This window comes from Vibrio sp. JZG120 (assembly GCF_053890955.1).
The window spans coordinates 1-115343 of sequence record NZ_JBSRRK010000011.1; the positions used below are offsets into that span (position 1 = coordinate 1).

At 44.9% G+C, this 115343-nt stretch carries 107 protein-coding genes and 1 tRNA gene; 55 read left to right on the plus strand and 53 right to left on the minus strand.

The genetic code is table 11. The features are described 5' to 3' along the window. The first annotated feature begins 192 nt into the window (after positions 1–192). Positions 193–1317, plus strand: coding sequence for a flagellin (locus ACWPOD_RS18900; protein WP_167426814.1), 1125 nt, complete (start codon positions 193–195; stop codon positions 1315–1317). Between the two features lie 80 nt (positions 1318–1397). Here the strand turns inward: ACWPOD_RS18900 and crr are convergent, their stop codons facing one another. The 5 genes from crr to cysZ all read right to left on the minus strand — a co-directional run bounded on the left by crr (position 1398) and on the right by cysZ (position 6328). Continuing rightward, positions 1398–1907 (minus strand): PTS glucose transporter subunit IIA, encoded by a 510-nt coding sequence (gene crr / locus ACWPOD_RS18905; protein ID WP_005382041.1) that lies wholly within the window; start codon positions 1905–1907, stop codon positions 1398–1400. 121 nt (positions 1908–2028) lie between these two features. After that, complete coding sequence (gene ptsI / locus ACWPOD_RS18910; protein WP_005393100.1) at positions 2029–3753, minus strand: phosphoenolpyruvate-protein phosphotransferase PtsI; 1725 nt, start codon at positions 3751–3753, stop codon at positions 2029–2031. A 140-nt stretch (positions 3754–3893) separates the two neighbouring features. Then, positions 3894–4151, minus strand: a complete 258-nt coding sequence (locus ACWPOD_RS18915) for an HPr family phosphocarrier protein (protein ID WP_005382043.1) — start codon at positions 4149–4151, stop codon at positions 3894–3896. A 300-nt stretch (positions 4152–4451) separates the two neighbouring features. Then, a complete protein-coding gene (gene cysK, locus ACWPOD_RS18920) occupies positions 4452–5420 on the minus strand; it encodes a cysteine synthase A (protein ID WP_005382045.1) in 969 nt (322 codons plus the stop codon). Positions 5421–5584: 164 nt separating this feature from the next. Continuing rightward, positions 5585–6328: a sulfate transporter CysZ gene (gene cysZ / locus ACWPOD_RS18925; protein ID WP_031780324.1), complete on the minus strand. Its 744-nt coding sequence runs from the start codon at positions 6326–6328 to the stop codon at positions 5585–5587. Between the two features lie 251 nt (positions 6329–6579). Between cysZ and zipA the strand changes: the two genes are divergently transcribed. From zipA to ACWPOD_RS18940, 3 genes are all read left to right on the plus strand, one after another. Next, positions 6580–7536 carry a cell division protein ZipA gene (zipA, locus tag ACWPOD_RS18930; protein WP_167426813.1) on the plus strand — a complete coding sequence of 319 codons (957 nt, stop codon included), beginning with the start codon at positions 6580–6582 and terminating at the stop codon, positions 7534–7536. Positions 7537–7626: 90 nt separating this feature from the next. After that, positions 7627–9639 (plus strand): NAD-dependent DNA ligase LigA, encoded by a 2013-nt coding sequence (ligA, locus tag ACWPOD_RS18935; protein WP_041852978.1) that lies wholly within the window; start codon positions 7627–7629, stop codon positions 9637–9639. A 509-nt stretch (positions 9640–10148) separates the two neighbouring features. Further along, positions 10149–11558 (plus strand): OprD family porin, encoded by a 1410-nt coding sequence (locus ACWPOD_RS18940; RefSeq protein WP_006742721.1) that lies wholly within the window; start codon positions 10149–10151, stop codon positions 11556–11558. 339 nt (positions 11559–11897) lie between these two features. Here ACWPOD_RS18940 and ACWPOD_RS18945 read toward each other — a convergent pair whose 3' ends face one another. The 6 genes from ACWPOD_RS18945 to ACWPOD_RS18970 all read right to left on the minus strand — a co-directional run bounded on the left by ACWPOD_RS18945 (position 11898) and on the right by ACWPOD_RS18970 (position 17057). After that, positions 11898–12077, minus strand: coding sequence for a hypothetical protein (locus ACWPOD_RS18945; protein WP_074191004.1), 180 nt, complete (start codon positions 12075–12077; stop codon positions 11898–11900). A gap of 325 nt (positions 12078–12402) precedes the next feature. Next, positions 12403–12864, minus strand: coding sequence for an NfeD family protein (locus tag ACWPOD_RS18950; protein ID WP_053807089.1), 462 nt, complete (start codon positions 12862–12864; stop codon positions 12403–12405). A gap of 3 nt (positions 12865–12867) precedes the next feature. Beyond that, positions 12868–13785 (minus strand): SPFH domain-containing protein, encoded by a 918-nt coding sequence (locus ACWPOD_RS18955; protein WP_005393087.1) that lies wholly within the window; start codon positions 13783–13785, stop codon positions 12868–12870. A gap of 155 nt (positions 13786–13940) precedes the next feature. Continuing rightward, on the minus strand, positions 13941–14795 hold the full coding sequence (locus ACWPOD_RS18960; RefSeq protein WP_048626123.1) for a co-chaperone YbbN: 855 nt from the start codon (positions 14793–14795) through the stop codon (positions 13941–13943). A gap of 479 nt (positions 14796–15274) precedes the next feature. Further along, entirely contained in the window at positions 15275–16102 is an 828-nt protein-coding gene (locus ACWPOD_RS18965) for an SDR family oxidoreductase (RefSeq protein ID WP_047009542.1), read from the minus strand. 40 nt (positions 16103–16142) lie between these two features. Then, complete coding sequence (locus ACWPOD_RS18970; protein ID WP_065645456.1) at positions 16143–17057, minus strand: TIGR01777 family oxidoreductase; 915 nt, start codon at positions 17055–17057, stop codon at positions 16143–16145. A gap of 252 nt (positions 17058–17309) precedes the next feature. Between ACWPOD_RS18970 and ACWPOD_RS18975 the strand changes: the two genes are divergently transcribed. From ACWPOD_RS18975 to yfcE, 6 genes are all read left to right on the plus strand, one after another. Further along, positions 17310–18044 carry a DUF1538 domain-containing protein gene (locus tag ACWPOD_RS18975; protein WP_046874270.1) on the plus strand — a complete coding sequence of 245 codons (735 nt, stop codon included), beginning with the start codon at positions 17310–17312 and terminating at the stop codon, positions 18042–18044. Then, positions 18041–18832: a DUF1538 domain-containing protein gene (locus ACWPOD_RS18980; RefSeq protein WP_046874269.1), complete on the plus strand. Its 792-nt coding sequence runs from the start codon at positions 18041–18043 to the stop codon at positions 18830–18832. The genes ACWPOD_RS18975 and ACWPOD_RS18980 overlap by 4 nt, the downstream gene beginning before the upstream one ends. Next, positions 18822–19172, plus strand: a complete 351-nt coding sequence (locus tag ACWPOD_RS18985; protein ID WP_005393077.1) for a P-II family nitrogen regulator — start codon at positions 18822–18824, stop codon at positions 19170–19172. Before ACWPOD_RS18980 ends, ACWPOD_RS18985 begins: the two co-directional genes overlap by 11 nt. Beyond that, positions 19169–19576: a CBS domain-containing protein gene (locus tag ACWPOD_RS18990; RefSeq protein ID WP_005393075.1), complete on the plus strand. Its 408-nt coding sequence runs from the start codon at positions 19169–19171 to the stop codon at positions 19574–19576. The genes ACWPOD_RS18985 and ACWPOD_RS18990 overlap by 4 nt, the downstream gene beginning before the upstream one ends. Positions 19577–19725: 149 nt before the next feature. Continuing rightward, entirely contained in the window at positions 19726–19935 is a 210-nt protein-coding gene (locus ACWPOD_RS18995; protein ID WP_176320262.1) for a hypothetical protein, read from the plus strand. A 64-nt stretch (positions 19936–19999) separates the two neighbouring features. Further along, entirely contained in the window at positions 20000–20545 is a 546-nt protein-coding gene (gene yfcE / locus ACWPOD_RS19000; RefSeq protein ID WP_104974381.1) for a phosphodiesterase, read from the plus strand. Positions 20546–20584: 39 nt separating this feature from the next. Here yfcE and ACWPOD_RS19005 read toward each other — a convergent pair whose 3' ends face one another. Genes ACWPOD_RS19005 through ACWPOD_RS19020 form a run of 4 tightly spaced genes read right to left on the minus strand, consistent with a single transcriptional unit; the run spans position 20585 to position 23091 of the window. Then, positions 20585–20863 (minus strand): SelT/SelW/SelH family protein, encoded by a 279-nt coding sequence (locus tag ACWPOD_RS19005; RefSeq protein WP_005382088.1) that lies wholly within the window; start codon positions 20861–20863, stop codon positions 20585–20587. A 21-nt stretch (positions 20864–20884) separates the two neighbouring features. Further along, on the minus strand, positions 20885–21640 hold the full coding sequence (locus ACWPOD_RS19010) for a sulfite exporter TauE/SafE family protein (RefSeq protein WP_301610262.1): 756 nt from the start codon (positions 21638–21640) through the stop codon (positions 20885–20887). Positions 21641–21686: 46 nt separating this feature from the next. Then, complete coding sequence (toxS, locus tag ACWPOD_RS19015; protein WP_005393067.1) at positions 21687–22202, minus strand: transmembrane regulator ToxS; 516 nt, start codon at positions 22200–22202, stop codon at positions 21687–21689. A gap of 10 nt (positions 22203–22212) precedes the next feature. Continuing rightward, complete coding sequence (locus ACWPOD_RS19020; RefSeq protein WP_005393065.1) at positions 22213–23091, minus strand: transcriptional regulator; 879 nt, start codon at positions 23089–23091, stop codon at positions 22213–22215. Between the two features lie 271 nt (positions 23092–23362). Here ACWPOD_RS19020 and htpG point away from each other — a divergent pair, with 271 nt between their 5' ends. From htpG to hemH, 3 genes are all read left to right on the plus strand, one after another. Beyond that, positions 23363–25267 carry a molecular chaperone HtpG gene (gene htpG, locus ACWPOD_RS19025; RefSeq protein WP_005393063.1) on the plus strand — a complete coding sequence of 635 codons (1905 nt, stop codon included), beginning with the start codon at positions 23363–23365 and terminating at the stop codon, positions 25265–25267. A gap of 321 nt (positions 25268–25588) precedes the next feature. Continuing rightward, complete coding sequence (adk, locus tag ACWPOD_RS19030; RefSeq protein WP_005393061.1) at positions 25589–26233, plus strand: adenylate kinase; 645 nt, start codon at positions 25589–25591, stop codon at positions 26231–26233. A 169-nt stretch (positions 26234–26402) separates the two neighbouring features. Continuing rightward, positions 26403–27365: a ferrochelatase gene (gene hemH / locus ACWPOD_RS19035; RefSeq protein ID WP_104974378.1), complete on the plus strand. Its 963-nt coding sequence runs from the start codon at positions 26403–26405 to the stop codon at positions 27363–27365. Between the two features lie 47 nt (positions 27366–27412). Here hemH and ACWPOD_RS19040 read toward each other — a convergent pair whose 3' ends face one another. Then, positions 27413–28801: a peptide MFS transporter gene (locus tag ACWPOD_RS19040; protein WP_005393058.1), complete on the minus strand. Its 1389-nt coding sequence runs from the start codon at positions 28799–28801 to the stop codon at positions 27413–27415. A 334-nt stretch (positions 28802–29135) separates the two neighbouring features. Here ACWPOD_RS19040 and rfaH point away from each other — a divergent pair, with 334 nt between their 5' ends. Continuing rightward, positions 29136–29636, plus strand: coding sequence for a transcription/translation regulatory transformer protein RfaH (gene rfaH, locus ACWPOD_RS19045; protein ID WP_005393056.1), 501 nt, complete (start codon positions 29136–29138; stop codon positions 29634–29636). 148 nt (positions 29637–29784) lie between these two features. On the opposite strand, the gene asnB is transcribed toward rfaH, so the two are convergent. The 4 genes from asnB to nagA all read right to left on the minus strand — a co-directional run bounded on the left by asnB (position 29785) and on the right by nagA (position 35704). Further along, the gene (gene asnB / locus ACWPOD_RS19050; protein WP_005393054.1) at positions 29785–31449 is read right to left on the minus strand and encodes an asparagine synthase B; all 1665 of its coding nucleotides are present in this window, start codon (positions 31447–31449) and stop codon (positions 29785–29787) included. 230 nt (positions 31450–31679) lie between these two features. Beyond that, positions 31680–33269, minus strand: a complete 1590-nt coding sequence (locus ACWPOD_RS19055) for a cation:proton antiporter family protein (protein WP_006742714.1) — start codon at positions 33267–33269, stop codon at positions 31680–31682. Positions 33270–33350: 81 nt separating this feature from the next. Further along, the gene (gene nagC, locus ACWPOD_RS19060; RefSeq protein ID WP_005393050.1) at positions 33351–34565 is read right to left on the minus strand and encodes a DNA-binding transcriptional regulator NagC; all 1215 of its coding nucleotides are present in this window, start codon (positions 34563–34565) and stop codon (positions 33351–33353) included. Positions 34566–34567: 2 nt separating this feature from the next. Further along, positions 34568–35704, minus strand: a complete 1137-nt coding sequence (gene nagA, locus ACWPOD_RS19065; protein ID WP_456232132.1) for an N-acetylglucosamine-6-phosphate deacetylase — start codon at positions 35702–35704, stop codon at positions 34568–34570. 489 nt (positions 35705–36193) lie between these two features. Here nagA and nagE point away from each other — a divergent pair, with 489 nt between their 5' ends. Both nagE and glnS read left to right on the plus strand, forming a co-directional pair. Further along, on the plus strand, positions 36194–37765 hold the full coding sequence (nagE, locus tag ACWPOD_RS19070) for an N-acetylglucosamine-specific PTS transporter subunit IIBC (protein WP_006742711.1): 1572 nt from the start codon (positions 36194–36196) through the stop codon (positions 37763–37765). 235 nt (positions 37766–38000) lie between these two features. After that, the gene (gene glnS / locus ACWPOD_RS19075; protein WP_005393044.1) at positions 38001–39671 is read left to right on the plus strand and encodes a glutamine--tRNA ligase; all 1671 of its coding nucleotides are present in this window, start codon (positions 38001–38003) and stop codon (positions 39669–39671) included. Positions 39672–39960: 289 nt separating this feature from the next. On the opposite strand, the gene fcrX is transcribed toward glnS, so the two are convergent. Continuing rightward, the gene (gene fcrX / locus ACWPOD_RS19080; RefSeq protein ID WP_005382141.1) at positions 39961–40410 is read right to left on the minus strand and encodes a ferric iron uptake transcriptional regulator FcrX; all 450 of its coding nucleotides are present in this window, start codon (positions 40408–40410) and stop codon (positions 39961–39963) included. Positions 40411–40610: 200 nt separating this feature from the next. Here fcrX and ACWPOD_RS19085 point away from each other — a divergent pair, with 200 nt between their 5' ends. Further along, the gene (locus ACWPOD_RS19085) at positions 40611–41114 is read left to right on the plus strand and encodes a DUF4442 domain-containing protein (RefSeq protein WP_139060336.1); all 504 of its coding nucleotides are present in this window, start codon (positions 40611–40613) and stop codon (positions 41112–41114) included. A gap of 50 nt (positions 41115–41164) precedes the next feature. On the opposite strand, the gene fldA is transcribed toward ACWPOD_RS19085, so the two are convergent. From fldA to ACWPOD_RS19100, 3 genes are all read right to left on the minus strand, one after another. Continuing rightward, on the minus strand, positions 41165–41698 hold the full coding sequence (gene fldA / locus ACWPOD_RS19090; RefSeq protein WP_005393040.1) for a flavodoxin FldA: 534 nt from the start codon (positions 41696–41698) through the stop codon (positions 41165–41167). Positions 41699–41746: 48 nt separating this feature from the next. Next, the gene (locus ACWPOD_RS19095) at positions 41747–41968 is read right to left on the minus strand and encodes a DUF2788 domain-containing protein (RefSeq protein WP_005393038.1); all 222 of its coding nucleotides are present in this window, start codon (positions 41966–41968) and stop codon (positions 41747–41749) included. Between the two features lie 112 nt (positions 41969–42080). Beyond that, positions 42081–42848 (minus strand): alpha/beta fold hydrolase, encoded by a 768-nt coding sequence (locus tag ACWPOD_RS19100; protein ID WP_046874257.1) that lies wholly within the window; start codon positions 42846–42848, stop codon positions 42081–42083. Positions 42849–42940: 92 nt separating this feature from the next. On the opposite strand from ACWPOD_RS19100, the gene seqA reads away from it, so the two are divergent. Both seqA and pgm read left to right on the plus strand, forming a co-directional pair. Beyond that, complete coding sequence (seqA, locus tag ACWPOD_RS19105; RefSeq protein ID WP_005393026.1) at positions 42941–43483, plus strand: replication initiation negative regulator SeqA; 543 nt, start codon at positions 42941–42943, stop codon at positions 43481–43483. A 92-nt stretch (positions 43484–43575) separates the two neighbouring features. Then, a complete protein-coding gene (gene pgm, locus ACWPOD_RS19110; protein WP_256964992.1) occupies positions 43576–45222 on the plus strand; it encodes a phosphoglucomutase (alpha-D-glucose-1,6-bisphosphate-dependent) in 1647 nt (548 codons plus the stop codon). A gap of 62 nt (positions 45223–45284) precedes the next feature. Here pgm and ACWPOD_RS19115 read toward each other — a convergent pair whose 3' ends face one another. After that, complete coding sequence (locus ACWPOD_RS19115; protein WP_456232133.1) at positions 45285–46058, minus strand: DUF1853 family protein; 774 nt, start codon at positions 46056–46058, stop codon at positions 45285–45287. A 232-nt stretch (positions 46059–46290) separates the two neighbouring features. Between ACWPOD_RS19115 and ACWPOD_RS19120 the strand changes: the two genes are divergently transcribed. Continuing rightward, positions 46291–47049 carry a Nif3-like dinuclear metal center hexameric protein gene (locus tag ACWPOD_RS19120; protein WP_005393019.1) on the plus strand — a complete coding sequence of 253 codons (759 nt, stop codon included), beginning with the start codon at positions 46291–46293 and terminating at the stop codon, positions 47047–47049. An 88-nt stretch (positions 47050–47137) separates the two neighbouring features. Here the strand turns inward: ACWPOD_RS19120 and ACWPOD_RS19125 are convergent, their stop codons facing one another. Beyond that, the gene (locus tag ACWPOD_RS19125) at positions 47138–48427 is read right to left on the minus strand and encodes a citrate synthase (RefSeq protein ID WP_005382163.1); all 1290 of its coding nucleotides are present in this window, start codon (positions 48425–48427) and stop codon (positions 47138–47140) included. Between the two features lie 396 nt (positions 48428–48823). On the opposite strand from ACWPOD_RS19125, the gene sdhC reads away from it, so the two are divergent. The 8 genes from sdhC (at position 48824) to sucD (ending at position 58532) form a co-directional block, all read left to right on the plus strand. Then, positions 48824–49216, plus strand: coding sequence for a succinate dehydrogenase cytochrome b556 subunit (gene sdhC / locus ACWPOD_RS19130; RefSeq protein WP_017634811.1), 393 nt, complete (start codon positions 48824–48826; stop codon positions 49214–49216). After that, a complete protein-coding gene (gene sdhD / locus ACWPOD_RS19135) occupies positions 49210–49554 on the plus strand; it encodes a succinate dehydrogenase, hydrophobic membrane anchor protein (RefSeq protein WP_456232134.1) in 345 nt (114 codons plus the stop codon). Before sdhC ends, sdhD begins: the two co-directional genes overlap by 7 nt. Continuing rightward, entirely contained in the window at positions 49555–51321 is a 1767-nt protein-coding gene (sdhA, locus tag ACWPOD_RS19140; RefSeq protein ID WP_005393016.1) for a succinate dehydrogenase flavoprotein subunit, read from the plus strand. Between the two features lie 15 nt (positions 51322–51336). Next, positions 51337–52047: a succinate dehydrogenase iron-sulfur subunit gene (locus ACWPOD_RS19145; RefSeq protein ID WP_005382174.1), complete on the plus strand. Its 711-nt coding sequence runs from the start codon at positions 51337–51339 to the stop codon at positions 52045–52047. 170 nt (positions 52048–52217) lie between these two features. Beyond that, on the plus strand, positions 52218–55043 hold the full coding sequence (sucA, locus tag ACWPOD_RS19150) for a 2-oxoglutarate dehydrogenase E1 component (protein WP_005393014.1): 2826 nt from the start codon (positions 52218–52220) through the stop codon (positions 55041–55043). 28 nt (positions 55044–55071) lie between these two features. After that, positions 55072–56280 carry a 2-oxoglutarate dehydrogenase complex dihydrolipoyllysine-residue succinyltransferase gene (gene odhB / locus ACWPOD_RS19155; RefSeq protein WP_047009527.1) on the plus strand — a complete coding sequence of 403 codons (1209 nt, stop codon included), beginning with the start codon at positions 55072–55074 and terminating at the stop codon, positions 56278–56280. A 213-nt stretch (positions 56281–56493) separates the two neighbouring features. Further along, a complete protein-coding gene (gene sucC / locus ACWPOD_RS19160; protein ID WP_005393009.1) occupies positions 56494–57660 on the plus strand; it encodes an ADP-forming succinate--CoA ligase subunit beta in 1167 nt (388 codons plus the stop codon). Further along, a complete protein-coding gene (sucD, locus tag ACWPOD_RS19165) occupies positions 57660–58532 on the plus strand; it encodes a succinate--CoA ligase subunit alpha (protein WP_005382181.1) in 873 nt (290 codons plus the stop codon). Before sucC ends, sucD begins: the two co-directional genes overlap by 1 nt. A 71-nt stretch (positions 58533–58603) precedes the next feature. Here sucD and znuB read toward each other — a convergent pair whose 3' ends face one another. Both znuB and znuC read right to left on the minus strand, forming a co-directional pair. Beyond that, positions 58604–59389 carry a zinc ABC transporter permease subunit ZnuB gene (gene znuB / locus ACWPOD_RS19170; RefSeq protein WP_167427109.1) on the minus strand — a complete coding sequence of 262 codons (786 nt, stop codon included), beginning with the start codon at positions 59387–59389 and terminating at the stop codon, positions 58604–58606. Continuing rightward, the gene (znuC, locus tag ACWPOD_RS19175) at positions 59382–60170 is read right to left on the minus strand and encodes a zinc ABC transporter ATP-binding protein ZnuC (RefSeq protein ID WP_006742704.1); all 789 of its coding nucleotides are present in this window, start codon (positions 60168–60170) and stop codon (positions 59382–59384) included. The genes znuB and znuC overlap by 8 nt, the downstream gene beginning before the upstream one ends. A gap of 78 nt (positions 60171–60248) precedes the next feature. Between znuC and znuA the strand changes: the two genes are divergently transcribed. From znuA to ACWPOD_RS19200, 5 genes are all read left to right on the plus strand, one after another. Then, positions 60249–61136, plus strand: a complete 888-nt coding sequence (znuA, locus tag ACWPOD_RS19180; RefSeq protein WP_006742703.1) for a zinc ABC transporter substrate-binding protein ZnuA — start codon at positions 60249–60251, stop codon at positions 61134–61136. 201 nt (positions 61137–61337) lie between these two features. After that, on the plus strand, positions 61338–64715 hold the full coding sequence (locus ACWPOD_RS19185) for an AraC family transcriptional regulator (protein WP_164666919.1): 3378 nt from the start codon (positions 61338–61340) through the stop codon (positions 64713–64715). Between the two features lie 826 nt (positions 64716–65541). Continuing rightward, a complete protein-coding gene (locus ACWPOD_RS19190) occupies positions 65542–65769 on the plus strand; it encodes a FeoA family protein (protein WP_005382190.1) in 228 nt (75 codons plus the stop codon). Continuing rightward, positions 65769–68045, plus strand: a complete 2277-nt coding sequence (gene feoB / locus ACWPOD_RS19195; RefSeq protein ID WP_109168613.1) for a Fe(2+) transporter permease subunit FeoB — start codon at positions 65769–65771, stop codon at positions 68043–68045. Before ACWPOD_RS19190 ends, feoB begins: the two co-directional genes overlap by 1 nt. Beyond that, entirely contained in the window at positions 68042–68272 is a 231-nt protein-coding gene (locus tag ACWPOD_RS19200; protein ID WP_005396058.1) for a FeoC-like transcriptional regulator, read from the plus strand. The genes feoB and ACWPOD_RS19200 overlap by 4 nt, the downstream gene beginning before the upstream one ends. A 93-nt stretch (positions 68273–68365) precedes the next feature. On the opposite strand, the gene ACWPOD_RS19205 is transcribed toward ACWPOD_RS19200, so the two are convergent. Further along, complete coding sequence (locus ACWPOD_RS19205) at positions 68366–68794, minus strand: HIT family protein (RefSeq protein WP_167426803.1); 429 nt, start codon at positions 68792–68794, stop codon at positions 68366–68368. A 126-nt stretch (positions 68795–68920) separates the two neighbouring features. Further along, positions 68921–70654, minus strand: a complete 1734-nt coding sequence (argS, locus tag ACWPOD_RS19210; protein WP_046874243.1) for an arginine--tRNA ligase — start codon at positions 70652–70654, stop codon at positions 68921–68923. 220 nt (positions 70655–70874) lie between these two features. Between argS and ACWPOD_RS19215 the strand changes: the two genes are divergently transcribed. After that, positions 70875–71474: a VOC family protein gene (locus ACWPOD_RS19215; protein ID WP_167426802.1), complete on the plus strand. Its 600-nt coding sequence runs from the start codon at positions 70875–70877 to the stop codon at positions 71472–71474. Between the two features lie 74 nt (positions 71475–71548). Here the strand turns inward: ACWPOD_RS19215 and purU are convergent, their stop codons facing one another. After that, positions 71549–72382, minus strand: coding sequence for a formyltetrahydrofolate deformylase (gene purU, locus ACWPOD_RS19220; protein WP_005382206.1), 834 nt, complete (start codon positions 72380–72382; stop codon positions 71549–71551). 218 nt (positions 72383–72600) lie between these two features. Here purU and ACWPOD_RS19225 point away from each other — a divergent pair, with 218 nt between their 5' ends. From ACWPOD_RS19225 to rnd, 7 genes are all read left to right on the plus strand, one after another. Next, positions 72601–74541 carry an ATP-dependent DNA helicase gene (locus ACWPOD_RS19225; protein WP_456232135.1) on the plus strand — a complete coding sequence of 647 codons (1941 nt, stop codon included), beginning with the start codon at positions 72601–72603 and terminating at the stop codon, positions 74539–74541. Between the two features lie 29 nt (positions 74542–74570). Next, the gene (gene tsaB / locus ACWPOD_RS19230; RefSeq protein ID WP_167426800.1) at positions 74571–75272 is read left to right on the plus strand and encodes a tRNA (adenosine(37)-N6)-threonylcarbamoyltransferase complex dimerization subunit type 1 TsaB; all 702 of its coding nucleotides are present in this window, start codon (positions 74571–74573) and stop codon (positions 75270–75272) included. 60 nt (positions 75273–75332) lie between these two features. Beyond that, positions 75333–75638: a chromosome partitioning protein ParA gene (locus tag ACWPOD_RS19235; protein ID WP_167426799.1), complete on the plus strand. Its 306-nt coding sequence runs from the start codon at positions 75333–75335 to the stop codon at positions 75636–75638. Positions 75639–75679: 41 nt separating this feature from the next. Further along, a complete protein-coding gene (locus tag ACWPOD_RS19240) occupies positions 75680–76237 on the plus strand; it encodes a Slp family lipoprotein (RefSeq protein ID WP_167426798.1) in 558 nt (185 codons plus the stop codon). 6 nt (positions 76238–76243) lie between these two features. Further along, complete coding sequence (locus ACWPOD_RS19245; RefSeq protein ID WP_167426797.1) at positions 76244–77098, plus strand: alpha/beta fold hydrolase; 855 nt, start codon at positions 76244–76246, stop codon at positions 77096–77098. Positions 77099–77204: 106 nt separating this feature from the next. Next, the gene (gene fadD / locus ACWPOD_RS19250; protein WP_167426796.1) at positions 77205–78896 is read left to right on the plus strand and encodes a long-chain-fatty-acid--CoA ligase FadD; all 1692 of its coding nucleotides are present in this window, start codon (positions 77205–77207) and stop codon (positions 78894–78896) included. Between the two features lie 79 nt (positions 78897–78975). Further along, complete coding sequence (gene rnd / locus ACWPOD_RS19255) at positions 78976–80094, plus strand: ribonuclease D (RefSeq protein ID WP_082244853.1); 1119 nt, start codon at positions 78976–78978, stop codon at positions 80092–80094. 78 nt (positions 80095–80172) lie between these two features. On the opposite strand, the gene minE is transcribed toward rnd, so the two are convergent. From minE to minC, 3 genes are read right to left on the minus strand one after another with little or no spacing between them, the layout of a single operon-like run. Continuing rightward, a complete protein-coding gene (minE, locus tag ACWPOD_RS19260; RefSeq protein WP_005396037.1) occupies positions 80173–80436 on the minus strand; it encodes a cell division topological specificity factor MinE in 264 nt (87 codons plus the stop codon). 2 nt (positions 80437–80438) lie between these two features. Then, the gene (gene minD, locus ACWPOD_RS19265) at positions 80439–81251 is read right to left on the minus strand and encodes a septum site-determining protein MinD (RefSeq protein ID WP_005388331.1); all 813 of its coding nucleotides are present in this window, start codon (positions 81249–81251) and stop codon (positions 80439–80441) included. Between the two features lie 17 nt (positions 81252–81268). Beyond that, positions 81269–81931 (minus strand): septum site-determining protein MinC, encoded by a 663-nt coding sequence (gene minC / locus ACWPOD_RS19270; protein WP_005382304.1) that lies wholly within the window; start codon positions 81929–81931, stop codon positions 81269–81271. Positions 81932–82128: 197 nt separating this feature from the next. On the opposite strand from minC, the gene ACWPOD_RS19275 reads away from it, so the two are divergent. From ACWPOD_RS19275 to ACWPOD_RS19290, 4 genes are all read left to right on the plus strand, one after another. Continuing rightward, positions 82129–82410 carry a YcgL domain-containing protein gene (locus ACWPOD_RS19275; protein WP_005382303.1) on the plus strand — a complete coding sequence of 94 codons (282 nt, stop codon included), beginning with the start codon at positions 82129–82131 and terminating at the stop codon, positions 82408–82410. Positions 82411–82458: 48 nt separating this feature from the next. Next, positions 82459–83430 (plus strand): lytic murein transglycosylase, encoded by a 972-nt coding sequence (locus ACWPOD_RS19280; protein WP_167426795.1) that lies wholly within the window; start codon positions 82459–82461, stop codon positions 83428–83430. 91 nt (positions 83431–83521) lie between these two features. Beyond that, positions 83522–84466, plus strand: coding sequence for a LysR family transcriptional regulator (locus ACWPOD_RS19285; RefSeq protein ID WP_005396032.1), 945 nt, complete (start codon positions 83522–83524; stop codon positions 84464–84466). A 257-nt stretch (positions 84467–84723) separates the two neighbouring features. Then, entirely contained in the window at positions 84724–85923 is a 1200-nt protein-coding gene (locus ACWPOD_RS19290) for a NupC/NupG family nucleoside CNT transporter (RefSeq protein ID WP_031780514.1), read from the plus strand. A 67-nt stretch (positions 85924–85990) separates the two neighbouring features. Here ACWPOD_RS19290 and folD read toward each other — a convergent pair whose 3' ends face one another. Continuing rightward, positions 85991–86851, minus strand: a complete 861-nt coding sequence (gene folD, locus ACWPOD_RS19295) for a bifunctional methylenetetrahydrofolate dehydrogenase/methenyltetrahydrofolate cyclohydrolase FolD (protein ID WP_005396027.1) — start codon at positions 86849–86851, stop codon at positions 85991–85993. 203 nt (positions 86852–87054) lie between these two features. Here folD and ACWPOD_RS19300 point away from each other — a divergent pair. After that, positions 87055–87131 (plus strand) — tRNA-Arg (locus ACWPOD_RS19300). Between the two features lie 109 nt (positions 87132–87240). Further along, positions 87241–87831: a membrane lipoprotein lipid attachment site-containing protein gene (locus tag ACWPOD_RS19305; RefSeq protein WP_048626525.1), complete on the plus strand. Its 591-nt coding sequence runs from the start codon at positions 87241–87243 to the stop codon at positions 87829–87831. Positions 87832–87876: 45 nt separating this feature from the next. On the opposite strand, the gene ACWPOD_RS19310 is transcribed toward ACWPOD_RS19305, so the two are convergent. The 17 genes from ACWPOD_RS19310 to ACWPOD_RS19390 are packed head-to-tail and all read right to left on the minus strand — an operon-like array spanning position 87877 to position 103091. Continuing rightward, positions 87877–89100, minus strand: a complete 1224-nt coding sequence (locus ACWPOD_RS19310) for a beta-ketoacyl-ACP synthase (RefSeq protein WP_167426794.1) — start codon at positions 89098–89100, stop codon at positions 87877–87879. Next, positions 89097–89822 carry a 3-oxoacyl-ACP reductase FabG gene (gene fabG / locus ACWPOD_RS19315; protein ID WP_167426793.1) on the minus strand — a complete coding sequence of 242 codons (726 nt, stop codon included), beginning with the start codon at positions 89820–89822 and terminating at the stop codon, positions 89097–89099. The genes ACWPOD_RS19310 and fabG overlap by 4 nt, the downstream gene beginning before the upstream one ends. Beyond that, positions 89819–90283 (minus strand): hotdog family protein, encoded by a 465-nt coding sequence (locus ACWPOD_RS19320; RefSeq protein WP_456232136.1) that lies wholly within the window; start codon positions 90281–90283, stop codon positions 89819–89821. The genes fabG and ACWPOD_RS19320 overlap by 4 nt, the downstream gene beginning before the upstream one ends. Beyond that, positions 90276–91463: a beta-ketoacyl-[acyl-carrier-protein] synthase family protein gene (locus ACWPOD_RS19325; RefSeq protein WP_456232137.1), complete on the minus strand. Its 1188-nt coding sequence runs from the start codon at positions 91461–91463 to the stop codon at positions 90276–90278. Before ACWPOD_RS19325 ends, ACWPOD_RS19320 begins: the two co-directional genes overlap by 8 nt. A gap of 20 nt (positions 91464–91483) precedes the next feature. Then, positions 91484–92095 carry a DUF3261 domain-containing protein gene (locus ACWPOD_RS19330; RefSeq protein ID WP_104974349.1) on the minus strand — a complete coding sequence of 204 codons (612 nt, stop codon included), beginning with the start codon at positions 92093–92095 and terminating at the stop codon, positions 91484–91486. Next, positions 92092–94434, minus strand: coding sequence for an MMPL family transporter (locus tag ACWPOD_RS19335; protein ID WP_456232138.1), 2343 nt, complete (start codon positions 94432–94434; stop codon positions 92092–92094). The genes ACWPOD_RS19330 and ACWPOD_RS19335 overlap by 4 nt, the downstream gene beginning before the upstream one ends. Further along, the gene (locus ACWPOD_RS19340) at positions 94406–95026 is read right to left on the minus strand and encodes a LolA family protein (protein WP_229621619.1); all 621 of its coding nucleotides are present in this window, start codon (positions 95024–95026) and stop codon (positions 94406–94408) included. Before ACWPOD_RS19340 ends, ACWPOD_RS19335 begins: the two co-directional genes overlap by 29 nt. Continuing rightward, positions 95026–95472: an acyl-CoA thioesterase gene (locus tag ACWPOD_RS19345; RefSeq protein ID WP_193256266.1), complete on the minus strand. Its 447-nt coding sequence runs from the start codon at positions 95470–95472 to the stop codon at positions 95026–95028. The genes ACWPOD_RS19340 and ACWPOD_RS19345 overlap by 1 nt, the downstream gene beginning before the upstream one ends. After that, entirely contained in the window at positions 95472–97025 is a 1554-nt protein-coding gene (locus ACWPOD_RS19350; protein ID WP_043037146.1) for an HAL/PAL/TAL family ammonia-lyase, read from the minus strand. The genes ACWPOD_RS19345 and ACWPOD_RS19350 overlap by 1 nt, the downstream gene beginning before the upstream one ends. After that, positions 97009–98715: a glycosyltransferase family 2 protein gene (locus tag ACWPOD_RS19355; protein ID WP_456232139.1), complete on the minus strand. Its 1707-nt coding sequence runs from the start codon at positions 98713–98715 to the stop codon at positions 97009–97011. The genes ACWPOD_RS19350 and ACWPOD_RS19355 overlap by 17 nt, the downstream gene beginning before the upstream one ends. Further along, complete coding sequence (locus ACWPOD_RS19360) at positions 98708–99076, minus strand: ApeI family dehydratase (RefSeq protein ID WP_456232140.1); 369 nt, start codon at positions 99074–99076, stop codon at positions 98708–98710. The genes ACWPOD_RS19355 and ACWPOD_RS19360 overlap by 8 nt, the downstream gene beginning before the upstream one ends. A gap of 10 nt (positions 99077–99086) precedes the next feature. Beyond that, complete coding sequence (locus ACWPOD_RS19365; protein ID WP_456232141.1) at positions 99087–100487, minus strand: AMP-binding protein; 1401 nt, start codon at positions 100485–100487, stop codon at positions 99087–99089. A 4-nt stretch (positions 100488–100491) separates the two neighbouring features. Further along, the gene (locus ACWPOD_RS19370) at positions 100492–101052 is read right to left on the minus strand and encodes a hypothetical protein (protein ID WP_456232142.1); all 561 of its coding nucleotides are present in this window, start codon (positions 101050–101052) and stop codon (positions 100492–100494) included. Then, positions 101052–101309 carry an acyl carrier protein gene (locus ACWPOD_RS19375; protein WP_005382279.1) on the minus strand — a complete coding sequence of 86 codons (258 nt, stop codon included), beginning with the start codon at positions 101307–101309 and terminating at the stop codon, positions 101052–101054. Before ACWPOD_RS19375 ends, ACWPOD_RS19370 begins: the two co-directional genes overlap by 1 nt. Before the next feature lie 15 nt (positions 101310–101324). After that, a complete protein-coding gene (locus tag ACWPOD_RS19380; RefSeq protein ID WP_005382278.1) occupies positions 101325–101585 on the minus strand; it encodes a phosphopantetheine-binding protein in 261 nt (86 codons plus the stop codon). A 13-nt stretch (positions 101586–101598) separates the two neighbouring features. Next, complete coding sequence (locus tag ACWPOD_RS19385) at positions 101599–102366, minus strand: lysophospholipid acyltransferase family protein (protein WP_395206647.1); 768 nt, start codon at positions 102364–102366, stop codon at positions 101599–101601. Then, complete coding sequence (locus ACWPOD_RS19390) at positions 102363–103091, minus strand: beta-ketoacyl synthase chain length factor (RefSeq protein ID WP_456232143.1); 729 nt, start codon at positions 103089–103091, stop codon at positions 102363–102365. Before ACWPOD_RS19390 ends, ACWPOD_RS19385 begins: the two co-directional genes overlap by 4 nt. 77 nt (positions 103092–103168) lie before the next feature. Between ACWPOD_RS19390 and ACWPOD_RS19395 the strand changes: the two genes are divergently transcribed. The 4 genes from ACWPOD_RS19395 (at position 103169) to ACWPOD_RS19410 (ending at position 106875) form a co-directional block, all read left to right on the plus strand. Then, positions 103169–103567 (plus strand): hypothetical protein, encoded by a 399-nt coding sequence (locus ACWPOD_RS19395; protein ID WP_005390458.1) that lies wholly within the window; start codon positions 103169–103171, stop codon positions 103565–103567. Between the two features lie 27 nt (positions 103568–103594). After that, entirely contained in the window at positions 103595–104662 is a 1068-nt protein-coding gene (locus ACWPOD_RS19400) for a methyltransferase (protein WP_047009493.1), read from the plus strand. A 7-nt stretch (positions 104663–104669) separates the two neighbouring features. Next, the gene (locus ACWPOD_RS19405) at positions 104670–105914 is read left to right on the plus strand and encodes an NAD(P)/FAD-dependent oxidoreductase (protein ID WP_456232144.1); all 1245 of its coding nucleotides are present in this window, start codon (positions 104670–104672) and stop codon (positions 105912–105914) included. A 220-nt stretch (positions 105915–106134) separates the two neighbouring features. Next, positions 106135–106875: a transglycosylase SLT domain-containing protein gene (locus ACWPOD_RS19410; protein WP_079855598.1), complete on the plus strand. Its 741-nt coding sequence runs from the start codon at positions 106135–106137 to the stop codon at positions 106873–106875. 9 nt (positions 106876–106884) lie between these two features. Here ACWPOD_RS19410 and ACWPOD_RS19415 read toward each other — a convergent pair whose 3' ends face one another. After that, on the minus strand, positions 106885–108189 hold the full coding sequence (locus tag ACWPOD_RS19415) for a hemolysin family protein (protein WP_082244850.1): 1305 nt from the start codon (positions 108187–108189) through the stop codon (positions 106885–106887). A gap of 176 nt (positions 108190–108365) precedes the next feature. On the opposite strand from ACWPOD_RS19415, the gene ACWPOD_RS19420 reads away from it, so the two are divergent. The 4 genes from ACWPOD_RS19420 (at position 108366) to ACWPOD_RS19435 (ending at position 115195) form a co-directional block, all read left to right on the plus strand. Then, positions 108366–109574, plus strand: a complete 1209-nt coding sequence (locus ACWPOD_RS19420) for a DEAD/DEAH box helicase (protein WP_046874220.1) — start codon at positions 108366–108368, stop codon at positions 109572–109574. A gap of 253 nt (positions 109575–109827) precedes the next feature. After that, complete coding sequence (locus ACWPOD_RS19425; protein ID WP_006742864.1) at positions 109828–110490, plus strand: potassium channel family protein; 663 nt, start codon at positions 109828–109830, stop codon at positions 110488–110490. After that, positions 110487–111854 carry a TrkH family potassium uptake protein gene (locus ACWPOD_RS19430; protein WP_176320292.1) on the plus strand — a complete coding sequence of 456 codons (1368 nt, stop codon included), beginning with the start codon at positions 110487–110489 and terminating at the stop codon, positions 111852–111854. Before ACWPOD_RS19425 ends, ACWPOD_RS19430 begins: the two co-directional genes overlap by 4 nt. A gap of 356 nt (positions 111855–112210) precedes the next feature. After that, on the plus strand, positions 112211–115195 hold the full coding sequence (locus ACWPOD_RS19435; RefSeq protein WP_456232145.1) for a M6 family metalloprotease domain-containing protein: 2985 nt from the start codon (positions 112211–112213) through the stop codon (positions 115193–115195). Positions 115196–115343: the final 148 nt, after the last annotated feature.

The window sequence follows — 115343 nt, forward strand, 5'->3', positions numbered from 1 at the left end:
TCTATCGCAAGCGTCAAGCTCAATCCTTGCGCAAGCGAAACAAGCGCCAAACTCAGCGCTAAGTCTGCTAGGTTAATCACCTTAATAAGACAAGATACAAAAGCCAGGCTCATCCCTGGCTTTTTTGCTTATCGGCTATAACGTTTAGATGCGTCCCAACAGGATGTTCGACAAGGCACTCATATCGATTAGATGGTCTCTTTAAATACCAATGTTGCCGCGATGGTGGCGCAGAGACACTTGAGTCAAGCAGCAGCGCAAAACGTCGAATCACAACGCAACCTGACTTCTGGTTTTCGAATTAACTCGGCGAGTGATGATGCGGCAGGTTTACAGATATCCAATACTCTCCATGTGCAAACGAGAGGGCTTGATGTCGCCTTAAGAAATGCGCACGATGCTTATTCGGTCGCGCAAACCGCGGAAGGCGCGTTACATGAGAGCAGTGATATTTTGCAACGGTTACGCTCTCTAGGGCTTCAAGCGGCAAATGGTAGTAACGATACCAGTGACCGACAAAGCATCCAATACGAGGTCGTAGCGCTGCAGGATGAGCTTGATCGTGTCGCGATCACGACAACATTTGCGGATAAAAACCTGTTTGATGGATCTTACGGTTCACAAAGTTTCCATATTGGAGCGAACGCTAATTCAATCTCTTTGACGTTACGTAATATGCGTAGCCATATCCCAGAGATGGGAGGGCAGCATTATGTTGGTGATGCGGTCGATAAAGATTGGCGAGTCACTAAAGATAACCAAACTCTAAAAGTAGAATACCAAGACAGTAAAGGGCAAACCCAAACGGAATCCATTGGGCTCAAATTGGGTGATCGCATAGAACAGGTCGCCACTTACATCAATGCTCAACAATCGGTAGTGAGTGCCTCAGTAACGGAAAACAATGAACTGCAATTCTTTGCCTCTACGATGAATACGCCAGAAGGAGTGGAGTTAGAAGGCAGTTTAGCGGATGAGCTTGATCTAAGCACTGGTCAATTAGTCACAATGGATGACATCGATATGTCGACGGCAGGTAAGGCGCAGCTTTCAATTGGGGTGATTGATGCAGCAATTAAGTACGTTGATTCGCACCGAAGTGAAATTGGCAGCTTTCAGAACCGTGTAAATGGCTCGGTGGATAACTTAAATACTGTGAATCGGAGTGTTACAGAATCCAATAGTCGAATAAGAGATACAGACTTCGCAAGAGAATCTACGGAAATGGTACGTTCTCAAGTGCTCCAAGATGCGACAACTGCGTTATTGGCTCAGGCAAAGCAAAGGCCGAGTTCGGCACTTGGTCTACTCAGTTGAATCCGGTAAGAAAGTATAAACTTCAGGTAATAAAAAACGCTGCCAATGGCAGCGTTTTTTCGTGTTCGGCTAAGTAAAAATTACTTAGTTACACGTAGAACTGGAGTTTCACCAACAGTCACAGAACCAGAAAGCTTGTTCAGCTCTTTGATTTCGTCCATGTTAGAGATAACAACTGGAGTTAGCGTTGACTTCGCTTTCTCTTCTAGAAGAGCTAGATCGAATTCAATTACAGTGTCGCCAGCTTTAACAGTTTGACCTTCTTCAGCGATACGCGTGAAGCCTTCGCCTTTTAGTTCAACTGTGTCGATACCGAAGTGAACGAAAAGCTCAACACCGTCGTCAGACTCGATAGAGAATGCGTGGTTAGTTTCGAAGATCTTACCGATAGTACCGTTTACAGGAGCTACCATTTTGTTGCCTGCTGGCTTGATAGCAATACCGTCACCAACGATTTTCTCAGCGAAAACAACATCTGGCACGTCTTCGATGTTTACAATCTCACCAGAAAGTGGCGCGATGATTTCGATAGCACCAGCGTCAGCGCTGTCATCAGATACAAGCTTCTTAAGTTTGTCAAACAGACCCATTGTGTCATGCTCCTAAGGTTTGGTTTTATTCTGTCGAATTATAGTATACCAATATAGCGCATTAGACGACTTTTTTCGCCGTCTAATGGCCATTAAGTATTGAATTACTTGGTACTACCGATTACTGAGCTTTCTCAGCAATAAACTTTTCTACCACTGCTTCGATTTCTGCAGCTGTTGGTAAAGAAAGGGCTTCTTCAGCCATTGCTTTCACTTCTGCGAAGTTAGAGTTACGAACTACTTTCTTCACTTTAGGGATTGAAATGCCGCTCATTGAGAACTCGTCCAGACCCATACCTAGAAGTAGAAGCGTTGCACGCTCGTCACCTGCAAGTTCACCACACATACCAGTCCATTTACCTTCTGCGTGAGAAGCGTCGATAACTTGCTTGATCACGGTTAGTACTGCTGGTGATAGTGGGTTGTAAAGATGAGAGATCATCTCGTTACCACGGTCTACCGCTAGCGTGTACTGAGTTAGGTCGTTTGTACCGATAGAGAAGAAAGATACTTCTTTCGCTAAGTGGTGTGCGATCGCTGCGGCAGCAGGAGTTTCAACCATAACACCGATTTCGATGTTTTCGTCGAATGCGTGGCCTTCAGCGCGTAGCTCTTCTTTGTACTCTTCGATCGCTTTCTTAAGCTCACGGATTTCTTCGACAGAGATGATCATTGGGAACATGATACGCAGTTTACCGTGTGCAGACGCACGTAGGATGCCACGTAGCTGATCACGAAGGATTTCACGACGATCCAGGCTGATACGTACAGCGCGCCAGCCTAGGAATGGGTTCATCTCTTTTGGAAGATCCATGTATGGGAGATCTTTATCGCCGCCGATATCCATAGTACGGATGATCACAGCTTGACCGTTCATTGCTTCTGCAACTTCTTTGTACGCTTGGTACTGTTCTTCTTCAGTTGGTAGCGCAGTACGGTCCATAAATAGGAATTCAGTACGGTACAGACCAACACCTTCACCGCCGTTACGGAGGATACCGTCACAGTCTTTCACTGTACCGATGTTACCGCAAACTTCTACACGGTGACCGTCAGTCGTTTCTGCGTGCAGGTCTTTCAGTTTCGCTAGCTCTTCTTTTTCAGCTAGGAATGCCGCTTTAACCGCTTTCGCTTCTTCTAGTTCAGCTTCTGATGGGTTAACAACAATCTTGTTGTTCATCGCGTCAAGAATCAGCATATCGCCATTCTTAACTTTTTTCGTGATGTCGTTAGTACCAACGATAGCTGGAAGCTCAAGAGAGCGAGCCATGATTGAAGTGTGAGATGTACGACCGCCGATATCACAAGCAAAACCAAGTACGTAGTCTAGGTTAATTTGTGCCGTTTCAGATGGCGTTAGGTCGTAAGCAACTAGGATAACTTCTTCATTGATGTCGCTAAGCGAAACAATGTTGATACCCAGTGCGTTTTTCACAAAACGAGAACCGATATCGCGGATGTCAGTTGCACGTTCTTTTAGGTATTCGTCATCTAGTGACTCAAGAGCACATGCTTGCTCTTCGATAACTGAGTGGATAGCGTGATCCGCTGTCATCTTGTCGTTTTTGATAAGTGCTAGGATCTCTTCTTCTAGCTCTTCGTCTTCAAGAAGCATAATGTGACCTTCAAAGATCGCTTCTTTTTCTTCACCAAACGTTTCAAGCGCTTTTTGCTTGATAGTTTCTAGCTGAGCTGCAGATTTGTTACGAGCGTCGAAGAAACGCTGAACTTCAGCTTCTACTTGATCGTCAGAAATAGTGTTTGTGTTTAGGACAATTTCATCTTCTTGAAGTAGTAGTGCTTTACCGATTGCAATACCAGGAGATGCTAGGATGCCTGAAATCATAGCCTTACCTTAAGTTTGGTCAACTTTATAAAACGGGAGAATAATGGGTGCGCTAACGAATAGTTTTAGCTTAGTTTTGAGCCTATTTCCAACGAAGCCATTTTGCTTTCACAAAATGGCTTCTGGAGTAGGAGACCGGATTAGTGTAGTTGGTCCATTAGAGCAACTAGGTGGTCAACTGCTTGCTGAGCTTGTGGGCCTTCAGCAGAAATAGTTACTTGAGTACCTTTTACTAGGCCTAGTGTTTGTAGTTTGAATAGGCTCTTAGCGCTAGCGCTTTTACCGTTAGAAGTCACAGTGATGTCTGCGTCGAATGCTTTTGCTTCTTTAACAAACTGTGCAGCTGGACGAGTGTGAAGGCCGTTTTCTGCTGTGATTTCTACTTGCTTCTCGTACATGTGATATACCCCAATAAATGTATTTTTTTGTTAGTTTGTGACTAGATTTTAGCTTAACTGCTTTACATCTTGTGCGCTAGCACGGGAAGAGTTCAAAGCGCGTCAGTTCTGATACTAGTCAAAAGTTTGGTAACTACGCAACTGTTTGCGTGCGTAATCACTTTGAAACCTTTTTGTGTTCTGCTTCTTTATTTTGAAGCTAGAAATAAAACACCCTGATATTACCAAAGGTAGGGCAGGGATCAACAAAAAAGCCCCTAAACGGGGCTTTTTTAAACTAAAAATTGATTTGAACACATATTATTGTTGGTTCTCTTTTTCGGTAAAGATACCTGCAAAGAGTGCTGTACTTAGGTAACGCTCACCTGAACTTGGTAGAACGGTTACAATTGTTTTTCCTTCAAATTCAGGGAGTTCTGCAAGTCGGTTGGCTGCAACAACAGCCGCGCCAGATGAGATGCCAGCTAGGATACCCTCTTCTTCCATTAGGCGACGAGCCATCTCAATCGCTTCTTCTGAGGTGACTTGCTCAACACGGTCAATAATGTCTAAATCGAGGTTACCTGGGATAAAACCAGCACCGATACCTTGGATTTTGTGCGGAGCAGGTTGGATTTCTTCTCCAGCAAGTGCTTGTGCAATAACTGGAGACTCTGCTGGCTCAACTGCGACAGAAGTGATGGCTTTGCCTTTTTCACCTTTGATGTAACGGCTTGTACCTGTGATAGTACCGCCCGTACCTACACCAGCAACGAATACGTCGATTTCACCGTCTGTCGCTTCCCAAATCTCAGGGCCCGTAGTCTTTTCGTGGATCTCTGGGTTCGCAGGGTTGTCAAATTGTTGAAGAAGTAGGTACTTCTCAGGGTTGCTTGCTACGATTTCTTCTGCTTTAGCAATCGCCCCTTTCATGCCTTTCGCCGCTTCAGTCAGCTCAAGGTTAGCGCCCAGTGCTTTAAGTAGCTTACGGCGTTCTAGGCTCATTGATTCAGGCATGGTCAATGTTAGCTTGTAACCGCGAGCGGCCGCTACGAATGCTAGAGCAACACCTGTGTTACCACTGGTAGGTTCTACAAGCTCTACACCTGGCTTAAGAAGCCCCGCTTTCTCTGCTTCCCAAATCATGTTTGCACCGATACGGCACTTAACACTGAAGCTAGGGTTACGCGCTTCAATTTTCGCGAGAACTTTGCCTTTGCTCACTTTGTTTAGACGAACGAGAGGTGTATTACCGATAGTAAGAGAGTTATCTTCGTAGATTTTGCTCATAGTGATGTTCCTTCATTACACGTTGTGTGAATATGGATAGAAGAATATGCGGTATGAAAAAAAGGGAAAAGGATTAAAAAGTTATATCTTATTAGGTTGGCCCAGAACTTCATAAAAGAAAAGGGAAAAGCTGGCGCTGATCCCTTTCCTTAATCTCTAATCGACTATCGTTGGTGCTTAAACTCCGCGACCCACATAGCGGTTGCACCACATATTGCTACAGGCATGACAATGAGGTTCAAAATTGGGATCGTCGTAAACACAGACACCAATACCCCAAAGCCATAGGCCTTACCTTGCTTTTGTTTCAATTTGTAACGCATGTCGTTAAATGGGATTTTATGGTTATCAAACGGGTAGTCACAATATTGAATCGCGAGCATCCAGGCGGTAAAGATAAACCATAAAAATGGGCCTACTGTTTGTCCAAGGGCAGGGATGAGCAATAACAGGAATAGGCCTATTGCTTTAGGTAAAATGTAAAGGAGCTTTCTCCACTCACGAGCTAAAACGCGAGGAACATCTTTCAGGACGGCAGTGAAACCATCATCATTTACTTTTTGTCCCGTTAAGTACTCTTCCACTTTTTCAGCTAAGAGGCCATTGAATGGCGCGGCGATAAAGTTCGCGAGCGTGCTGAAAAAATAGGAGAAGGTAGCGAGTATCGTTAGAGCGAGTAAAGGCCAAAGAATGTAAGTTAACCAGGATAAAAACTCAGGCAGCTGCCCAATCCAGTCTTCGATCCATATATTAAGGTTTGAAAATAGATAGAAGATGGCACCACCCACAAGCAAGATATTTGCAAGTAGAGGTAAGATGACAAAGCGTCTGATTTTAGGGGCAAGTGCCAATTGTATCCCGTATAGAAAATAACCGAATCCGGTTCTCTGCTGATTGTTTTGCTTCATGTCTATTTTGGCTTCGTGTAAATGAAAACTCATTGTACCTGTGAGGGCTTTTCTTTCAATGCCCTGACAAATGACGTCTTGTTAAGTGGAATCGTGGCAAGAATCACAACAAAAAACGGAACTTCTTGCATTAAGTTGTTCTAAATCTACATATAGTTTTGGTAAAGTAAACGTATCATTCAGATTTATTGCACTTGGGTTGCTGCTCAAGGAACTGCGAGTAGTAAAAACAAGTATATTGAGAGTAAATAATGCAGGAATTGCGATTCGTACTCATTGTTGTTGGCGCATTAGCCATCGCGGCATTGCTGTTTCATGGTTTGTGGAGCAGTAAAAAAGAAGGCAAAGCAAAGTTTGGTAACAAGCCGCTTGGTAAGCTGGATGTTGACCAAGGGGACAAAAATGATCTTGTCGAGAAAGAACGAGACTTCGCTCCCGCTCCTGAAGATGACTTTGAGATCATTCGTAAAGATCGCAAAGAACCAGATTTTGGGATGGCGAGTTCTTTCGACAACAAATTTGAATCTGACCCGCTATTCGGTGGCCCATCTGAAGTAACACAGACACAGCAGGAGCCAGATGACATCCCTTCATTTGTTGCAGAAAAAGATAAAGAAGAGGACGTTGAGCCTGTTGTTCAAGCACCAGTAGTTGAAGAGCCACTCCAGCCTGCTGTGGAAGAAGAAGCTATTCCCGCCGCGTTTGATATTGCTGAGAAAGAACAGCAAGTCGAATCGGTTAGTGAGCCTGTCGTTGCAGAGCCTAAGGAAGAGCCAAAGCCAGAACCTGAAATGCAAGTGATTGTATTGAATGTGCACTGCGCGGGTGAAGAGCCATTTGTTGGTACTGCTTTATTTGAAAGTATGCAACAAAACGGCTTAATTTACGGCGAGATGGATATTTTCCACCGTCATGTCGACTTGTCCGGTAACGGCAAAGTGCTGTTTAGCGTCGCTAATATGATGCACCCTGGTACGTTTGAGCATGCTGATCCTGCTGAGTTTACAACGAAGGGGATTTCATTCTTCATGACATTGCCTTGTTATGGCGAGGCTGAACAGAACTTCAACTTAATGCTCCGAACTGCGCAGCAAATTGCTGATGATTTAGGTGGCAACGTTCTTGATGACCAGCGTAACTTAATGACACCAGACCGTTTAGCGTCTTATCGACGTCAAATAGTTGAGTTTAATGCCGCTAACGCATAATCTTAACAGCAAATAATAATAGGGCTCCGGATGGAGCCCTTTTTCTTGGATTTCCCAACCTCACCGATTGAAAATACACGGGGCTTTACTATGTCTGAATCAGTACTTCAGCGATTAGAAGAACTAAAAGAGTCGTTGCATTACCACGCTGTGCGTTACTACGTGGAAGATAACCCAGAGATCCCTGATGCCGAGTACGACCGCTTAATGCGAGAGCTCCTGGATATTGAAGCTGAGAACCCTGATTTAATTACCGTAGATTCACCAAGTCAACGTGTCGGTGGACAACCTCTCTCTGCGTTTAGCCAAGTGACACATGAAGTACCGATGCTTTCGCTTGATAATGCGTTTGATGACAGCGAACTTGATAGTTTCCATAAGCGAGCACAAGAGCGGGTGGGCAGTCAGAGTGTGAAAGAATACTGTTGTGAGCCGAAACTGGATGGACTCGCAGTTAGTTTACTGTATGAGAACGGTGTGTTAGTTCAGGCGGCAACACGAGGCGATGGCACTACTGGCGAGAACATCACAGAAAATGTACGTACGATTAAAGCCATTCCTTTAAAACTCAGGGGTAATGACTGGCCAAATCGTCTTGAAGTTCGTGGTGAAGTCTTTATGCCGAAAGCTGGGTTTGAAAAGCTCAATGAATTAGCAAGGAAGAAAGGCGAGAAAATCTTTGTTAATCCACGTAATGCTGCGGCAGGTAGCTTACGACAATTGGATTCACGCATTACTGCTTCTCGTCCCCTTAGCTTCTATGCATACAGTGTAGGCGTGGTGCAAGGCGCGGAATTGGCGGCAAGTCACTACGAACGCTTCTTGCAAATTAAATCTTGGGGATTACCAATGTGCCCGGAGACCAAGCGAGTTGAAAGTTTGGCGGATGTAAAAGCTTACTACCAAGATATCTTGCAGCGTCGTGATGCCCTTCCTTATGAGATCGATGGTGTCGTCATTAAAATTGACGATATTGCCGTGCAAGAGCGTCTTGGATTTGTTGCTCGCGCTCCACGTTGGGCGATTGCCTACAAATTCCCGGCTCAGGAAGAAATGACGACGTTGAATGAGGTGGAATTCCAAGTCGGTCGTACTGGTGCGATTACACCTGTTGCTAAACTAGAGCCTGTATTTGTTGGCGGGGTAACGGTAAGTAATGCGACGCTTCATAACGCAGATGAGATAGAACGTCTGCAAGTTAAGATCGGTGATCACGTTGTGATTCGTCGAGCGGGTGACGTTATTCCTCAAGTTGTTTCTGTCATCAAAGAGCGTCGACCAGAAACAGCGCGAGATATTATTTTTCCAACTCAGTGTCCTGTTTGTGGTTCGCATGTTGAACGAATCGAAGGAGAGGCGGTAACACGTTGTACGGGTGGCTTAGTTTGCCAAGCTCAACGTAAACAAGCGCTAAAGCACTTTGTGTCTCGTAAAGCGTTAGACGTTGACGGTCTAGGCGATAAAGTGATCGAGCAACTTGTTGACCGTGAGATGGTGAAAACTCCTGCTGACTTATTTAAGTTATCTGCGGGGATTTTAACGGTATTAGATCGCATGGGGCCAAAGTCTGCGCAGAACATTGTGAATGCGTTAGAAAAATCCAAAGAAACAACGTTACCTCGCTTTTTGTATTCGCTGGGGATTCGTGAAGTTGGCGAGGCAACCGCCGCAAACCTAGCAATGCACTTTAAAACGTTGGAAGCCATCCAAAATGCTAATGAAGAGCAGTTAATTGAAGTGCAAGACATCGGTGCTGTGGTTGCTCAACATATTACGACTTTCTTCAGTGAAGAGCAGAACCAAGCGGTGGTTAAAGATTTGCTTGAACAAGGGATCCACTGGCCAGAGATTAATACTACTGAGCAGGTAGGAGAGCTACCGTTAGAAGGTAAAACAGTCGTATTGACAGGAACACTTTCTCAATTAGGTCGCACAGAGGCTAAAGAAGCCCTCCAATCCCTAGGTGCAAAAGTGACAGGTAGTGTTTCTAAGAAAACGGATATTTTGTTTGCTGGTGAAAATGCAGGTTCGAAGCTGGCAAAGGCACAAGAACTGGGTATCGAGATCAAAACAGAACAAGACTTACTCGAGTTGATGAATTAAGTCTCATCAAAAAAGCTAAAAAATAACTAAAAGCCCGACATGCTTACCATGTCGGGCTTTTTCTCGCCCATAATTAAGTGCTTTTTTATTGAGTTTTTATGCTTTTTATCTTTTCAGTGATCAAGATCTCCCATTGAATTATTAAGGTTTTTTACTTCTTTAGTCTGCGAGTGACTTCAAGTTGGAATTCTAGGGTGTGATTTAAGTTATTGATATTTAATGTTTAACTGTCTTTTCGTGTTAGTGTTGTTAAAAGTAAGATCTGGATCAACAACTTATATGGAACTTTGGACTGGCTCATATTTTTTTAGAAAAAAAATAAGTTCCGTTTGGATGTTTTTAGCTGCGAAGTTAGTCTTAATCACGTGGATACACGGTGTGTATGCAGGAACTAAAAAAAGCCAAATTAGAAATAATGAGGTTTGATCAGGAATTTACTTCTCTCCTTCGGCGGCCAACTAAAGGTGAGATAGAAAAATACAGCTATATCCATTTTTAGGAGTTTTTCCATGGACAAATTTTTTAAGGTTTCAGCGTTAACCGCAGCAATGTTTGGTGTTGTTGCTGTTGCTCCAGCTACAGCGTCTACTGAAAGTGCAGCAGGTGGCGAGTACGTAGAGAAAGTGAACGAATTTATGCAAGACTCTAGTCTTAATGCATTATTTCTAGTTGATACTCGTTCTCGTACTCGTACAACAGGTAAGCCTGGCGGTGAAAACGGTGACCGTTGGAGTCGTCTAAACTACTCTTCTTACAACGCAATTTTAGACTTTACTTCTGGCTACCACGATGGTTGGGTTGGTGCAGATGTTGCGGCTTACTATTCTGGCGACCTTTACAACGATAGCCTTTACAATTCAAACGAAGGCTACCTATGTAACGAAATTTCAACTTGTAACAACCTAGACTGGGGTGCAGGTGATGGTCAACAGCTTAAAGTTTACAAAGCAGCACTGAAGTTCAAAGCAAACGAAAGCTTCAACGCGCGCTTTGGTATGCTACAAGCGGGTGGTAACGGTACTATTGGTAACGTTTGGAGTTTCGTACCTGGTACTTACCGTGGTTTCGAACTGAACGCTAAACTAGGTGATTTCAACCTAAGCTACTTTGGTGCAGACCAATTTACAGCACCTTGGCTACTTCACGAAGATGACTACGCGCCAGCGCTTTGGTCTGACACGTCATGGAGCTACCTACACTCTCTAGGTCTAAACGGCAACCTAACTGACAGCTTGTTTATGCAACTTGGTTTGGGTCAAGCTACTGGCGTTCAATATGCAAATGGTATCGACTGGGGTGCAGGTCAAGTAACTAGCTACCATAACGAAACTGACAACACTTCTTACAAGGCTTACTTGAAGTACACTGTGAGTGACCGTACAACTCTAGCATTTGATTTCTACGGTGTTGACGATGATGTGAAATACGATGGTCTAGGTTTCCACACTGGTCTATCTTTGAATCAATCTTTCGGCAAGCTAGCTTGGATGTCTGAGCTACGCTACACAGACACAGACAACCGTGCTGACTTCGTTCCACGTACAATTCATACTTACGGTATGAACAACGGTACTTGGTCTCAGTGGTGGGATGCACTGTCTGACTGGAACAAAGCGGGTGAGCTAGCGTGGTACAACCGTCTATCTTACAACCAAGGTAACGGCTGGAACTACTACCTAGGCTTTGGTTACGGTACTGGAGCTGATTCTGCAGCAAGCGGTGCATCAGGTGACTGGGATTACGAAAGTGAATACGCAGTTAACGCGACAGTATCTTACTCTCTACAGAGTGGTGCACTGAAAGGTTCTACGATCCGTCTACACGGTACAATCCTAGAGCGTGATGAGTACGCTGGTGCTGGTGATGCGGATGAAACAGACCTACGTCTACAAGTTCTTATCCCTTACAGCTTCCACTAATACTTAGTGAGATGATAAAAAGGAGCCGCTAGGCTCCTTTTTTTATTTTACTTCTCGACCATCATATATTTTGCAATATAACGGCGGTAGCATATGCACGTTACCGTTTGGTAACTCACACTTTATCTCTGGGGCTAGCGTACGGCCACCTGAAGCACCATTAGCATGAGTAGTTAATGGAGCTAGGGCAAAACATGCTAACAATAGTCCAGCTAAAAATTTCATAATCATCACCTTAATGTAGACATTGAATATCTACTTGCTTGGATAAATAATGACTTTACTGAAAAGTAAGGTATCAATAGTTTCTTAATATTGAACTAACTACTGACTTCTATATTAGTTCCATTCCCCGCCTCTAAATCGACACATTTCACTTGGAATATTAGTGACATCACCACTGGGCAATTTACATTCGACTATCGGTCCTAAATTAGTTGTACCACCATTTCCGTTGGTGTAGGCAAAGGAAGAAAAAGAAAAGATACCGCATAACATTAAAAAGAGAAGTTTCTTCATAGTACATCCTCTTACTTACCAAATAAAAAGCATTCAACTTAAATGCTTATGCGTTAAGTATGTATGGGGGGGCAAAAAGATCAAAAAATAATTCAATAAAGTTTTATTTTTTAAAATAAATTTAGAAAGATAATTTATATCGATATATTTCTATCTTATTGATTATCGTATGATGAAGAATTAAATAATTGGAAGAAGAGGGTAGGATATTAATAATATTTCTGCTACTTATTTTTTGTTCGATTTTAATTAAATCAATGAAATGAAAGCGGTTGTTTAGATTAAAGTAATGGAGCATAGTTATGCCCCATTACTTTGGCATAAATTACTTAGAATCAGGCTCAATGATTAAAATAATACCATCGATATCTTTTATTTTAACGCGCGTTCCTGCTGGAAGTGCTTGATCCGACTGTGCCGACCACGTGGTATCGGCAACCTTGATACGATTGAGCCCAACAGAAAAGTCCTCTTCAATGGTAAGTGTGCGTCCGATTAACTGCTTATACTTTTGGTTCAGATCTCTTTCTTGGTCTTCTTTCTTGTCTTGAGACCATTGTCGTCGCCACCATAACCAAGTGGTGATTAAGCTGAAACTTGCAAAGCAAAGCCATTGTAATTGCCAGCTCATTGGCAAAACGGTCATTAGGGCCCCAACGATAAGTGCAGAAACTCCGAGCCAGAGAAAATATCCCGCCGTCCCAAGTAGCTCTACCGCTAGAAGTGCAAAACCGAAGGCTAGCCAATGCCAGAAAGAGATACCTTCCAGCAAACTGAAAAAGTCCATAAGTTATTCTTTATCTTGTTGTTTAAACATCTCTGCTATCCCTGCAACCGAGCCCATTAGTCCGGTCGCTTCTAATGGAAGCATAATGATTTTGCCGTTTTCGGCTTGACCAATGCTTTTGATCGCTTCGGTATAGCCCTGAGCAATGAAGTAATTGACGGCTTGCATATCGCCTTTGGCAATCGCTTCAGAAACCATATAAGTCGCTTTTGCTTCTGCTTGTGCGGCGCGTTCACGAGCTTCAGCATGGAGAATAGCAGACTGCTTTTCGCCCTCAGCTTTTAATATCTCCGATTGCTTATGACCTTCAGCCTTTAAAATTTCAGCTTGGCGTACCCCTTCTGCTTCGAGAATCTCCGCTCGTTTATTTCGCTCGGCTTTCATTTGAGCATTCATCGCTGCCGTTAGATCGGATGGTGGCTGGACATCTTTTATTTCAATTCGCGTGACTTTTACACCCCACGGGTTGGTGGCTTGGTCAACAATTGCCAGCAGCTTGGAGTTGATCATGTCACGCTGACTCAGCATTTCGTCCAACTCCATTGAGCCTAAAACGGTACGGATATTGGTGAGAGTTAAATTTCTAATGGCATGTTCCAAATCGTTGACTTCATAAGCCGCTTTGGCAGCATCGATGACTTGAACAAATCCGACCGCATCAATAACCACGTTGGCGTTGTCTTTTGAAATAACTTCTTGCGCTGGAATATCAAGAACGCGCTCCATCATGTTGACTTTTTGCCCTATCTTATCAACAAATGGGATGATCAAGTTTAAGCCGGGTTTTAGCGTATGGGTGTAGCGTCCGAAGCGTTCGACTGTCCAGTTATTTCCTTGTGGCACCGTCTTAATGGCTGAAGATAAGATAACTACAGCAAGAACGACGAAAATACCGATGGTAATCAGTGAATCAATTGGCATGAGTTATTCCCTTAAGTGCATAATGTCCGATTCATTTTTACCTATTTATAGACAATAGACAATTGAAGTTCTGAGAACCTTAAGAGGTTATTGGTTTTTTATATAACAAAGGCCGGAATATCCGGCCTTTAGTTGAAGTTTCGCTTTTCAGCGAGTTAGTACAGAATCGAATACAGCTGACGGCGATATTTGCTTGCTAATGCGTTGCCTTGACCTAGCGCGCTGAGAATATCCATAAAAGTCTTCTTCACTTCACCGTCTTGGGCGCCCAAGTCTTTTTTAAGAATATTCCACAGCAGTTCCAGCGCTTCTTCATCACGACCCACTTGGTTGTACTGTACCGCCAATTCACAAGCGAGTTCGAAGTTTGCCATGTCTGCTGCGTATGCTTGTTCTAGTCGTTGTAACTCAGGGCTATCTGCAGCCTGCAAATGCAGCTCGAGCTTGGCTATTAGACTCTTGTAGTAGTTATCTTGATACTCAAGAGGGATAGCATTCAATAGCTCTTGGGCGACATCAAATTGTTTGGTTTCTAATAAACAATCTGCCATCGCGAGTTTCACATCGCCACGCTCTTGCAGTTCTGGCGGCAAAGTGTGGATGATGCTTAAAGCCTGAGCATGCTCACCTTGCTGAAGAAGTTCACTGACTTGCTTTAATAGCTGTTCATCTGGGCTTGGCAAATGCTTTTGTAGCATGGTTGCAATGGCATCAATTGGCTGAGGGCCACCCAATCCATCGACGGCTTGACCATTTATAAACAGCGCGATAGTTGGCAATACTTGCACACCAAATTGAGACGCTAGAGCCGGCTGATCTTCACAATTTAATAAAGCAAGCGTAAATGCACCGTTGTACTGTTGAGCAAGAGATTGCAACTCAGGGAGTATCTGTGCGCTTTCTGGTTGAGCATTGGCCCAAAAGTGGATCAGAACGGGCGTGTTCATTGATCCTTCAAGAGTTTCGCGAAAGTTCTGTTCTGTTATCTCAACGATAAATGGGGATTGCATCAGAGTATCCTTGCTTTGTGTCTTGTCGTTGATAATAGATATGGAGTTGATTTAAGGGAAATTCAAGCGATGGTTGCTAATCGTCATCAATAATGAATCATTCTATTTTGTGAAAGGATGCGGTAAGAGAATGGTGTTACTGCTGAATAGGTGTAAGGCAAAAAGAAAACGCTGCCGAAGCAGCGCAGTTCTAATGCTATTTGTTAGTGCGGTATCAAAATAGGATGAACATGGTCAACACTACACCCACACTAAGCCAGTTAAGCTGATTTAATGTCATTGTTGCCTCGCAGTAGTAAAAACATTGCTACAAAACGTAATGGGTGGCGATACCAAATCTAAGCAACTCATTCACTTTAGGTTGAATAGTGCTCACTGAATTGCGTAGAAATTGATTCGTTTGCTTGAGGTTTTTTTAACCTACATGCTCATAATGACATCACATTGTTACGATGAAATTACATTGTGACAAAACTTTTTTATGCAGCTTGTCGCAAAATTTTATCAAGCACACGGGTTGGTAATAACCTTTTCAAGATTGCGAATAATTTAGTCGGCGTAGTAATTCGATAGCGAATTTTAGGTGAAGCGCTAGTTAATGCATGAAGAACAGGTGCGACGCAGGACTCTGCAGGTAAAACAAATCGATTATTAGATTTGTCTTTGTTGAGTCGCTCTCTTTGTCCTTCATAGGCGAGGCGGTGAGGGCTGGATTCAATATCAATCCACTTCTCGAAGGCTTTTAATGCATTGTTTCTAAATTGAGTTTCGATAGGCCCAGGTTCTATCAATGCCACTTTGATATTCGTATCCGCAAGCTCTAGCCGTAGTGTGTCAGTCCAGCCTTCTAGGGCAAACTTTGACGCATTGTAGGCGCCGCGGTATTTCATTGCAGCAAAGCCAAGAACAGAACTGTTTTGTATTATCCGTCCTTCGCCTTGTATGCGCATGTGAGGAAGCACTTCTCTGACTAACTGGTGCCAACCAAAAAAGTTGGTCTGAAATTGAGCTTGAAGAGCCTCGGTGGGCAAGTCTTCCAATGCACCGGGCTGGCCATAGGCACCATTATTGAACACGGCATAAAGCTTACCCTCTGCTAGCTCTAATGCTTGCTTCACGCCCGAAGAAATACTTTCAGGGCTGTTTAGGTCTAGCTTGATGCAGGTTAGCCCTTCATTAATTAGACGTTGGACATCTTGCTCTTTCCTACAAGATGCTATGACATGAAATCCCTCGTTTTGCAGGGCGTGAGCGCACACGTAACCGATACCGGTTGAGCAACCCGTAATAAGAATCGACTTTTTCATAAATTAAGCCTCAAGAAACATTGAATGAGGTCATCATTCATCAGCTCCGGTCATGAAGCAAGTGCTTGAGTGCTGGCTCTATTCTGGAGTAGCTAAATTTGAAGCCAAGTTCGGTGAGCTTTTTGGGTTTTGCTCTCATGCTATCGAACAATAAGCAGGAAGATTCACCCATTAGGAGTTCCATTGCCCATTTAGGCGTGAACAAGATATGTGGTCGTTTGAGCGTTTTTGCCAACGTGCCGCTAAAGATACGGTTAGTCACAGGGTGAGGTGCGCACATATTGAACGCACCGTGGGCATGTGGTGTTTCAAGCAAGTACATGATGGCGCGGACCATATCCAGAATGTGAATCCAAGGCATGTACTGGTTACCGTTCCCGAGCGGGCCGCCTACGCCAAGTTTGTAAGGTAAGAGCATTTTCGCCAACGCACCGCCATTAAGGCCGAGCACCACGCCAGTTCGCAATAGACAAACACGTGTTTGTTCAGACTCTGCGCGTTTGGCTATTTGCTCCCACTTTGCACAAACCTCGTGAGGAAAGTCTTCACTGTTAACATGCAGGCACTCATCAAACGGGTGGTCTTGTTGATCGCCATAGTAACCAACGGCCGAGCCACTAATAAAAACAGCGGGAGGTTCTGTGCTGGCGTGGATCAGCTCAACGATTTGTTCGGTAATTTTCCAGCGACTTTTGCAGATTTTTTCTTTCTGCTCACTGGTCCATCTTTTATCTGCGATAGGCTCACCCGCAAGATTAATTATGGCATCAATGTGATTGAGATCGGCGAATGACTCAAGCGAGTTAAGGTATTCGATATTACCCAAATCAGCGTGTTGGAGGCGTTGTTTTGCATGCTCTGGAGAGCGTGTAAGTAGCATAACTTGGTGAGTGGATAGCAGCTTGAGCAACTCCGAACCAATAAACCCAGTGCCACCTGTGAGTAATATCTTCATGTTATCTCTTTGAATGTACACGTATTAGAACATTATAGTCGTTTTGTGCTGAGCTTGATCATCTCACGACTATTATTTCTAGGATAGTGGCAAGCCTGTAGCGAGGCTACTGACTTCACATATTGAAAAAATGTAACTAAATGTTATGCATGGCGCTAATTCGTTCACGGTAGGAGAACTAAATCTATGCCAGACTAAAAACATCGCTAACGGAACAAGCGTAATCAGTTTGCACCATCAAGGAGGATAGGTATGGAAGCATTTGTTGCTCTTTTTCGAGCGCTCCTTAATAGTGCTCGCGATCTGCTACCCATCGTTGTTGTTATCACTTTTTTTCAATTAGTTGTTTTGCAAGAGCCACTTCCTAATCTCATCTCCATTCTTTTTGGCTTATTGCTTGTGGTTTTAGGGTTAACGTTTTTTATTTTTGGTCTAGAGCTTGGTCTTTTTCCTATCGGAGAGAGTATGGCTCAAGCCTTTGCAAAAAAAGGCAGCGTATTCTGGTTGTTAGTTTTTGCGTTTTGTCTAGGCTTTGGCACCACGATCGCCGAGCCTGCATTAACGGCCGTAGCAGAAGAAGCATCAGAAGTTGCGGCAGAAGGAGGGATGATCACAAACTCAGAGCAATCGATGCAGGATTATGGACAAGGGCTACGAGTAACGGTGGCACTTTCTGTGGGGATCGCCATCGTTATTGGCGTTCTGCGCATCTTAAAAGGGTGGCCAATTCATTACATGATCATCGGCGGCTACGTCGGCGTTGTAGTCCTGACGTGGTTTGCACCGGAAGCCATTATTGGCGTTGCTTATGATTCTGGAGGTGTGACGACGTCGACTATCACCGTGCCTTTGGTCACTGCACTAGGGGTTGGTTTAGCATCGGCGATTAAAGGGCGCAACCCCATGGTGGATGGTTTTGGTTTAATCGCTTTTGCCTCGCTACTACCGATGATGTTTGTGATGGTTTACGGAATGGTCGTAACATGATTTCAATTGAACATTTCCTAGACACTTTATTATCGACCGTTCGAGATGTCATTCCCATCGCCAGCATTATTTTTGGTTTTCAGTTAGCGGTGTTAAGGCGTCCAGTTAACAACCTTAAGAAGGTTTTGCTTGGGTTTGTTTATGTGATTCTTGGGCTCGCTCTTTTTTTGCTCGGATTAGAAATGGCTCTGTTTCCGCTCGGAGAGACCATGGCCGTGCAACTGACGGCGCCGGAATTTTTACAAGAGTTTAAAGTCTCTGTGGGAAAAGCCTTAGTGTGGGTCGACTACTATTGGGTGTATACCTTCGCCTTTTTTATCGGTTTTAGTACCACGATTGCTGAGCCTTCTCTAATCGCTGTAGCGATAAAAGCAAACCAAGTTTCTGGTGGCAGTATCAGTATTAATGGTTTACGCGTGGCCGTTGCATTTGGGGTGGCCATTGGCATCGCGCTAGGGAGCTATCGGATTGTTGTCGGTGACCCTATTCACTATTACATCATTGCGGGTTACATAGTGGTTGTGATTCAAACGTTTTATGCGCCAAAGCTTATTGTTCCGCTCGCCTACGATTCTGGAGGCGTCACGACTTCTACTGTCACTGTTCCGCTTGTAACCGCATTAGGGCTGGGGCTTGCTTCTACCGTCCCAGGAAGAAACCCAATGATTGATGGCTTTGGCTTGATCGCTTTTGCCAGTCTGTTTCCTATGATCTCTGTGATGGGCTATGCGCAAATAACCCAATGGCTGAATAAAGATGTCTCGGAGGACGAAGAAAATGCGCTTTAAATTGATACTTGCGTTTGTTGAAGACAGCAAAACAGACAAGGTACTGGACGCTGCTCGCGAAGCTGGCGCGACTGGTGCGACAGTGATTAATAACGCTCGTGGACAAGGCTTAAATCAAAAGCGAACGTTTTTTGGCTTAACGCTGGAAGTACAAAAAGATGTGCTGCTGTTTGTCGTTGAGGAGCACCTTTCTCGACACATATTAGAAACCATCAATGAAGTTGGTGAGTTCGACCGAGAGTCGGGGCAGGGCATTGCTATTCAGATCGATATTGAGGATGCAGTCGGTGTCGCGCATCAAGTAGAGACGTTGACCAAAGTGGTCGAGGATGAGTTATGAGCAGTCAAACGATAATTAGAGTTCGAGATGTAATGGCGGCTACTTATGTCATGGTTGATGGGCTAATGACAGTTTATGAAGGCATAACGTTGGCTAAAAAATACCAAGTCAAAGCGCTGGTGGTGAAAAAGCGAGATGACAACGATGAATATGGCATCGTCTTGATGAATGATATCGCCAAAAAGGTGCTGGCGAATAATCGCTCTCCACAGCGCACGAATATTTATGAAATCATGACCAAGCCCGCTTTGTGTGTCGACCCTGATATGAATGTGAAATATTGTGCGCGCCTATTTGAACGATTTGGCATTAGCCGAGCTCCGGTCATTGAAGATGGGGAGGTCATTGGCATGGTGAGTTATAACAATATTGTCATCAATGGCATGGTGCGAGAAGAAGTGTAATGGGTTGATATAAATGAAAAATCAACGCATTTTTTCTCAAGTCAGCGACTGTTACAAAGAACTAAAATATTTAATATATGTTAGGTTGCATATGTGTTAGTTCACCATTATTCTTTGCGCCCTAAGTCTATTGTCGAGGAATTTGTATCATGCCTTTAGTCTCTTGCCCTGTGTGTGAGAAACAAATCTCAAAGCGCGCTCACGCATGTCCAGGATGCGGAGAGCCAGACCCGCTGAACCACCTAGCTAAGTCAAAATTTATGTCGATGGTGTTTTGGATACTGGTGTTGGTTGGAACTGCGTATGCAGCATGGTTCTATATTTTGCCTATGGTCATTGAATCATTGCGCTATCAGTAGTCGTTGGTTGAGCTGTCATAAAAATGCCGTAGAATGACCTCGTACTTTGTGAGGAGACGATGTCGTGAAACTATTTTTTGCCTCAGATCTGCATGGCTCTTTGCCAGCAACTAAAGAAACTATTGAGCTATTTTTAGCCTCTGGTGCGGAGCACCTGATTTTGTTGGGGGATACGCTAAACCACGGGCCAAGAAACCCGATTCCAGAAGGTTACAACCCACCGCAGGTGGCGGAGCTACTGAACCAATACAGTGATCAAATTATTTCTGTGCGTGGTAACTGCGATAGTGAAGTGGACCAAATGCTATTGAAGTTTCCAATGATGATGGATTACTCGTGGGTGCTACTTGAATCTGGTAAGAGAATCTTTTTGACTCATGGTCACTTGTACAACTCTGAAAAACGGCCGCCACTGCGTGAAGGTGATATCATCGCCCACGGTCATACGCATGTTCCTGTCGCAGAGATGCAAGATGGGGTCATTATTTTTAACCCAGGCTCGATGACATTTCCACGTAATGGTTTACCAAGAAGCTTTGGTACTTTAGAAGACAATACGCTAACGGTAAAAACGCCAGAAGGCGAAGTATTAGCACAAACCATGATTTAACGGTTTTACTTAGTAAAAATATAGGGAGCGAATTGCTCCCTATTTTGTGTCTGAATGTCCTAAATCGCGTTCTGGGTCGATAATGTCTCTTACGCGCTGTTTTAGCACCTTTGCTTCAGGAAAGCCGCTGTCTTTTTTCCGTTCCCAAATTTGCTGGCCATTGCAGAAAATTTCGAAGCGACCACCCGTATCTGGGTGTAAGCTGATCGTTTCTATTTCTTCGCTAAAAGTATGCAGTAGTTCTTGCGATAGCCAAGTTGAACGCAACATCCAGTTGCATTGGCGGCAGTAATAAATATCAATGATCGCTTTATCCATGAAACTTTCCTTTTAATCGGTTTAAACTAGCAACTTGATGCCCACGGCAAACGTGAGAATTTCGAATGCAATTTTAATCACTCGGTTGCTGTATCGAGTCGCGGCCCATGCGCCTAAACTGCCGCCTAGAAATGAGCTTAACAATAAAATAGGCAACCAAGCCCAATGTATCGGAGCGCCAGCTTGGACGACGGCAATGCCTCCAATGCCATTCCAAAACAGGCCGACACAAATCATGGTGTAAGCAACGGCTTGTTTATAGTTATACCCAAACCAGCGAACTAAAAATAGTGTCACGAGTAAACCAGAACCTGCGGTCAGCGACCCGTTGATGATACCGATGAGCATTAGTCCGACACCGCCGATGACCCAACCGATTGGGTGACGGTTACGTATTATTTCTTCTTGGCCTAACGATTTCTTAAACCGTGAATAGATGCCGAGCGCGAGAATCATGCTCCCTAGCATTTTTTCCGCCATACCATCAGGTATTTGGACAATTAAATACGCCCCTAAGACTACGCCAATGCTGCCAGAGACTATAAGGTAGAGCGCGACCTTCCATTTAATTGTGCCTGCTTTTAAGTGTGTGCTTGCTGCCCCTAAGCCTAAAGCGACGGAAGCCACTTTATGTGTCCCCAGCGCAACCGAGAATGGCAAGCCGAGAAAGATGAGCAAAGGGAATTGAAGTAAGCCTGCACCGCCGCCAGAAAGCGAAGCCAGAGTATTGGCGATAAGTGAGCCGAAAAAGAGGGTGAGGGTATCTAGCCAATCCATAAGCAAAATAAAGGGGGCGTCTTGCCCCCTTATCATCAAATCAAAGTTAGTTTTTAAACAGCACCGAAGAACCGTGGTTCAAGCTAGTGAGCAATAGCGTTTTTTCGTTCACGACATCAATACGGCGACTTTGCTCAGCATCAAGCTTAAAGATTTGAGTGATCAAACGTAGCTGTGCTTCGGAGAAGTCTTTTGATTGAGAAGATGAAATATCTTTAAACTCAGAAGGCGAAACCAACAAATAGTTGTCACTTACTTCCCAGCGCCCTTTTTCCGAGATATTAATCGTGGATTCTGCCGTTGAACCTTGAGCGAATAGTTTGATATTCGCTACGCGAATATAGTCCCCATTAGGGAGATATTTCACATTTGATTCAACATTAACACGACGCAGTGGGCCGACAGGATCGTCAGGCAAGCTGTCTGTAATGACCGTCACCATGGTTGACTGCCACTCATTGGCAGTGAGGACCTGTTCCACTTTTAGGTCGCTACCCCAATATAACCAACCACTGAAAAGAACGGATACGGCCAAAACCGCAGATGCTAATTTTATCTTCATTCTGGCCTCCTTATTTACAGATATCGGTTGGGTCATTTTGACCAGCGAAAATACGCAATGTCACGTTCTCATATGAATGTTGACTGTCATGAATGTAGTTCAGAATCAGCTGATTGTTCTGGCCACCTGTAGCAATCACTTCTACCGGCATTGAATCTTCTGCATGGTATTTTACGTAGCGTTCAATGCACTGCTCAATGGACGGCAACCAACTATTGATTTGCGGGTGGTTCACTGGCGTCATCACAGGTACATTTTGATACTCACCAATCTGACGGAATTGGGATTCTGCAGGATTGGTGAATAGCAATACACAAATAGGAAGCAGTAGAGACAAAAGAACGATCATACGCGGCAGCCAGTTATTAGTGTTAGCTGCTGGTTTTGGCTGTGCCTTAGGTAGTTCTACTTGAGGCTCTACTTCAGTCGTGGTGTCTGCCGCCGCTTCTGTTGACGGCGCGTCACTTGTTTCTATTTCCGCAGCGTGCGCTTCATTTTCAGAAGTGGCTTCTTCAACGTCAGTATTAGAGTCAGCAGATAATGGGCTTAAGCGTTCCACTGAACAAATGAGTTGATAACCGCGTTTAGGAACCGTTTTAACAAACTCTGGAGATTTTGTTGAGTCCTTCAACATCTTACGCAGAGTAGAGATCGCTTGAGTCAGGCTTGAGTCATCCACCTCAAAACCTTGCTCACGCCAAACAAACTCGTGAAGCTCGTTACGGGTTAAAACTTCGTTTGGTCTCTCTGCCAACATCAGAAGTATACGGCTTTCGTTGCTTCCTAATCGTACAACGTCGTTGCCGTTTTGTTGGTCAGCGAGCGAATTACTATTTGGATCAAAGGTGAACCTTTGAGCAAGTAGAAATTTGGTGCCGATGTTAGTCATTTAGTTCTTCTTAGATGGATGATGTTGTAATTATAGTGATTTATGTCACAAAATTACCGAAGCGCATGGAGTGCGCACGACATTTTAGATGCTTTTAGGCTGGTAGGATAATTAAATTTTTCTAAAAAAACACCGTTTTTAGCAATATTGACCTTGAATTTACATTTGTCAGCCACATGTTAAATGACATCTCAGTAAGGTAATTTCAAGGGGAAAGTCACAAACTTATCTCCATGAAAAAGCCAATTAGTTTAGATGTTATGGAGCACACATGAGCGAAACCGTATCTCAAAACAAAGAAACTCGTGGTTTTCAATCAGAAGTAAAACAACTACTGCATTTAATGATCCATTCTCTTTATTCAAATAAAGAGATCTTTTTGCGCGAGCTGATTTCTAACGCATCAGATGCATCGGACAAGCTGCGCTTCCAAGCGCTATCTAACCCAGACTTATATGAAGGTAATGCAGATCTTTGCGTGAAACTGTCGTTTGATGAAAGCGCAAATACCTTAACCATTTCTGATAACGGTATCGGTATGAGCCGCGATGATGTGATCGAGCACCTAGGTACGATTGCAAAATCCGGGACCGCAGAGTTTTTCTCGAAACTGTCTGAAGAGCAGAGCAAAGACTCTCAGCTTATTGGTCAGTTTGGTGTTGGTTTCTACTCGGCGTTTATCGTTGCTGATGCCGTCACCGTACGTACTCGTGCTGCGGGCCTAGCCGCTGATGAAGCAGTACAATGGCACTCAGCCGGTGAAGGTGAGTACACCATCGAAAACATCACTAAAGAATCGCGTGGTACTGATATCATTCTTCATATGCGTGAAGAAGGTAAAGAGTTCCTAAATGAATGGCGTCTACGTGATGTGATCAGCAAGTACTCGGATCACATTGGCATCCCAGTTTCCATCCAAACTGTTGTTCGCGATGACGAAGGCAAAGAAACGGATGAGAAGAAGTGGGAGCAAATCAACAAAGCTCAAGCACTGTGGACGCGTAATAAATCGGATATCTCAGATGAAGAGTATCAAGAGTTCTACAAGCACGTATCACATGACTTTGCCGATCCATTGGTTTGGAGCCATAACCGTGTAGAAGGTAAAAACGATTACACGAGCTTGCTTTACATCCCATCTAAAGCGCCATGGGATATGATGAACCGCGACCACAAATCAGGCTTGAAACTGTACGTACAACGCGTGTTCATTATGGACGATGCAGAGCAGTTCATGCCGTCTTACCTACGTTTTGTACGTGGTTTAATAGACTCCAATGATCTGCCACTCAACGTATCGCGTGAGATCTTACAAGACAACAAAGTGACTCAGTCTCTACGTAATGCTTGTACTAAGCGTGTGCTAACGATGCTAGAGCGCATGGCTAAGAATGATGAAGAGAAATACCAATCATTCTGGAAAGAGTTTGGCCTTGTGATGAAAGAGGGTCCGGCAGAAGACTTCGCAAACAAAGAGAAAGTTGCAGGCCTATTGCGCTTTGCTTCAACTGAAGTGGATTCTGCGGAGCAAACCGTGGGTCTAGCTGCTTACGTTGAGCGCATGAAAGAAGGTCAAGATAAAATCTACTACTTGACGGCAGACAGCTATGCAGCTGCGAAAAACAGCCCTCACTTAGAGCAGTTCAAAGCGAAAGGCATTGAAGTTATCTTGATGTACGACCGCATTGATGAGTGGCTGATGAACTACTTAACGGAGTTTGACGGCAAGCAGTTCCAGTCAATCACAAAAGCTGGGCTCGATCTAAGTCAGTTTGAAGATGAAGCAGAAAAAGAGAAGCAGAAAGAAACTGAAGAAGAGTTTAAGTCGGTTGTAGAACGCACGAAGTCTTACCTAGGCGATCGTGTGAAAGAAGTTCGTACGACCTTTAAACTCGCGTCTACACCTGCTGTTGTGGTAACGGACGATTACGAAATGGGCACTCAAATGGCGAAGCTTCTTGCAGCGGCGGGTCAGGCAGTGCCAGAAGTGAAGTACATCTTTGAGCTAAACCCTGAGCACGAGCTGGTTAAGCGCATGGCTGACGAAGCGGATGAAGAGGCATTTGGTCGTTGGGTAGAAGTCCTGCTTGGTCAAGCAATGCTTGCAGAGCGAGGCTCAATTGAGGACCCAACGGAGTTCTTAGGTGCTGTTAATAAACTTTTGACTAAGGTGTAATAACCTCAGTACATCAAAAAGCTCGCATTTCGCGAGCTTTTTGTTTGTTGTCGCAAAATTTTGCATCTCAGGTGTTGAGTTAATAATCAATAGGGCGTGAAAGAGGGTATCGTTAACATTCTTTAGTCTTAATACACTCTTTGCGCGGCGAACCTGTGATAGAATCTGCGACTTGAATGTGAGTAATAAGGCGTGTATTTTTGCTCGCCTATATACGTTATACCGAAACTTATCGTTGCGAGTGCTTCTCGGGTTTGATGTCTAAGAAGCCCAGCTATTGTGAGCTTCGGTATAAATCTTAAATATTAAAGAGGATAAATCATGCGCATCATTCTTCTAGGTGCTCCAGGTGCAGGTAAAGGCACACAAGCAAACTTCATCATGGAAAAATACGGTATTCCACAAATCTCTACTGGTGATATGCTTCGTGCTGCTATCAAAGCAGGTACAGAGCTTGGTAAACAAGCTAAAGCTGTTATCGACGCTGGTCAGCTAGTTTCTGATGAAATCATCCTTGGTCTTATCAAAGAGCGCATCGCTCAAGAAGACTGTGCAAACGGTTTCCTACTAGATGGTTTCCCACGTACTATCCCTCAAGCTGACGGCCTAAAAGAAATGGGCGTAGACGTAGACTACGTTATCGAATTTGACGTTGCAGACGATGTGATTGTTGAGCGTATGGCTGGTCGTCGTGCTCACCTTCCTTCTGGTCGTACTTACCACGTTGTTTACAACCCACCTAAAGTGGAAGGTAAAGATGACGTAACTGGTGAAGATCTTGTTGTTCGTGATGACGACAAAGAAGAAACAGTACGTGCACGTCTAGGTGTTTACCACGAGCAAACTGCACCACTAATCAACTACTACGGTAAAGAAGCTGAAGCAGGCAACACTAAGTACCTTAAGTTTGATGGTACTAAGCAAGTAGCTGAAGTTAGTGCAGATATCGAGAAAGCACTCTCTTAATTTGCTGAAGTCAAAAATTTAATATTTTGATATATTGAAAGCGACCCAAGTGGTCGCTTTTTTTAGTTTACTCGTAAACATATATCTAAATAACTTCAAGCTGCAGCGATGCAGCGCTGTGAGGCTATTTAAGTATATGAACCAAGCCGTTTACCATGAATAGGATGTTATGAAAGAGAATAATAAACAGGGTGTACTCCTAGTGAACCTGGGTACTCCTGACGCACCAACCGCTCCTGCCGTAAAGCGCTTTTTAAGTCAGTTTCTTCATGATCACCGAGTGGTAGACATGACTCGATGGCTTTGGTGTCCGCTATTGCACGGCGTTATCCTTCCAATCCGAGCTCCCAAGGTTGCTAAACTCTACCAATCAGTTTGGATGGAAGAGGGCTCGCCACTGATGGTGTACTCTAAGCGTCAAACAGAAAAGTTGGCTCAAAAGCTTGATATGCCAGTCGAACTTGGCATGACTTATGGAAATCCAAGTTTGCAATCAGGTTTTGAAGCGCTGTTGGCTAAAGGGGTAGAGGAAGTCATCGTTTTACCTTTGTATCCGCAATACTCGGGCACAACAACGGCAGCGGTTTCTGACGGAATAACTAAAGCGTTTAAAAACCTGCCCGTGATGCCGGGCTTTAGCTTTATTCGGGATTACTACAATCACCCGAAATACATTGAAGCGTTAGCGCATTCAGTTCGTGAACATTGGCAAGAGTATGGTAAGGGAGACTACTTGCTATGTTCTTATCACGGTATTCCAAAACGTTACGCTGATAATGGAGATGTTTACCCTCAGCACTGTGAAGAGACGACTCGCTTACTCGCTGAAGCGTTAGGGTTAAACGAGCAACAGATAGGTATGACGTATCAGTCTCGATTTGGCCGAGAAGAGTGGTTACAGCCCTATACCGATAAAACCCTAGAGGCACTTCCTGCAAAAGGGGTAAAAAATATCAATGTAGTGACACCAGCATTCTCTTCGGATTGTTTAGAAACGTTGGAAGAGATCTCGGAAGAGTGTAAAGAGATTTTCCTTGAAGCAGGTGGTGAAAACTTTACCTACATTCCTTGTTTGAACGATAGTGAGCTTCATATAGAAATGATGGCTGAGTTAGTTCACTCTAAGCTTTAGGTACAAAAAGGGTCGCAAAAGCGACCCTTTCATTTTTTGTAGAGCGATTAAGCGACTTGTACTTGCTGCTCTTCTACTTGTTCTGCTGTGCTGTGAGTATTCTCTGCACCATGCATCCAGCGAACGAGCGTATTCGAGAACAGAAGTAGGATGACACCACTCACGGTAGCGCTGACTGCAATGCCACTAAAGATAGCCATTGCGCCCAATTCTCCTACGTGAGATCCCACATAGCCCGCAACGTAGTTTGCAATCGCATTGCAGCCAAACCATGCACCCATCATGAGTGAAGCTAAGCGAAGCGGTGCTAACTTGGTCACCAGTGAAAGACCAATTGGAGATAAGCACAGTTCGCCCAATGTATGGAAGAAGAAAGCACCCACCAGCCACAACATTGATGTTTTTACCGTTGTGTCTCCACCTTGTTCTAGCACAGCGCCAACCATACATAGGAAGCCAATTGCCAAGAAAAATAGTGCCATTGCAAATTTCACTGGCGACGTAGGTTCGCGTTTACCCAGTTTTACCCAAAGGACCGCTAGAACCGGTGCTAGGGTAATAATGAAAAATGGGTTTAGCGATTGGAACCACGCAGCAGGTACTTCAAAGCCACCAATCATACGATCAGTATATTGTTGAGTGTAGATGTTCATCAGGCCACCGGCCTGCTCAAAGCCAGCCCAGAAGACGATAGTGAATAAGCTCATGACCAAAATTACTTTTAGTCGGTTTACTTCTTCTTTCGTTAAGGGTTGCTTCGTGGTTGAGTTTTTGTTGCTTAGATCTCGTTTTGCTGCGGGCTCGCGACCGATGTCACCAAGCCAAGACTGAGCTAGCACCATTTGCATCACTAGGCTAATAATCATACCTACACCTGCGGCCACAAAACCAGCTTTCCAACCGTACGAGGTTGTCACAGAGCCAGAAACGACGCCTGCAAGTAATGCACCTAAGTTGATCCCCATGTAGAAGATGGTGAATGCACCGTCACGACGGTTGTCACCCTCTTTATATAAATCGCCAACCATGGTTGAGATATTCGGCTTAAAGAGGCCGTTACCAGTGATAAGCAGACCAAGGCCTAAATAGAAACTGTGTAGCGAACCAATACCCAGAGCGTCAGCAGGAAGTGCGAGTGTAAACTGGCCGATAGCCATTAACGCGCCACCAAGCAAAATTGAACGGCGTTGACCTAGATAGTTATCCGCTAAGTAACCACCGATAAGAGGAGTGATATACACAAGACCAGTATAAATACCGTATAGGTCTAGTGCGTCTTTGGTTGACCAGCCAAGGCCGCCATTCATCGTTGTATCTGTAAGGTAAAGTACTAGAATGGCGCGCATTGCGTAGTAAGAAAAGCGTTCCCACAGTTCAGTACCGAACAATAAGAACAAGCCACGAGGATGGCCGAAATATTGATGTTGGTTTGACATAAGCTCTTCTAATAATAGTTATTACATTTTTTAACGACTTCTACGTATACATTGCAATTTAATGAGTGACAAATAATAAAATTTTGCCTTACGACTAAAGTTGTTTGTTAAGTGACTGTTTTTGAGTGGATTTGCAGATGATATGATGGCGTGTTGGCTGTGCTACAAACTTAATTTCCATTTTTGTCTATGGACTTCTTCTCGTAAGTTCTTGAAAAGATACCGTTAATGCGAGCGATGTATAATCATACTTTTATAGATAAACTGAATGTCAATGACTCAACTTGGGCTTAATGCTAGGATAAAAACAAAATAGAATTGGCTAGTAAAAAAGATGAAACGTTGGTATCTACTTTATTGTAAACGTGGGGAGCAGGTTAGGGCGAAACAGCACCTTGAAAACCAAGGTGTAGAGTGCTTTTATCCAACTGTAGAAGTTGAGAAGATTTTGCGCGGGAAAAGACAAAAAGTCGAAGAGCCGCTGTTTCCTTGTTATGTGTTTGCTTACTTTGATTATGAACAGGGACCTAACTTCACCTCAGTCCGCTCCACTCGAGGGGTTGTTGATTTTGTGCGTTTTGGTGCTCAACCGAAAGAAGTCCAAGGTGACTTAGTCTTTGAATTGATGCAGCTAGAAAAATGCTGTAATGAAAATACCGCTTCTGAGTGTATGCCAAAACCAGGTGATCAAATCCGAGTTAAGAGCGGTCAGTTTGCTGGTATAGATGCTATCTTCCAAGAGCAAGATGGTGAGAAACGCTCAATCATGTTAGTGCAGATGATCACTAAACGAGTGCCTGTCAGTATTGATAACAGCGATTTAGACTTGAAATAGCTAATGTGTAAAAACAAAAAAAGAGGTGCTTTGGCACCTCTTTTTTAATCTTGCTGGTAATCACCAGCAGTGGGACGCTGTTTAGCGAGCTTAGCAAAACAACGATGGTTACCGATTAGGAGTAGGGCATGACACCCTACTTAGTCGCTTAGTAAGCGTCGTTATGGACGGTTTGCACCGCACGACCTGACGGGTCTACACAGTTTTGGAATGACTCATCCCATTCAATCGCTTTCGCTGATGAACAAGCTACTGAAGGACCACCTGGCACACACTCAGCCGCTGAAGGTAGTGGGAACAGCTCTTCAAAGATTTCTCGGTACACGTAACCTTCTTTTGTGGTTGGCGTGTTGTATGGGAAGCGGTATTGAGCCGTTTCCATCTGCTGATCCGTCACTTTTTGCTCTGCGACTTCTTTCAACGTATCAATCCAGCTGTAACCTACGCCATCAGAGAACTGCTCTTTTTGACGCCATGCGATCGACTCTGGCAAGTAATGCTCAAAACACTCGCGTAGAATGTGTTTTTCCATTTTGCCGTTGCCACACATCTTATCTGCTGGGTTTAGGCGCATTGCAACGTCGATAAACTCTTTATCAAGGAACGGTACTCGGCCTTCAACCCCCCATGCCGCTAGCGATTTGTTTGCGCGCGCGCAGTCAAACATGTTCAGAGCAAGCAGCTTACGTACCGTTTCTTCGTGGAACTCTTTCGCGTTTGGTGCTTTGTGGAAATATAGGTAACCACCAAAGATCTCATCTGCACCTTCACCAGAAAGTACCATCTTAATGCCCATCGCTTTGATCTTACGACCCATTAAGAACATAGGTGTGGATGCGCGGATGGTGGTCACATCGTACGTTTCGATGTGGTAAATCACGTCGCGAATCGCGTCGAGACCTTCTTGAATTGTATAAGTCATTTCATGGTGAACGGTACCGATTTGGTCGGCAACTTCGCGAGCGGCTTTCAGGTCAGGCGCGCCTTCTAGGCCAACAGCAAAAGAGTGCAGTTGTGGCCACCAAGCTTCAGACTTTTCATCGTCTTCAATTCGCATCGCTGCAAAGCGTTTTGCTACCGCAGATGTAATAGAAGAATCTAGACCACCTGAAAGAAGTACACCGTAAGGCACGTCAGTCATTAGTTGGCGTTTAACCGCTGCTTCTAGCGCTTCAGTCAGTTCTTCTTTGCTGGTGGTGTTACCTTGAACGGCAGCGTATTCGTTCCAGTCACGAACATAGTAACGCGTTGGCTCGGCATCTTTTGAGCTGTAGTAGCTACCAGGAGGGAACTCGCTCACTGTTTTACATACTGGAACAAGTGCCTTCATCTCTGATGCAACATAGTAGTTGCCATGCTCATCATGACCTTGATAAAGAGGGATAATGCCAATGTGGTCGCGACCGACTAAGTATTCGTCTTTTTCTTCATCGTACAGAACAAAAGCGAAAATACCGTTTAGTTCTTCAAGGAGATCTGCACCCATATCTTGGTACAGTGCAAGAATGACTTCACAGTCTGAATCGGTTTGAAACTCGTATTTTCCTTCGTAACGAGCACGAATTTCTTTATGGTTGTAGATTTCACCATTGACTGCAAGGATGAGCTTTTTATCAGGGCTGTATAGCGGTTGTGCACCACTATTTAGACCAACAATCGCCAAGCGCTCATGCGCTAAAATAGCGCGCTCTGAAGAGTAAATCCCAGACCAGTCAGGGCCACGATGACGAAGTTTTTTCGACATTTCTAATGCGATAGGGCGCAATGCGGCTGCATCGCTTTTAATGTCTAAAATGCCAAATACTGAACACATACTACATCCTTACTAAACTAAATAATTTCTAATCGGTATGGCTTCAATTTGCCATTACTAGTAAAAAAAGCAACGTTTTGTGATTATAAAAATGATAAAAAGCCTTGTTGTGTAAATATTATTTAATTTAATGGCTGGTTTGGTGAATGGAATCAAGGTTTGGTATAAAAACCATACAAAAAAGCCTTTCTATTGATAGAAAGGCTTTTAAAAAATATTAGTATGGTTGCTTATTTTATTGGTGTGAACTGAGGTTCAAGTTGTTTACACACATGTCGAGCAAAACCACTACCTGCTTCACTGTATATATTGAATGCGGCGTCAACTCCGCTTTCCAGCAAACCTTCCAACTGATCTGGGTACTCGGCGATAGCAGCTATTTGCCCTTTATATTTTCTGCGTTTAAGCTGCTCAAGTGCGGTTTGGTTACCTTGATGATGAGGCATGGCAAGCAGCACCAGTTTGACATGACCTGTATCTAAAATTCGTTCCCAAAAATCTGGGTCTGTGGCATCGCCAGCGATCACGTTTCTTCCCTCTGAACGGTGCTGATGTGCTGCATCTTCACGAATTTCTATGCCTAGTGAAATTTTGCCATAGCGCGCACGTAATTCATCATAGGCCCCTGTCCCGATGCGGCCCATGCCTAAGATCAATACCTGGGCATGCCCAGGGTTAATGAGTTGGTCACGCTGGTTAAGCTTTTCTGCGGCTGTTTCTTGCAGCCACTTGCCGGAGTGTTGATAAATTTTGTGGCTAAGGCGGTTAAGTGGCGCAGAAATAATAAAGGACACAGACACCGCAACCGCAATCGCAGCGAGCATATCGCTTGGCATCCAGCCCATTTTGTAAGCCAACCCTGCGACTATAAGGCCAAACTCACTGTAGTTGAACAGCGATAAAGAGGCGAGCAAAGAGGTACGTACTCGAAACTTAAAGTGATTAATCGTGACGAAGTACAAGAGCCCTTTTATTGGCAGCAGTAAGATAAATAGTAGGGCGAGTACGACGCCATTGACGCTCAATGAAGCGGACAAGCCAATGTTTAAAAAGAAGCAGACTAAGAACAGCTCCTTCATATTGAATAGCGATTTGGATAGCTCTGAAGCTTTAGGGTGGCCAGCGAGTAGCATGCCTAAAATCAGCGCGCCCAAGTCTGGTTTCATTCCGACCAGTTCGAATAGCCCTGCCCCAACAACAAGCGCGAAGAAAATACCGAACAGCACCAGCATTTCGCCGTGGCCAACTTTATCTAACAGTTTATAGAATAGTGGACGAAGGAAAGGCAATGCGAACAAACCAATGGCATACCATTCTGGGACTTTGCCGGTTGAAGCAGTCAGGAATACCACGGCAAAAATATCTTGCATAACCAAGATACCGATCGCGAGTGTGCCGTAGGTCGCGTTCATTTCCCCTTTTTCTTGCAATGCTTTTACGGCAAAAACGGTACTGGAGAACGATAGTGCAAAAGCTAAAAGTAGGATTTGACCGCTATCCATACTGGCGAGCGAAGTTAAGCCCAGTAGTTTTAAACCTGATAGCGCTAGTGCAAAAAAAGCGGTAGACAGTATGTTGTGGGCGGTCGCTCCTCCCCATATTTCTTTGGACAGTAGCGTTTTGACATCAAGCTTGAGTCCGATCGTGAATAGAAGAAGAGTGACACCAAGATCTGCAAGAGTGACGATAACGTCATTGCTTTGATAGCCAAATGCATGCAAACCAAATCCTGCCAGTAGAAAACCAACGAGGGGAGGGAGGCTACATTTAAGCGCAATAAAGCCAGCTAAAAAAGCTGTTGTAATTAGAATAATTTCCATACTGTTGAGCTGTATTCCTGATATACAAAAACGGGCTGTGAAAACACAGCCCGAGATTGTAACTCAATTAGTTGTATAAACTTAGTCTTCAAGTAACTTTTGTAACAAAACTCCGTTTAGCATTGCGCGTTTAATCATCGCAAATGCACCCATCGTTGGCTGCTTATCAATGTGTGAAGCCACGATAGGAAGGTCGTTATGGAAAGTTTTGAGAGATTGATTTTCGACATTACGTTGAATTGCAGGGAAGACAATGTCTTGTGCGGCAGTAATGTCGCCCGCAATGACAATTTTCTGAGGGTTAAACAAGTTAACGGTAATTGCAATCGCTTTACCTAACTGGTTACCCACTCGCACTAAACTTTGCTTTGCAAGTTCGTCACCATCCATTGCATGCTGACACACAGCTTCAATCGTGATGTTTTCAAGGTCAGTCAAGCTTGACTCATAGCCTTGAGCAATCAGTTGTTTTACTCGTTGGATAATGGCTGGGTTCGCTGCTACGGTTTCTAAGCAACCAAAGTTCCCACATTGGCACTGTTCACCAAGCGGATCGATTTGAATATGACCAATTTCACCGACGTTGCGGTTAAAGCCAAGAAAAACCTGGCCGTTAACGATAATACCTGCGCCAGTACCGCGGTGAACGCTAACTAAAATGGAGTCCTGACAGTCTTGGCTTGCCCCAAAGTAGTGCTCCGCTAACGCCATGCCACGTACGTCATTCCCAACAAAGCATGCGGTATTAAACTTCTCTCCAACAATTTCACCCAGCGCCAGATTATCGATATCGGTATTCGGCATGTACTCAACTACGCCTGTTGTTGGGTTTACAAGGCCCGGTAGCGTAATACCAATTGCGATGAGCTGATCAATTTTGTCTTCGCAACGGTTTACGAATTCTTTAAGTAAATCGATAAGCCCAGCGATCAAGTCAGCTTGGTTGGTGTAATGCAGTTCGTGTTGATCTTCCGCAAGTGCAGTGCCACCTAAATCGTACAAACAAAATTGTACGTAATCTCGACCTAAACGAACCGCAATAGAGTGGAAGGGTTTGACTTCGGTGGTCAGAGAGATTGCACGACGACCACCAGTTGAAGCTTGCTGGGCGACCTCTTTAATAAGGCCGCGCTCTAAAAGTTGGCGGGTTATTTTGGTAACACTAGCAGGTGCGAGCTGGCTCACATCTGCGACTTGAATACGGGAGATAGGACCTTGCTGATCAATCAGCCTATATACCGCAGCGCTGTTAAGCTGTTTTACTAAATCTACATTACCAATCTGTCCGCCATTCATGCTTAATTTTGCTCGTATTGTCCGTTAACAACCGTCGCTTTTACTTTGAAGTCACGATCGAAAATGGTCAGGTTTGCAACCATCCCTTTTCGAACTCGGCCAAGGCGATCCTCAACACCAATTGCAGTTGCTGGGTATAACGTGGCCATTCGTAGAGCTTCGTCTAAAGCGATCCCCGCGTGCTCAACTGAATTCTGAACTGCTTCTATCATTGTCAAAGCTGAGCCGCCTAGTGTGCCGTTTTCATCAACACACTTACCATCTCGGTAATATACTTTCTTACCGACAAAAATAAAGTGATCAATGTTAGCACCTGCTGGAGCTGTGGCATCCGTCACCAAAACAAGCTTTTCACCTTTGATTTTATGAGCAATTCGGATGTTTGCGTAGTCTACGTGGAAACCATCAGCAATAATGCCAGCATAAACGTCAGGAGTATCGTAAATTGCACCAACAACTCCAGGTTCACGACCAACCATTGGTGTCATCGCATTAAATAGGTGTGTGGCAAAAGTAATACCTGCTTCAAAGCCTTTACGCGCTTCGGCGTAGGTCGCATTTGTATGACCAATAGAAACTACGATGCCGGCTGCTTTTAATCGTGCAATATGCTCTGGATCGTTTTGCTCTGGTGCAAGCGTTACTTTAGCGATGATATCGGCGTTTGCGCAGATAAGATCAATCATGCTTTCATCTGACGGGCGAATAAAATCGACGTTGTGGATACCTTTTTTCGCGATGTTAAGATAAGGGCCTTCTAGGTGTAGGCCAAGTGATTGGTTTTGATATTGGTTATGATATTCACGAGCGGCAGAAATTGCAGTTCGCATATCTTCGTCTGATGAAGTAATGAGCGTTGGTAAGAAGCTAGTACAGCCGGACTTGAGGTTTGCTTCGTGCATGATTTGCATGGTTTCCGGTGTGATTGCATCGTTTAGCATTACACCGCCACAGCCATTCAGTTGCAGGTCGATAAAGCCCGGACTTAGGTTTGCGCCTGCGAGGTCTTTCACTTCGATGCCCTGAGGTAGCTCTGCAACCGGCACAATAGATTGAATAAGGTCGTTTTCGATGATGACCGCATGATCGGTAAGAACATCACTACCGGTATAAATTTTACAGTTACTTAGCGCGTACATAGTCAGCTAGTCCTTATAGATGAGAATTCAATTTCTATATCGTTACCTAAGTGGAGACTGCTTTAGTCATATGGGTACTTAGTTTGTATCACTGAATTAGATAACGAGTCACATACAGCAAGTCGCGTTTTATCGATGTTATTGTCATAGTAACTAACTGAAAAGTAATAATTGTATGGTTTTTTATGATTCTTTTTCAGAGCAAAGTTACAGTGATTTACCCGCCTAGATACCAAAATAACACTGATTCTGCCTTGCATAAAGTGCGAGAATATTATCTTTAAAACGCCATTTTTTCGTATAATAAAATAAGTTTTATGATCTCGCTAGCAAAAACCTTCCGAAAGGGCAAATTGTGGTGATTATGATCACAAACGGTGAGCTTTTAATTTGCGGGGCAAAATTAATGTCATAAACTGAGGATGACTAAATTGGACGACTGAAATAAGTCATTCAACATAACATCTAATCCTATAGGGGGAACTTAAGGTGAATATTCTCGGATACGCGCAGAAGTTAGGTAAAGCTCTTATGCTTCCTATTGCGACTTTGCCAATCGCAGGCTTGTTACTGCGCTTGGGCCAGCCGGATGTTTTTGACATCGCATTTATGGCACAAGCAGGTAACTCAATCTTTTCTAACCTTCCATTGTTATTTGGCCTTGGTATTGCGATCGGTCTATCTAAAGATGGTCAAGGTGCAGCTGGCCTTGCTGGTGCAGTTGCGTACTTTGTACTGACAGCGACAGCGTCAACAATTGATGCATCAGTAAACATGTCGTTCTTTGGTGGTATCATCGCAGGTATTATTGCTGGCCACTCTTACAACGCTTTCCATGCTACACGTCTTCCTGAGTGGCTTGCTTTCTTCTCTGGTAAACGTTTAGTGCCGATTATGGCAGGTCTATTCGCTTTAGTTGCTGGTGCAGTTGGTGGCATTGTATGGCCAACAATTCAAGGTGGTCTAGATGCGCTTGCTCATGGCATCTCAACTTCTGGCGCTATTGGTCAGTTTATCTACGGTACACTGAACCGAGCCCTTATTCCTGTAGGTCTACACCACGTACTTAACTCATTCTTCTGGTTTGGTATGGGGTCTTGTCAAGAAGTGCTAGTAACTGGTGCAAATGCTGCGGGTCAAGCGCTTCCTGCTCTACAACAACTGTGTGTTGATCCTGCGCTAGCGAAAACGCTTGTGGCTGGTCAAACTCATACATTTGAATTCGCTAACTCTGTCACTCCTGAAATCACTGCAACAGTGAAGGAAGTAACTGAAACAGTTAAATCTGGTGACCTACACCGTTTCTTCGGCGGCGATAAGAGCGCTGGTGTGTTCATGAACGGTTTCTTCCCAGTAATGATGTTCGGCCTACCTGGTGCGGCGCTTGCAATGTACCTAGCGGCTCCTGCTGAGAAACGTAGCCAAGTTGGTGGTGCATTGTTCTCTGTTGCATTCTGTTCATTCCTAACTGGTATCACAGAGCCTCTAGAGTTCATGTTCGTATTCCTAGCGCCTGCACTATACGCGATTCACGCAGTGTTCACTGGTCTGTCGCTAGTTGTTGCTAACATGCTTGGTACGCTACACGGCTTCACATTCTCAGCTGGTCTAATTGACTACTTGTTGAACTACGGTCTAGCAACTAAACCGCTACTACTTGGTGCAGTTGGTCTTGGCTTTGGTGCTCTATACTTCTTCACATTCAGCTTCGCAATCCGCGCATTCAACTTGAAATCGCCTGGTCGTGAAGATGACGACAGCGAAGCTGCAGCGCCTGCTGGTGAGAAGAAAAGTGGTGACCTAGCTCGCCAATACTTAAAAGCACTTGGCGGTCATGACAACCTAACTTCAATCGACGCATGTATCACTCGACTACGCTTAACGCTAAAAGATCGTTCAGTCGCTGATGAGGAAGTACTGAAGAAATTGGGTGCGAAAGGTGTGGTTAAACTTGGTGAAAACAACCTTCAAGTTATCCTTGGTCCTCTAGCTGAAATCGTTGCTGGCGAAATGAAAGCAATCGGTGCTAATGAAGACCTATCGAATGTAAAACTGCCTTAATTACATCGAACTGATATCTGACTAAGACCTCCCTCGGGAGGTCTTTTTTTGTTTTGGCACTTTGAATCTGCTGTGCTTTCGCACTAACTCGATAAATATTGTCGTTTTAGCGCGAGTTCTTGTTGTCTAATTGCTTAGAATTGTGGATCATTAGAAACAATGTACTCTGCAAAACCATACTTGGATGCAGAGTTCCGTTTTCTCTGACAATACTAATATTTTTGAGGTGCTATAGATGAGTGAAGCTGATGCTCGTCCATCAAACTTTATTCGCCAGATCATTGATAAAGATCTAGCGGATGGTAAACACACTAGCGTGCATACTCGATTCCCGCCGGAGCCAAATGGCTACCTGCATATCGGTCATGCTAAGTCTATCTGTTTGAACTTCGGTATTGCTCAGGACTACCAGGGTCAATGTAATCTACGTTTCGACGATACGAACCCTGAAAAAGAAGACATCGAATACGTTGAGTCTATCAAGAAAGATGTAAACTGGTTGGGCTTTGAGTGGAGTGGTGAAGTATGTTACTCATCAAACTACTTCGATAAGCTTTACGAATATGCAATTGAATTGATTAACAAAGGCTTAGCGTACGTAGATGAGCTAAGTCCAGAGCAGATTCGTGAATACCGTGGCACGCTAAAGGCGCCAGGTAAACCAAGCCCATACCGTGACCGTTCTGTTGAAGAGAACTTAGCGTTATTTGAAAAAATGCGCGCTGGTGAATTTGAAGAAGGTAAAGCGTGTCTTCGTGCCAAGATTGACATGGGTTCTTCATTCATGGTTATGCGCGATCCAGTTTTATACCGTGTGCGTTTTGCTACGCACCACCAAACTGGTGATAAGTGGTGCATTTACCCAATGTACGACTTCACGCACTGTATCTCTGATGCATTAGAAGGCATTACACACTCTATCTGTACGCTTGAGTTTATGGATAACCGTCGTCTGTACGACTGGGTTCTGGACAACATCACGATCGAAAGCCGTCCACATCAGTACGAGTTTAGTCGCTTAAACCTTGAATACACAGTGATGTCTAAGCGTAAGCTTAATCAACTCGTCACTGAAAAACTGGTTAACGGTTGGGATGACCCACGTATGCCAACAGTCTCAGGTCTGCGTCGTCGAGGCTTCACGCCAGCATCTATCCGTGAGTTCTGTAAGCGTATTGGTGTAACGAAGCAAGAAAATATGATCGAGTTTAGCTCACTAGAATCTTGTATTCGTGATGACCTAAACGAGAACGCTCCGCGTGCAATGGCTGTGTTGGATCCTGTTAAAGTTGTTATCGAAAACTTTGAAGAAGGTGCAGTAGAAAACTTGACGGTCGCTAATCACCCAAACAAACCAGAGATGGGTGTGCGTGAAGTACCATTCACTCGTGAGTTGTGGATTGAGCGTGAAGACTTCCGTGAAGAGGCGAACAAAAAGTACAAGCGTTTAGTGCTAGGTAAAGAAGTTCGCTTACGTGGTGCTTACGTGATCAAAGCAGAGCGCGTTGAAAAAGATGCCGAAGGCAACATCACGACTATCTTCTGTTCTTACGATGCAGACACACTAGGTAAGAACCCGGCTGATGGCCGTAAAGTAAAAGGTGTGATTCATTGGGTCTCAGCTGATAAAGCATTACCAGCGGAAATCCGTCTGTACGATCGTCTATTTACGGTTCCAAACCCGGGTGCAGCAGAAGACTTTGCTTCTACAATCAACCCTGAATCATTAGTTGTGATCAATGGTTTTGTAGAGCCTAGCTTAGCGTCAGCAGAAGCAGAAAAAGGCTACCAGTTTGAGCGTATGGGTTACTTCTGCGCAGACTCGAAAGATTCTTCAGCAGATAAACTAGTATTCAACCGCACGGTTGGCCTACGTGATACTTGGGCAAAAATTGAGAACCAATAATCTCGATTAATGCAAAAACCGATAAAAATGCCAGCAAATGCTGGCATTTTTTTATTCTCATTATCGTAATGCGGCGGTTATAGGTAATGTAGGGAGTTGCTTAAGAACGAGGGACGTTTGATAAATGTTCGGTTTGGAAGCAAAACAATGATGTTTATTAAGGTTTGAATTGGTAAGTCTAATCGACGCTTTACAAAAGTTGGTACGGCAATTCAGCTATTGAAAGATATCGCCCTCAGAAACAAAAAACGCCAGCATGAGCTGACGTTTATTTTAAATCAACAAACCGTTATTTTTTTGGTTTGTGTGCATCTGGATTGTCTTTACAACCACCATCACTGCACTTGCCGTACAAGTATAAGCTGTGGTTTGTTAGCGTGACATTGTACTTAGCTGCAATCTCTTTTTGACGTTCTTCAATAAGATCGTCAGAAAATTCAATTACCTCACCACAGTCTAGGCACACTAGATGGTCGTGGTGATGTTGAGTCGATAATTCGAAGACTGACTTACCACCTTCAAAGTGGTGACGAGTTACAATACCAGCATCATCGAATTGGTTTAGAACTCGGTAAACAGTTGCTAGGCCAATCTCTTCACCTAGATCAATCAACTTTTTGTACAAATCTTCAGCACTGATGTGCTGGCAGTCTGGCTGCTGAAGTACTTCTAGAATTTTTAGCCTTGGAAGGGTTACTTTTAAACCCGCATCCTTCAGCGCCTGATTATTATCTGACATATACTTTCCCGTTGGATCATCTGCAGCGATTTAACAGAATTCAATCTTCCTACCATTATAGGATAAGCGCTCAGAACATTAAACCACGAACTTCAAAGGGTTAATAGAATCTTTTTGTAAATTAGAAATAGGTCGATTATATTACAGATCTGACCAGTTACAATTATGTAACATTGAGCTTAGAGAGGGCACGGACTGCGATGAATAAGCGACTTGCGAAGATATACAAACCAGGAATTGTAAAATTCGCACTCAATATTTGGCCACCTTTTTGGGGCGCTGGTATTAAAATCTTACATATTTCTGAAGACTTTCGTACCGTCAAGGTGCGTTTGAAACTTCGCTGGTGGAATAAAAACGCCAATCGTACTCAGTATGGTGGCAGTATTTTCTCTTTAACTGATCCCATTTACTCGTTGATGCTGATGGGGATTCTACGCGAGGAGTATTACGTGTGGGATAAAGAGGCGAGTATTAACTTTATTAAGCCAGGGCAAAGTGATTTATTTGCAGAATTCAAGGTCACTGAAGGAATGCTAGAAAACATTTATCAAATGACACGGAATGGAGAAAAGTGTTTTCCTGAATTTATTACCCATGTAAAAGATAAGCAGGGGAATGTGGTTTCAGAGGTTCAACGCAAGCTTTATGTAAGAAAGAAACCTCAGTATCGCGAAGAGGAAGTGCTCACCGATGCTTTGTGAAATTATACAAAAAGACCTCCAATCGGAGGTCTTTGTATAATTCGATTTATTTAGCCTTCAAGCTCAGCTAAACACATTTCTTCGTAAATCTGTTTAACCCAGTTCTCAACACGTTCGTCAGTCAGTTCCGGTTGACGGTCTTCATCGATACATAGACCTACGAATTGGCTGTCGTCACCTTCAACAAGTGCTTTAGACGCTTCAAATTCGTAGCCTTCTGTTGAAGTATGGCCAAGAATTGTGCCGCCTTTAGACTCAACGATATCACGCACTGTGCCCATCGCGTCACAGAAGTATTCTGCGTAGTCCTCTTGGTCGCCACAGCCAAAGATAGCCACTAGCTTAGTAGAGAAGTCGATTTGCTCAAGTTCAGGGAAGAAGTCATCCCAATCACATTGTGCTTCACCGTAGTACCAAGTTGGGATACCTAGAAGAAGAAGATCGAAGTTATCAATGTCTTCTTTGCTGCTTTTCGCGATGTCTTGAACGTGAACTAGATGCTTACCTAGTTGCTTTTGAATCATCTTTGCAACGGCTTCAGTATTACCTGTGTCGCTACCGAAGAAGATACCTACACTTGCCATAGAGTCTATACCTTTACATTGTTTGTTATTGGCGATGGTACTAAGGGTTTAACCTAACCCAGAGCCTTCCCAAGTTAGCTGAATTACACCTTTTGCAATAAAGCCAGCACAGCCTAGGAAAAGGACTAACCATACAATACGACGACCAAAAACAGGTACATTGCCTTGCTTTAGCACATCTTTTATCGCCATCCCGATGAAAAAGAAGATAGCAGCAAAAAGAAGATCGAGCCCAATAGACTCGAGCATATCCATATAGTCGTAAAGCATTTTAGCCCTTCATGCCGAAAAATCTTGGGCGCACTATACCACTGTTAAACGGTAAAGTTAATGCACTACAAGAAGGGTTATTTCAATAATCTATTGTTGCTTTTCGAATTTGTTAACTCGAAATGTATTTCCGAATGACTCTCATTACTTCAGCCGGTTTTTCGGCGTGAAGCCAGTGGCCAGTATTAGCGATAATATGTGCTTTTGCTTGTTTGAACTGTTTTTGCACCGCAGGTTGGTGCTCTGGCATTAAGTAATCGGAATCACCACCTTTAATAAACAGAGTGGGTATGTCTGTTGGGGCAATTTCCTGCCAGCCGATAATTTGTGCGTAATTCTCAAAAAGGCTCGGTACGTTAAACCGCCAGTCCATTTTATCGCCATTTTTGTATAGTGACTTAGAGAGAAATTGTCTTACACCGTCGATCTCAACATGTTGAGCTAGGATATCCATCGCTTGTTGACGGCTTGCTGGCTTTTCGTTAATTACGGCGTGTAAACCATTAAACACATTGTCGTGACGGTTCGCTGTGTAGGCGACAGGTGCCATGTCGAGCACAACCAACTGTTTGACGAGCTCTGGAGCAATGTCCACCAGTGTCATCGCGACCTTTCCACCCATTGAATGCCCAATAATAATAGATGGATCAACATTTAAGTGTTGTAGGAGTTGTGCCACATCTTTTGCCATGTCGGCGTAATTATGAATGTTTGAGTGAAAAGAGAGGCCGTGATTTCTCAGATCAATACTGATCACCGTGTGATCTTTAATAAGATCGCGGGCTAGTAGACCCAGATTACTTAAACTACCAAACAATCCGTGAATCAAAACAACTGTTTGGCCTTGGCCTTCCTGCTTATAGTTGAGTAATGCTGACATTTTATCTTATTCGTGATGGGTTTAACGTGGAGTATCCGAGAGGATCTCGTTATAATCCCCCAGAGTTTAAACATTGAGAATGTGAAAAGCGAATGAAAACAATTGAGGTTGATGAGGATCTATACCGTTACATTGCTAGCCAAACTAAGCATATCGGTGAAAGCGCCTCGGATATTTTGCGACGCCTTTTAAACCTTGATGGTCAGTTGCAGGAAGCTGAAGCCGCGCCTGTAGTAGAGAAGCCACAAGGGATTGTAGTAAGTAAAGATGCGGGTAAAACGGAATCTGTTGATGTAGTGAAAGAAATGCGTTCGCTGCTTATTTCTGATGAGTTTGCCGGTCTAAAAAAAGCGATTGATCGCTTTATGTTAGTACTATCGACCTTACATAAATTAAATCCAGAAGGTTTCGCGCAGGCTACGAATGTAAAGGGACGCAAACGCGTGTACTTTGCAGATAATGAAGAAACCTTGTTGGCAAATGGCAACACGACCAAGCCAAAAGCCATTCCTGGCACACCGTTTTGGGTTATCACGAACAACAATACCAGTCGTAAAAGACAGATGGTTGAACAAGTGATGACACACATGGGGTACCAACCTGACTTAATAGAAAAAGTAACAGGTTCAATCTAAGAAACCTGATAGAAGCCTCATAATGTGTCGCAGTTAGCGGATATTATGAGGCTTTTTTAATTTTATTTGTATTTAAAGAAAGGATGTCAAACATGGCTATGCACCCTCGTGCTGGGCAAAAAGCGCAGCAGGAAGATCTTCATAATATTCCGGCACTTGTTGCCAATTACTTCTTGCTTCAACCTGATGCTAAGAACCCCGATCACAAGGTTCAATTCGGCACATCAGGTCACCGTGGTACCGCTGATAAGCATACATTTAACGAAAACCACATTTTGGCTATTGCTCAAGCGGTTGCAGAAGTTCGTGCCCAGCAAGGGACCACAGGTCCTTTGTTTGTCGGTAAAGACACGCATGCTTTGTCTGAACCTGCATTTTCTAGCGTGATTGAAGTTTTGATTGCGAATGGCGTAAAAGTCATCGTACAGCAGGATAACGGCTACACGCCAACACCAGGTATCTCGCACGCAATTCTGACTTACAACATCAAGCACGATGAAAAAGCAGACGGTATTGTGATTACACCATCTCATAACCCACCACAAGACGGCGGTATCAAATACAATCCGACTCACGGTGGTCCAGCAGAAGCTGAGTTGACTCAAGCTATCGAAGATCGTGCGAACGCACTGATTGCCGAAGGTTTACAAGGTGTTAAACGCTTACCACTAGCAGAAGCAAAAGCATCGGATCTGTTTGTGGAGATGGACTTGGTTAAACCCTATATCGATGATCTGGTGAACGTTATCGATATGGAAGCAATCCAAAAAGCAAATCTGAAGATTGGTGTAGATCCATTGGGTGGCAGCGGCATCGATTACTGGCGTCAAATTGGTCAGGCATACAACCTAGACCTAACGCTAGTAAGTGAATCGATCGATCCTTCTTTCCAATTCATGTCTCTCGATAAAGACGGCGTTGTACGTATGGACTGTTCTTCTCCTTACGCAATGGCGGGTCTATTGGCATTGAAAGATGAGTACGATCTAGCATTTGGTAACGATCCTGACTACGACCGTCACGGTATCGTTACGCCAAAAGGTTTGATGAACCCGAATCACTTCTTAGCCGTTTGTATCGACTACCTATACCGCCATCGTGACGCATGGGGTAAAGATGTAGCTGTTGGTAAAACACTAGTATCAAGTGCACTGATTGACCGTGTTGTTGCGGATCTAGGTCGTGAGCTATGTGAAGTACCAGTAGGCTTTAAATGGTTTGTTGATGGTCTGTACACTGGTAAATTCGGTTTCGGTGGCGAAGAAAGTGCCGGGGCATCTTTTCTTCGTAAAGATGGTACGCCTTGGTCAACAGACAAAGACGGCATCTTGTTATGTCTTCTAGCGGCAGAGATCACTGCGGTAACGGGTAAGAACCCACAAGACTACTATGAAGAGCTAGCGGCGAAACACGGTGAGTCGAAATACAACCGTATTCAAGCTGTAGCGAATGGCCCTCAAAAAGACGTACTGAAGAAGTTGTCACCAGAAATGGTCGCGGCTGAAACACTAGCGGGTGATCCAATTACGGCTCGTCTCACGCATGCGCCTGGTAATGGTGCTGCAATCGGTGGTCTAAAAGTAACGACGGCAAACGGCTGGTTTGCTGCTCGTCCATCAGGCACAGAGGACATCTACAAGATTTACTGTGAAAGCTTCAAAGGTGAAGAGCACCTAAAACAAATCGAGGCAGAAGCACAAGAGATCGTTAATCAAGTGTTTGCAGCTGCCGGCCTGTAAACCATTCAATAGTCGATTTAGAAAACAAAGGGTTGATGTGCAAGCATCAACCCTTTTGCGTTTTAAGATTCCTGAACTGAGTCGTTTCCGGGCCAGGAATCCGGTACCACAAACCAGAATTGACCGTCATCCGTTTGTGCATGTACAAATCGGTCTGAAGGCTTTTCAATGGGTTGAGAGAAATCGTCCGTACCAATCGCCCAGCATGGTTTGTGTAAATGATAAAGTGGCTCACCGATTAACTCCCATTGGCTCTGGTAGCACCAGTAACCACTAATCTGACTCGGATTTAGTTCATAACCCAAGCACTCGCTAGGAGTTGGCTCTAGAGTAAACGGATTAATATAGAGTCGTCCTTGCATCAATAGACGTTCTTGTGGGGCGTCGTTTAACGGAATTATTTTTTGAAATTCCGGGCGATCGCTCATTTTCAACTGATGAGTAAGCATTCTATTCAGTTTTGTATGCAGCTGGTCGTGAGCATTCGGACCATACCAAACGCCGTTATAAAGAAGATAAAACTTAATCGCCACTTCCCAGTGTTCTATTTGATTTGATTCTGTATTCCGCAACACCAAGTCGATAGCACCAATGGTCTTACCTTCGATGTCGTTTAACTGAACCTCTTCCGCGATAACCTGATATCGTTCTGAACTAGAGAGAACTGCAGTGCATAAGTGCTGATATAAAAAGCCCAATCTTGGATTACCATTGTATTGCTCAGCGTTATTTAAAGGCGTTACCGAAAGATCCTCTAAGGTTGTAAACGGAGGGCGTAACTTGAAAAGAGGAGGTGAAGTGGCGATCCATTGGTAAAAGCGTTGCAGTTGGTTCATCCGTATTCCTATATGTATGGTGAGGCGACAAGCTTTGTTATTGTAACTAAATTTGCTTTTGAGGGTAGGGTGGCTAGCATCGATATTAGGGTTCGAGATACACTTTAAGTACCTAAATGATATCAAGGTGCCAGATGTCAAAACGTTGTTGTATCAACTAGGTTGCACACTCTCGGTCTGATTTCATCGAGAGGTTATTTAGGTTTACATGCGCTAGAAATTGGAAGTAATAATGAATAACTTAAAGCTAGAACAGATTCTTAATGACAAACTGTCACCGCAGTTAATTAAAGATTACGCACCAAACGGGTTACAGGTAGAAGGGACGCCAGCCGTAAAGCGTATTATCACTGGCGTAACTGCCTCTCAAGCCTTAATCGATAAAGCGATTGAGCTTAATGCAGACGCATTACTCGTTCATCACGGTTATTTTTGGAAAGGTGAACCTGAGCCAATTCGTGGTATGAAAGGTAAACGAATTCGTAGTCTGATCAAAAACGATATCAACTTATATGGTTATCACCTTCCTCTGGATATTCACCCAGAGCTAGGCAACAACGCCGAATTAGCTCGCTTACTTGAAATCGAAGTAGAAGGTGGACTTGAAGGACACCCTCAATCAGTAGCCATGTTTGGACGCTTGAAAAAACCGATGTCTGGTGCTGAGTTTGCGAGCAAGATCAATCAAGTTCTTGATAGAGAACCACTGCATATTGCTCCAGAGAATACCGATAAGATGATTGAGACAGTCGGTTGGTGCACTGGTGGAGGGCAAGATTTCATTGAACTTGCTGTACAACACGGGCTGGATGCATTTATCTCTGGAGAAATTTCAGAGCGTACCACTTATACCGCTCGTGAAATGGACATTCATTACTTTGCTGCAGGTCATCATGCTACTGAGCGTTATGGTGTTCAGGCTTTAGGAAAATGGCTAGCGGATGAATATGGCCTACATGTGGAGTTTATCGATATTGATAATCCGGTTTAGTGTTCGCTATTCATAGCGTGAAACGCTGAAAAGAAAAAAGGGTTGAGACAAAATCTCAACCCTTTTGTTTATCTTCTAACTAAAAAGATCATTCACGTTCGTGAAGTGGAGAAAACTCACGCTGTGTCTCACCAGTGTATAGCTGACGAGGACGACCGATGCGGTTCAGTGGATCGCTGTGCATTTCGTTCCAGTGAGCAATCCAGCCGATGGTACGAGAAATCGCGAAGATAACCGTAAACATAGAAACTGGAATACCAATTGCTTTAAGAATGATACCTGAGTAGAAGTCTACGTTCGGGTACAGCTTCTTAGAAACGAAGTACTCATCAGAAAGCGCAATGCGCTCGAGTTCCATTGCTACATCTAGTAGAGGGTCTTGAATGTTTAGCTCTTTGAGAACTTCATGACACGTTTCGCGCATTACTGTCGCACGTGGATCGTAGTTTTTATAAACGCGGTGACCAAAGCCCATTAAGCGGAATGGGTCATCTTTGTCTTTCGCGCGGTCTACATACTCAGGGATGTTATCGACGCTGCCAATCTCTTCTAGCATTCTCAAGCACGCTTCGTTTGCACCACCGTGAGCAGGTCCCCAAAGTGATGCAATACCAGCGGCAATACATGCAAATGGGTTAGCACCAGAAGAGCCAGCTAGACGTACAGTTGACGTCGACGCATTCTGTTCGTGATCCGCGTGTAGCGTGAAGATTTTATCCATTGCACGCGCAACGACAGGGTTTACTTCATACTCTTCGCAAGGGTTTGCGAACATCATGTGTAGGAAGTTTTCTGCGTAGCTCAAATCGTTGCGTGGGTAGATAAATGGCTGACCGATAGAGTATTTGTAACACATTGCAGCCAGTGTCGGCATCTTCGATAGCAGACGGTACGCCGCGATCTCACGGTGCTCGTCGTTGTTGATGTCAAGAGAGTCGTGGTAGAAGGCTGCAAGTGCACCGACTACACCACACATTACTGCCATCGGGTGAGCATCACGTCGGAAGCCATGGAAAAAGCTTGCGATTTGCTCGTGGACCATAGTATGACGCGTTACGGTCGTCTTGAATTGCTCGTATTGTTCTCGGGTAGGGGCTTCACCATAAAGAAGGATGTAACATACTTCTAAGTAATCTGCGTTATTGGCTAATTGATCAATCGGGAAACCGCGGTGCAAAAGAATACCTTTGCCGCCATCGATGTACGTGATTGATGATTCACAAGATGCAGTGGCAAGAAAACCTGGGTCAAAAGTAAAGTAACCATTGGCTCCCAGCTTACGAACGTCAATTACAGGTGTACCTAGCGTACCGTCCATAATTGGCAGTTCGATTGGCGCTTGACCTTCAACATGAAGGGTCGCTTTCTTATCCGCCATAACAATCTCCTTTGTTTATTATTTAATCCGTCCAGGATGTTTATGTGCCATTTTTGTACTGTTGTTAAAGCTTAAAGTCAATTTTTCTCCATCTTTGTGTGCACTTGTTATGATTTTTCTCATGAAAATCGTTAAAAATCTGTTCTATGTAGCATAATTTGTTACACCAATTGTATTAGAATGTTGCTCGCCGTATATTGGCTAAGAAAATTTTAGTTAAATCCTTATAAATTCGGGGCTAGAAACAAAGAGTGAGGTTTGTTGCTGGACTCCGGTTGTTAACAAGTTGTTTACAATTATCTGGGTGGTTACTCGCGATATTTGTTAAATAGATGTTAACTTTTGTACGTTTGGAAGCTGAAATTGGTTATAACAATAAATGCTCAATGGAGCTGAGTGAGCAAGCCCGTGAAAGAAAGAAAGTCAAGACCTGTTAATTTAGATTTACAGACCATCCACTTTCCTATCACAGCAATCGCATCCATCCTACACCGTGTGTCTGGGGTAATTACGTTTGTTGCGGTGGGTATACTACTGTGGTTACTGTCCATTTCTCTGTCATCCCCAATGGGTTTTATGGAAGCCGCTGACATCGTCGATAGCTTCTTCGTAAAATTCATCCTGTGGGGAATTCTTACTGCACTTGCCTACCACATTGCAGGTGGTATCCGTCACTTGTTGATGGATCTAGGTCACTTTGAAGAGCTAGATTCTGGCACGATGAGCGCTAAAGTCGCGTTTGGTGCAACAGCAGTATTATCATTATTGGCGGGGATCTTGGTATGGTAAAACACGTATCTTCATTTGGTCGTAATGGTGTATACGATTTCCTACTGATTCGTGCAACTGCAATCATTATGACGCTATACACGATTTATCTGATTAGCTTCTGTGCATTTTCAGATATCTCTTACGCATCTTGGACCCAATTCTTTGGTGGTACCTTCACTAAAGTATTCACCATGTTGGCACTTGTTTCGATCCTGATCCACGCATGGGTCGGTTTGTGGCAGGTATTAACGGATTACATTAAGTGCGCGAAACTGCGTGGCGCACTGCAACTTGGTGTTATTGCCGTGCTATTCGGCTATGTCTTCTCTGGTCTATTTATTCTGTGGGGTGCGTAAGTGTCTATTCCAGTTCGTGAGTTTGACGCCGTAGTAATCGGCGCTGGTGGTGCAGGTATGCGCGCTGCACTACAAATTTCAGAACAAGGCCTATCATGTGCTTTGTTGTCAAAAGTATTTCCAACACGTTCTCATACTGTGTCTGCACAGGGCGGTATTACCGTTGCTCTGGGTAACTCGCACAAAGACGATTGGCAATGGCACATGTACGATACCGTTAAAGGTTCCGATTACATCGGTGACCAAAATGCGATTGAATACATGTGTAAGAATGGCCCTGAGTCCGTTATCGAACTAGAAAAAATGGGCCTTCCATTCTCTCGTTTTGATAATGGTACTATCTACCAACGTCCATTCGGTGGTCAGTCAAAAGAATTTGGTGGTGAGCAAGCTGCACGTACAGCAGCAGCTGCGGACCGTACAGGTCACGCGCTTCTTCATACGCTTTACCAACAAAATGTGAAACACAAAACCACCATTTTCTCGGAATGGTATGCACTAGACTTGGTGAAAAACCAAGACGGCGCCGTAATGGGCTGTACTGCGATTTGTATGGAAACAGGCGAGATCTGTTACTTCAAATCAAAAGCAACGATTCTAGCAACAGGTGGTGCAGGTCGTATTTACGCGTCGACCACTAACGCACACATCAACACTGGTGACGGTGTAGGTATGGCATTGCGTGCGGGTGTACCTATGCAAGACATGGAAATGTGGCAGTTCCACCCAACGGGTATCGCTGGTGCAGGTGTTCTTGTAACAGAAGGTTGTCGTGGTGAAGGTGGTTACCTTCTAAATAAAGATGGCGAACGTTTCATGGAACGTTACGCTCCAAACGCGAAAGACCTTGCAGGTCGTGACGTAGTTGCACGTTCAATGATGATCGAAATCCGCGAAGGCCGCGGTTGTGATGGCCCATGGGGTCCACATATCAAGTTGAAACTTGATCACCTTGGTAAAGAAGTGCTTGAGTCACGTCTGCCTGGTATCTGTGAGCTGTCTCGTACTTTCGCGCACGTTGATCCAGTGAAAGAGCCAATTCCAGTAATTCCAACCTGTCACTACATGATGGGTGGTGTACCAACTCAAGTGTCTGGCCAAGCAATCAAGCAAAAGGCTGACGGCAGCGAGATGGAAGTACAAGGTCTATATGCATGTGGTGAGATTGCTTCTGTATCAGTACACGGAGCAAACCGTCTAGGCGGCAATTCATTACTAGACTTAGTCGTATTTGGTCGCGCGACTGGCTTGCATCTTGGCGAAACGCTCGCAGCGCAAGCTGAGGCACGCCCTGCAACTGAATCTGATATTGAAGCATCTCTAGCGCGTACCATGCGTTGGGAAAATAGTACTGGCGGTGAAGATCCAGTTCAAATCCGTAAAGACCTACAAGCTTGCATGCAAAACAGCTTCTCGGTATTCCGTGAAGGCGATGCAATGGCAACGGGTCTAGAAGAGTTGAAAGTAATTCGCGAACGTCTGAAAGATGCGCATCTAGCGGACAAGTCTTCTGAATTCAACACGCAACGTATTGAGTGTCTAGAGTTAGACAACTTGATGGAAACAGCATTCTCTACAGCCGTAGCGGCGAACTACCGTACTGAAAGCCGTGGCGCACATGCACGTTTCGATTTCCCTGAGCGTGATGATGAGAACTGGCTATGCCACTCTATCTACAACCCGGAAACAGAAGCGATGACTAAGCGTGATGTGAACATGACGCCAACGCATCGTGAAGCTTTCCCGCCGAAAGTACGTACATACTAAAGGGAGGATACGACTATGAAATTGAACTTCTCTTTATACCGTTACAATCCGGATGTAGATACCAAGCCTTACATGAAAGAGTATACCCTTGAGGTAGATGAAGGCTCAGACATGATGGTGCTTGATGCATTGATTCTGCTAAAAGAGCAAGATCCAAGCATCGCGTTCCGTCGCTCATGCCGTGAAGGGGTATGTGGTTCTGATGGTTTGAACATGAATGGTAAAAATGGTCTAGCGTGTATCACACCGTTATCTGCTCTACAAGGCGATAAGATAGTTATTCGTCCACTGCCAGGGTTACCTGTCGTGCGCGATCTTATCGTTGACATGACACAATTCTATGATAACTATGCGAAAGTTAAACCATTCTTGATTGATGATGGTGCATTACCACCATCACGCGAGAACCTACAATCACCTGATGATCGTGCTCATTTAGATGGATTGTACGAATGTATCATGTGTGCATGTTGTACAACGTCTTGCCCATCATTCTGGTGGAACCCTGACAAATTCATCGGTCCAGCAGGTCTTCTTGCGGCGTACCGCTGGCTAATTGATAGTCGTGATACGGCAACAGATGAACGTTTGTCTGATCTTGATGATGCATTTAGCGTTTTTCGTTGCCATGGCATCATGAATTGTGTAAGTGTTTGTCCTAAGGGATTAAATCCGACGAAAGCCATCGGCCATATTAAGTCGATGCTGGTTAATCGCTCGGTTTAATTTACTCGCTCTTAGGAATGTCGCAGTGTTGCGGATCACCCGATATGACCGCTTCACTGCTTCAAGAATATTTCGAGTAAAGAATACAAAAATTGCCGACTAGTTCTGGTCGGCTCTTATAGCTCGGCAAAGACCGAAGCAAACGTGAAAACTACTGGTTAAGGGAAAATATGCACAACGGCGTGATGAAGGCATGGCTCGAGTCTTCACACTTGGCTGGCGCCAATGCAACGTATGTAGAGGACCTCTACGAACTGTATCTAAGTGATCCCGATCTGGTAAGTGAGGAGTGGAAACGTGTTTTTGAAGGCTTACCTAAGCCGTCAGAAGAAGTGGCAGAACAACCACATTCACGTGTCCGTGACTACTTCCGTCGACTCGCTAGAGAAACAAAGCATTACAATGTCCAAGTTAGTGACCCAGATGTCGATGCAAAACAAGTAAAAGTTCTACAGCTAATCAACGCATACCGTTTCCGCGGACATGAAGCTGCAGAATTAGACCCACTAGGTCTATGGCAACGCCCAACCGTGGCGGAGTTAGACCCTGCTTTTCATAATCTTACCGAAGATGACTTCGAAGAAACTTTCAACGTAGGTTCTTTTGCTGTTGGGCAAGAAACCATGAAGTTGAAAGACATCTATGAAGCCCTCAACAAAACTTACTGCGGTTCCATCGGTGCTGAATACATGCACATGACTGACACAGAGCAAAAACGTTGGATCCAACAACGTCTTGAGTCTGTCGTAGGCCAGCCATCATTCAACAAAGATGAGAAGCGCACATTCCTAGAAGAGCTAACAGCCGCTGAAGGTTTGGAGCGTTACCTCGGGGCGAAATTCCCAGGTGCAAAACGTTTCTCTCTAGAAGGTGGTGACGCACTGATTCCGATGACGAAAGAGTTGATCCGTCACGCGGGAACAAGTGGGATGCGTGAAGTGGTTATCGGTATGGCTCACCGTGGTCGTTTGAACATGCTGGTGAACGTGCTTGGTAAGAAGCCTCAAGATCTGTTCGATGAGTTTGCCGGTAAACACGACGAAACTTGGGGTACGGGTGATGTGAAATATCACCAAGGCTTCTCTGCCGACTTTGCTACCCCAGGTGGTGATGTTCACTTAGCTCTTGCATTTAACCCATCGCATCTAGAAATCGTCAACCCAGTAGTCATGGGGTCGGTGCGAGCACGTCAAGATCGCTTGGGTGATAATCAAGGTAGCAAAGTGCTTCCTATCACTATCCACGGTGACTCTGCAATCGCTGGTCAGGGTGTGGTTGCCGAAACGTTCAACATGTCACTGGCTCGTGGTTTCCAAGTCGGTGGTACGGTGCGTATCGTTATTAACAACCAAGTTGGCTTTACGACGTCTAACCCTCGTGACACGCGTTCAACGATGTACTGTACAGATATCGCGAAGATGGTTCAGGCGCCAATTTTCCACGTGAATGCCGATGACCCAGAAGCGGTTGCTTTTGTTACTCGTATTGCTTTGGATTACCGCAACGAGTTCAAGCGCGATGTCGTGATTGATTTGGTGTGTTACCGTCGCCATGGTCACAACGAGGCCGATGAGCCAAACGCGACTCAGCCTTTGATGTACCAAAAAATCAAAAAACACCCTACACCACGCAAATTGTATGCGGATATTCTGATCGATAAAAACGAATCAGATATCGAGACAGCGACTCAGTTAGTCAATGAGTACCGCGACGCATTAGACCGCGGTGAAGTGGTGGTTAAAGAATGGCGTCCAATGGCGTTGCACTCTGTAGACTGGTCCCCTTACTTAGGGCATGAATGGGATATGGAGTGGGATTCAAAATATGACAAGACGCGTCTTATCGAGTTGGGTAATCGTCTTTGTCAGTATCCAGAAAGCCATAAACTGCAAAGCCGTGTTAATAAGCTTTACAACGATCGCCTAGCAATGATGACCGGTGAAAAAGCAATCGACTGGGGTATGGCCGAAACATTGGCGTATGCAACATTAGTTGATGATGGTAAGCGAATTCGCCTTTCTGGTCAGGATTCGGGTCGTGGTACTTTCTTCCACCGTCACTCGGTTCTTCATAACCAAACAGATGCAAGTACGTACATTCCATTAGCGAATATTCATGACAATCAGGGTCCATTCCAAGTGTTTGACTCAGTACTGTCAGAAGAAGCGGTATTGGCATTTGAATACGGTTACGCAACAGCAGAGCCAGGTGGTTTGACTATTTGGGAAGCGCAGTTTGGTGACTTTGCCAACGGCGCGCAGGTTGTGATTGACCAATTCATCTCGTCAGGTGAGCAGAAATGGGCACGCTTGTGTGGTCTCACAATGCTTCTACCTCACGGTTACGAAGGTCAAGGCCCTGAGCACTCCTCTGCACGTCTAGAGCGTTACCTTCAGTTGTGTGCTGAGCAAAATATGCAGGTTGTAGTTCCTTCAACACCGGCTCAAGTATACCACATGATTCGTCGTCAAGTTGTACGCCCAATGCGTCGACCTCTGATTGTTATGTCGCCAAAATCTTTGCTGCGCCATCCTCTATGTACTTCGACAATTGAAGACTTAGCGGACGGTACATTCCAATCTGCAATTCCAGAAGTAGATGATTTAGACCCAAGCAAAGTAAAACGCGTCGTGTTCTGTTCAGGTAAGGTTTATTTTGACCTACTGGAGCAGCGCCGTAACAACGAGCAAGACGATGTCGCTATCGTGCGTATCGAGCAGCTTTATCCATTCCCGATGGAAGAAGTACAAGCAGCGATTGCTCAATACACTAACGTTGAAGACTTCGTGTGGTGTCAGGAAGAGCCTCAGAACCAAGGTGCTTGGTACTGTAGCCAACACAACTTCCGTGCCGCTATTCCTGCAGGTGCAGATCTTAAATACGCAGGTCGCCCAGCTTCTGCTTCGCCAGCAGTTGGCTACATGTCGGTGCACTTGAAACAACAAAAAGCGTTGGTTGAAGACGCTCTGAACGTGAACTCAAAAACTTCGAATTAAGAACTAGAAGTTAAAGGAAGAAACAGATATGACAATTGAAATTCTGGTTCCAGATTTACCTGAATCAGTTGCTGATGCAACCGTAGCGACATGGCACAAACAACCAGGCGACGCAGTAGAGCGTGACGAGGTTTTGGTTGACATCGAGACAGACAAAGTCGTGCTAGAAGTGCCAGCTCCGGAAGCAGGCGTTTTGGAAGCTATCGTTGAAGAAGAAGGTGCGACAGTACTTTCTAAACAAATCATTGCTAAATTGAAGCCAGGTGCAGTTGCAGGTGAGCCTACCGCAGACAAAACAGAAGGTACGGAAGCATCTCCTGATAAACGTCATAAAGCTGCGCTTAGCGAAGAAAGCAATGATGCACTAAGCCCAGCAGTACGTCGTTTATTGGCTGAGCATGGCTTAGAAGCAAGCCAAGTGAAAGGCACTGGCGTTGGTGGTCGTATTACGCGCGAAGATATTGAAGCGCATCTTGCGAACGCTAAAACTGCGCCAAAAGAAGAAGCACCAGCAGTGGTTGACGTGCCGGCAGCGGCTCGTAGCCAAAAACGTGTTCCAATGACCCGCCTGCGTAAGACAGTCGCTAACCGTCTGCTAGAGGCGAAGAACAACACGGCAATGCTAACGACGTTTAACGAAGTGAACATGAAACCAATCATGGACCTTCGTAAGCAGTACAAAGATCAGTTCGAAGAGCGTCACGGTATTCGTTTAGGCTTCATGTCTTTCTACGTGAAAGCTGTAACAGAAGCGCTTAAGCGTTACCCAGAAGTAAATGCTTCGATTGATGGTGATGACATTGTTTACCACAACTACTTCGACATTAGCATGGCGGTATCAACGCCACGTGGTCTAGTTACACCTGTCCTAAAAGACTGTGACAAGCTTGGTTTCGCTGATGTTGAAAAAGGCATCAAAGAACTGGCTATCAAAGGTCGTGACGGCAAGCTAACGGTAGACGAGCTAATGGGCGGTAACTTCACTATCACAAACGGTGGTGTGTTCGGTTCACTAATGTCTACACCAATCATCAACCCACCTCAATCAGCGATTCTTGGTATGCATAAGATCCAAGAGCGTCCGATGGCAGTGGATGGCAAAGTTGAAATCTTGCCGATGATGTACCTAGCGCTGTCTTACGATCACCGCCTAATTGATGGTCGCGAGTCTGTTGGCTTCCTAGTGACGATTAAAGAGTTGCTAGAAGATCCAGCACGTCTCCTATTAGACGTTTAATATCGCTAAAACGTCTAGTTATCGTAGGTAGCTAGACGTTAAAAATTTCAATGGCTAGACTGGCTCAACGTCTGGCCTTCATTTGAATCCCACACCATGAGGACTCGTGATGAGGGATTGATTTGAGAAGACCCTACAGACGTACAAGCAGCCAAGACTGCAGCGTTATGGAAATAATAAATCCCTTAAGGGAAAAACAAACGGAATATCGAAATGAATTTGCATGAATACCAAGCCAAACAGCTGTTTGCAGAATTCGGTTTGCCTGTGCCAGAAGGCTACGCGTGTGATACACCACAAGAAGCTTTTGAAGCCGCAGGCCGTATCAGTACAGAAAAGAAAGTAGTTAAATGTCAGGTTCACGCTGGTGGCCGTGGTAAAGCGGGCGGTGTAGAGCTGCACGATACAAAAGAAGGCGTTAAAGAGTTTGCACAAAAGTGGTTAGGTAAAAACCTAGTGACTTACCAAACTGACGCTAACGGTCAGCCAGTTACAAAAATCCTTGTTGAAGAAGCTTCAAACATTGCAAACGAATTATACCTAGGTGCGGTTGTTGACCGTGCAAGCCGTAAGATCGTTTTCATGGCTTCAACAGAAGGTGGTGTTGAAATCGAAAAAGTTGCGGAAGAAACGCCGGAGCTTATCCACAAAGCTGCAATCGATCCACTAGTAGGCCCACAAGCTTACCAAGGTCGCGAGCTTGCGTTCAAACTTGGTCTTGAAGGCGACCAAATCAAACAATTCGTTAAGATCTTCATGGGTCTTGGCACGATGTTCGCCCAGTACGATCTTGCTCTACTTGAGATCAACCCGCTTGTGGTTACTGGTGAAGGCAACCTTCTATGTCTTGATGGTAAGATCAACATCGATTCAAACGCTCTTTACCGTCAGCCTAAGCTTCGTGAAATGCACGATCCATCACAAGAAGATGAGCGTGAAGCACACGCAGCTCAGTGGGAACTGAACTACGTAGCACTAGACGGTAACGTTGGCTGTATGGTTAACGGTGCAGGCCTAGCAATGGGTACGATGGATATCGTAAACCTACACGGCGGCAAACCAGCTAACTTCCTAGACGTAGGTGGCGGCGCGACGAAAGAGCGTGTTGCTGAAGCATTCAAGATCATCCTATCAGATGACAACGTGAAAGCGGTACTTGTTAACATCTTCGGTGGTATCGTACGTTGTGACATGATCGCAGAAGGTATTATCGGTGCGGTTAAAGAAGTAGGTGTAAGCGTACCTGTTGTTGTTCGTCTAGAAGGTACTAACGCTGACCTAGGTCGCGAAGTTCTTGCTAATTCTGATGTTGATATCATTGCTGCTGAGTCGCTAACGGATGCTGCTCAGAAAGTTGTTGCTGCTGCGGAGGCTAAATAATGTCTGTATTAATTAACAAAGACACTAAAGTAATCTGTCAGGGTTTCACTGGTGGTCAAGGTACTTTCCACTCAGAGCAAGCTATCGCATACGGCACTCAGATGGTTGGTGGTGTGTCTCCAGGTAAAGGTGGCCAAACTCACCTAGGTCTACCTGTATTCAACACAGTTCGCGAAGCAGTAGAAGCAACTGGCGCAACAGCGACAGTAATCTACGTTCCAGCACCTTTCTGTAAAGATGCAATTCTAGAAGCGATTGATGCGGGCATCGAGCTAATCGTAACAATCACGGAAGGCATCCCTACAACAGATATGATCGACGTGAAAGTGAAGCTAGAAGAAACTGGCGTTCGTATGATCGGTCCTAACTGTCCGGGTGTTATCACTCCTGATGAGTGTAAGATCGGTATCATGCCTGGTCACATCCACAAGAAAGGTAAAGTAGGTATCGTATCTCGCAGCGGTACTCTAACTTACGAAGCAGTTAAGCAAACAACTGACGAAGGTTTCGGCCAGTCTACTTGTGTTGGTATCGGTGGTGACCCAATCCCAGGTTCAAACTTCATTGATATTCTAAAACTGTTCCAAGAAGACCCTGAAACTGAAGCGATTGTTATGATCGGTGAAATCGGTGGTACAGCAGAAGAAGAAGCAGCAGCATACATTAAAGAAAACGTAACGAAGCCAGTGGTTTCCTACATTGCTGGTGTAACTGCTCCTCCTGGTAAACGTATGGGCCACGCTGGTGCGATTATCTCTGGCGGTAAAGGTACTGCTGAAGACAAATTTGCAGCACTAGAAGCGGCGGGCGTTAAGACTGTGAAATCTCTAGCAGAGATCGGCCAAGGTCTACGTGAAGTAACGGGCTGGTAATTTCCAACTCGAAGCTTAAAGCTAAAAAAGCCTAGCAATTATTGCTAGGCTTTTTTGTATCAAGGTACTTTTTACGATTTTTGGCGAATAAATTGGCTAAGCATAAACAGAGATGTTGCGCTGATTACTACTGATGGGCCAGCCGGCGTATCGAAGTGCCATGATAGGCTAAGCCCCATTAGTACTGCCACAGAACCGATAATGGATGCGAACAGTGCCATTTGCTCTGGTGATGAAGAAACCTTACGTGCTGTTGCTGCTGGGATAATTAGGAGCGAAGTCATGATCAACGCGCCAACGAACTTCATACCTACTGCGATTACTACACCCACCATTAGCATTAACACCAATCTAACTAAGTCTGTATTTACGCCCTCAACAGCGGCAAGTTCTTCACTAACAGTGCTAGAAAGCAGTGGGCGCCAGAAGACGTACAAACATGCACTTACCGCAACAACACCTGTGTAAATAAACATCAGATCTTGTGGAGAGACTGCAAGTAAGTCCCCAAATAGGTAGCTCATTAAATCGACGCGCACGTTTTCCAAAAAGCTAACCGATACTAAACCGATAGAGAGTGCACTGTGTGCCAAGATACCTAACAACGTGTCTGTAGCCACAAGTTGTTGCTTTTGCAGAGTGACAAGCAAAACGGCCAGAGCTAAACAGCAAACGAGTAGTGCAAGATAAAGGTTCACGTTGAGCAGAAAGCCTAATGCCAAACCCATCAATGAAGCATGTGCCAAGGTATCACCGAAGTAAGCCATTTTGCGCCAAACGACGAATGACCCAAGAGGACCTGCAATGATCGCGATGCCAATACCAGCAAGAACAGAAGGTAGAAGAAACTCAATCATGGTGATGATGTCCGTGTTTATGGTTGGAGCATGATGTCGCATCGCCAGTTACTGGCGTTCCGGATAAATCGTGATGATGATGCTCGTGGTCGTGATGATAAAACGCGAGCGATTCTCTCGCTGCATTGCCAAATAGCGCGATGTAAGAAGGGTGCTGAGTAATCGTGGCAGGTGAACCAGAGCAGCAAACATGGTGATGCAGACAAATGACATCATCTGTTTTGGCCATTACTAAATGTAAGTCGTGTGACACCATAAATACACCGCAATCGAATCGGTGACGAATGCTTTCAATTAGATCGTAGAGATCGATTTGACCTTGAATATCCACACCCTGCGCAGGTTCATCTAGCACTAACAGCTCTGGGCGTTGAAGCAAAGCACGCGCAAGTAATACGCGTTGGTTTTCACCACCTGACAAGCGATGCATGTTACTACTAATTAAATGCTCAGCGCCAACAAGCCTTAATGCATCAATACATTCTTGTTTACTGTATTTTCCTGCTAAATTTAGAAAACGGGTGACATTCAATGGAAGAGAGTCATTGAGTTTCAATTTTTGAGGAACATAACCAATTTTTAGTTTTCTTTGTCGGTTTAATTTGCCGCTAGTCGGTTTTTGAAGGCCTAAAATGACTTTGACTAACGTTGATTTTCCCGCTCCATTGGGACCAATTAGGGTTGTTATTTTGCCCTTTTGTAATTCCATACTAATGTTATCGAGAACTCTGCGGCCATCGAACTCGACGCATAAGTGCTCAAGATGGACTAAGGAAGACATGAATGAAACTCATTTGCAAATCAATAATGTTATAATGTAACATTATCACACTTTCTACACCATATCCCAAGTAAAACTATGAAAAGAGCATTAATTCTTGCTGCGTCAGCGATGCTAACGTTGCCAGCACACGCAGTAACGGTACTAACGAGTATCAAACCTATTCAGTTATTAGTGACAGAGCTTACTCAAGGGGTGACTTCGCCAGATGTATTACTGCAGTCTAACACTTCGCCCCATGATTACGCTTTACGCCCATCGGATGTTAAGAAAATCGCTTCTGCTGATTTAGTTATTTGGTACGGACATGATCTCGAACCGTTTCTGGAAAAAGTCGTGTCAGACAGATCGAATACTCTGACTATTAGTCAAATTCCAGATCTAGATTTGCGTGAGTTTGATAGTGAGCACAACCATGACCATGATGGCCACGATCATGGTTCACATGATCCGCACTTTTGGTTAGGTGTAAGTCAAGCACAACAAGTTGCCAAGGCTGTCGTGAATCAACTGGGATCACTTGATCCGGAAAATGCAGCACAGTACCAAGAAAACCTTAAAAAATTTGAAACTGAGCTCAGCCAGACGGACCTAGAGATCAAGAAGAAATTATCGCCAGTGAAAGACAAAGGTTACTTTGTGTTTCACGATGCTTATGGTTATTTCGAAGAGCGTTATGAGTTAAATCAAATGGGGCACTTCACCGTGAGCCCGGATCGTAAGCCGGGAGCAAAAACCTTAATCCAAATTCGTCAAAAGTTAAGTTCAGGAGATGTAGCTTGCGTGTTTTCTGAACCTCAGTTTACTCCAGCTGTCGTTCAGAGTGTGATGCGAGGTAGTAAAGTTGCCAAAGGAGAACTTGACCCATTAGGGAGCACAATTGAAGCAAAACCGGGCAGTTACTTTACTTTTCTCAACAATATGGCGAATAATTTTGAGCAGTGCTTGAGCCAAAAGACGGATTAAGTAGTGTTGTTGTGTAGGAATAGTCCTTTTAACGTGATCCAGTAGTAAGAATTACAACCTTTGGCAAGGCGAGCCTTTTCTCAAACAGTAATTGAGATATCATTATCAATAATTAGCAGCTCAAAATAACCGTATAAGTCCATGCTGTAGAAGATATGGACGGTGAGCGCCGAGCACAAGTTGATATAAAAGGTTTTCGTCTTGCTACGCCAATTAGCCCTTGTCTTGTTGGGCTTTTTCCTATCTTTCCAAGCATTTGCTCTTCATAATGCGAATGCCATCTTTTACCCTTTGCCGACTCAGGTTAAGGGTACTTTTATTGCGGCTAAAAAATTGTTCTTGGGTGAGCAAGGAGGCTTGTGGATTCACGACGTGCATGGGCGGGTGTTGTTTTATGATGGCCAAAATATCCTACCTAAATCAGGCAGTTTTTTACAAACGTCTGCCAAGCAACTGGCTTATCATGAAGGCTCGTTCTGGACCTTTGTTGAGAATGAGGTGTATCAAACTTATCCAAATCAAGAAAGACGTTTAGTCTTTAGCTTAAACCCCGGGTCGCAAATAAGAAAAATCGGTTCTTCTGAAGATTATATTTGGGTTAGTGATGGCGCACATTTCTATACTTACAACATCGATACTAGCGAGTTAAAGTCCTTTTCTTTGTTGCAGCTCTATCAACATAGCAACAATAGCTATGTTTATATTAACGATGCAGTTCTGCTCGAAGAGAAGTGGGCACTTGCTACAACTTCTGGCTTTTATCTTTCAGAAGGAGATAAGTTTGACCATGTAGTCGCTTCAGGTCAGAACTACATTGAAAAGATCTACTACTCACACACGCGCAGAGAAATTCTGGTAGGAACGTTGCGTGGGGCATTAATTTTCAATATTTATCAACCTGATAAAGAGGTGATTAAGATTGGCGGCTCTCATGTGTTGACTTTCGCTGAGACAAATCAAGAGTACTGGGTGGGGACTGAGCATGGTCTGTATTTATACTCATTCTTGTCAGGCGAAGTGACAGAAGTCGAGCCTGCAAGCTTTCTTGAACTGGAGCTGGATAATACAAAGATCTATTCGCTACTGAGTGACAACATGGGAGGGATGTGGATCGCGACTAACCAAGGCATTCGTTATTACTCCTTGTTTAGTAAAAAGTTTGAACGAGTAACCTTCAGTAGTTATGACTCGCAAACCTTATCAGGGCGAATTCGACAAACCTCCACAGGACCTGATGATGCGCTTTGGTTCGCGGATGACCGAAAGCTTTATCGGACAGGTGAGAGTGGCAACATCAAAGTCTTGGAGCTTGATTCGCAGATCAATGAATTTGCATTTCAAGGTGGGATGCTTTGGCTTGCGACCTCTAAAGGGCTCGAAATATTCGAGCTGAATGGTCTTAACAAAGTGACATTTCCTTATTTACAGGTTATGGCTGGACACGGAGTGGAGCATGTGACTGTAGATGGTAATGAGCGTCTCTGGGTATCAAGCGGATACCATCTTTACAATGTTGATATAACCAAGCAAAGCGTAAGAAATTTTGGAAGTGAGTGGCTAGTAAGTCAGTACTTACCAGCTAAGGTTACGCGTTTATACGACACTGAAGATTCTCTATTGATAGGGACCGATCATGGGATTTATCAATACAGCAATGAAAACATCCAGTTCATCCGCTATTCCGAAAAATTTGGTGAATCATTAGACATGGTCACGGCGGTTGATGGCAGTCAGTGGTTTGCGTCATCTTACGGCGTTTTTAAAACGATTAAAGGAAGTAACGAGAAACATGTTGTTGAAATGAGTGTGCCCAACGCGCGACCTGCTTGCTTGATCAGAGACAGGCAAGGTGTGTGGTTAGCCTCTTCTGTCGGATTAAGCTATTACCACCTTTCGGGTGAATTAGTGAAACATTATTCATCGGCGTCTGGCTTAATGAACAACGAGTTTCTACCAGGAATCTGCAGTGTTATACAGCAAAAAGAAGGTGGTGAGCGAGAGCTCGTCCTAGGGTCGAAATACGGGTTGGTAAAAGCTGAAGCATCCAAGCTGCTTGTGTCCAACCCTCCAGAGTCGAAGTTTATCGTGAGCCAAGTTGTGCTTGAAAACGAGATTCTACAAGTTGGTAGCGCCGATTTGAATGGCATAAAATTACCGTATGGCTCTTCTCTAAGTTTCTTATTTGGCGTGATGCCAAAACCAGACAGCCAAAATTTGTATTATCGATTGAATAGCGATGATCCTTGGCAAGCGCTAGAGGGAGGCCAACTGACTCTAGAGCATCTCAATTCCGGTGAATACCATCTACAGGTAAGTAATGAGTCTCAAGTCGCTGCTGGATTGGTTGGGCTCGAGTCATATTTTATTGTGCTTAATCCTTGGTATTTATCGCAACTCGCAATTTTAGGTTTTGTGGTCGCGAGTATTGCCATGGTTGCACTACTTATGTACTGGCGTTCTCGCTATGTTGTACAGGCTAACCGTGATTTAGCTGCGCAAGTGACACTCAAAACTAACCAGTTGAGGCATCAAAGCCGAGTGTTGTTGACGAGTAACCAACAGCTACGTAAACAGATTCAAGTCAGAAACCTGCTGGTTGATCACGTGGCGCAATCTATTAAGTCCAGTGTCGATTTTATAGCGGCAAAATTACCCATACCTTTGGATGCAGCTACGGAAGATCATCTGGCGAAAACGACATGGCAATTAAATGAGTTAAAAAGTGTTCCTGGTGAAGCTAGCGGCGGCAGTCACAATTACAATTTGAGTCAGATAACTCAATCGGTGGTTGATGTATGGCAAGATGATTTTGCGAAGGCTGGGATTATGGTGGAGCTTGAAGATGAGAGAAAAACAAGTCGAATTGCTCTGGAAAGCTTTAACCTTGATGTTATCTTCAACAGCATTTTTGCCAATATCATCAAGCGTTCTTTCCGAGGCCAAACGGTGAGAATCATGCTAGAAGAGGGCAATGATATTGTTTCATTGAGTTTTCTTGATTATGGGACGCAACTGCCTAATAAAGTGACGACCGGGCGTCCATCTAATATGAATCACTCTGAATTGAGTATTGATCATCTTGCCCAGTTAGTGACAACGAGTGGAGGATACTTGGCGGTGTTTACTTCCGACGCTCAAAATAAAATCGAAATTACATGGCCAACTGCGAAGGAGATGAGTTATGTGGATGAATCTCTGCAAGAATTTGAGTCTGAACCTATCGTCGAAGATAAAGTGACCCCAGAGAAAGAATGGTTGCAAAAAGTCTATCAGCTGGTGGCTGAGCATTACCATGACCCTGAGTTTGGTACTGCTTTAGCGGCTAAAATGCTGTTCATGTCAGAACGCTCTTTACAGAGGCGCTTTAAATCAGCCTCGTCAAGAACGTTAAAAGATTATGTAACCGAAGTTCGTTTAGAAACGGCGTGTGAGCAGTTATTAGCGGGCGAGAAAATCAGCGAAGTAGCGTTTAACTGCGGCTTTAATGATCCTTCTTACTTTAGCCAAAAGTTTAAATTGCATTTTGGTTTGCCTCCTTCCAAGTTTGCTTTGACTCAAGAAAGCCAAGAAACCAACTAAAAACCTCATAACACACTCCCTAGTGAATATTCAAAAGACTGGGGAGCTGCTTATAGTGCTCTACTATTCTAGAGCTACCAATGTAGTGATTCTCATTGCTTCTTCATCACATCTAGCCTACAAATCCATTCTCAATACGTAAGCACGGTCACGCTCTATCTGTTAGTAGCGCTGTTCTTAGCTATAACCATACATGGCTTAAGAGGACGGATTTACCTACGGCGACAAATATATGAATGGTTGTATTTTTGTATCTAGAGTGCGTTGGTTCATTTGAGTAGTGGGGGTATGCGAAATTCGTGAAAACAGAACTGTGCTGAAAAGGTGGATAAGATAAAGAGTTTAGAGAGAGATGAAAAAAAATATCGTGGTATAGCCGGGGGGACTATACCACGGGTGTCAATGACACCTTCGCTTGCTGCCGGAGTGACATGTTGCCATGCCACCTCTGGAATTCATTTGAGAGGTTGCCCTCTCGATGGAGTAACTATACGAGAGGTTACTTATTTTTCTTATAAAAATAACGCCATGTTGATATGAGAAAAACGACAAAGTTTTAAATGTCATCTAACCTGTTGTTTTGTTTGGGAATTTTTATCTTTACCATTTGTTTGTGACATTTTTATTTCATTGGTCGTGATTTTTAATTGTTAATTTTGACGTAAATAACGAGAGGAAATTTACGGAGTTGACGTTTGAAAGCATGAAAACATTTATGAAATCTTTGATTTCACACAAGGATTGAAGGGTTATAGAAGAGTAATATTGGCAGCCTAAACTTATTAAATAATAATATTTCTCATTAGCAATACTCTTAAGGGCCACTATGAAGTTATCAGAGATTAATCCTGGCGATACGGTGACGATTCGGTTGTTAGATGGTCTTTCATCAGATATCAGAAAGAAACTCATGGTAATGGGGCTGCTTCCCAATACAGAAGTCAAAGTGATTCGACGTGCTCCAATGGGCGATCCTTTACAAGTCGAAGTCCGTGGTGTGTCTGTCGCATTGCGAGAAACCATTGCTCAGAAAATTGAAGTGGAGCGAGTGTAATGCAATATCAAGTGCTTACCGTAGGTAATCCTAATAGTGGTAAAACGACGCTATTTAATGGTTTGACTGGTGCAAAACAGCAAGTTGGTAACTGGGCAGGCGTCACCGTTGAAAAGAAAACGGGACAATTCAAACATGCGGGTGACGAGTTTTTGCTCACTGACCTTCCTGGCATTTACTCGTTAGACAGTGGTAATGATAGCAATAGTATTGACGAATCCATTGCATCGCGTGCGGTTCTAACTCATCCTGCCGACCTCATTATCAACGTGGTTGATGCCACGAGTTTAGAGCGCAGCTTATATATGACGTTACAACTTCGCGAACTTGGCCGTCCTATGATTGTTGTTCTCAACAAAATGGATGCGCTAAAACGTGAACGTCAAATGATTAACGTTTCAGAGCTTGAGAAAACGTTAGGTTGTCCTGTAGTAAGTTTATCTGCAACCAATAAAACTCAAGTTGCAGAGTTTAAAGAAAAACTGCATAAGTCCATTGTTCAAGGAGTCGCGCTTAAAGAGTTATCTTTGCATTACGGTGAAAAGATGGAGTCGGCGATTCAAACTGTTTCCGCACTTTTTAACGATCAAACCGTCGCCCATCGTGCATTAGCGATTCGTGCGCTTGAAAAAGATACGATGGTTCTCAATAGCCTTTCTGATATTGATAGAAGCAAAGTATTGGAAGTCATTGCGACTTTAGATTTGGATATCGATTTGCATGTCGCGGATACCAAGTACACATACCTGCATGAACAGTGTAAAAAAGTTCGCCGAAGCGAAGGCAAATTGAGCCGTAGCGTGACTGAAAAACTCGACCAGTTTATTTTGAACAAGTGGATTGGGATCCCATTCTTCTTTGTGGTTATGTACTTGATGTTTATGTTCTCGATTAACATCGGTAGTGCATTTATCGACTTTTTTGACATTGGTGTAGGCGCATTGCTGGTTGATGGTGGACACCACTTATTAGATGGTCACCTCCCCGTATGGCTAGTTACGGTGATTGCTGATGGTTTAGGCGGCGGTATTCAAACAGTTGCGACCTTTATCCCGGTCATTGCGTGTTTGTACTTATTCCTTGCTGTGCTTGAGAGTTCGGGTTACATGGCACGCGCTGCGTTTGTGCTTGATAAAGTGATGCAGAAAATCGGCTTGCCGGGTAAAGCGTTTGTCCCTTTGGTTCTTGGTTTTGGCTGTAACGTTCCGTCAATCATGGCAACGCGCACGCTAGACCAAGAGCGTGAGCGCAAGTTGGCTGCGTCGATGGCACCGTTTATGTCATGTGGTGCTCGCTTACCTGTGTACGCTTTATTTGCTGCCGCTTTTTTCCCAGGCTCTGGTCAAAACATTGTGTTTGCACTTTACCTACTTGGTATTGTCGCCGCGGTGTTTACCGGTTTGTTCCTCAAGCATACGCTGTATCCTGGCAGCAGTGATAGTTTGGTGATGGAAATGCCTGACTATGAGCTTCCGACGTTGCAGAACGTCGTGATCAAAACTTGGCAAAAACTTAAGCGTTTCGTACTGGGTGCAGGTAAAACCATCGTTGTGGTTGTTGCTATCTTGAGCTTCCTCAACTCGCTAGGAACTGACGGTACATTCGGTAATGAAGACAGTGATAAATCGGTTCTATCAAAAGCCGCTCAGGTTGTGACGCCAGTGTTTGCACCAATTGGTATTCAAGAGGATAACTGGCCAGCAACGGTTGGTATTATTACTGGTATCTTCGCGAAAGAGGCAGTCGTGGGCACATTGAACAGCTTATACACTACGCCAACCGATGGAGAGGATGCAGAATTTGATCTTATGGGTAGCCTAGAAGAAGCGGTGATGAGCATTCCTGAAAACCTAGCAGGGCTGAGCTATTCTGATCCTCTGGGGATTGACGTTGGTGATTTAGCAGATTCTCATGCAGTCGCAGAGGAGCAAGAAATTGATGAATCGATCTTTGGTAACATAAAAGAGAAATTTGTTTCTGGTCATGCTGCTTTTGCGTACCTAATTTTTATCTTACTTTACACTCCTTGTGTGGCTGCGATGGGTGCCTATGTTCGAGAATTCGGCAATAACTTTGCGCGCTTTATAGCGGTATGGACAATGGGGCTCGCGTACTTGAGTGCGACTTTCTATCATCAGCTTATGCATTTCGCTGATAGCCCTATCACCAGCGGCGTTTGGATTGCCGCAATTATTGCGATTTTCTTTGGCACGTACCGTGTTTTCAAGCGCGTAGGCAAGAAACATCAAGGCGAGTTTGAGGCGCAAGTCGTATGATTTTAAAAGAGCTTTATCAATATATTGCCGAAAAAGGAACGGTTTCCCAATCTGAGCTAGCAAAACAGTTCGGAATGAGTGAAGACGGTGCAGACGCCATGTTAAGTGTATGGATTAACAAAGGTCGCATTTCTCGCTTGGTAGATACAAATAAAGCTCATCATATAACGCGAATACGCTATGCAGTCACAAAGCACGATGGTTTGTCACTTACCGTGACCATGTAGTAGGAGCAATGAACCATCGCGCACAAACAACAAAGCCGCATCAGCAATGATGCGGCTTTTTACTTTCTACCTGAATTAAAAGTTATATAACGGTTACGCTTTACGGAAGATAGAGCTTAACGACAACACATTACGAATTCGGTTAAGAATCTCTTCTTGTTCTTCGTCAGTACGAAACTCTCCTTTTGTATTCCCCCAAACTGGTCCTGGCCATGCCATATCGTCTTTAAAGCGCGCAATATGGTGAATGTGCAGCTGTGGCACCATGTTACCTAGGGCTCCAAGGTTTAACTTGTCTGGGTGGAATGTCGCTTCGAGTGCTTGGCTTACCGCTTGAGATTCGAGCAAAAACTGTTGTTGCTCTTGCATTGGCAAGTGGTGTAGCTCTTTCAAATTTTCGCGTTTAGGCACCAAGATAATCCATGGCACAGCATTATCTTTATGAAGAAGCGCGACGCAAAGTGGGAAGTGACCAATCACCGAAGTGTCTTTTGTCAATTGAGGATGAAGTTCAAAACTCATTATTGCTGTCCGATTAATTTTTAGTTTGAATTAGTATACGACAGATAAAACAAAAGGTTGGCGCTTTCACGTCAACCTTTGTCATCATTTAGCTTGTGCTACTTAAGCTAACTACGTAAAAGCGGATTACATACGCTCTAGAGTATCGATACCCAGTAGAGACAGACCTTGCTTGATGGTCTTCGCTGTTAGCGCAGCTAGTTTCAGACGGCTTTGTTTCACTGCTTCGTCTTCAGCAACTAGGATAGGGCACGCTTCGTAGAAGCTAGAGAACTGACCTGCTAGTTCGAATAGGTAGCTACACATGATGTGTGGTTGGCCTTCGCGAGCAACAGATTGCACCGCTTCTTCGAACTGCATAAGTTTAGCAATAAGTGCTTTCTCTTTCTCATCAGTGATTTTGATGTCACCTTGGAGAGCATCCATAGCAACACCAGCTTTAGCGAAAATTGAAGCTACGCGAGTGTATGCATATTGCATGTATGGTGCTGTGTTACCTTCAAACGCTAACATGTTGTCCCAATCGAACACGTAGTCAGTCGTACGGTGTTTAGATAAGTCAGAGTATTTAACCGCTGCCATTGCAACTGTTTTAGAGATCTTCTCTTTTTCTTCCGCATCTAGTTCAGGGTTTTTAGATTCGATCAGCTGTGCTGCGCGAACTTCTGCTTCATCCAGAAGATCTGCCAAACGAACGGTACCACCCGCACGAGTCTTGAATGGCTTTCCGTCTTTACCCAGCATCATGCCGAACGCGTGGTGCTCAAGAGATACAGACTCAGGCACATAGCCCGCTTTACGAACAATCGTCCAAGCTTGCATTAGGTGCTGGTGTTGACGTGAGTCGATGAAGTAAAGCACACGGTCTGCGCTTAGCTCTTCATAACGATATTTTGCACATGCGATATCTGTTGTTGTGTATAGGAAACCGCCATCGCGTTTTTGAACGATAACGCCCATTGGTTCGCCATCTTTGTTCTTGTATTCATCTAGGAATACAACTTGCGCGCCATCATCTTCAACGGCAAGACCTTGTTCTTTTAGGTCTGCAACGATCTTAGGAAGCATGTCGTTGTACATGCTTTCGCCCATTACGTCGTCACGAGTCAGTGACACGTTTAGACGGTCGTAGTTGCGCTGGTTTTGGATCATGGTTACATCAACGAGTTTTTTCCACATTTCTGCACAGTACTCGTCACCGCTTTGCAGTCTTACCACGTAGTTTCGCGCCTTTACTGCGAACTCTTCATCTTCATCGTACAGCTTTTTCGATTCGCGGTAGAAGCCTTCAAGGTCCGCAAGTTCCATAGAAACTTCGCCAGACTCTTGTTGTACGCGCTCAAGGTTTGCGATAAGCATACCGAACTGAGTACCCCAGTCACCGATGTGGTTCGCGCGGATCACTTTGTGACCTAAGAACTCAAGCGTACGTACCACTGCATCACCGATGATGGTTGAACGCAGGTGACCTACGTGCATTTCTTTTGCTACGTTTGGTGCAGAGTAGTCGGCAACGATGGTTTGCGCTTCTTCTTTAGCTACGCCAAGACGTTCGTCTGCTAGCGCCGCGTCGGCTTGTTTCGCAAGGAACTCTTCGCTTAGGAAAATGTTGATGAAACCAGGGCCAGCGATTTCTGTTTTGCTCGCAATACCATCTAGGTCTAGAACATCCAGTACTTTCTGTGCAAATTCTCGTGGGTTAGTACCCAGTTTTTTAGCAACGCCCATTACGCCGTTTGCTTGGTAATCACCAAATTGTGGCTTTGCTGATTGGCGAACGGCTGCAGGACTACCTGCAGGTGCGCCAGCGGCTTCTAGAGCCTGAGATACTTTGTCATTAATAAGTGCTTGGATATTCACACGCGTTTCCTTCAATTCAAGGACAAAGAACTCGGCAGAATGTACGCCGAGCTCTGTTAGAGTTCACAAAAATGGGGCTAATCATAACAACTTTATTGCTTTTCATACAGAGATGAATAGGCGAAATTTTTACTTTTTCGATTGAATGGAAATGTGGCTTAGTTTGCGTTTACTATTGCGCTCAAAGTAATGAGATAAATCGCCCCATAAGAGAGCCACAATGACGACTCAACTAGTTGAAAAGCGCCTAACGCCTGAATTGATGATCCAAGATCTGGACGCATTTATGGCGAAGATTGAAGAGCTTGCAACCCTGTTAAAACTGGATCTGAGCTTTGCTCAAGCTGACCATATTGCGCTGCGTATTAATGATATTGAAACAGCGAAAGCCGCGCATGAAGCATGGAATCAATACGGTAAGGTGATTTCACAAGCGAAAATAAACGGTCGCCCAATCATCGTTATCGTATTCGACAAAGCGTTGGAAAGCCGTGGCTGGAAGATTGAGTGTCTGGAGCTGCCATATCCTGCGGAAGGCAAAATCTACCCAAATGAAAGCTGGGAACATGTGGAGTTTGTGATTCCGTCTCATGCCGAAACCGCAGATGAGTTTCTTGCTGATTTGAAACACACTTACCCAGCGTTTGGCGCGCGTTTTGATGAGTTAAAAGAGCTGGGTGTGAAGATCAAATTGTCGAGCCCGAAAGGGGAAGGCGAACGCTTGAACAACCCAACCGTGGCGTTTAAGTACCAAGGCATTTGTATCAAGCTGCACCCGCATTCACTTAAGCGTATTGTGGAGTCTGAGCAGGCTGAATAAGTGAGCTCTGAACAACTATTAAGAAGAAAGGGTTGCCAAATGAGCAACCCTTTCTTTTTTCAAATGCGATGAACTTAAAGGATAACCGTCTTATTGCCGTAAACAAATACGTGGTCATTGATCACTTTATTCAACGCTTTGCTCAACACATTCTTTTCTACATCGCGTCCCGCTTGTGCCATATCTTGGGCATTGAATGTATGGTCGACAGGAATGACGTCTTGCTTGATGATCGGCCCTTCATCTAAATCATTGGTCACGAAGTGTGCCGTTGCACCGATGATTTTCACACCGCGATCGTAAGCTTGTTGATATGGCTTAGCGCCAATAAAAGCAGGTAAGAAGCTGTGATGAATATTAATGATTTTGTGGTGGTATTTCTCAACAAACGTAGGCGTCAATACGCGCATGTATTTAGCTAACACCAAAAAGTCAGCATCGTATTGGTCGATCACCTCTAACATCTTCTGCTCGTGTTCTTCACGGCTAAGGTTTTCATGGGTCACGTGGTGGTAAGGAATGTCGAAGCGTTCAGTGAGAGTTTGCAGTTTGTCGTAATTCCCTACCACAGCGGCGATCTCAACATCTAGGCTTCCGTCGTAGGTTTTCATCAGAATATCGCCTAAACAATGCGCTTCTTTTGTGACGAGAATGACGATGCGCTTACGGCGAGAGCCAACCAATTTACGCTTAGCACCTTGCGGGAGTGCTTGGTCCAAATCGGCAAGAAACGTTTGATCGTTGAAGTATCCCTCCAACTCCGTTCTCATGAAAAAGTGGCCACTGGTATTATCAACAAATTCGTTATTGTGAACGATGTTGAGTTGGTGCTTGTAACAGATGTTAGTGATTTTTGAGATGAGACCCGGGGCGTCAGAACAGTGGGTCAACAGTGTTTTCTTTTCCATAAATCAGGTACTTCCATGCATTAATATTTTAGCGTACGAATTTGTTATTATTCCCAGGCGGGTGTAACTGTACTGCCATGTTTCACCATAAATAATCTATTCTTACGTTGGTTTCAACAAAATATCCGTGCATCGCCGCAAGCTGGCCAGATTGTGGGCTGATGTCACTCCTATTCCTCTGATATACTCTCGATAATTTTTCAAACTCAATACCAAGCATGATCGCAAAAACTTTTTCCTCTGATGGCGCGTTAGGTAATGCCATTCCTGGCTTTCAAGCTCGTCAGCCACAAATCGATATGGCGGAAGCCGTCAGTAGTGCGATCAAAGATCAAACCCAGTTGGTGGTGGAGGCAGGAACCGGAACCGGTAAGACCTTCGCATACCTAGTCCCTGCGCTGTTGAGTGGTAAAAAAGTGATCATCAGTACAGGCTCGAAAAACTTGCAAGAGCAGTTGTACCATCGGGACTTACCGCTCATGGTCAATGCGCTTGGTTTTTATGGTCAAGTGGCGTTATTAAAAGGGCGTTCTAATTATCTGTGTTTGGATCGCTTGAGCCGCCAAATGGTCGAAAGCCATACTAATGAATCTGACCCGACGCTATTAACTCAATTGGTTAAAGTGCGTGCTTGGTCATCAGAAACCAAAACAGGTGACCTTGGTGATTGTGATGATCTGCCAGAAGACAGCATGATCATTCCGACCATCACCTCCACCAATGATAACTGTTTAGGTAAAGAGTGTCCGAGCTACACCGATTGCTTTGTATTGAAAGCGCGTAAGCGAGCCATGGATTCCGACATTGTTGTGGTGAACCATCACTTATTTCTTGCTGACTTAGCGATCAAAGAAACAGGATTTGGCGAACTGATCCCAGAAGCCGATGTGTTTATTTTTGATGAAGCTCATCAGTTGCCAGATATTGCGAGCGAATATTTCGGCCAGTCAGTTTCAAGCCGTCAAATTCATGATCTTGCCAAAGACATTGAAATAGCCTACCGCACCGAAGCCAAAGATATGCGTCAATTGCAAAAAGTGGGCGACAAACTCATGCAAAGCGCAATGGACATGCGGATTGTACTGGGTGAGCCAGGCTTTCGTGGCAACTGGCGTGAGGCGTTGCAATCAGGCTCTATTAAGCGAGAATTATTGCGCTTAACTGATAGCCTCGAATTGGCGATTGATGTACTCAAAATAGCCTTAGGGCGCAGTCAATTACTGGATACCGCCTTTGAACGAGCCAATTTGATCAAAGGCCGCATCGACCGGGTATGTGATGTCGATATTACCGGTTACTCATACTGGTACGATACCTCGCCTCGTCATTTCGCTCTGCACATTACGCCCCTTTCTGTCGCGGACAAGTTCCATGAGCAAATAGAGATTAAACAAGGCGCGTGGATTTTCACGTCAGCAACCCTAGCCGTATCGGGCGACTTCAAGCACTTTACTGAGCGCCTTGGCCTCAAGCCTACAAAGCAATTTTCTCTGCCGTCCCCCTTTGATTATCAAAAACAAGCGCGCCTTTGTGTGCCAAGGTATCTGCCAGAGCCAAACAGTAGCGGCTTAGCGGATAAGTTAGTCCGAATGCTTGCCCCGGTGATTGAAGAAAACGATGGTCGCTGCTTCTTTTTATGTACCTCGCACAGCATGATGCGTGAACTAGGTGAGAAGTTCCGAGAAGTACTTGATCTGCCTGTGTTAATGCAAGGGGAGATGAGTAAGCAGAAAACCTTGGCGGAGTTTATGGAACTGGGTAACGCTTTACTCGTGGCGACAGGCGCTTTCTGGGAAGGGATTGATGTTAGAGGTGATGCGCTGAGCTGTGTTATTATCGACAAATTACCGTTTACCGCCCCTGACGATCCATTACTCAAAGCCCGTATCGAGGATTGTCGATTACGTGGTGGTGAACCATTTGCTGAAGTACAAATCCCGGATGCAGTGATTACGTTAAAGCAGGGTGTAGGGCGATTAATTCGAGATCAGAAGGATCACGGTGCGTTGATCATTTGTGATAATCGCCTTGTCACGCGAGACTACGGTGGTATTTTCCTCGGAAGCCTACCACCTATCCCAAGAACGCGAGACTTAGATGGAATCAAAGCATTCCTGAAAGCAGAACAATCTGTCACAGACGCAAGTGCTGAGGCATAACCCAATAAATGAGAGTTGTAGAGAGTTAAATGAGCGCAAAAATTCTTGCTATCGATACAGCGACTGAAAACTGTTCAGTTGCGTTGTTGGCTAATGATCAAGTGATTTCACGTAGCGCGGTTGCACCACGCGATCACACCAAAAAAGTACTGCCAATGGTTGATGAAGTACTAAAAGAAGCTGGCCTGACTCTACAAGAGCTAGATGCGTTAGCGTTTGGACGTGGTCCAGGTAGCTTTACTGGCGTTCGTATCGGTATTGGTATCGCACAAGGTTTGGCGTTCGGTGCTGACTTACCTATGATCGGCGTTTCAACGCTGGCTGCGATGGCTCAAGGTAGCCATCGTTTACATGGTGTGATCAATGTCGCTGTTGCCATTGATGCACGTATGAGTGAAGTTTATTGGGCGCGCTATTCTCGTCAAGACAATGGTGAATGGGTTGGTATTGATGCAGAGTGTGTTATTCCACCAGCACGTTTAACTGAAGAAGCACAAGCAGACGACAAAACGTGGACGACAGCAGGTACTGGTTGGGATGCCTACCAAGAAGTATTAGCAGACCTACCGTTTAATTTGACGCATGGCGAGGTTCTGTACCCTGATTCACAAGACATCGTGATTCTTGCTGAACAAGAATTTAAAAAGGGTAATACTGTGCCGGTAGAAGATTCTAGCCCAGTTTATCTACGCGATAATGTGACATGGAAAAAACTTCCGGGCCGCGAATAATCCGTTTTTCATTAACCTGACAAAAAGCAGGGCGTTTGCCCTGTATTTTTATGGAGCGTTATGGCGTCGATTAATGGCTTGCCTCCTTCTTTGATTCCCGGTGCAAATCGCACTAATAAAGTCAGCAAAAAGAAGCAGGTAGATAAATCACAAACAAAGCAGCCTGTAGGTCAGCCTTCAAAGGTTGCTAACGCTGTGGCGCACTCCATAAAACACGTGGATGAGTCGCTAATTCACCGAGCTCAAGTGCAATATGACCTTCCTGAAGGGAGCGCACGTAAAGCAATGGAGCAGTACATGGATGTCATGAATCGAGCTAAAAAAGAGGAACTGGCTCAATTACTTGGTGTCGATATTTACGTGTGAGATCTCCCCTGCTTGGGGTTACTAATATTGAAAGGTGGTTTATGAAGGTTTTTGGACGGTTTTTTCTCGCATTATTTGCTACGGTTGGTTTGTCTGCGTGTAGCTCGTTGCCAGAGGAGCTAAATGCAAGCACGGAATTGGTCGTTACAGACTATAAAGCTTTTGCTGAGTCTCAAGGGCAAGTGAGTGAAGATGTTCGCCTTGGTGGAATCATCGCTAAAGTGGATAACTTTAAAGATAAAACGCGTCTAGAGATTGTAAACCTTCCTATAAGTAAGTCTGGTAAACCTGATATTGATGAAGAGCCTACGGGACGTTTTGTCACCTATTTTGATGGCTATTTAGAGCCTGTCGCCTTTAGTGAAGGCCGTTTGGTGACGGTTGTAGGCAAAGGAGCAGGGGAAGAAGAAGGAAAGATCGGTGAGCACGGTTACATCTTCCCGATTATTAAGGGGGAAGGGTACCGTTTATGGAAAATTGAAGAACGTGTACGCATGTATGACTCGCCAACCTACTTTTACCCATGTTACTCGATTAACTGCCGTATGTGGCGTAATGATTTCCCACAAGACGGTAAAGTGATAAAACAGGTCAAATAATCTGCGATGCATGAGCGTCAATTCGAGCTTCCTGTCGGCAAAATGGCAGCCCTAGAGATAGGGAACGAAAAAACGGCTGACTTGTCAGTCGTTTTTCTTCATGGATGGTTAGATAATGCGGGCAGCTTTAAAGCGCTCATGGAGCAGTTGAACCAACTTAATCCTCACTTACACCTCCTTGCTATCGACCATTTTGGTCACGGTTTATCGAGTCATAAATCTCACGATAATTATTATCCCTTTCACGACTATATTGCCGATTTACATCAGCTGTTGGACGAATTATCACCAAACAGACTGATATTAGTAGGGCATTCACTTGGTGCTTTAATCGCAAGTTGCTATAGTGCTGCGTTTCCAGAGCAGGTCGAAGCTCTTGTGCAAATTGAGGGAGCAGGACCTCTTACTGAAGATCCTGCTAACAGTTTGCCTCGTCTTCGTGATGGCGTTTTAAGTCGAGTAAGACAGCACAACAAGCCAGAGCGAAGCATTACCTCCTTCGATCTGGCGTTAAAATTACGCATGCAAGCCAATCAATTAACCGCTGAGCAGCTTCTGCCGATAGTCGAGCGTGGAACAGAGCAGCGAGGAGATAAATGGTATTGGCGGCATGATGCCAAGTTAAAATGTGCGTCGCTTTACCGAATGGCGCAAGCGCATGCTAACTCGATTACCAGCCAAATACGTTGTCCTCATTTGATCGTATTAGGCGATCAAGGATTTCAGAATTTACCATCTAACCAAGCTGATTGGGGAGAGAACCCGCCGCAAGTGGTTTCTGTCAATGGTGGTCATCACTGTCATTTAGAGCAAATACTCGAGGTCGCAACGCGAATTCTTGGTGTAGTTAACAAAATTTAAACAAGTGTTTGAGAGTTGCGTGCTCAAGCACGTTCGCTGTGCTGTAATAGCTTTCAAAATAAAAAGGACGCTATTTTTTAGCCAGTTATAAACGAGGAGTAACATCGTGGATAAACCATGGCTTTCACGTTATCCAAGTGACGTACCTGAAACCATTAATCCAGAGCAATATGAGTCTTTGGTAGAAATGTTTGAGCAGTCTGTACAAAAATATGCAGACCAACCAGCATTCATGAACATGGGCTCGGTTATGACCTTCCGTAAATTGGAAGAGCGTAGTCGCGCATTCGCAGCGTATCTGCAAAACGAGTTAAAACTGCAAAAGGGTGACCGTGTTGCTCTGATGATGCCAAACCTACTGCAATACCCAGTGGCGTTGTTTGGTATTTTGCGTGCAGGTTGTATCGCCGTAAACGTTAACCCACTTTACACTCCTCGTGAACTTGAACACCAATTGAATGACTCAGGTGCGACGACGATTGTGATTGTGTCTAACTTTGCGAACACGCTAGAACAAATCGTCGATAAAACACCAGTTAAACACGTGGTGTTAACCAGCCTTGGTCAAATGCTGCCACGAGCGAAAGGTACGATTGTCGATTTTGTCGTGAAGTACGTTAAGGGCATGGTGCCTAAGTACGATTTACCTGGTGCAATCTCAATGCGTCAGGCTCTACGTAAAGGTCGTCGTCTACAATACGTTAAACCGTTTATGTCTGGGGATGATATCGCATTCCTGCAATACACGGGCGGTACGACAGGCGTCGCGAAAGGCGCGATTCTTACACACCGTAATATGATTGCGAACGTTTTACAGGCGAAAGGCGCGTACGGGCCGGTTTTATCTCCAGGCCGTGAATTGGTCGTGACAGCGCTACCGCTGTATCACGTATTTGCTCTTACCGTAAACTGTCTGCTGTTTGTCGAAATGGGTGGCCGTAACCTACTTATTACCAACCCTCGAGATATTCCAGGATTCGTAAAAGAGCTACAAAAGCATCCGTTTACTGCGATCACGGGCGTGAACACCTTATTTAATGCTTTGATCAACAACGAAGACTTCCACGAGTTGGATTTCAGTAACCTACGTTTAGCCGTTGGCGGCGGCATGGCAGTGCAGCGCTCAGTGGCAGAAAGATGGCAGAAGACCACGGGTTGTTACCTACTAGAAGGTTACGGCCTAACCGAGTGTTCTCCATTGGTTGCGGCATACCCGCATGACCTTGTTGAATACAATGGATCGATTGGCCTGCCTGTGCCATCAACGGAAGTTCGCATTGTGGACGAAGAAGGCAATGCGCTTCCGAACACTGAAACTGGTGAACTTCAAGTTCGTGGTCCTCAGGTTATGCAAGGCTACTGGCAACGACCTGAAGCGACGAAAGATACGATCAACGAAGACGGCTGGCTATCAACGGGCGACATTGTTAAGTTCGATAACGAAGGCTTCTTGCACATCGTTGACCGTAAGAAAGACATGATCTTAGTATCAGGCTTCAACGTTTACCCGAACGAAATCGAAGACGTTGTAGCGCTACACGGCAAAGTCCTTGAAGTGGCCGCTATTGGTCAACCGCACGAAGTCTCTGGTGAATTAGTGAAGATCTATGTCGTGAAACGCGATCCGAGCTTGACCAAAGACGAAGTGATCGCGCATTGTCGAGAACATTTAACTGGCTATAAAGTACCTAAGTTGGTTGAGTTCCGCGAAGACTTACCTAAAACCAATGTCGGTAAGATCTTGCGTCGTGTTTTACGCGAAGAGAATGACGCTGAACTCGCGAAGAAAAGCGCATAAGCCGATTTCGTCGAGTCGAGAGATTTAAAAAATGATAGAATGCCAGCGTTTTGCTGGCATTTTTTATAGCGAGAAGTATGTGAATTATCAAATTATTACCAAAAACAAAGACCTAGAAGAAGTTTGCATTCACGCCCGAGAGGCAGATGTAGTGATGCTGGATACCGAATTCGTCCGTATTCGCACTTTCTACCCGCAGTTAGGTCTGATTCAGCTTTTCGATGGTAATCGCCTCTCGCTGATTGATCCGACCGAATTAACGGATATGACGCCGTTCGTAGCGCTATTAAAAGATACTTCTGTGCTAAAAGTGCTGCACGCATGTGGTGAAGATTTAGAAGTTTTCCAAAACGCATTTGGTTGCACTCCATTCCCTATGGTAGATACACAGTTGATGGCGGCCTTTCTTGGTCACGGTCTATCAACAGGCTTCGCATCGCTGGTGGAAGAATATTTAGGCGTAGAGCTCGACAAAAGTGAATCACGTACTGACTGGATGGCTCGACCGTTGACGCAAAAGCAATTAGATTATGCTGCTGCAGACGTGCATTACTTATTACCGTTATACGAAAAGCTGTTCGATAAGGTGACGCAAGCAGGTTGGTGGGAAGCCGTACAACAAGAAAGTGATTTGTTGGTTTCAAAACGCATTCGCGTCACTAATGAGGAGAATGCCTACCTTGATATTAAAGGTGCTTGGCAGTTAAAACCTTCTGAACTGGCGATTTTAAAACCATTGGCGACGTGGCGTTATCGTGAAGCAATCAAACGAGATTTAGCGCTGAACTTTATCTTCAAAGAAGGTGACCTATTAACAGTCGCTCGTCTTGGCTTAACGAACTTTAAGAAGATGGAAGCGGAAGATATTGATATCCGAGCGATTAACCGCCATGGCGCGAAGATTGCCGCGATTGTTAAACAAGCGAAGCAAACACCTTCTGAAGAGTATCCAGCGAAAATTGAACGCTTAATGGATTATCCAGGTTACAAACAAGTCTTCAAAAATATGAAAGACATAGTGAAATCGGCGTCGCAGAAGTCTGGCTTAGCGACGGAGTTCCTTGCTTCTAAAAAACAGATTAATCAGCTGATCAGTTGGGTGTGGAAAAAAGATCGCGATCCAGAAGTGTTGCCTGACTTGATGCAGGGCTGGCGCTTGGACCTGCTCGGCGACAAGATGAACAAAGCATTAAAGTAATAAAAGATTAAAAGGTTGGCCTCGGTGCCAACCTTTTTCATTCTAATCTGAGCATTCAATCTCGTGAGGAAAAGTGGTTTACTTCTCGTCGTCTGGTAGCTTCACATTGAGCTCAAGAACTGAGATATCGTCGTCTTTGTGCTCAAATGTTAAGTCAACCATATTTGGATCAATTGCCACGTACTTACTGATCACCTTCAAGATGTCCTCTTTCAATTGAGGTAAGTAAGAAGGCGCTGGATCATTTTGGCTGCGGCGCTCAGCAACAATGATTTGCAAACGCTCTTTAGCTAGATTCGCAGAAGTTTTCTTCTGTGGACGGAAAAATTCTAATAATGACATGTCTAGCCTCCAAAGAGTCGTTTAAAGAGTCCTTTCTTCTCCTCAGTAAGGAAACGAAATTCAACCTGATTGCCTAATAAGCGATCAACGGTGTCAGAGTAAGCCATACCTGCATCGGTGTTATCGTCAAAAGTGACTGGCACACCTTTGTTTGACGCGTTAAGCACGGCTTGGCTTTCTGGAATCACGCCCAGTAGTGGAATATGTAAGATCTCCTCTACGTCTTCAACGCTTAGCATTTCGCCTTGAGTGACGCGAGATGGGTTGTAGCGAGTCAGTAGCAGGTGTTGTTTTACTGGCTCTAGCCCTTGTTCTGCACGCAGTGACTTAGAATCTAAAATACCGAGAATGCGGTCAGAGTCACGCACAGAAGAGACTTCTGGGTTCGTTGTGACAATGGCTTCATCTGCGTAATACAAGGCCATCAATGCGCCTTGTTCTATACCTGCTGGTGAATCACAAATAATGAAATCAAAGCCCATTTCATCAAGTTCGCCGAATACGCGCTGAACACCATCTTTTGTCAGTGCGTCTTTATCACGAGTTTGAGAAGCAGGAAGAATGAATAGGTTGTCCGTGCGCTTATCTTTGATCAGCGCTTGGTTTAATGTCGCTTCGCCGTTAATGACGTTCACAAAGTCATACACGACACGGCGCTCACAGCCCATGATTAGGTCGAGGTTACGCAAACCGATATCAAAATCGATCACCGCGGTCTTTTTTCCCTTCAGAGCTAGACCAGAGGCGATGGCTGCGCTTGAAGTGGTTTTACCAACGCCACCTTTACCAGACGTTACTACAATAATGCGTGCCATTTTTTTTCCTTTTTAGATTAAATCGCGAGAACTTCTAAATGCAATGATTCATCGGCTTTACTGATCATTACTTTCTTTTGCCAGTACTCGCTTTCAATTTGATCGCTTAACCAGTAGTCACCCGCAATGGATACCAGTTCTGCTTGTAAATCGTGGCAAATAATACGCGCTTCCTGCTGACCACTTGCGCCTGCAATCGCACGGCCTCGAAGTGTGCCATGGATATGAATAGAGCCGTCAGCGATGACTTCAGCACCAGCACTTACGTGCGCTAACACCACCAAATCACCATCTTTCGCGTAGATCTGTTGTCCTGATCGAACAGGCGTGCGAACTACTTTCGTTGGCGCCATTTTGGCAGGTGCTTGGCTTGGTGATTTGCTCGCCGACATAATGGCGAAGCCAGCTTCGGAAGCAAGATTTTGTACACGCTTGTCTTTACAGCCCGTTACACCGACCGGAATAAAACCAGCATCTGAGATGCCTTGTTTAAGCTTAGGGAAATCAATGTCGCCTTGTACTTTTGCTATATTGATTACCAAAGGCGCGGATGCAAAAAAAGAAGGTGCTTGAGAAACTTTTTCTTGCAAAAATTCGACAGTCTTTGCGATCTCATTGTCAGAAAGGTGTAAAACTGACAATGTAAAACTGCTACCTTTAAGGTCTGGTGAATGGGTCATCGTGGACTTCTTGCCTTTATTGAAAGAGCGTTGCCTTAAACTAGGTCTGTCATGTTATATTTCATCCTTTGACGCAGCAAGTTCTCTCGTGGGCAAATAGGTGAATTAATCTCAAATTTGCTATTAAGTTTGCGAGAATTTGACGTTTTCAACCTAATCCGCACTCAACGCGGCTAAATCAGCATAAAAGGCGTGTCATGCTTTGTTCTATTTATAAAAGCTCGAAAAAAGAAGGTACTTATCTCTATATTCCGAAAAAGGATGATTTTTCACAGGTTCCTGACACCTTAATGCAGATGTTCGGTAAGCCTATCGCTGTTATGACGATTAAACTTGATGGCCGTAAATTGGCACAAGTTGATATCGAAAAAGTGAAGGCTTCATTGCAAAATGATGGCTTCTTTTTGCAGGTTCCGCCTCCGCCGGAGAACCTACTAGAAAAGTACAAAGAACAAAAAGCCCAGCAGAAAGGCGAATAACGTCATCGTTTTTCATCTGGGATTTCTGCCTTGCTCAAGGAGGGCAATATGAAAAAAATACTGGCTACCATGCTTAGCGTTGGTGTGTGTACCTCGGCTTTTGCAAGTAGCGAGGGTTTCGATGAATACTTGAATAAGCTGCGTGCTGAAGCGCGTGATAAAGGTATCTCAGAGCAGGTCATTAGTGCTGCTTTTGCTAATGTTGAGTACAAGCCTCGAGCAGTAAAAGCGGACCGAAACCAGCCAGAGAAGAAACTGACGTTGGATGAATACATTCCTCGCGCGGTGCCTGAATGGAAGGTGAAGCAAGCAAGACAACTCTATAAAGAGCATTACACCGAGCTAAAGCGTATAGGCGATGAGTACGGTGTGCAGCCTCGCTTTATCGTGGCGCTGTGGGGTGTAGAAAGTAACTTTGGTAAATTTACGGGTAACTTCAAAGTGATTGACGCGTTGTCGACAATGGCATTTGAAGGTCGTCGTGAAGAGTTTTTCCGTAAAGAGACCATGTCGGCATTGCAGATCCTCGATCAAGGCCATATCGAGCTAGATAATTTTAAAGGTTCTTGGGCTGGTGCGATGGGACAGTGTCAATTTATGCCAAGCTCTTTCCTACGTTTTGCCGCTGACGGCAACGGGGATGGTAAAAAAGACATTTGGCAATCTGAAGTCGACGTATTTGCATCAACCGCTAACTATTTGAGCAAGTCCGGCTGGGATGACAAATATACTTGGGGTCGCCAAGTGAAAGTTCCTAAAGGCATTGATCGCAGCTTAGAAGGGCGCACAGCTGAAAAAGGTAAATACCTTCAGGAGTGGAGCAAACTTGGCATCACAAAATACGACGGTAGTCCGTTGCCAAAACTGGATGAAGACATCAAAGCATGGTTGATCATGCCGGACGACGAAAATGGTCGTACGTATCTGGTTTACAATAACTACAACGTACTGATGAAGTGGAACCGCTCTTACTACTTCGCACTCGCCGTGAGTCACTTGGCTGACCGAATCAAATACTGAGCTGTTATCAAATAATCACTTGGCATCCAGTATTCAATATGAGGGCTCTTCGGAGTCCTTTGTTTTTCCTATAATCAAATCGAGGTAAAGCGTGTTATCTGAACGTGCCGCACAAATGGTGATTTTCTCCGCTCTTCTTAAACATAAAAGCTTCACAGCGGCTGCAAAGAGCTTAGGCGTGTCGGTGTCTCATGTGAGTAAGCAGTTGAGTCAGCTAGAAGCGTCTCTTGGTATCAAGCTTGTTCAACGCACTACGCGAAGCTTTACGCCGACTGAGGCAGGGAAAACCTTTTTTCATCACTGTGAGCAAGTGGTACAAGCGGTGAGCAGCGCCACATTAGAGATGGAGACCCAGCGGGATGAAGTGGCAGGTTTGGTACGTCTTGGATTGTCGCAATCATTTGGTACCTTACACATTATCCCAGCGATTCAAGAGTTACGCGAACTTTATCCTCAACTTCAAGTGGAAGTACATCTGTTTGACTATAAGGTCGATATGTTAGCCGAAGGGCTCGATTTATGGGTAACCAACAACGAGCATTTACCTGAAGGCTACATTGCGCAGCGTTTGACGGATTGCCAGTTTGTTGTAGCGGCATCACCAGATTACTTATTGAAACATGATACGCCAACAGAGCCGGATGATTTGTCTTCTCATAACTGCCTTATATACAGAAGCTGGGAGCGCGACTATACGGGGTGGGCGTTTACCAAAGATCAGCAAGAATTGAACGTAAAAGTCTCGGGTAACTATTCAGTGGATCTGGCTGAAGCCGTTCGGGATGCAGCCATTGCAGGTTGGGGCATTGCCTACCTTGCCACTTACTTACTGGGTGATGAGTTTAGAACGGGTAAGTTAATACAGTTGTTACCGGACTGGAAAGCAAGCCAGTCGATGCCGTTTTATGCGGTGTATCCAAGCCGCCAACATATGCCCAAAAAAATATCCGCAGTGATTAACTTCATCAAACAGAAGATCGGTAACCCGTGTCATTGGGATCAACGTCTAGCGCCTTACATATCTATTCCTAAGTAACAGGATCAATGACGTTATTGAACGGCACATAAGGTGATTCACTTCACAAAAATTTTTCCAGAACTAGAAACATCTTTTCCATATAGAAATAATAAAAATAAGCAAACGTTTATATTTATATAATTCAATGCCTTATAATTAAGGTCAATTATTGGGCGCTTAAACTTTTCACACTGTTAACATCCTCAACTTGCAGCATTTTGAGTCCGCTATACAATCCGGTGCCTTCCATATCCCCCTTCTGTCGGATTCATTTTATGAACTCAATTATTGGTATCGTAGCCATACTATTCGTAGCATGGCTACTTTCTACAAATAGAAAAAATATAAAGCTGAGAACAGTGTCGTTTGCGTTTGCTTTGCAGGTACTGTTTGCGTTGTTGGTTTTATATGTACCAGCAGGACGAGATGCGCTGAATTCAGTGAGCAGCGTAGTGTCGAATTTGATCAACTATGGTCAAGAGGGCATTGCGTTTTTATTCGGTAATTTGGCGACAGGGGGCTTCACCTTTGCGATCAATGTTCTGGGTATCATCGTTTTCTTTTCCTCTCTTATCTCAGGTCTTTATCACATTGGTGTGATGCCAAAAATCATCAACTTTATCGGTGGCGGTATTCAAAAGCTGCTGGGTATCGGTCGTGCGGAGTCTTTGTCTGCAACGGCGAATATTTTTGTTGGCACCATTGAAGCGCCATTGATGGTAAAGCCATACCTAAAGCACATGACCGACTCGCAGTTCTTTGCGGTGATGACAGGTGGTTTGGCTTCTGTTGCTGGTGGAACGTTGGTCGGTTACGCGTCACTGGGCGTTGACCTTAACTACCTGATCGCTGCTGCATTTATGTCGGCACCTGCGGGCTTGCTGATGGCAAAAATTTTAATGCCAGAAGATACGGATAAAGCAGCAGATATCGACATTAGCCAAGTTGAAATTCCACGTGCAACCAACGTAGTAGAAGCATTAGCCGATGGTGCAATGGCGGGTGTACGCATTGCTGTATCGGTAGGTGGTACGCTATTGGCTTTCATCAGTGTCATTGCAATGTTAAACGGCATGCTAGGTTGGATTGGTGATCTTGTTGGGACGCCACTAAGCTTCGAGCTGATCCTAGGTTATGTATTCGCACCTGTCGCTTGGTTATTAGGTGTACCATGGCAAGAAGCAACCACAGCAGGCTCGCTGATTGGTAATAAGATTGTGGTGAATGAGTTCGTCGCTTTCATCCAGCTTGCAGAAGTGAAATCTCAACTTAGTGAACACTCACAAGCAATCGTGACGTTTGCTTTGTGTGGCTTTGCAAACATCTCAAGCATGGCGATGCTGATTGGTGGGTTGGGCTCATTGGTACCTGAAAAGCGTGCATTTGTTTCTAAACATGGTTTCCGTGCGATTATCGCTGGTGTCATGGCGAACTTAATGAGCGCTTCGATTGCGGGCGTGATTTTAAGCCTGTAATTGAAAGAGATACCTAAAATTAGCAAAAAGGCCCCTTGCGGAGCCTTTTTCGTATCTGAAGTTTACGTTATTTGTCTGTGTGGAACTGCTCGCAAGCGAGCATCGTGTTCTCAATTAAGCTTGCGACGGTCATTGGGCCAACACCACCAGGGACAGGAGTAATAAAGCTCGCACTTTCACGTGCTTTATCGTATTCCACGTCGCCAACTAGCTTGCCTGAATCAAGACGGTTAATGCCGACATCGATAACCACTGCACCTTTCTTAATCCACTCTCCAGGGATGAAGTTTGGCTTACCAACCGCAACTACGACAACGTCAGCTTGACGCACATGACTCTCTAGGTCTTTGGTAAAACGGTGACATGTTGTCGTTGTACAGCCCGCAAGCAGCAGCTCAAGTGTCATAGGACGGCCAACAATGTTTGATGCACCAACCACAACAGCATGTTTGCCACGAAGCTCTATGTTGTAACGGTCTAGTAGGGTAATGATGCCCTTTGGCGTGCAAGAGCGAAGCTTTGGAATACGTTGTGCAAGACGACCAACGTTGTAAGGGTGGAAGCCATCCACGTCTTTCTCTGGGTGAATGCGCTCTAAAACATGTGTTGTGTCGATGCCCGCAGGAAGGGGTAATTGCACTAGAATGCCGTCAATTTCATCATCGTTGTTTAATTCATCAATCAGCGCTAGTAACTCTTCTTCTGAGCTAGACGCAGGAAGGTCAAAAGACTTAGAAACAAACCCAACTTCTTCACATGCGCGGCGTTTGCTACCGACATAAACCTGAGAAGCAGGATCTTCACCAACTAGAACCACTGCTAAACCAGGAGCACGTAGCCCAGCTTCAACACGTGCTTTAACACGTGCAGCCACTTCGGAGCGAACAGTTTGGGAAATGAGAGTTCCGTCTATATTTTGAGCAGTCATGACTTTCCTTATAAATTAAGAAGGCAAATTATCTGCGGCGCATTGTCGCAGAATTTCTTATTAACATCCATACGCAAACGTTTGCTTTGTGGTGTTTTTGAACATTAAGCGTTTTGATGGACTTTTTTTAGGCATTCAGATCAGAATGTTATGAAAACCCGTTGATTTACCCGTTTGAACTCGTATAATCCTGTCCCTGTAGCGCGCCCTTAGCTCAGCTGGATAGAGCACGTCCCTTCTAAGGATGTGGTCATTGGTTCGAATCCAATAGGGCGTGCCATTTATTCAAAAGCCCCGATAACTCTTTGAGTTGTCGGGGCTTTGTCGATCTTGTCTCAAATGTATTAACTTAGCTCTGTTACATGAGCTTTATTTTGATGCTTAAACTCATGAAAAAAATAATTTTTACTGCATTGATTGTTACTCTTTTAAGTGGGTGTGTCACACGCAAAGTTCGTGTTTTACCCCAAGCTATAAATATTACCCCAATTACTGATATTGCAATTAAAAACCTTAATTGCAGAATGGTTGACTCTTACACGATCGAGGATGTTCATCCAAACAATGTAGATCGTATACTTAAGAATCAAACTTACGCATCTGGTGGAAACCGGTACCATATCGCAACTGTTCTAGATACTAGCCGTGGACGCCCATCTAGTGTTGTTGCGGAGCTTTATGACTGCCAGGTTGCCAAAATCAGTTTAGAAGCTGAGAAAGTTAAATTACTACCTGGTGCAAATGAAGTTCAACCCATCTCGTTTGCAGAAGTCGAAAACAATGAGTGCAAAGTGATTGGAAACAAAGTTGTATCAGAAAGCCAGAAAGGCTCTCTTTTTGATGAGTTGTCTAACCAAGTCTACATGGCGGGTGGTAATCGATATCATGTGACTAATATTATTGAGTCTGAAGGACAAACTCCAACATCTGTTTCTGCTGATATCTATCGTTGCAAGCACCGTTCAGTTGCCTTCAACTAACAAAAAAGCGCTGGTTAACCAGCGCTTTTGCATTTATTAAGGGCATTACATCTTTTTAAAGATGATGGAGGTGTTGATGCCGCCAAAGGCGAAGTTGTTACTCATCAAATATTTCACGTCCAGCTCTCGGCCTTGTCCGGCGATGTAGTCTAAATCACCACATTGCTCGTCGAGGTTTTTTAGGTTGAGCGTTGGGTTGAACCAGCCTGTGTGCATCATTTCTAAACCTAGCCACGCTTCAATCGCGCCACAGGCGCCTAGTGTGTGGCCAAAGTAGCTCTTGAGTGAACTTATTGGCACTTTGCCCAGAGCATTCGCTGTTGCGTTGCTTTCCGCAATATCGCCGCGGTCGGTGGCAGTGCCGTGAGCAGATACATAGTCGATCTTCTCAGCTGGAATGCCCGCGTTTTGCAAAGCCATTTCCATACAGATTTGCATGGTTTCCATCTGTGGTTGAGTGACGTGTGCGGCATCACAGTTGCTGGCAAAACCGATGATTTCTGCATAGATTTTCGCGCCACGAGCGACGGCGTGTTCGTACTCTTCCAGAACCAGCGTTCCCGCACCTTCACCAATCACCAAACCATCGCGATCGGAGTCATAAGGTCTTGGTGTGCTTTTCGGGTCTTCATTTTTCAGACTGGTGGCAAAAAGGGTATCGAAGACAGCGGATTCCGTTGGGCACAGTTCTTCAGCGCCACCAGCAACCATGACCGTTTGGTAGCCGTGTTTGATCGCTTCGTAGGCATAGCCGATTGCTTGGCTGCCAGAGGTACATGCACTGCTGGTTGGGATCACTCGGCCTTTCAAACCGAAAAATAGACCAACGTTCACTGCCGTAGTGTGCGGCATCATCTGCACGTAAGTCGTTGCGGTGATCGCTTTAGTGGTTTTCTCATTCAGCATGACACCAAATGCGCCGATTGCGTCGGTACTGCCTGTTGATGAGCCGTATGCGATACCCGTTTGACCGTTGGTTAGCACGTCGTTACCAATCAAGCCTGCTTGGCTTAGTGCGTTTTCTGTTGCGACGGTCGCTAATTTGGAAACTCGCCCCATGCCACGTACTTGTTTGCGCTTGTAGTGCTTTGGCAGATCAAAATCTAAAATGGGTGCCGCGAGCTTGGTGTTCAAGCCATCATACTGTTCGTAAGAAGGCATGTATTGCGTCGCGTTCTGGCAGTCACGCAGTTTTGGTTCGACAGATTGCCAATCGTTACCAAACGCAGTCACACCCGACATTCCGGTTACAACAACTCGACGGCTCATACTAGGCCTCCGTTTACCGAAATGACTTGGCGAGTTACATAGCCTGCGATGTCAGACATAAGGTAACTGACTAAACCAGCAACTTCTTCTGGCTCTCCCATGCGGCGCAAAGGAATTTGCGGCATCGCGTGTTCTTTTACGTGTTCGTCTACCATGCCTGTGTCGATAAGTCCCGGTGCAACGCAGTTAACGGTGATTTTGCGTTTTGCCAGTTCAAGTGCGAGTGATTTTGTCGCACCAATTACGCCCGCTTTTGCTGCGCTGTAGTTGGTTTGACCACGGTTACCCATCAGGCCAGATACTGATGCAAGGGTAACAATTCGACCGCCTTTGCGCTTTTGCACCATAGGCATAACACAAGGGTGAAGAACGTTGTAGAAGCTATCTAGGTTGGTATGGATCACGCCATCCCATTCTTCTTCGGTCATCGCAGGGAAAGCGGTATCTTTTGTGATGCCAGCGTTGTTCACGACGCCATAGTAAGCGCCGTGTGCGGCGATATCGGCCTCTAGTTTCTCTCGGCAATCTGCGCGGTCACTGATGTCGAATTGGATAAGACGACCGCTACCACCATGCTGTTCGATGGTGTTTAGGGTGTCTTGCGCGCCTTGTTGATCGCCCATGTAATGGACAATGACTTGGAAACCATCTTTGGCTAATTGAACGGCAATGGCTTTACCGATGCCTTTGCTGGCACCTGTAACGAGGACTTGTCGGGTCATTGTTGACTCCTGATTTTCATTTCTTGTAATTTTTCTTCTGATGGAACGTAAACGTTCAATTGGCAAGTCGCTACAACAGTTCCTTGTAGCTCAATACGGGCTGAAAAAACCGCCATACCGTTATCTTCCATAACTTTTTCAGCATACACATCGAGCACCTGTCCGCGAGAAAACGCATCGCATTCAGACGTGTATCGACGGCTACCAAGCAAAAAGCCAATCGGTGGCGCTTGTTCTTTCATTAATGCGTGGTAACCAGACCACGCCGCGACAGATTGCGCCATAAACTCAATGCCAACGTAAGCTGGCACAGTTTGAGAGGCTGAGTCGAAGAACGGGTTGTGTTCTACGATATCAACCTGGCAGTGAATCGTATCTCGTTGAACATCCAAAGCACGATCAACCAAGATCATTGGTTTGTCGTGTGGCAAAAGTTGTTCGATGGGAGGAAGTTTAGTCATGAGCGTAACCAAAAATAAGACTAATATTATTGCCACCAAAAGCAAAAGAGTTGCTGAGAATCGCTTTGTTACCCAGTTTGGTTGGCGTCTCAACTAACGATATATGGATATCGTCTGCCTTGGTTTCGCAGTGTTGTATTGGCAAATCAAGGTTGTACTTGAGAATATGCCAAGCGATCGCGGCTTCCGTTGCACTTGCTGCGCCTAATGTGTGTCCGGTGAGTGGCTTTGTCGAGCTTACGGGAACGGAGTCTCCAAAGCAGCGATGAATGGCTTTGCTTTCCATCGCATCGTTTAACGGCGTTGCTGTGCCATGCGCGTTGATGTAACCAATGTCTTGCGCTGTAAGTCCTGCATTGGCCAACGCTTTTTTCATCGCTTCTTCTGCGCCTAACCCTTCTGGGTGTGGTGCGGAAATGTGGTGCGCGTCTGAGCTATCGCCAGCTCCGAGAAGAGCAACGGGCGCAGGTGTTTTGCTTAGCAACATTAATGCTGCGGCTTCGCCGATATTGATGCCGTTGCGATGTTGGTCAAACGGCTTACAAAGGGTATCGGATAGAGCTTCTAAACCGTTAAAGCCGTTTAGCGTTAGGCGACAAATGGTATCCACACCACCTACAATGACCGCATCAACAATGCCAGAGCGAATCAGGCGTTGCGCGGTTAAAAAGACGCGACCACTAGAAGAGCAAGCGGTGGAAACTGAGTAATGTGGGCCGCTCAAATCAAAGTAGGCGGCAATAAAATCGCTGCAGTTGCCAAGTTCTTGTTTGGTGTAATGGTAGTCGGCGGGAAACTCACCATTTGCCAGCTTTTCGCCAAATGCGATTTCGCCATCTGAAATGCCAGACGTGCTGGTGCCGATCACGGCTGCGATACGGTCACGACCATATTTAGCCATGGCTTCACGCACGTCGCTTTCGATTTGCTGCAAAGCCGAAAGTGCGAGGCGGTTGTTTCTCGTATCAAACTGGCTGAGTGCGGTCGGTAATTGCGGTAACGTCTGTGCAATTCGACCGATTACGGTTTGGCGGCCTGAATTTAAAATATCTTGGTCAACCACCATGTTGCATGGTTTCGCTCCTGATAAACACTGGTGGATGATGGCGTCATCTTGTCCCATGGCAGAGTGAAAGCCACAGGCCTGAATATACAAAGGTTGAGAAGAGCGAATAGGCATATTGTTATTCTAAATTGTTCTTAATTAATCTGATGTTGCAGTGTTTGAATAGAAATTGAAAACTGATGTTTGAGGTGATGAAAATCAATCTTACCCTCTAACTTGTTAGAAGAGCCGTATTGAATCTCAATGATCTTTTCACCGTCGCTATCAAAGATGACGCGAGAATTATTTTTATCAATAATTCGCCACCTTACCTCATTTAACGATCCTTCCCAAGCGGAACTCGGCCAGAGCGTGATCATCAGGTTAAATAATACCTGTTCTGGCTGCGGTAGCGAACCTTGTAAACCGTTGAGCACTTCGGTTTGAATTTGTTCTCCATCGTAAGACAGTGAGAGTACTCTCGTCCCCCAGGATGAGAAGCCTGCCAGCACCACTTCGTTGTTGGTCACTTGCAGTTGTACCGGAAGTTGCTCAGATGTGGGTTTGCCATCTATTGCCCAAGAAGCCGTAATCAACTGACTGGCCGTCAACTGATAACCCAAGCTGGCGGGAGTGGGCAAGCTAACTTGGGTGTGCTCGGCAATATCGACCTGAGGCGTCGATTGGTGAGGTACCAAGCTACATGCACTTAAAAACAGACTCAGTGCGATTAACGTCGCGCAGCGAAAAGCATGGTTAAAAATCATGACGTCGTTTCCTCTGTTTTAATCGCAATCGGAGAGAGCAGCCAAGCGACAAAAATACCACTTAACACCGTAATGCCGAAACTGTGAATCGCGTGAGTTTGGCTTAGTGACAGCAACCCAAATGACAGCACAGTGGTTATTGCCGAAAGGGTGATCGCCAATAGTGTGCTCACGCTGCGGGCTTTCTCGGCAAAGAACAGAGTGTAATCGATTCCGATCCCAAGAATGAGCACCAAGCCAAGCAAGTTGAACAGGTTTAACGTTGTTCCCATCGCGACAGCAGTTGCCAGACCACACGCGCAAGCAATCAATGATGGCAGTAAAACTCGCCAACTGTGTTGCAGACCGTACCGCTTGATTAATACCAGAAAGATCACAGCACTGGCGGCTACCAATAGCTCCATGATTTTGATTCGGTATTCACCAAATAGGGCGGATATTTCTTCAGCTTTGTTTAGGTAAACAACATCAGACTGTGATTTGGCAAATGCCTTAACAACAGCGGAGTCTTGCAATTGGTTTAACACCACAACCGTTGCCGATTTTCCTTTAATTTTACCCAAATGAAGAAAACGTACAGGCGCTGATACCGGGTTTTGCAAGTACTGTTCAACCGTAACAGGGATAAAGTCGGCGTCCATTTTCGGCTTTTTATTTAAGCGCAGTCCGGATGCAAGTGGGCTGGATTGTGTTGCGTAAAGATCGCGAATCAATTGATAGTCTTGTTGCTGACGTTCCACTGAGCTCAAGTAGCGGCTCAGACTCTGGTAGCTTTCGATGGTGCTGTCCGCTTTCCACGCTTCTAATGTTGGCGTCAAAGACTCCAGTTTTTTCATTAGGTTTTCGTCATCGTCGGCGGTAACGACCAACATTTGCTGCGAAGATTGCATGCCACTGAGCGTCGTAATCAAGGTTTCTTGTTGCTTGAGATCCTTCGGCATCGTTTGCAGCAGACGAATGTCGTCATCGTAGTTCAATTGCAGCAAGAAAAAGCCACTCGCAACCACACATAACATCGGTAATCCGACTTTAATTCGAGGTTGATTCCAAAGCGTTAACCATTTCGCCAACAGTGATTGTCCCGGTAAATTCGAAATGGTGCGCGATGGGTTACGAGCCAGTATCGGATACCAAGCTACCACTGTGATGTAAGCGGCAATCAGACCAATGGATGAAAACAGCGCAAGCTGCTGCAAACCAGGAAACGGTGCCACTAACATGCCCAAATAGCCGATCAAACTGGTGATTAAGCCAAGTGTGATAGCTATGAAAATATGCTTTAACCCTTGCTCGCTATCCCATTCATTTCCCGCCGCAAGACGTTCGGTTAGGTAGTGGAATGCGTAGTCGATAGACACGCCGATTAAACTTGCGCCAAACACTAAGCTGAACAGATGGACTTTTCCAAAAATCCACGTCGTAACGGACAACGCAACGAGCAAACCAATGGTGATGGAAAGCAGTGCGAGAGACAGTGGCATCACACTACGAAAGACCAACACGAACAATGCAATGATACCGAGCAGAGAGAACACACCGATGGTACTGATCTCCGATTTGGCACTTTGCGTACCAAAGTCGGCGTAAAATAGAACGCCAGTATGTGAGACTTCAGCACCATATTTCTGCGCGACGCTTTGTTCTAGCGATTGAATATCAGGGACTGCAAGCTGCCCAGTTAGGCTATAAGGCGAGTCTTTTAGCTCAGCAGTAATAAGCAAGTATTGAGCACCGTCTTTTTCGACGGACAGATAGCCGTTATCCAATCGGAAAGAGGAAGATTGCTGGGTAACTTGGCTTAAATAATCACGAAATAGCAAGAAAGGGTCATTTTGTAACTCTTGCCCGGTCACCCCAGAAAACGGGTTATACAGAGACTGAATCACATGCTGCACTTGCTGTTCTGGATTTTGGCTTAAACGCTCTCGTTGTTCAGGTGTCAGCAATTGGAAGCGGTGCTTAAAGTAGTAACTTGCCCAAGCTTGCTGCTCTTGAGGTGAGATTTTTCCCACCACATCGCGAAAATGATTACTTTGGCGTAACCCCTTATCAAATTCAGCGGCCGCTGCAAAAAGGGCATTATTGTCCGGCGCTGTGATCACGAAAATGACTTTGTCGCTCATACTTGCCGAGACCGACTCAAAGGCTTGCTCAGCCACCGGGTTTTGTTGGTTCTTCGGCAGCAGTTTTAAAATGTTGGTCTCAATCGGAGATTCTGCACTCCAAACCCATTGTTTGAGTAGCAACGCGCCCGCTAAAACAACGAGATTGAGCCAAACAATAGCAAAGGTGTGAGTGCCGAGACTGAGTTTAGAAACGGAATTGAGCGTCTTCGGCATCCGTGAGTTCCTGAGGTAGAGAGGTTTGGTTCGTAAACGTGATTTCGGTCTTATCGCCACGCAGCTCTTGTAGGGTTAGGCGATCAATGTGCGTTTTACCGGAAAGAGTGATGGCTTCAAACACCGCATTTAATGGCGACTGTTTGGGCACTAAAACGAGCTGCCATTGATTGTTCTCAACTGAAAAATCGAGTGTGAATTGTTCTTGCAGTGCAGAAGTATCCCCGTGGAACACGGATAAAAACACGTGGCTAAAGTAGAACGCCATTGGGTTTTCTTGTGCAGAGATCGTTTTCGGAGCTTGGTCGGCAAAAGTCTGACGAAGTTTGTTTTCCGTCAATACCAAATTGACTGCGAAAGGTTCTGTTTGTTGCCACAACAAGCCATGTGTTTTGCTCAGTGTGAACTGACCTTTAGAGGTTAAAGGTTGACTAAACATTTCCAGATGACGCTGCTGCGTAAAATCTCCGCGTACGATTTCATGCTGAGACAACTGCTGTTGAAGCGATGCCAAATCCGTTACATTTACTGTCGGTGTGGCCAGTGCTGAAACAGAAAATATCAGCAAAAAAGAGAGTAACCACTTTTGCATTAGTTCAGGCTCCCATGGTTGTGCCATCGCTCTACTTTATCTAAAAAGACTGCTGGAGAAACAAAGCACATCTCTTGCTTTTCAATGGATACGGCGACTTGCGTTGTATGCGCTTTGCACATACGTTGATTCGTTTCGGCGTCGTAAATCACGTAATCCACACGTAAGCGGTTTTCCCACTCCGTGAGTTGCGCGGTAATACGAATGATGTGATTAAACGGAATCGCCTTCACGTATTTAACGCGCGTGTCGATGATCGGCCACATGTACCCAGAGTCTTGCATATCGCGATAGCTGTATTGGATCTTCTCCATCAGCACACGACGCGCTTCTTCAAAATATCGAAAGAAGTTGCCGTGATAAATCACGCCCATCGGGTCAGCATCTTGGAATGAGGTGACCATAGTCACCTCCGCTTCTAATGGGTAGAGAACCTGCTCTTGCATTATACCTCCGCGTAGAGTGGCCAATGACGTTGCTGAATGCGTTCAATGAAATGACGCAAATCTTGTTCTAACGGGCGATCTTCAATCACAAATTCAAACTCGCTCAGTACGGCGTCACGAATTACTCGCAAACTCTGACTCATGTGGTGTTCGTCCAATTCGTTATGACGGCGACGAATCTCAACCGCTTGAACGCTTGCTAGGAGAGAAGCCGCAGCAACTTGCTCTGTTAACTCAAGTACGCGTAGGCAATCACGAGCCGCGATGGTACCCATGCTCACTTTGTCTTGGTTGTGACATTCGGTTGAGCGTGAAAAAACGCTCGCTGGCATGGTGTTTTTCAACGCTTCTGCCGTCCAAGCTGAGATACCAATCTGAACCGCTTTAAAGCCGTGGTTGATCGGTTTACGCTCGCCTTCTGCACCGGTTAAGTTAAACGGCAGGCCGTTATTGAACTTGTAATCCATCAGTTGCGCCATCTGACGGTCCAGCAAATCAGCTAAGTTGGCAATGTTCACTTTCAATGTGTCCATCGCCATTGCGATATGACCACCGTAGAAGTGACCGCCGTGCAGAACGCGCTCGTTGTCGCCATCGATAATTGGATTGTCATTGGCACTATTTAGTTCATTCTCAATCAATTGACGTAGCCAAGGCAGTGAGTCTTGAACCATGCCAATCACGTGTGGCGCACAACGCAGCGAGTAACGATCTTGCAGTCGGTCGCTATTGCGTGGCGGACGTTCAGCATTGAGATCATCACGCAGCCAAGCCGCAACTTGCTGTTGACCAGGGTGAGGTTTTACCGCAAACAACGCTTCATCAAAGTGGAAGTCATTACCTTGCATACCCACAGAAACCATCGCGGTAATCTTGGTGCAAAGCTGCGCTAGGTATTCTGCGCGTTTGTAGGCAAGACAGGCGAGGGCAGTCATCACGGATGTACCGTTCATTAACGCCAAACCTTCTTTTGGTTTTAGGCGAATTGGCTCAATGCCCAGCTCTGCAAACACTTCTTGTGTTGGTCGCACATCGCCTTTGTAAAGCACTTCACGCTCGCCAATTAAGGTCGCCGCTAGGTAAGACAGAGGCGTTAAATCGCCGCTTGCGCCCACCGAGCCTTCTTGTGGAATACGCGGCGCAATGTCGTGATTGATAAGCGTAACGATTTGGTTCAACAGATCGTGAGACACGCCAGATACGCCTTGCGACAATGAACATAAACGTGTCGCCAACACCGCGCGAGCTTGCTCATGAGAAAGGATTTGACCTAAGCCACAGCCATGGAAGCGCGTAAGGTGCAACGGAAGTTCATCCACAAGAGCGGGTGGAATCGCCACAGTACATGAATCTCCGTAACCCGTAGTCACGCCGTAAATAACGCCTTCTTCTTTCAGTAATCGTTCCAGAAACGCCACGCCACGATCAATTTTCGCGGTAAATTCTGGCGAGGTGTTCATGTTTGCCTTTGCACCTTGAGCAATGGCAACGACATCTTCGATGGTTAAAGATTGGGCACCAAAAATGATGTTGTGATTATTGTTGTTTGTCATGTGGCTGATTACTTAAAGTCCAGAAGTTAAAAAAGTTGTACCACTGTAACGGCGCTTGCAGTGTGTGGTGTTCTAATCTTTGTGCGTACTGTTGAACAACGTGTTCTAGTGCCTGCTGACGCTCCTTGCGCGGTAGCGTGATTTGGTCACTAAAGTGTTCAAAGTACACATTAAAATGCGGAGTGTTCGCTTCATCGTCGCGTAGGCCGAAGAGTAGGTAAACCGGCGCTTTTAATACCGAGGCCAGCATGAATGGGCCTTGCGGGAATGGTGCAGGTTTACCAAGAAAATCTGCCCAAACGACACGATTTTCTTTGCTGGTAGAAGTACGATCGCCAACGATCACCACCCATTCGCCTTGCTCGATTTTTTGTTGAAGCAGAATCGCGGTGTCTGGTCCCATTGAGCTGACTTGAATCAAATTCAGTTCCGAGTTTGGGTTTACCGCCTTCATTACCGCATTAAATTGTTCAGCGTGTTGGGTAAATACCAAGGCATTGATTTTGACATGAGAGTGTCGACGACCAAGCGCGCGGCAGAGTTCGATATTGCCAAGGTGCGAGCCTAAAATGAGCACGCCTTGTTTTTTCTGCGCCATCTCTTCGAAATGATGCTGGCCGTGAATAGTTAGGTTGTCGACGTTAAAGTCACCTTGCCATGCCGCTAATTTGTCGAGCATGGTTCGCCCAAAAGAAAGCAGATGATGATAGCTGTCCAACTGTTTTGGCAGTGCGATGTTCTGCTGCGCTGCGTAGCGCCGCAAGTTTTGCAGGTAAATCTCAGACGCTTCGCGGGCAGATTTACCCGTGAAGTGGTAGTAGCGCATGACTAACTTTAAAATCAGGTCGAACGCTTTTCTGCCGAACAAGCGGTAAACCGCGAGCAAGGTTTTGATGCCTAAAATCGTGCCTTGTTCTTTTCGTTTCGACCAGTGGGCATTGCTGTCGTCTGTATGACGGCGCTTTCGGGCGAGTAGCGAAGGAATGCGCGGCAACATGCCAAAAAATAGGCGAGTGTGCATCCAGCTTATCTTGACGTTATCCCACAATGCGTCGAAGTGGGAAATGCCACCTTCAGGGTAGATCACGCGCGTTGGAACAAAATCAATATCGACGCCTTCCCAGTACATTCGCACCAGAATCTCGATATCAAAATCCATGCGTTTGCCGATGTTGTACTTGTTCAACACGGCGACCGTTTTCGCCACTGGGTAGGCGCGGAAACCGCACATGCTGTCTTTGATAGACAGTGACAAGGTTTCTATCCACACCCAAACGTGTGTAGCGTAGCGACCATACAAACGGGATTTAGGTACGCTCTCGTCGTATATCGGTTGGCCCGAAATCAGGTTATCTGGTTTTGTTTCGCTGGCGCTGAGCAATTTCGGCAATGCTTCTAGGTCGTGTTGACCGTCTGCGTCGATTTGAATGGTGTGCGTAAAACCAAGCTGGTGAGCTTGATGTAGGCCAGCCATTACCGCGCCACCTTTACCTTGGTTTTCGCTCAAACTAATCAGTTTTATCAGTCCTTGCTCACTCAAAGCTGAAAGCGCTTGTTTGGTGTCTTCATTGCTGCCGTCGTCCACGACCAGCACTGGCAAAGCGAAAGAGGATAACGACGCAACCACGTCTGCAATTGTGCTGCCGTGGTTGTAGCAAGGAATTAAAAAGCAGGGACGGTAATCACTCACGTGACTCACCCAGTTTCATTTTGCCTGAAGAGTGAGTCACCAAGGTTTCACCGTTTTTCGATGTGTACTTAAAGGTCAATTTCTCGCGCTCATTGTCCCAAGAGAGTGAGAGACAAACGACGGCGTTTGGCAGAATCGGCTCTTGAAATTTGATGACTTCCATTCCTTTAAATACCTTGGGAGTATTCAAATATTGAACGGCGTAGAACAACGCCCAGTCAATTTGAGTGACGCCGGGTAAAAGAGGGAAGTGACTGAAATGACCTTGGAAATCTAAGATGTCAGCATCCACACGCAGCGACAGCTCCGCGGTGTGGTCACTCACTTCAATATTCTGAATAGTTGGTTTTCTTTTTTCCATGTTACTAGCTTTATTGGAATAATTTTTCAATTTCAGCAACTTGGCGTTTGCCTTGGCTGTTCAATGGAATTTCGTCGACCACTCGAAATTTTCTCGGGATAGCGATCGGTTCTAACCAATTGCGCAGTGCCTTGCGAAGTTCAAGCCAAAACTTGCCTTTACCAAGTTCATCAAGCACATCGCTGCCTTGATCGTTAAGTACGATGATCGAGACTAACGTGAGGCGACCTGATTCTTCCATTGGGATCACCACGCTTTCTTGAACCCACGGCAGTTGCTCTAAACGTTTTTCCACTTCGACAAGGGAAATACGCTTTTCTTCGACTTTGACGATTCGGTCAGTGCGTCCACGCAATTCAAAAGAAATACTATCATGGAAATAGCATTCATCCGCTGTTTGGTACCAAGTGTTTTCATCAATGTGTGGCGAGCGGAGCTTTAAACAATTTTCATGGTTAAGCTTTGCTTCAACACCTGGGAATAACGTCCAAGGAGTGCTGGCTAAGTGCTGCTGACGGTAAGCGATGCCGCCGGTTTCTGTGCTGCCAAAAACTTCAATAGGAAGTGACCCAAACAACAGCTGGCTGTGTTGCGCGGCTTGGTTTGGCAAGGGGCCTCCAGAAGAGAATACGCACCGAATTGCAACCGGATTATGCTCCTCACTGAGTCGTTTAAGTAACGCAGGGCTACTTACTAGCGCGGTGTCAGCATCGGCGTGATGGACAATTTGCTCTGGGAACTCAAGGTTGTGTGCTGAAAATGGACGTGCAGAGCACAAAGGCCACAATACGCGGAACAGCAAGCCGTAAATGTGTTGATGAGAGACGGTGCTTTCAACGCGTGTGTTGGCAACCGTGTCGCCCCATAGGTTGTCTAGAATAGACACTTCGATATCGAGCTGTTTCAGCGTTTTTGCAATGGCTTTTGGTTTGCCGCTTGAACCAGAAGTGAATAGCGTCACTGGTATTTGTGCCAGATTCAATTCACGCCAAACATAAGGTTGTTTGGCTTTTGGCTCGTTAATCACAGTGATTTCTAGCAATGATTGAGCTTCGATCAAAAGCGAGCTCACCAGTTCTGGAACCGAGACATCGGCATCATGCAGCAACAAATCGTAGTGATCACTGAGCTCTTTGAGTGCTTCTGGTTGGTAATTACCAGGTAATACAATGGATTTTCCTGCATAACAACAAGCGAAAAAGCCAACGGCAAACAGGTAGCTGTTGCCAAAACACAACGCAATGTTTTGCGTTGGTTGGGTTTCTAACTGCTGAGCAAGCGTTGCGACGTGCTGCTGGAAATCACCCCAAGTGATAACTGTGTCGCGATCGTAAGAGACAGGGGATTGCTCAGGCCTCTCTGCGACGAACAAGGTCGCTAGGGAGGTAAAGCTCGAATACGTTGTATTCATACGATTAGTGTTCCTTTCGAACAAATTGACGCACGATCCATTCTCCAGCGAACAAGCCACCAGCAAGTAAGTAGCTGATGAGGCCGTTATAAAGCGTCCATATTTTTACTGGTAGGAAACAGGTATAGAGCGCAACGGCAGCATTGAGCGTAAAAAAAACGCACCAAACGATCGTCACTTTGCGTGTGTAAGCCACGCCACTAGCCGGAAGGTCAGGCTCTTGCAAGCGAGCAAGCCTTTCAATGATTGATTGCGGCTGTTTTAAGCTCAGTCCAAAGACACACAGCATACATACATTGACAACCACAGGGTAAAAGTGAAGCCACCCGTGTTGTTTAAACACCATGCCAAGTGTAATTAGAACAATGCCAACAGCGCCCGTAGCGAGCGCCAAGAATTTAAACTCTTTTAGTGGGGTCTTATTTGCGACGAAAACACGCAAAAGTAACGCAGCAATTAACAAGCCCCCGACTAAGTTCAAGCCAAATTTATCTATACCGAAATAGACAGCGAAGGGGTAGGCAAACAGTACAATTGCAGACAGACCAGTCAGCAATTGGCGCATTAACTTTCCTTCAATAACTCAGTGACGGCGTTAACCACATCGTCAACGGTTCTTACAGCACTAAACTCTGCTGGCTTGATTTTTTTGCCAGTGACATTCTGTAGGTGTACGACCAAATCAACGGCGTCAATACTATCAAGGTCGAGATCTTGGTATAAGTGCGCATCTGACTGAATGTCGGCTGCGTCAATTTCGAACAGCTCAACAAGCGCATCTTTAACTTGTTCAAATACTTGATCTTTATTTACATCAGTCATGAATATACCTACAACTTATTCATTAGTTTGAGAAGAAACGTATTTCGCTAGGTTTGCTACAGAAGCAAAGTGTTCGCGCGTGTTAGAGTCGTCGGCATCAATAACGATGTTGTATTGTTTTTTAATTGCGAGTCCAAGCTCAAGTGCATCGATAGAATCTAAGCCAAGTCCATCACCAAAAAGTGGTGCATCCGTTTCAATATCATCTACGGTTAAATCTTCAAGGTTTAAAGCATCAATAATAAGTTGCTTAATGTCGTTGTGTAACTGTTCCACTGGGACCTGCTTATTAATAAAAGTTTTCTGGAAAAATGTTTTCAGCTAGGTGCTGTTGTAAGCGTCGCGCCGCTATTGTCGGCGACGTAGTTTGCTTTATAAAAGGGTCAATCTCAACTTTATCCTTAACTTCAACCCTGAAAAAAGGCTTTGTTGCCGGTACTTGATACCATTTTTTCTCTTTTGTGAGGAAACTTGGCGTTACCGTAATATGGACAACCCTTAAATCTCGTTCTGTTCTTACCGCAATTTGTGCTGCGCCGCGTTGTAATTTTGGTTCTACACCTGGTGTTGTTCTTGTCCCTTCAGGAAATATAAGCAACACGTTGCCTTTGTTAAATCGTTCATCACAAAGTGCTAATAAATCATCCGGCGCTTCATTGGGAATATATCCGGCTGCTTTTACGATGTGCTTCATAAAAGGATTCGACCATATTGCCGATTTTACTAAACAGTCGCAGCGATTTAATTGTGAAGCAATGAGAACGTAATCGATTAAACTAGGATGGTTGGCAACAATTAAACAATTACGATCTTGTTGAAGAATATCGGCACCAATAATTTCGTAATCGATTGCCCCACTTAACTTCATCAATTTACAAAAGGTGTTGAATGAATATCGAATCACACCTTGAACTTTATATTCACGTTCCGTTTGGTCTGAAACGAAAATACGAATGGTCGGAATAACAATGAAGCTTAGTGCTAAACCACCTAACCCAAATACTGAAAAACAAAAGCCGGTTGCTAGCACACGCCAATACTGATTTAAGCGACTCATTGCTTGTGCCATTCCCAAATTTGTTGCGGAGCGTGAATAGTCCACTGATTTTCATCTAACAAGTAGTGTTGCAAAAACGCTAGGCCTTGTGGCAACGGATGGTCTGAGCATTTTGCACTGATGCCGCTTTGTACCGTGAAGCTATCTCCATGAGAAAGTATCAAGCCAAGTCCAAACCCTTGGTATTGTTGGTTTTCATATTCTAAATAAGAGTCAGGCATAGGCTCATCAAAATCAACAAGCAGGACTTTTTTGTCAGGATTGTCGGACAAAAACAGCCATGCTTCTAATATTGCACTTTGGAATGTGTTTTCTGCCGCAGCGATCGAAGTTAGGGGGATGGGCTGTTTGGTTGCAATGGTGGCAAGCCCTGCGGCGGTATTATGCACTGACTGAGAAAAAGCCATCGGAGACGCTTCTTCTCCGTTAATAATATCTTTAACTAACGCAACACTGCGATGCAATTCGCCATGACGACTCGAAAATACGAGGTAATCAACCTGATGTTGATTAAGCAATTCGATTGCCGTTTGCACTGCCAGTTTGCTAAGTGGACTCATTCTTCTGCGCATCATCGCAGGAATATCTGCAACATTGATTTTGCCATTTTCTGGCCATGTTATCTCTGTTGCCCATTGTTTCCACTCATTGGATTCGGATAAACCGAATGAATTCGCTGTCCACGCATCAATATTGAACGAAATGTTGATCTTCGAGTTTGGCATATTGGGTTAAATTGTTTATTTTACAGCTCGATACAAATTGGGTTTTACCCAAAGTCATAATAAAAAAGGAAATTATCATGTCGCGTTTTAAGCTGTATGTCTCGTTATTATTAACTTTGCTTCTTGTCGGTTGTGGACGAGTACAACCTGTAATGAATGTGGAGGATACTCCAGTTGCTTATGATCTTCAAAATAAACAAGTAAAAATGGCCATTGTGCAATCGGCAACCAACCGAGGTTGGACGATTGAAGAAGTAAGCCCAGGCGTTCTTATTGCAAAAATTCACGTTCGTAAACACTTTGCAGAAGTAAAAATTCCATATAACAACAAATATTACTCAATTATTTATCTCAACTCAGTAAATCTAAAAGCCAGTGATGGCAAAATCCATCGCAATTACAATCGTTGGATAAACAACTTGAATGTTGATATTCAACGAGCTATTGCATTGTTAGGCTCTCAGTCTAAACAATAAAAATATTAATTGCAGTTAGGTTTTTCCGTGTTAAATCAAAATAATGACCCTTTTAATGCTTTTGAAGCAAAAACAGAAGCTCAGAAGTTATCTTTTGCACCAATCGTGTTCCAGACCGCCAGAACGCTCCGAGATTTAGGTATTTTAGCCGCGCTAGACAGCGCCGGTTCACAAGGCATGAGTGCCACGGACATTGCCGAGAAAACGGGCGTGTCAGAATATGGTGTCAAAGTATTGTTGGATATGGCGATTAGCGCACATATTGTTTTATGGGAAAGACCTAACTATTCGCTTGCGAACCTTGGTTTTTACCTTCTTCACGATGGTATGACGAACGCAAACATGGATTTTACGGCTGATGTCTGTTACGCCGCGATGATGCATCTGACGGAAGCGATTCAAGAAGGTAAGCCTTCAGGTTTGAAAGAGTTGGGCAATTGGGAGACGATTTATCAAGGTCTGTCGACGCTGCCAGACCAAGCCAAACAGAGTTGGTTTAAGTTCGATCACTTCTATTCGGATCGCTCGTTTCCATTACTGCTTAAAGAAGTGTTTGCAAGCAAGCCAAAGCACCTAGTGGATATTGGCGGAAATACCGGGAAATGGGCTATTCAGTGTTGTAAGCATGATCCTGATGTTGAAGTTACTATTGTCGATTTGCCGCAGCAATTAGAAGTGGCGATGTCAAATGTCTCAGAAAACCAGTTCGCCGAGCGTGTACGTCCATACCCTGCTAACATGCTTGATAAAGCACAAACATTGCCTGAGCATGCTGACGTATGGTGGATGAGCCAGTTCTTGGATTGCTTTTCACCAATTGAGATCCTAAATATCCTTAAAAAAGTCAAAGCCCAGTTAACGAAGGGAGATACTATTTACGTATTGGAGCTATTTTGGGATGCCCAAAAATACGCGGGTGCTTCTTATAGCCTTAATGCAACCTCTCTCTACTTTACCTGTTTAGCCAACGGCAATAGTCGTTTTTATCGCAGTGATGATTTCTTAGAAATTGTCGAAGCGGCAGGTTTATCTGTCGTCGAAAGAACCGACAACATTGGCCTTGGTCACACCTTATTAAAACTACAAGCAAACTAAATTCAGAATGAAAACAGAGCTCAAGCAAGTTGTCGTCGTAGGAGCGGGCCCATCTGGCTCCACCGTTTCTGCGTTATTAAAATCGCGTGGCATAGATGTCGTTGTCATAGAAAAAGCCACCTTTCCACGTTTCTCTATCGGAGAAAGCCTGCTTCCTGCATGTATGGAAGTTGTCGAGCAAGCAGGAATGACCAATGCGGTAAAGCAGTTTGGCTTCCAATATAAAGATGGCGCTGCATTTCGTCGCAATGGTGTTTACACCCAGTTCGATTTTACGGACAAATATACCCCAGGGCCGGGTACGACGTTTCAGGTGCAACGTGCCAGTTTTGATAAAGTGCTCGCCGACAGTGCCGCAGAGCAGGGCGTCGATATTCGTTATCAACATGAGCTAGTTAGCTTGGCGTTTGAAGGCAAAAAATCGCGCTTAGAAGTTGTTGGGCCGAATAAACAGACCTATCAAATCGAAGCTGATTTTGTTTTGGATGCGAGTGGTTTTGGCCGTGTTTTGCCACGCTTGTTGGATCTTGAAGAGCCTTCTTGTCTTCCTCCAAGAAAAGCGATATTTACTCACATTGAAGATCGTATCTCTCCACAAGAGCCAGAGTACGATCGTAATAAAATTCTGATTTCCGTGCATCCTGAAAATCACGATGTGTGGTACTGGCTAATTCCATTCTCGAATGGTACGTGTTCGTTTGGTGTGGTGGGTGAGCCTGAGTTTTTTGAGCGATACCCAGAAGATAAGCTTGCAGCTTTGCAGCAGTTAGCGAATGAAGAGCCGGGGTTGGCTTCTTTGTTGCGAAACGCGAAGTACCCAAATCCAACAGGAGAGTTGGGTGGCTATTCAGCGAACGTCAAACGCTTAGCGACTGAAAACTACGCATTGCTTGGTAATGCCGGCGAGTTTCTTGATCCTGTGTTTTCATCTGGTGTCACCATTGCCATGAAGTCGGCGGAATTTGCGGCCGATTGCGTGGTTCGTCAATTAAATGGTGAAGTGGTTGATTGGCAAGAAGAGTATTCGGAACGCTTGATGGTGGGGGTGAACACATTCCGCACTTATGTGGAGGGGTGGTACAGCGGCACATTGCAAGATGTGATCTTCTATCAAAACCCGAATCCACGTATTAAGCAGATGATTAGCGCGATTTTGGCTGGATACGCTTGGGATACAAACAACCCTTACGTAAAACAAAGCGAACAACGTTTGTCGACGCTCGCTGAGCTGGTTCGAGAAGCGGAACTGTAAGAGTATAAACTCTCTTAGCTGAGGATGCGTAAACCTAGGTCTTACCGAGAAATTGGTAAGACCTTTTTTATTCTCGACAATACCTTTTTATTTGTACTTCGAGCTTACTGGAGACATCTTGACCACTTGTTTCGAGGTGTATCGAATTTGAGAAAATTTATAGTGATTATGATCACATACATACTCATTGTTGCTGATATTTATATTAAACGTGTAGGAAATGGATTACATTTTGGGAGTGTTCCCTAAATCCGGCTTCGTTGTGAAAACGGTTTATAAGCAACTGTATAAATTAGTAAAGTTCCAAAAACTGCACCAAAAAAAAGATAAGTTTCTTGCCAAATCAATTCGCTTGGTGAGTTCGAACCATCGACTGCGCCAAACACTTCCTTTACTTTCTCGAATTGTCAAAGAACACGACGCGTCAACGGTCTCTTCGGTTGTTGATCCCGAGAACGCGGTGGCGTGGGGAGGCAAAGTTTCTCCAGAGTTCAAATGCAAAGTCATCCGTATTAGTGAAGAGCTGGAGATCAACCCTAATCATCTGATGGCCTGCATGGCATTTGAAACCGCTGAAACCTTCAGTCCAAGCATCAAAAATGGTTCAGGAAGTGGGGCGACAGGGTTAATTCAATTTATGCCCTCTACCGCTGAGTCATTAGGAGTGAGTACGAAAACTCTTGCGAGGATGAGCGCGGTTGAGCAACTTGACTATGTAAAAGCCTATTACTGGCCATATCGCCATAAAATCAATAGCTTGGAAGATGCGTATATGGCAATTCTCTATCCTGCTGCGATTGGCAAACCGTCTTCTTTCGTTTTGTTCAAGCAAGGCTCGATTGCATACCGACAAAATGCGGGTATCGATCGTCACAATACAGGAAAAATCACGCTTAATGATGTTTCCTATAAAGTACGGAAAAAACTAGAGAAAGGTTTACAGCCCAATTTGATGGGATAGGGCCGCGCTTTATTCCACTTCGCTATTGTTAGTTGGTGTATCGATGTCTTTGGTGACTCTGACTTGCATAATGCGATGTTTTTTAACGAGGAGTATGTCAAATCGCCAACCTTGGTAGTGAATGTGCTCCCCAACATTTGGGACTCGACCATAAAGCCATGTCAAAAGCCCATTTAATGTTTGAAAGCCTTCTCGCTCTTCGCCTTCTATGCTGCTCAGTTCGAGTTTGTTCTTGAGCTCATTGAGCGGGATCAACGCGTCCATCAACCAGCTGCCATCTTTTTGTTGCTTGGCCCACACTTGCTGTGGTGCCATGCCCAGTTCTCCAGCAATCGACTTTAACAAGTCGTATAGGGTTACTAGGCCTTGTACATCACCATACTCATCGACAATAAAGACCATTTCCGCACTGGTTTGTTGCATGTAGTTAAGGAGAGGTAACCCTTTCATGGACTCGGGTACAAAACGCGGACGCTTGAGCTGTTTAGCCAGTTTACTGATAGACAATTCGTCATATTCATCGAGCAGGACTTTGGATGAAATGGTGCCAATAATATTGTCCAAACTACCCTTACAGACTGGCCATACGGAGTGTTGGGTTTGGCGAAGGTCAGTAAGGATGACATCAATAGGCTGGTTGGCATCCAGGTAATGGATATCGCACCGTGGTGTCATTAGCGATAATGCTAAACGATCGTTAAGGTGGAGTAAGTTGCGAATCATCAATTGCTCTTGTGGCTCAATCGCACCGGACTCAGAGCCTTCGCTAACAATAGCAAAAATATCCTCCTCGGTAACAATCTCACCGTTGCTGTCGTTTTGGCGCAATAATCGGAGAAAAGTATCGGTTGAAAACGTCAATAAGAAGACAAAAGGAGTGGTGAGCTTGGCGAGCCAGTGGATCGGATAAGCTACGATAATAGCGATGGTTTCTGCGTTGTTTTGCGCAAAGCGCTTGGGAACGAGTTCTCCCACCACAATCGCGAAGTAGGTGATCATGAGCACGACGCTCGTCGTTGAAAGTACCGTTGCTATCTCTCTTTCTAGCCCTTGGGTTACTAACCAATTTTCGAATGGTACTGAAAGCGTTGCTTCACCAAAAATACCACTTAATAGCCCGATGACTGTAATGCCTATTTGGATCGTGGAAAGAAACTGAGTCGGATTGTTTTTAAGTTCGAGCGCTAAAGCGGCAGAGGCGTTGTGTTCTGCAATTAATTTTAGCCTTCCGCTTTTGGCTGCGACTAGAGCGATCTCTGACATAGCAAACGCGCCATTGAGTGCGATTAATCCAACCAGCAGTAATACGTCCATAACGTTTCCCAGTAATGTACACGTTAGCAGCATAACTAGATTCACGCGCAAGAAATGTGATGTTGCGAGTAAATCATGCAGCGCTCTATTATCGGGCTCTACGCGCATGAATCCTTCTGTTACTTCACTGGGATTCTGATACACTACGCGCCCATTTCCTCTGTTGAGACGTTTCTATGCCATTTTCTAAGCTTGGTTTAAGCGCATCGATTACTGATGCAGTAAAAGCGCTAGGTTATGAAAAACCGACCTCTATCCAACAAAAAGCCATTCCAATCGTACTGCGTGGTAGCAACTTAATTGCTGCAGCACAAACGGGGACAGGTAAAACGGCCAGTTTTGTTTTACCAATCTTAGAAAAGCTTAGTCAAGGCGAAACGCAACGTAAAAAACGCGCTCGCGCTATTATTCTTACGCCCACACGCGAACTTGCGCTTCAGGTTCATCAAAGCATTGAAGCTTATGGTAAAAACTTACCGCTGCGCTCAATGGCGATGTTTGGTGGTGTGGATTATGCGCCACAAAAACAAGCCTTGATCGAGGGTGTCGATATTGTGGTAAGTACGCCGGGACGTTTGATTGACCTGTACGGTCAACGCGCTATTCACTTTGATGAAGTGGAAATGCTAGTGCTTGATGAAGCGGACAAGATGTTGGACATGGGATTCATCGATGCGATCGATAAGATCGTTGATTGCATGCCAGAACATGTTCAAAGTCTGCTGTTCTCGGCAACGCTATCTAACCCTGTTCGTGATTTGGCGAAAAACGCGATTATTGATCCTGAAGAGATCACGATTGCAAAACACAGTGCATCTAAGTCGAACATCAAACAGTGGATCACCACCGTCGATAAGGACATGAAGTCGTCGCTGTTAAGTCACATGCTCAAAGAAAACGACTGGTCACAAGTACTGGTATTTATTGAAACCAAACACGGTGCTGCCAAGCTTGTTAGCCAACTTGAAAAGCGCGGCATTGTGGCTGAAGCGTTTCACAGTGGCCGTAATCAGCGTGTTCGCCAAGAATTAATAGAAAAGTTCAAAGCCGGTGAAATCCAGTACCTAGTCGCAACTGGTGTTGCAGCGCGCGGTATTGATATCGATAACTTGCCCGTTGTTATTAACTACGACTTACCGTATCCAGCAGATGAATATGTACACCGTATTGGTCGTACTGGTCGTGCTGGTGCACAAGGTGAAGCGATCTCATTAGTCTCAAAAGATGACTTTAAAAACCTTTGTATGATCGAGAGCCGTTTAGGGCACTTGCTAGAGCGAGTGGAAATTGACGGCTTTGCACCAAGAAAGCCAGTGCCGATTTCTATTTTAAATTACGTACCTAAGAACAAGCGTAAACCGCACGATAAGCGCGAATCAAAATAGCCTGTTTTATCTCTACGATCCAAAAGCCGCATTGTTGCGGCTTTTTGCGTTTTAGGGAGATTCACTCATGGGTTGACAGTGTTGGCTTTTATGCCGTAATGAGGAAAAAAGTTAATTTATGTCATACGCTTAACACTCAAAGTGAGTCAGCTTTCGTAAAGCTTTTGTCAATTCTCTGTCCTCAGGTTTGCACAAGGTTAGGAATGGGCGCAGACTTTTTTGCTTGCTAGTGAATGCATAAGATGAGGCATAAATGAAAACAGGTGATAAGCAATTCGCCGTTATTGGTCTTGGCCGATTTGGTTTGGCAGTGTGTAAAGAGCTACAAGATTCAGGAGCTCAAGTTTTAGCGGTTGATATCAACGAAGACAGAGTTAAAGAAGCTGCCAGTTTTGTTAGTCAGGCAATTGTGGCTAATTGTACTCACGAAGAGACGGTTGCTGAGCTTAAGCTTGATGATTACGACATGGTGATGATTGCTATCGGAGCGGACGTTAACGCCAGTATTCTCGCCACACTGATCGCCAAAGAAGCGGGAGTGAAGTCAGTATGGGTTAAAGCCAACGATCGATTTCAAGCGCGTGTCCTGCAAAAGATTGGTGCGGACCACATTATCATGCCTGAACGTGACATGGGGATACGTGTCGCGCGTAAAATGCTCGATAAACGGGTTCTTGAGTTCCACCCTTTAGGTAGTGGCTTAGCCATGACGGAGTTTGTGATTGGATCTCGTTGGATGGGTAAGACATTAAGTGACCTAGCACTGTGCAAAGTCGACGGTGTGCAAGTACTCGGGTTTAAACGGGGGCCAGAGATTACCAAGGCGCCAGACCTTAATACCAAGCTGGAAATTGGCGATCTCATTATTGTGGTTGGCCCGCAAGATGCGCTAGCAAATAAATTAAAATCACTATGACGCAGTTTCATCAAAAAGGCGTTTTTTACGCGCCAGATGGTAAACGAGAAAAAGCAAAGGGTAACGAGCCGCGGATTATATTGCTGAGTTTTCTCGGTGTATTGCTGCCTTCTGCCGTGCTGTTAACTTTGCCGGTTTTTTCTGTTACGGGCCTTTCGATAACGGACGCTTTGTTTACCGCAACATCCGCCATAAGTGTGACAGGGCTTGGTGTTGTCGATACCGGGCAGCACTTTACGTTAGCCGGAAAAATCTTGCTGATGTTTTTAATGCAAATCGGTGGGTTGGGACAGATGACGTTGTCGGCGGTTTTACTCTATATGTTTGGTGTGCGTTTAAGCTTACGCCAGCAAGCGTTAGCGAAAGAAGCGCTAGGGCAAGATCGACAGGTCAACTTAAACCGACTGGTGAAGCGGATTGTGATTTTTGCGCTTGTCGCAGAATCTATTGGGTTTATTTTCCTTTCCATTCGTTGGGTTCCTGAAATGGGCTGGCAAACCGGCATGTTTTACGCGTTATTTCATGCAATTTCTGCGTTTAACAACGCAGGGTTTGCTCTGTTTTCGGACAGCATGATGAGCTTTGTGAATGACCCGCTGGTTATCTTTACCCTGGCCGGGTTATTCATTTTTGGTGGGCTTGGTTTTACTGTTGTCGGAGATATCTGGCTGAACTGGCGTAAAGGTTTCCACTTTTTGCATCTTCATACCAAAATCATGCTTATCGCGACACCGATATTGCTCCTCGTTGGGACGGTGATGTTTTGGTTACTCGAGCGGAGTAATCCAAATACAATGGAATCGTTACCTGTGGCGGGTCAATGGTTGGCGGCATTCTTCCAATCCGCTAGTGCTCGGACGGCCGGGTTCAACAGTGTCGACTTGGCGCAGTTTACCCAGCCAGCTTTATTGATCATGATTGTTCTGATGTTAATTGGAGCGGGTTCCACCTCAACGGGGGGCGGTATTAAGGTTTCCACATTCGCCGTTGCGTTCATGGCTACGTGGACCTTTTTGCGCCAAAAGAAACACGTGGTTATGTTTAAACGAACCGTAAACTGGCAAACCGTGACTAAGTCACTCGCCATTATCGTTGTGAGCGGCGCCATTCTGACAAGCGCGATGTTTTTATTGATGCTCACAGAGAAGGCAAGCTTTGATAAGGTCATGTTTGAAACCATTTCCGCATTTGCGACGGTAGGGCTTACCGCTGGTTTGACGGCAGAGCTTTCTGAACCTGGCAAGTACATTATGATCGTGGTAATGATCATTGGTCGTATCGGGCCACTCACGCTTGCCTACATGTTAGCCCGCCCTGAACCTACCTTAATCAAGTACCCAGAAGACGCCGTTCTTACAGGTTAAAGTAGCGTTTATCTGCACCCCACCGACCATAACGAGCACTGATTAATAGCAGTGCTCGTACATTTATAAAATATGTGGGACGTTGCCCAATTTTATCTACAAAGTCGCAGAAGTTTATTTCTTCTTCCTTTTGTTTCGATACTATTCATTCACTCAATTTATACCCTCGGAAGCCACACTTACAAAAGTATTTGGGCATCCGACGCTTTTGTAACGTGATGCTAAATAATATTGTGTTATCTGAGCGAATTGATACCAGCCTTAGTCGTTAGCCACTCAATGTCATTCTATGTTTATGGGTTACTGTGTACTGGCTGTGCTTGGTATTAAACGAATCGAAAAGATGGAGCCGTACTTTGAAATTCAACACACTCGCCTTGACTATGCTAACTGCGCTTCTTGCAGGTAAGAGCATGGCAACTACTCCGCCATCACCAGTTTGGCATACTATTGCGCTGAGCGATGGTACCTCTAGTGAGGCAATTTTACGCGGCACTGCCGATTTCCACTGGTTTGAAGATAAACAAGGTAATGCCTTGGTTCATGAAGATGGTATTTGGTTTTTTGCACAGATTCAGCGCGAGTCAGACATCCCAACGTTGCGCTCGACGGGTGTTGCTAAAACTCAATCGAGTAATGCGCCTGAATCGGCGAAGTTTCGCCCGGATCTACAAGTTAAGCCGCAGTTATCTTCTCTAAAAACCATTGAACCGATGGCGCGCCAAAATCTATTGCGTTCGGCGCAAGGTTATCAGGCGATGAGTAGCTCATCGGTGAAGCAACAACCACTGTTGGTTGTGCAAGTCTCCTTTGATGACCAAGCAATGGTGCATGACTTCGAACAACGTGTGTTTAATACCGATGGCCAAAGCGTTGTCGATTATTTTGATAAAAACTCTCAAGGGAAATTCAAAGTTGTCCCTGCGATTGAGAGTTATGGTACCGCGAATGATGGTGTAATCAATGTGACCGTGGCGCAAAGCCACCCAAATTGCCACTCTAGCTCAACTGACAAGACTTGTACTGCCAAGTTGAATGCGGTCTTCACCGAAGCGTATCAAAAACTGGATCCGTACTTTAATCTTTCGGCTTACGACAGCAATCAAAATGGTACCGTAGAACCGTCAGAGTTGTCAGTGATGTTTATTTTTGCTGGTGGCGACCGTTCAACCGGATTCCTTGATCGTCCTTCTATTTGGCCGCATAAATTCTCTCACGATGATGTGGCCCTAGATGGCAAAAAAATTGCCGATTATTGTGTGTTTGCTGACTACCAAGTTGATCATCAAGCGACGTTAGGCGTGATCGTACATGAGCTTGGCCACTTAATGCTTGGCTTGCCGGATTTGTACGCAAGGAACAGTGATGCCTCGATTGGTTCTTGGGGCGTGATGGGTGGTGGTTCATGGGCACAGAAACCGGGAGACTCATACGCAGGAGACACGCCAGTGAACATGAGTGCGTGGAGCAAACACGCTGCTGGTTTCGTTGTACCAACGGTCACTCATGGAAGCCCGATGCCTATTTCCGTGAACAACGACGATGTCAAACTGGTGTATCTCGACCCATACTTGAAAGAGTTTGGCCCACGCGTTTATTTGGAAAACCGTACCTTTAGCGGTTACGACCGAGCATTGGCGGCAGAAGGCATACTAGCGACGTCGGTTAATGTCCAAAATCGCTTTAACGATGTTGGCGCGATGCAGGTTCAAATCATGCAGGCCGATGGTCTGAGTGAGTTAGAACATGATGGAAGCAGTGATGCTGGCGATTTGTATCCTAATGGTGGCAATGTCATTTCAGATACATCGACCCCAGGTCTGAGAGCGATCGCCGGGTTTGATACTGGGGTTCGTATTTCCAACATTGCCAGCAATACCAACGGCGGCAGTTTTTCTCTTGAGCATATAAACGAGCCAAATAAATCGGCATGGTTAAACTCTCTTCACCAAGGTTATGTGTACGCAAGTGGCAGTAACACTCTGGCGGTATCATTGGATTTGAATGCTGAGACAAAGCTCGATGGTCTTCAACTTTACGCGCAAAGCGATAGCGCTCAAAGTGACATGACTTATCGAGTATGGCGATTCCCATTCTCAGGTAACGTGGGCTACCGATTAATATTGGATCAGAACAATGCTGAACTTTTACAGCAAGGTAGCTTCCAAAAGCCATCCCGAATTTTATTCCCTCAACCGAGCCAATTAAGTGTGGGTCAGCACCTGCTAGTAGTGGAATTAGAAGGCGGTGAATTTGAATCGAACTTTGACTTTGGCCGCTTACTAAAAACTGAAAAATCATCCCTGCCTGTAATGTGGACTGGTAATTACAACGAGATAGGTACGTTTGGTTTAGAGCAAGCCGGGTTCTCTTATGTTCCGTTTGCAGCACTCTTGAATGTGGAGGCGAACAACATTGTTGAAGCGAAAGCTGATTCACTGCAAACCGATAAGAATACGCCAATCGATCTGAACCTGATGGACAATGATTTCATGGCCATAGGGTATCAGTTCAATGTGGACATTGTGCAGAAGCCTGAGCACGGCACCATTTCTGGCAACCAATACCAACCTGAAGCTAACTTTGTTGGTTTGGACAGCTTCCAATATCGTTTGCTGTCTACGGATGGCGTATATTCGTCTTCGGTTGTGAGCGTGCAGGTCGAAGTACTTGGTAGTAATGAAGCACCAAAAGCGCTCATCGATGTGGATAGCCAAAAGATTGCTGCTGGACAGAAAGTAACATTGTCGGCGGCAAACAGCACAGATGCGGATGGCGATGTGTTGAACTACCGATGGGAGCAATTGGCTGGTACTTCAGTTTCTCTTGGCAATGCAACCAGTGTTAGCGCAAGCTTTACAGTGCCTCAAGGTATAAAAGCGGGTGAGGTTCTGACATTCCGTCTAACTGTTACTGATCCAAGTAATGAAACCTCCAGTGCGACCATCAATTTAACCATGCAAAACGCAGCGCCAGTCACGCTAGCAGATACGGCGACCGTTGCCGTTGGTGAAAGCATTGTGATTGATGCTGCTGGCAATGATTCGGATGTGAATGGCGATAAACTGGTTGTAGAAAGCGTACAGAACCTAACGGGCGTGGGAAGTGCGAGTGTAGAAAATGGCAAAATTCGTTTTCAAGCTCCGGATAGTGCGGTTGATAACATCAAGCTGCAATATACGGTTTCAGATGGCAACGGTGCTACCGCAATAGGTGAAGTGACCGTGACGGTTGTCGCTTCTTTGAAAACAACGACATTCAAGAACTCTGAAGGTAGTGGCAGTGTTTCTTATTGGGCTCTGATGTTACTTGTTGCATTGGGCTGGCGACGCCGCGTCTAAAACGATATCGAATTACGGTATAAGCCACTCACATTGAGTGGCTTATTTTTTGTGCCTGTTTTACTTCCTAATACTTCTCATTATCTTATGAGATGTGTTTCTCATTATTTTTAAAGCGATTTTTCTATTCAGCGGTTACCCTATGGGC

What these genes read in the sequence shown, in the direction of transcription:
- ACWPOD_RS18900 (WP_167426814.1), top strand. Translation starts at nt 193, where the DNA reads ATGGTCTCTTTAAATACCAATGTTGCCGCGATGGTGGCGCAGAGACAC.
- crr (WP_005382041.1), bottom strand. Translation starts at nt 1,907, where the DNA reads ATGGGTCTGTTTGACAAACTTAAGAAGCTTGTATCTGATGACAGCGCT.
- ptsI (WP_005393100.1), bottom strand. Translation starts at nt 3,753, where the DNA reads ATGATTTCAGGCATCCTAGCATCTCCTGGTATTGCAATCGGTAAAGCA.
- ACWPOD_RS18915 (WP_005382043.1), bottom strand. Translation starts at nt 4,151, where the DNA reads ATGTACGAGAAGCAAGTAGAAATCACAGCAGAAAACGGCCTTCACACT.
- cysK (WP_005382045.1), bottom strand. Translation starts at nt 5,420, where the DNA reads ATGAGCAAAATCTACGAAGATAACTCTCTTACTATCGGTAATACACCT.
- cysZ (WP_031780324.1), bottom strand. Translation starts at nt 6,328, where the DNA reads ATGAAGCAAAACAATCAGCAGAGAACCGGATTCGGTTATTTTCTATAC.
- zipA (WP_167426813.1), top strand. Translation starts at nt 6,580, where the DNA reads ATGCAGGAATTGCGATTCGTACTCATTGTTGTTGGCGCATTAGCCATC.
- ligA (WP_041852978.1), top strand. Translation starts at nt 7,627, where the DNA reads ATGTCTGAATCAGTACTTCAGCGATTAGAAGAACTAAAAGAGTCGTTG.
- ACWPOD_RS18940 (WP_006742721.1), top strand. Translation starts at nt 10,149, where the DNA reads ATGGACAAATTTTTTAAGGTTTCAGCGTTAACCGCAGCAATGTTTGGT.
- ACWPOD_RS18945 (WP_074191004.1), bottom strand. Translation starts at nt 12,077, where the DNA reads ATGAAGAAACTTCTCTTTTTAATGTTATGCGGTATCTTTTCTTTTTCT.
- ACWPOD_RS18950 (WP_053807089.1), bottom strand. Translation starts at nt 12,864, where the DNA reads ATGGACTTTTTCAGTTTGCTGGAAGGTATCTCTTTCTGGCATTGGCTA.
- ACWPOD_RS18955 (WP_005393087.1), bottom strand. Translation starts at nt 13,785, where the DNA reads ATGCCAATTGATTCACTGATTACCATCGGTATTTTCGTCGTTCTTGCT.
- ACWPOD_RS18960 (WP_048626123.1), bottom strand. Translation starts at nt 14,795, where the DNA reads ATGCAATCCCCATTTATCGTTGAGATAACAGAACAGAACTTTCGCGAA.
- ACWPOD_RS18965 (WP_047009542.1), bottom strand. Translation starts at nt 16,102, where the DNA reads ATGAAAAAGTCGATTCTTATTACGGGTTGCTCAACCGGTATCGGTTAC.
- ACWPOD_RS18970 (WP_065645456.1), bottom strand. Translation starts at nt 17,057, where the DNA reads ATGAAGATATTACTCACAGGTGGCACTGGGTTTATTGGTTCGGAGTTG.
- ACWPOD_RS18975 (WP_046874270.1), top strand. Translation starts at nt 17,310, where the DNA reads ATGGAAGCATTTGTTGCTCTTTTTCGAGCGCTCCTTAATAGTGCTCGC.
- ACWPOD_RS18980 (WP_046874269.1), top strand. Translation starts at nt 18,041, where the DNA reads ATGATTTCAATTGAACATTTCCTAGACACTTTATTATCGACCGTTCGA.
- ACWPOD_RS18985 (WP_005393077.1), top strand. Translation starts at nt 18,822, where the DNA reads ATGCGCTTTAAATTGATACTTGCGTTTGTTGAAGACAGCAAAACAGAC.
- ACWPOD_RS18990 (WP_005393075.1), top strand. Translation starts at nt 19,169, where the DNA reads ATGAGCAGTCAAACGATAATTAGAGTTCGAGATGTAATGGCGGCTACT.
- ACWPOD_RS18995 (WP_176320262.1), top strand. Translation starts at nt 19,726, where the DNA reads ATGCCTTTAGTCTCTTGCCCTGTGTGTGAGAAACAAATCTCAAAGCGC.
- ACWPOD_RS19005 (WP_005382088.1), bottom strand. Translation starts at nt 20,863, where the DNA reads ATGGATAAAGCGATCATTGATATTTATTACTGCCGCCAATGCAACTGG.
- ACWPOD_RS19010 (WP_301610262.1), bottom strand. Translation starts at nt 21,640, where the DNA reads ATGGATTGGCTAGATACCCTCACCCTCTTTTTCGGCTCACTTATCGCC.
- toxS (WP_005393067.1), bottom strand. Translation starts at nt 22,202, where the DNA reads ATGAAGATAAAATTAGCATCTGCGGTTTTGGCCGTATCCGTTCTTTTC.
- ACWPOD_RS19020 (WP_005393065.1), bottom strand. Translation starts at nt 23,091, where the DNA reads ATGACTAACATCGGCACCAAATTTCTACTTGCTCAAAGGTTCACCTTT.
- htpG (WP_005393063.1), top strand. Translation starts at nt 23,363, where the DNA reads ATGAGCGAAACCGTATCTCAAAACAAAGAAACTCGTGGTTTTCAATCA.
- adk (WP_005393061.1), top strand. Translation starts at nt 25,589, where the DNA reads ATGCGCATCATTCTTCTAGGTGCTCCAGGTGCAGGTAAAGGCACACAA.
- hemH (WP_104974378.1), top strand. Translation starts at nt 26,403, where the DNA reads ATGAAAGAGAATAATAAACAGGGTGTACTCCTAGTGAACCTGGGTACT.
- ACWPOD_RS19040 (WP_005393058.1), bottom strand. Translation starts at nt 28,801, where the DNA reads ATGTCAAACCAACATCAATATTTCGGCCATCCTCGTGGCTTGTTCTTA.
- rfaH (WP_005393056.1), top strand. Translation starts at nt 29,136, where the DNA reads ATGAAACGTTGGTATCTACTTTATTGTAAACGTGGGGAGCAGGTTAGG.
- asnB (WP_005393054.1), bottom strand. Translation starts at nt 31,449, where the DNA reads ATGTGTTCAGTATTTGGCATTTTAGACATTAAAAGCGATGCAGCCGCA.
- ACWPOD_RS19055 (WP_006742714.1), bottom strand. Translation starts at nt 33,269, where the DNA reads ATGGAAATTATTCTAATTACAACAGCTTTTTTAGCTGGCTTTATTGCG.
- nagC (WP_005393050.1), bottom strand. Translation starts at nt 34,565, where the DNA reads ATGAATGGCGGACAGATTGGTAATGTAGATTTAGTAAAACAGCTTAAC.
- nagA (WP_456232132.1), bottom strand. Translation starts at nt 35,704, where the DNA reads ATGTACGCGCTAAGTAACTGTAAAATTTATACCGGTAGTGATGTTCTT.
- glnS (WP_005393044.1), top strand. Translation starts at nt 38,001, where the DNA reads ATGAGTGAAGCTGATGCTCGTCCATCAAACTTTATTCGCCAGATCATT.
- fcrX (WP_005382141.1), bottom strand. Translation starts at nt 40,410, where the DNA reads ATGTCAGATAATAATCAGGCGCTGAAGGATGCGGGTTTAAAAGTAACC.
- ACWPOD_RS19085 (WP_139060336.1), top strand. Translation starts at nt 40,611, where the DNA reads ATGAATAAGCGACTTGCGAAGATATACAAACCAGGAATTGTAAAATTC.
- fldA (WP_005393040.1), bottom strand. Translation starts at nt 41,698, where the DNA reads ATGGCAAGTGTAGGTATCTTCTTCGGTAGCGACACAGGTAATACTGAA.
- ACWPOD_RS19095 (WP_005393038.1), bottom strand. Translation starts at nt 41,968, where the DNA reads ATGCTTTACGACTATATGGATATGCTCGAGTCTATTGGGCTCGATCTT.
- ACWPOD_RS19100 (WP_046874257.1), bottom strand. Translation starts at nt 42,848, where the DNA reads ATGTCAGCATTACTCAACTATAAGCAGGAAGGCCAAGGCCAAACAGTT.
- seqA (WP_005393026.1), top strand. Translation starts at nt 42,941, where the DNA reads ATGAAAACAATTGAGGTTGATGAGGATCTATACCGTTACATTGCTAGC.
- pgm (WP_256964992.1), top strand. Translation starts at nt 43,576, where the DNA reads ATGGCTATGCACCCTCGTGCTGGGCAAAAAGCGCAGCAGGAAGATCTT.
- ACWPOD_RS19115 (WP_456232133.1), bottom strand. Translation starts at nt 46,058, where the DNA reads ATGAACCAACTGCAACGCTTTTACCAATGGATCGCCACTTCACCTCCT.
- ACWPOD_RS19120 (WP_005393019.1), top strand. Translation starts at nt 46,291, where the DNA reads ATGAATAACTTAAAGCTAGAACAGATTCTTAATGACAAACTGTCACCG.
- ACWPOD_RS19125 (WP_005382163.1), bottom strand. Translation starts at nt 48,427, where the DNA reads ATGGCGGATAAGAAAGCGACCCTTCATGTTGAAGGTCAAGCGCCAATC.
- sdhD (WP_456232134.1), top strand. Translation starts at nt 49,210, where the DNA reads ATGGTAAAACACGTATCTTCATTTGGTCGTAATGGTGTATACGATTTC.
- ACWPOD_RS19145 (WP_005382174.1), top strand. Translation starts at nt 51,337, where the DNA reads ATGAAATTGAACTTCTCTTTATACCGTTACAATCCGGATGTAGATACC.
- sucA (WP_005393014.1), top strand. Translation starts at nt 52,218, where the DNA reads ATGCACAACGGCGTGATGAAGGCATGGCTCGAGTCTTCACACTTGGCT.
- odhB (WP_047009527.1), top strand. Translation starts at nt 55,072, where the DNA reads ATGACAATTGAAATTCTGGTTCCAGATTTACCTGAATCAGTTGCTGAT.
- sucC (WP_005393009.1), top strand. Translation starts at nt 56,494, where the DNA reads ATGAATTTGCATGAATACCAAGCCAAACAGCTGTTTGCAGAATTCGGT.
- sucD (WP_005382181.1), top strand. Translation starts at nt 57,660, where the DNA reads ATGTCTGTATTAATTAACAAAGACACTAAAGTAATCTGTCAGGGTTTC.
- znuB (WP_167427109.1), bottom strand. Translation starts at nt 59,389, where the DNA reads ATGATTGAGTTTCTTCTACCTTCTGTTCTTGCTGGTATTGGCATCGCG.
- znuC (WP_006742704.1), bottom strand. Translation starts at nt 60,170, where the DNA reads ATGTCTTCCTTAGTCCATCTTGAGCACTTATGCGTCGAGTTCGATGGC.
- znuA (WP_006742703.1), top strand. Translation starts at nt 60,249, where the DNA reads ATGAAAAGAGCATTAATTCTTGCTGCGTCAGCGATGCTAACGTTGCCA.
- ACWPOD_RS19190 (WP_005382190.1), top strand. Translation starts at nt 65,542, where the DNA reads ATGAAGTTATCAGAGATTAATCCTGGCGATACGGTGACGATTCGGTTG.
- feoB (WP_109168613.1), top strand. Translation starts at nt 65,769, where the DNA reads ATGCAATATCAAGTGCTTACCGTAGGTAATCCTAATAGTGGTAAAACG.
- ACWPOD_RS19200 (WP_005396058.1), top strand. Translation starts at nt 68,042, where the DNA reads ATGATTTTAAAAGAGCTTTATCAATATATTGCCGAAAAAGGAACGGTT.
- ACWPOD_RS19205 (WP_167426803.1), bottom strand. Translation starts at nt 68,794, where the DNA reads ATGAGTTTTGAACTTCATCCTCAATTGACAAAAGACACTTCGGTGATT.
- ACWPOD_RS19215 (WP_167426802.1), top strand. Translation starts at nt 70,875, where the DNA reads ATGACGACTCAACTAGTTGAAAAGCGCCTAACGCCTGAATTGATGATC.
- purU (WP_005382206.1), bottom strand. Translation starts at nt 72,382, where the DNA reads ATGGAAAAGAAAACACTGTTGACCCACTGTTCTGACGCCCCGGGTCTC.
- ACWPOD_RS19225 (WP_456232135.1), top strand. Translation starts at nt 72,601, where the DNA reads ATGATCGCAAAAACTTTTTCCTCTGATGGCGCGTTAGGTAATGCCATT.
- tsaB (WP_167426800.1), top strand. Translation starts at nt 74,571, where the DNA reads ATGAGCGCAAAAATTCTTGCTATCGATACAGCGACTGAAAACTGTTCA.
- ACWPOD_RS19235 (WP_167426799.1), top strand. Translation starts at nt 75,333, where the DNA reads ATGGCGTCGATTAATGGCTTGCCTCCTTCTTTGATTCCCGGTGCAAAT.
- ACWPOD_RS19240 (WP_167426798.1), top strand. Translation starts at nt 75,680, where the DNA reads ATGAAGGTTTTTGGACGGTTTTTTCTCGCATTATTTGCTACGGTTGGT.
- ACWPOD_RS19245 (WP_167426797.1), top strand. Translation starts at nt 76,244, where the DNA reads ATGCATGAGCGTCAATTCGAGCTTCCTGTCGGCAAAATGGCAGCCCTA.
- minE (WP_005396037.1), bottom strand. Translation starts at nt 80,436, where the DNA reads ATGTCATTATTAGAATTTTTCCGTCCACAGAAGAAAACTTCTGCGAAT.
- minD (WP_005388331.1), bottom strand. Translation starts at nt 81,251, where the DNA reads ATGGCACGCATTATTGTAGTAACGTCTGGTAAAGGTGGCGTTGGTAAA.
- minC (WP_005382304.1), bottom strand. Translation starts at nt 81,931, where the DNA reads ATGACCCATTCACCAGACCTTAAAGGTAGCAGTTTTACATTGTCAGTT.
- ACWPOD_RS19275 (WP_005382303.1), top strand. Translation starts at nt 82,129, where the DNA reads ATGCTTTGTTCTATTTATAAAAGCTCGAAAAAAGAAGGTACTTATCTC.
- ACWPOD_RS19280 (WP_167426795.1), top strand. Translation starts at nt 82,459, where the DNA reads ATGAAAAAAATACTGGCTACCATGCTTAGCGTTGGTGTGTGTACCTCG.
- ACWPOD_RS19290 (WP_031780514.1), top strand. Translation starts at nt 84,724, where the DNA reads ATGAACTCAATTATTGGTATCGTAGCCATACTATTCGTAGCATGGCTA.
- folD (WP_005396027.1), bottom strand. Translation starts at nt 86,851, where the DNA reads ATGACTGCTCAAAATATAGACGGAACTCTCATTTCCCAAACTGTTCGC.
- ACWPOD_RS19305 (WP_048626525.1), top strand. Translation starts at nt 87,241, where the DNA reads ATGAAAAAAATAATTTTTACTGCATTGATTGTTACTCTTTTAAGTGGG.
- ACWPOD_RS19310 (WP_167426794.1), bottom strand. Translation starts at nt 89,100, where the DNA reads ATGAGCCGTCGAGTTGTTGTAACCGGAATGTCGGGTGTGACTGCGTTT.
- fabG (WP_167426793.1), bottom strand. Translation starts at nt 89,822, where the DNA reads ATGACCCGACAAGTCCTCGTTACAGGTGCCAGCAAAGGCATCGGTAAA.
- ACWPOD_RS19320 (WP_456232136.1), bottom strand. Translation starts at nt 90,283, where the DNA reads ATGACTAAACTTCCTCCCATCGAACAACTTTTGCCACACGACAAACCA.
- ACWPOD_RS19325 (WP_456232137.1), bottom strand. Translation starts at nt 91,463, where the DNA reads ATGCCTATTCGCTCTTCTCAACCTTTGTATATTCAGGCCTGTGGCTTT.
- ACWPOD_RS19330 (WP_104974349.1), bottom strand. Translation starts at nt 92,095, where the DNA reads ATGATTTTTAACCATGCTTTTCGCTGCGCGACGTTAATCGCACTGAGT.
- ACWPOD_RS19335 (WP_456232138.1), bottom strand. Translation starts at nt 94,434, where the DNA reads ATGCCGAAGACGCTCAATTCCGTTTCTAAACTCAGTCTCGGCACTCAC.
- ACWPOD_RS19340 (WP_229621619.1), bottom strand. Translation starts at nt 95,026, where the DNA reads ATGCAAAAGTGGTTACTCTCTTTTTTGCTGATATTTTCTGTTTCAGCA.
- ACWPOD_RS19345 (WP_193256266.1), bottom strand. Translation starts at nt 95,472, where the DNA reads ATGCAAGAGCAGGTTCTCTACCCATTAGAAGCGGAGGTGACTATGGTC.
- ACWPOD_RS19350 (WP_043037146.1), bottom strand. Translation starts at nt 97,025, where the DNA reads ATGACAAACAACAATAATCACAACATCATTTTTGGTGCCCAATCTTTA.
- ACWPOD_RS19360 (WP_456232140.1), bottom strand. Translation starts at nt 99,076, where the DNA reads ATGGAAAAAAGAAAACCAACTATTCAGAATATTGAAGTGAGTGACCAC.
- ACWPOD_RS19365 (WP_456232141.1), bottom strand. Translation starts at nt 100,487, where the DNA reads ATGAATACAACGTATTCGAGCTTTACCTCCCTAGCGACCTTGTTCGTC.
- ACWPOD_RS19370 (WP_456232142.1), bottom strand. Translation starts at nt 101,052, where the DNA reads ATGCGCCAATTGCTGACTGGTCTGTCTGCAATTGTACTGTTTGCCTAC.
- ACWPOD_RS19375 (WP_005382279.1), bottom strand. Translation starts at nt 101,309, where the DNA reads ATGACTGATGTAAATAAAGATCAAGTATTTGAACAAGTTAAAGATGCG.
- ACWPOD_RS19385 (WP_395206647.1), bottom strand. Translation starts at nt 102,366, where the DNA reads ATGAGTCGCTTAAATCAGTATTGGCGTGTGCTAGCAACCGGCTTTTGT.
- ACWPOD_RS19390 (WP_456232143.1), bottom strand. Translation starts at nt 103,091, where the DNA reads ATGCCAAACTCGAAGATCAACATTTCGTTCAATATTGATGCGTGGACA.
- ACWPOD_RS19395 (WP_005390458.1), top strand. Translation starts at nt 103,169, where the DNA reads ATGTCGCGTTTTAAGCTGTATGTCTCGTTATTATTAACTTTGCTTCTT.
- ACWPOD_RS19405 (WP_456232144.1), top strand. Translation starts at nt 104,670, where the DNA reads ATGAAAACAGAGCTCAAGCAAGTTGTCGTCGTAGGAGCGGGCCCATCT.
- ACWPOD_RS19410 (WP_079855598.1), top strand. Translation starts at nt 106,135, where the DNA reads ATGGATTACATTTTGGGAGTGTTCCCTAAATCCGGCTTCGTTGTGAAA.
- ACWPOD_RS19415 (WP_082244850.1), bottom strand. Translation starts at nt 108,189, where the DNA reads ATGGACGTATTACTGCTGGTTGGATTAATCGCACTCAATGGCGCGTTT.
- ACWPOD_RS19420 (WP_046874220.1), top strand. Translation starts at nt 108,366, where the DNA reads ATGCCATTTTCTAAGCTTGGTTTAAGCGCATCGATTACTGATGCAGTA.
- ACWPOD_RS19425 (WP_006742864.1), top strand. Translation starts at nt 109,828, where the DNA reads ATGAAAACAGGTGATAAGCAATTCGCCGTTATTGGTCTTGGCCGATTT.
- ACWPOD_RS19430 (WP_176320292.1), top strand. Translation starts at nt 110,487, where the DNA reads ATGACGCAGTTTCATCAAAAAGGCGTTTTTTACGCGCCAGATGGTAAA.